Raw genomic sequence first — 112951 nt, 5'->3', positions numbered from 1 at the left:
CTCAGTAAGCGGACGCGCCAGCCAGTCGGTGCGCGCTTCGCTCTTATCCAGCTCAATCTGGTTGAAATGATTGACCATCGCGGCAAAGCCCCACGACAGCGGCTGCCCGGCGAAAGCGGCCAGAATCTGCGTATCGATCATCGGCTCCGGCAGACAGCCGAAACGATGCAGGAAGACTTCGAGGTCTTCCCCGCCGGCGTGCAGGAACTTGGTCAGCTGACGATCCTGCAGCAGCGCAATAAACGGTGCCCAGTCGCTGATGGTTAACGGATCGATCAGAACCAGTTGCTCGCCATCGAAGAGCTGGATCAGGCCAAGCTGCGGATAGTACGTGCGGGTGCGCACGAATTCGGTATCCAGCGCCACGGCGCGATGCTGACGGGCCTGCTGGCATACGGCGGCCAGCTGGTCATTATGGTCGATCAGGGTGTAATTCACGTTGTCTTTCTCGCTGCGGCAAACCTCGCACAGCGCTCCATGTTAAAAGCAATAAAAACGCCGGACGGTGCCGGCGTTAACCTGAGCATTCAGCGGAAGCCAGTACTACGCTTCGCGCTTCGCCTCGTCGCGCAATTCGCGACGTAAAATTTTACCGACGTTGGTCTTCGGCAGCTCATCACGAAACTCGATAATCTTCGGCACTTTATAGCCGGTGAGCTGACGGCGACAATGATCCAGCACTTCCTCTTTCGTTAGCGACGGATCTTTTTTTACGATGCACACTTTTACCGCTTCGCCGGAGAGATCGCTCGGCACGCCAATCGCCGCCGCTTCGCGCACCTTGGCGTGCTGCATCAGCACATCTTCGATTTCGTTAGGATACACGTTAAAGCCGGACACCAGAATCATGTCTTTTTTACGATCGACGATGCGGATAAACCCTTCAGCGTCCACGGTAACAATATCACCGGTGTGCAGCCAGCCATTTTTCAGCACTTCCTCGCTGGCATCCGGCCGCTGCCAGTAGCCAACCATGACCTGCGGCCCGCGAATGCACAGTTCACCCGGCTCGCCCGGCGGTACGTCGCGGTCTTCATCATCGACAATACGCACGTCGGTGGACGGAACCGGCAAACCGATGCTGCCGGTGTGGCAGGTAATATCATACGGATTAACCGACACCAGCGGTGAGCATTCGGTGAGTCCGTAGCCCTCCAGCAGATAGTGCCCGGTGAGTTTCTCCCAGCGCTCGGCCACCGCTTTCTGCACCGCCATGCCGCCACCAGCTGACAGACGCAGCGTGGAGAAGTCCAGCTGGTTAAAATTGGCATCGTTCAGCAGGGCGTTGAACAACGTATTAACACCGGTGATGGCGGTAAAGGGAAATTTGCTCAGCTCTTTAACGAAGCCGGGAATATCGCGCGGGTTGGTAATCAGCAGGTTGGTGCCGCCCAGGTCGAGGAACAGCAGACAGTTCACCGTCAGGGCAAAGATGTGATAAAGCGGCAGCGCGGTCACCACCTGCTCCTGACCGGCGCGCAGCAGTTTACCGTAGGTGGCTTTGGTCTGCTCCAGATTAGCCTGCATGTTGCCGTGGGTCAGCATGGCGCCTTTCGCCACGCCGGTAGTGCCACCGGTGTACTGCAGAAATGCCAGATCCTGATTATTAATCACAGGACGATGATAGCTCATCTGCTCGCCCTGCTGTAGCGCATGACGGAACGGTACGGCCCCTGGCAGATGGTATTTCGGTACCAGCTTTTTCACATATTTGACGACGAAGTTCACCAGCGTGGCTTTCACCGGCGCCAGCTGATCGCCCATGCGCGTCAGCATCACGTGCTTAACCGGGGTTTCCGCGACCACTTTTTCCAGCGTATGGGCGAAGTTGGAGACAATGACAATCGCACTGGCACCGCTGTCATTAAGCTGGTGCTTCAGCTCGCGCGGCGTGTACAACGGGTTAACATTCACCACCACCATACCGGCACGCAGGACGCCAAACAGCGCCACCGGATACTGCAGCAGATTCGGCATCATCAGCGCGACGCGATCGCCCTGCTGCAAGCCTAATCCCTGTTGCAGCCAGGCCGCAAAAGCGCGGCTCTGCTGCTCCAGCTGGCGGTAAGTCATTGGCTGGCCCATGTTAATGAAAGCCACCTGATCGGCATAACGTTGCGCTGCGTGTTCGAAAAGATCGACCAAAGAGGGATAACGGTCTGCGTTAATTTCCGCTGGTACATCTGGCGGATAGCGTTTCAGCCAAACCTTGTTCAAAGAATCACCCCGATATTCTTGTTGCGTAGCCATCGCCGCCTCTGCAATCAGTGTTGTTAACAATATTTTAACTGATTGTACCAGTTTGCCTGTTCCGGCATTTTCAGGTTGCGAGGCGCATCACTAAATTTCGCGCATCGGTTGCGCGCCCAATAAAAAGGCCCGTTCGCGAGCACCGCGACCGGGCCGTAAAAAAAACTGTTTAGCGCTATTCGGTAAGAATGGTCTCGACCTGCGCCGGACCGCCGGTGTTCATGCCCCAGTAGGGGTTAGGGCCCCAATAGCCGGGATGGCGACGCGTCGGCCCGTACCAAATCCACGGATCGATCGGCTGCGGCGGCGTCATCACCTGCTGAGTCAAATGCCAGCGCTGATAACCGCGCACATCAATCACCACAAAGTTGTAACTGGCTTTGCCAATTTCTCCTTTCTCGGTGCCTTTGATGTTGCCCAGCACCGTGACGTACTGATTATTGACGTCGATCGGATCAACAAAACCATGAATGTCCGCATAAATGCGGCCAATTGAGGCAGCACCGAGGCGCGGTCGTGCGCTGTCATCCAGCGGCTGAGTGGCAATTTCCAGCCGGGTCAGGCCGTTAAGGTTGGTCACCTTCACGACTTTGCCGCCGAAGCGCGACTCCTGGCCGACATACAGCTGCGGCGCATTCATCACGCGTAATAAATCCTGCTGTGGAAGCTGAGAACTCCCTTTAATGGCATCCGGCACTGACACGCAGCCGCTGAGCAACAGCGCACAGGCTAACAGAGCGCCAGACATCCCTTTACGACTAATTGGCATAGCACTTCTCCTGTTATTTCTCCGTTAGACTGAAGGCGCAAAAATAAGTTGCGTAGGCGCCTAGCGCCCCGGCAATTTTTTCCATGCCACTTCATTGCGCAGATAAACCGGCTCAGCATTTTCCACCGCCACGCTATCGTCGCGCTGCCAGGCGCTGAGCGCCAGCGGCAGCATATCTTCTGCGGCAGGCAGCGTGACCGTGGTGGTCAGCAGTTGTGCCCCGGTCGTGCCAGCCAGCAGCTGCGGATATGCCTGCCAGCCGGTGCCGACAGTGGCCCACTCGCCGCTCAACTGCGCGATGCGCGCCTGTGCCGCTTCCGGCTTGAGTACGGCTTCGCTCTCAGCGCCCTGCCACTCGCCCTGCTCATCACGCTGATACTCTGCCCAGTAGACTTCACCCATGCGCGCATCAATCGCCGCCAGCACGCGCGTTGCCCCGGCCAAACGCCAGGCGCCCTGCGCCATGGTTGCCAGCGAGGATACGCCAATCATCGGCAGATTTGCGCCCAGCGCCAGGCCCTGCGCGATGCCAATGCCGATGCGCACGCCGGTAAAACTGCCGGGCCCGCGGCCAAACGCCAGCGCGTCCAGCGCGCTCAGCGCCAGCGACTGCGCCTGCAGCAATTCCTGCACCAGCGGCAGAATACGTTGAGTATGATCGCGGGGCGCGATTTCGAAGCGGGCATCGATCTGCTGCTGATTCAGCAGCGCGGCAGAACAGGCTTCTGTCGCAGTGTCCAGGGCTAAAATTCGGGCGGACATAACAACCTCAGAGAATCAAAATGGCGCGCATCTTACCACAGCCTGGCACAAATTAGTGCTGCTCTGGCGGACGCACAAAGTCAATCGCACGCTGTAAATCGCGGGTGCGCGGTGTCGGCGGCAGGCTATTAAGGAACAGACCGCCATACGGACGCGACACCAGCCGCTGGTCACAAATCACCAGCACGCCGCGATCGTCGGTATCGCGAATCAGACGGCCCACGCCCTGCTTGAGGGTGATCACCGCGTCCGGCAGCTGCACATCGTTGAACGGATCGCCGCCGCGCAGACGGCAATCCTCCATGCGCGCCTTCAGCAGCGGATCTTCCGGTGAGGTAAACGGCAGCTTGTCGATGATCACCAGCGACAGCGCATCACCGCGCACGTCAACGCCTTCCCAGAAGCTGCTGGTGGCCACCAGCAGTGCGTTGCCGGCATCAAGAAACTGTTTGAGCAGCTGGCCTTTGCTGGTTTCGCCCTGCAACAGCACCGGTAAGGTCATGGAGGCGCGGAACTCCGCCGCCAGCTCACGCATCATTTTGTGCGAGGTGCACAGGAAGAAACAGCGCCCTTTGTTGGCTTCAATCAGCGGTTTCATCATGCGTGCCAGCTGACGCGCACCGCCGGGATAGTTGGGTTCCGGCATGTTGCGCGGCACGCACAGCAAGGCCTGCTGCGCATAATCAAACGGACTTTCGAGGATCAGGGTGCGGGCATTATCCACGCCGAGCCGGCTGGCGAAGTGGCTCATCTGTTCGTTGACCGCCAGCGTCGCCGAGGTGAATACCCACGCCGCTTTGCGTCCGTCCATCACTTCGCGGAAGCGCTCCGCGACCGACAGCGGCGTTAGCGCCAGCGTAAAGTGCCGGCTGCTGCATTCGTACCAGTAGCTAAAGCCCGGTTCATCAATCGCACGTAAACGCTTGAGCCGGGTGCGATACAGCGCGGCACGCTCGAAGGCAGCGTCCAGCAGCGCGGAACGGCCCAGCGACAGCTTAATCACGTCGTAACACAGCTCGAGCGCATCATCCAGCAGCGTAAACATGCGCATGATGTTGTTGTCGCTCAGCAGGTCACGCAGATTGCCGCGAAAACCGGGCTCGCCCAGCGTCAGGCGGAAATCCTGTGCGCACTGCGCCAGCCGGTCGGCGGATTTCTGCAGCTGCTGCACATCGCGCACCTCGGTGCGGTAGGCAAGGATAATGTCTTTGGCGAGATCCTGCAGTTGCCGGCTCGACAGCTGCTGGCCAAAATACTGGCTGGCTATATCCGGCAGCTGGTGCGCTTCATCGAAGATCATCACGTCGGCTTCCGGGATCAGCTCGCCAAATCCCCCCTCTTTGACCACCAGGTCAGCGAGAAACAGGTGATGGTTCACCACCACCACATCCGCATCCATCGCTTTTTTGCGCGCCTTCACCACGAAGCAATCTTTATACAGCGGGCAATCGCTGCCGAGGCAGTTATCGTTGGTGCTGGTGACGTAAGGCCAGATCGGACTGTCTTCCGCGACGCCGGCGCAGCTGCTGACGTCGCCATCAACGGTCTCCGAAGACCAGCTGCGCACGTTAATCAGATCGCCGAGCGCCTGCACGCTGAGATCGCCGCCAGTCTGATTTTGCTGCTCCAGCCGTTCCAGGCACAGATAGTTGGAGCGCCCTTTCAGCAGCGCGGTTTTGCCGCTGAACGCCAGGGCGCGGGCAATGGTCGGCAGATCGCGGTTGTAGAGCTGATCCTGCAACGCTTTGGAACCGGTCGATACAATGACTTTTTTCTTCGCCCGCAACGCCGGAGCCAGATACGCATAAGTTTTACCGGTGCCGGTGCCGGCCTCGACCACCAGCTCGCCTGCCTGCTGCACCGCTTCGCTCACTGCCTGCGCCATTTCGCGCTGTGCCGCGCGCGGCTTAAAGCCGGGAATCGCCTGCGCTAACGCGCCATCCGCTGCAAAATCGTCTGCCACACATCCTCACCGATTGCTCTTAAAACACCTGTAATTATGTCAGGATTCACCGCAGGCGACCACAACAGATGACAGCCGGCCATGGGATATGGCAGGCTAACGCAGCAAAAATAAAGGAGAACAGCATGACCATTACGCGTATTGATGCAGAGAAGCATGACCAAAGTAGTAATTTACATTTAATTCAGTAACTAAACCCCTCTCTACCGCGATCACAAGTGACATGATGTTAAAACATGCAAAGGCTTGCTACGATCACAAAACTTTGCCTGGCTTAAATCTGTCTCATCGCAATACATGAAAAAAACGCGCGCGTCAGCTAGGCTATCGTCACCACTCCGCAATCAACCCAGTTCGGCGCAGTATGCCCTTGAACCCTCGCCGGAACTTTTTTGTCATGAGAATTATCTTAGATTGTAAGACCTTGTCAGATGATGGTATCTTCCGCAGACGATATCATAATGGAGCCTTGACTGAATGTTAGGGATAATCAGATTTTTTTTGGCAAGCTGCGTAATTGTTTTTCATTTATCATTGCAAGTGCCGCATATCGGACTGCTTGCCGTTAATTTTTTCTACGTTATTAGTGGTTATCTGATAACTATGATCTTGAACGATTCCTATAGGTTTAACTTTAAGTCTTTCGCTTTGAATAGATTTTTGCGCTTATATCCTACATATTTCTTTTTTTCAGCTATATCGATAGTGTTTTCTGTAACTTACATATCGGGGCATACGAGCTCGCCGTTCCACCCATCGTGGTCTGGTCATTACCAGCCATTTGATTTAATCGCGAACATATTCTTATTTCCTTGGGAGATTCTAAACGATTATGGAATACTCTCTTTTTTTAGCAATCCCTATGTGCCTAGTGAAGCCGCCAGATTTAGGTGGATACCGTCAAGTTGGTCAGTGGCAGTTGAAATTATATGCTACGTAATACTTTGGGCTTTCACAGCAAGGAACTTTTTTTCAGCATTGATCACCTTAGCTGCAGCAATTGTCATAAATGCTTTAGTAGGACATTTCAACCTTAACCCACTATATAGATACTCACCGTTCTTTGCAGCAATGCTACCTTTCAGCTTGGGTGCTCTTTCTTACTTTTTGGTGAAGGCAAACGATCATAGAAAGCACCTTTTCGAAATATTAGATAGATACCAACTCGTAACTTTAATTTTTATAGTGGCATTATTTACTGTGAATTGGTATTTCGCTTCAAAGCAGTGGGGAGTGGCTCTGTTTTCATCAATAGCATATTATACAAATAATCTTATTGCTTGCTTAGCAGTTATTATTTTCCACAAAACCCAGCCAAAAGGTTTCTACGATAAAATTTGTAAGTTCATTGGCGATCTTTCCTACCCTATATTTATATCTCAATATTTAGGCGGCTACATCGCATGGATCATGCTTGGATCCCCCATCCAAAACAGAGGATGGGAGGTTTTCTTTTATGGTTATGCAGTGACACTGGCAATGTCAATTTTATCAGTTTTAATAATTGATGGACCGATAAAAAAAGTCAGAAACATAATCAGGCCTAAGACGGTAGTTCCATAAAATTCTTATCCATGTAAAATTTGCTTGTCAGCCTTGTTTTAGAGCTTTCCGGGCTGACAATAGACATCATTTTTTACTTTATGAAAAAATAACCGTCCATTTCTAATGAGTCATCTGCAACAATGGTGTTGAACACTTCCGTATCTTTGTTTTTAATCATCGCGAACCTTGGCATGATTTACAATCAATGATTAATAATCGTGGTGCGCCTGCGCGACCATTTTAACAGTGCCATTCTGACTAATGGTAATGCAAGCGCCACCACCACCTGAATCGCCACAGATTTAACAGATACCTCATAGTCATTTAAGATGACTTAAAGAGAGGTGCCCATGAGCGGTAAGCGTTATCCTGAAGAGTTTAAAATTGAAGCAGTCAAACAGGTTGTTGATCGTGGTCATTCTGTTTCCAGTGTTGCAACACGTCTTGATATCACCACTCACAGTCTTTACGCCTGGATAAAGAAGTACGGTCCGGATTCTTCCACTAATAATGAACAGTCAGATGCTCAGGCCGAGATCCGCCGTCTCCAGAAAGAGTTGAAGCGGGTTACAGACGAACGGGACATATTAAAAAAAGCCGCAGCGTACTTCGCAAAGCTGTCCGACTGAGGTACGCCTTTATCCGCGACAACCGCCGTTGCTGGCCTTTTCGTTTGCGCTGTCGGGTTCTGGATGTCCATCCGAGTGGATTTTATTTCTGGCTTCAGCAGCCACATTCACAGCGTCACCAGACAGACCAGATGCTGACCGGGCAGATCAAACAGTTCTGGCATGAGTCTGGCTGCGTCTATGGTTATCGCAAGATCCATCCCGATCTGCGTGATACCGGACAGCAGTGCGGAGTGAATCGGGTCTGGCGGCTGATGAAGCGTGCCGGAATAAAAGCTCATGTTGTGTACCGTTGCCCACGGGCACGTAAAGGCGAAGCCTGCATCGTGACACCCAACAGGCTCCAGCGGCAATTCAATCCGGACTCACCGGATGAGCGTTGGGTGACGGACATAACCTAAGCCCGAACCCACGGAGGCTGGCTGTATCTGGCTTGGTGGTTTACCTGTTCTCACGAAAAGTTATCGGCTGGTCAATGCAACCCCGCATGACAAAAAAAATTGTCCTGAACGCATTACTTATGACGCTGTGGAGGCGTAATCCTCAAAAGCAGGTACTGGTTCACTCTGATCAGGGCAGTCAGTACACGAGCCATGAGTGGCAGTCGATCCTGAAATCACACGGTCTGAAAGGCAGCATGAGTCGTCGCGCTAACTGCCATGACAACGCGGTTGCGGAAAGCTTTTTCCAGTTACTGAAACGCGAACGAATTAAGAAAAGGATCTACGGAACGAGAGACGAAGCCAGAAGCGATACTTTTAATTATATCGAAATGTTTTATAACAGTAAGCGTCGGCATGGTTCGAGCGAGCAGATGCCACCGGCTGAATATGAAAACCTATATTATCAACGGCTCAAAAGTGTCTAGATTATCCGTGGCAATTCATACCGGCAATGTGTCAAAGGTCACGTGCCCAGTCAACAGCAATGCTAACAAAGGGTGGCCAGCGGCATTACTTAGAGCAGGTATTGAGGATTTCATGTTTAATGACCTGAGACACACATGGGCAACATGGCTGATCGTGGCTGGAGTACCAATAACTGTTTTGCAGGAGATGGGAGGCTGGCAAAATATTAATATGGTAAGACGATATGCTCACTTTTCATCCGGGCATTTATCCCTGCACGCGAAGCGGATTGATGATATTTTTTCGCAAAATGTCACAAATATGTCCCACCTCGATTTCAGGGATGGGGCCAACAATGATTAAGGTGCTGTAATGTCGAAGGAAATCCTCAGAGTTGAACCCGTAGAACACCGCATGTCCGAAGCGGTTGTACATGACCAGACCGTGTATTACACCAGCGTGCCGGAGAATCTGGATGACGATGCGGAAGCGCAGACCGCCAACGCGCTGGCGGTGATTGACCGCATCCTGACGCGCGTGGGTTCGGATAAAAGCAAAATTCTCGACGCCACCATTTTCCTGGTAGACAAAGAGGACTTTGCCGCGATGAACCGCGCCTGGGATGCGTGGGTCTCGCCGGGTAATGCGCCGGTACGCTGCACGGTGCAGGCCGGCCTGATGAATCCGCGCTATAAAGTGGAAATCAAAATCATCGCCGCGCTATAACGCTCGCCGGGCGCTATTCGTCGTCTTCGTCCTCTTCGAAGCGCGCCCGAATCGCTTCGCCCTGATGGCTCTGGCGAATTTCCTGCGCCACCTGCGCAATCGCCTGCCCGCTGGACATGCCGCCGGCCATCAGTTCCTGAATACGTTCCACTGCCTGCTGCTGTTGTTCGTGCGATAAAGCCGGAAGACCTGAAAACATGATGCACTCCTGTAATGGGGGGACGCATTATTCCACGCTGAACAAACAGGTGCCAGCACCAAAAAAATATGCCAGGCTACGCGCCTGCCTGCTGAACTGATTTAGCCAAACGAACGTGAAAACCCTCTCGCTACAGTATACGCCCGATACACTTTTACACCGTTTTTCCACGCTGGCGCACCGCCCGTGGGCGATGCTGCTGACCTCTGGTCATGCCGAGCACGCGGATAACCGTTTCGATATTCTCACCGCCGACCCGCGGGTCACCCTGACGACGCGCGGTGACAGCACCGCCATCGACGACGGCACCGGCATCAGCCACTCCACCGCCGATCCGCTGCAGCTGGTGCAGCAGCAGCTGGACGCGCTGGGCATCCGGCCGGCGTTTGATGCGAATCTGCCGTTCCAGGGCGGCGCGCTCGGTCTGTTTGGTTATGACCTCGGTCGCCGTTTCGAAACGCTGCCGCAGCGGGCGCAGCAGGATTTACACACGCCGGACATGGCGGTGGGCATTTATGACTGGGCGCTGATTGCCGATCATCATCGCCAGACGCTGACGCTGATTGCCCTGCACGACGCGGAGCAGCGCTGGCAGTGGCTACAGGCGCTGGCGGTGCCGCAGCCCAAACCCTTTGCCCTGACCAGCGACTGGCAGGCCAATATGAGCTATGCGCAGTACGCCGCGCGTTTCCAGGCGGTGCAGGCCTACATTCAGGCGGGCGACTGCTACCAGGTTAATCTGGCGCAGCGTTTTCAGGCCAGCTATCGCGGCGATGAGTGGCAGGCGTTTTTACGTCTCAACCGCGCCAACCGCGCGCCGTTCAGCGCCTTCCTTCGTCTGCCGCACAGTGCCGTGCTGAGTCTGTCGCCCGAGCGTTTTCTCTCGCTGCAGCAACAGCAGATTGAAACCCGCCCGATTAAAGGCACGCTGCCGCGCCTGGCCGATCCGCAGGCCGATCGATTGCAGGCGGAGAAACTGGGCAGCGCCGAAAAAGATCGGGCGGAAAACCTGATGATTGTCGACCTGCTGCGTAATGATATTGGCCGCGTCGCCGAGCCGGGCAGCGTCAGCGTGCCGGAACTGTTTGTGGTGGAGCCGTTCCCGGCGGTGCATCACCTGGTGAGCACGGTGCGGGCCAGACTGCCAGACGCGCTCTCCGCTACCGATTTGCTGCGCGCCTGTTTCCCCGGCGGCTCCATTACCGGCGCGCCCAAGATCCGCGCCATGGAGATCATCGAGGAACTCGAACCGCAGCGGCGCAATGCGTGGTGTGGCAGTATCGGCTACATCAGCCTGTGCGGGCGTATGGACAGCAGCATTACCATCCGCACGCTGATTGCCGAAAACCAGCAGCTGTACTGCGCGGCGGGCGGCGGCCTGGTGGCTGACAGCGATGCTGAGGCGGAATATCAGGAGACGCTGCACAAGCTCAACCGTATTCTGCCCTGTCTGCGTGATGAGGCGTGATATGGAGCTGACGCTGGCGCAGTTTCTCAGTCGCTTTGTGCTGCAGCCGCCGCTGGCGACCGCGCACAGCGTGATCAGCGGACGCCGTGCCGCGGTGCTGGTACCGGTGATTGATGGCGACCAGCCCGAACTGCTGCTGACACGCCGCTCCGCGCTGCTGCGCAAACATGCCGGGCAGGTGGCGTTCCCCGGCGGCATGATGGATGCCACTGACGATTCGCTGATCGCCACCGCGCTGCGTGAAGCACAGGAAGAAGTGGGCATCGCGCCGCAGCAGGTGCGGGTGGTCGGCGTGTTACCGCCGGTCACCAGCAGTACCGGTTTCGCCGTTACGCCCGTGGTCGGCATCATTCCGCCGCACCTGCCGCTGCGGCTCAACCCGGATGAAGTTGAAAGCGCCTTTTCCATGCCGCTCGCAGAGGCGCTGCGGCTGGGGCGCTACAGCGGACTGACGCTGCGCCGCGGTCATCGCCAGCACCAGGTATGGCTGTCGTGGTATGAAGATTATTTTATCTGGGGCATGACCGCCGGTATTCTGCGCGCGCTCGGCCAGCAGATCGCCCTGCCCTGATCCCCCGTCCCGTTTCACCCTGGCCGAAAAATTGATCCCGTTCACATCCGGGAATACGGATAACTATTTCTGTGGTTTATAATTAGTTTATTTCATGCGAAAAGCTGCTCGCTGCCGCCCGCTGGCGATTACTATTAGCCGCATTAACGGCCTGCGCCGTAGAAAAGAAGATTTGTGAGGAGCGTCACCGGTGATAAGTGTTTTTGACATGTTCAAAGTGGGTATCGGCCCGTCCAGTTCGCATACCGTTGGCCCGATGAAAGCGGGCAAACAGTTTGTTGACCTGCTGATCGAACAGGGCAAGCTGCAGGACGTGACGCGCGTGGCGGTGGATGTCTACGGCTCACTGTCGCTCACCGGGAAAGGACACCACACCGACATTGCCATCATCATGGGTCTGGCCGGCTTTGAGCCTGCCAGCGTCGACATCGACAGCATTCCGGCGTTTATCAAAGATGTCGAAACGCGTGAGCGGCTGCTGCTGGCACAGGGCGCGCGCGAGGTCGACTTCCCGCGTGACGGCGGCATGGTATTCCGCAGCGAAAACCTGTCGCTGCATGAAAACGGCATGACTCTGTACGCTTTTGCCGGCGATCGTCTGCTTGAGCGCAAAACCTATTACTCAATTGGCGGCGGCTTTATCGTCGATGAAGCGCACTTTGGTCAGTCAGTACTGGATGAGGTCGCCGTACCCTACCCGTTCCATTCAGCCAAAGAGTTGCTCAGCCACTGCCGCGATACCGGCATGTCGCTTTCCGGGCTGGTGATGAAAAACGAACTGGCGCTGCACAGCCGTGACGAGATTTACGCCTATTTTGGCAACATCTGGCAAACCATGCAGGCGTGTATCGATCGTGGCCTGAATACCGAAGGCGTTTTGCCGGGCCCGCTGCGCGTGCCGCGTCGGGCGGCGTCGCTGCGACGTCTGCTGGTCTCCTCGACCAAACACTCCAACGATCCGATGAACGTCATCGACTGGGTCAATATGTTTGCGCTGGCGGTGAATGAAGAGAATGCGGCCGGTGGTCGTGTGGTCACCGCACCGACCAACGGTGCCTGCGGCATCGTGCCGGCGGTGCTGGCGTATTACGATCACTTCATCGAAACGGTCACGCCGGATATCTTTATCCGCTACTTCCTCGCCTCGGGCGCGATTGGCGTGTTGTACAAAATGAACGCTTCGATTTCCGGTGCCGAAGTCGGCTGCCAGGGCGAAGTAGGCGTGGCCTGCTCAATGGCCGCCGCTGGCCTCGCTGAACTGCTGGGAGCCAGCCCGGAGCAGGTGTGTGTTGCCGCTGAAATCGGCATGGAACACAACCTCGGACTGACCTGCGATCCGGTCGCCGGTCAGGTACAGGTGCCGTGCATTGAGCGTAACGCCATTGCTTCGGTGAAAGCGATCAACGCCGCGCGGATGGCGCTGCGCCGCACCAGCGAGCCGCGCGTATCGCTGGATAAGGTGATCGAGACGATGTACGAGACCGGCAAAGATATGAACGCTAAATATCGTGAGACCTCGCGTGGCGGTCTGGCGATCAAGGTGCAGTGCGACTGACCGACAACGTCGCGTTTCGCTGCTGACAATTGCAGCGATCGGCCATTATTTCTGCAATGGCCTCTACCTCCGCGTTATCAAACCAGATACATTATTTTTGCGCGCGACCTCTAATGGTCGCGCGATTTTTTAGTGCCGCTTTTTTTCTCCAGCCGCGCTAAATTTGGCCGCCGCCATGCCGATAACCTTCACGTTAATTTGGCCTCATTCTTTGTCTTAGCAAGGTGGTTACTGATGCTCCTTCCCCAGCAATTTGTGGGTCAATTTCGCCGTAAGCGCCTGCTTATTGCGTTGGTGATCGCGTCGCTGGTTCTCATTCTTACGCTGACTTTTCGCTACATCGAAGAGAAGTCACGCATTGAGCAGCAGTCCCTTAACTTTGCCACCCGCGCGATTGAGCGCTTTGACCGCATGTTTTCGCCGCTGGACGTCTCCGCCAACAACACGCTGGGGCTGGTGGGCGTGCCCTGCACGCAGGTGCGCTACCCGCTGATTGAGAAGATCGCGGCGCTGCAAACCGTGCGTACCGTGCTGCTGGTGCAGGACGATACCATCTACTGTTCGAGTATTTATGGCCCGCGCCACATCTCGTTCAGCCAGACCTATCCCGAGCTGGCGATCAACAACCAGCGCATGATGCTGTCCACCGACGACTACCTGCTGAAAGGTTCGCCGGTGCTGCTGCTGTGGACGCCAAAGTCGCTGGATAACCAGGACGGCCTGCTGCAGATCATCAACATTGAACTGATGACCAACTATCTGCTGGAGCCGCAGCTGCCGTGGGTGGAGCGCGCGATCTTTAACGTAGGTGGACAGAGCCTTGAGTACGGTAATCCGCTGATCGAGCATACCGTGCCGTCCGATGACGAAGTGGCCTACGATCAGGCCTCGCTGCGTTATCCCTACAGCATTACGCTGTACGGCCCGTCCCCGGCGCGACTGGCGCTCAATACCCTGCCGTCTCAGCTGCCGCTGGCGGTACTGCTGAGCCTGCTACTGGGCTATATCGTCTGGCTGGCCACCGCCAATCGCATGAGCCTGAGCTGGCAAATCAGCTATGGCATCACCGCTAACGAATTTATGGTCTACTGCCAGCCGCTGATCAATGCCCGCAGCGGCGACTGCGATGGTATCGAGCTGCTGCTGCGCTGGCACAATCCGCGCCAGGGCTGGATTGCACCGGACGTATTTATTCCGCTGGCCGAACGCCAGAATCTGATTGCACCGCTGACGCGCTTTGTGATTGCCAGAGTCGTCGCGGAGTTGCCTAATCTGCCACAGTGCCCGGCTTTCCATATCGCGATTAACGTCGCGGCCAGCCACTTCCGCGATCGCCTGATTGTTGAGGATTTACAGCGCTACTGGTGGCCCGCCAATCCCCTGCCGAAACTGGTGGTGGAGCTGACCGAGCGCGATGCGCTGCCGGTCATCGACCAGACGGTCGTGGCGCAGCTGCACGAAATTGGCGTGCGGCTGGCGATTGACGATTTCGGTACCGGCCACAGTTCGCTGGCCTATCTGAAAGACCTGAAGCCGGACGTGCTGAAAATCGATAAAATCTTTACCGCCGCGATTGGTACTGACGCGATCAACGCCACGGTGACGGATATGGTGATTTCACTGGCGCAGCGGCTGAATATCGCGCTGGTCGCGGAGGGAGTGGAAACCGCCGAGCAGGCGCATTATCTGCGCGAGCGCGGCGTGGATCATCTGCAGGGTTACTACTATGCGCGCCCGATGCCGATTGAGGACTTCCCGCAATGGCTGGCGCAGCATCAGGCGCAGCTGGGCGCCTGATGCCGGACGACATCAGGCGTCGCCCTCTTCCTCGTCATGGTGCGGCTTGTCTTTGGTGACGCGCACCAGATCGATACGGTAATCCGTGGCTTCGATAATCTGGAAGTGCAGCGGTGGCAAATCGATAATCTCGCCCGGCAGCGGCAGCTGTCCCTTCTGCTCAATCAGCAGGCCGGCCAGCGACGCGTGATCTTCATCCGGATCGACCAGCTCATGGTGGTCGAGCAGCTGCTGCAGCGAGTGCAGATCGGTACCGCCCTTCACCAGCCAGCCGTCGCCATCCGCCACCACATCCGGCGTTTCGTCTTCGTCCGGGAACTCACCGGCAATCGCTTCCAGCACGTCCAGCGGCGTAATCAGGCCCTGTACCACACCAAATTCGTTGGTAACGATGACGAAGCTCCCTTTAGCGCGACGCAATACGCCCAGCAGGTTGATCGGATCCAGCGTTTCCGGTACCACAATCGGCGGCGTGTTGGCCGCGAAGGTCGCGACATCCATACCGTGCTCCAGCGCCACCAGCAGCTCTTTCGCGCGCACCACGCCGATGATCTCATCCAGCTCGCCGCGACACACCGGGAACAAACTGTGAGGCGTATCCAGCAGCTGAATGCGGATCTCATCCAGCGGACGCGAGACGTCAACCCAAGAGATATCGCCGCGCGGCGTCATGATGCTGCGAATCGAACGCTGTGACAGCGTCAGCACGCCGTTAATCATGTAACGCTCTTCGTCTTTAAACGCTTCCTGCGGCATCGCTTCGGTCAGCGACGCTTCTTCGGTATGCGCCGGCTGGTTACGCTGACGCCCGCCCATCAGACGCAGAATCGCTTCGGCGGTACGTTCACGCATCGGGCGGTGCGCCTGATGACGGATAAAGTTCCGGCGCGCAATCTGGTTGAACAGCTCGATCAGAATCGAGAAGCCAATTGCCGCGTACAGATAGCCTTTCGGAATATGGAAACCAAAGCCTTCCGCCACCAGCGACAGACCAATCATCAGCAGGAAGCTCAGACACAGCACCACCACCGTTGGGTGCGCGTTGACGAAGCGGGTCAGCGGTTTTGAGGCCAGCAGCATCACGCCCATGGCAATCACCACTGCCGTCATCATCACCGGCAGATGGTTCACCATACCGACGGCGGTAATCACCGCATCCAGGGAAAACACCGCGTCCAGCACCACAATCTGCGTCACGACCGCCCAGAAGCTGGCATAGGCTTTGTTGCCCTGATGCTCCATGCCACGGTTTTCCAGCCGCTCGTGCAGTTCCATGGTGGCCTTAAACAACAGGAACAAACCACCAATCAACAGAATTAAATCTCGTCCGGAAAAGCTGAAATCGCCTACGCTGAATAGGGGTCGCGTCAGCGTCACCATCCAGGAGATCAGCGACAGCAGGCCGAGGCGCATCACCAGCGCCAGCGACAGACCAATCAGGCGCGCTTTATCGCGCTGTTTCGGTGGCAGCTTGTCGGCAAGAATGGCGATAAACACCAGGTTGTCGATGCCGAGCACAATCTCCAGCACGATCAGCGTCAGTAAACCCGCCCAGATTGAGGGGTCGAAGAGAAATTCCATCAATGACTCCTTGCTAAACGTAAGGGCGAACGCGACTGAGCCTGCGCCGGAAGGCGAGACGAGAGAGCGTTAACGGATGAGGCAACACCGGCAGGTGTCAGGGTGCGCGCTGAGCAGCGCGGGGAACAAGTGAAGCGACGTCGGTGACGGTCCATATAGGTGAGCTAAAGCCCGGTACTCCTGAGTAATAAACAGAAAGCTAATGTATCAGTTACATCAATAACGTCAAAAAATTTTCTTACATTTACAAATAACTGCGCCAGCGCAAGAAACTGCCATAAAAATGCCCGTTGCCGCCGGTACGCTCCGAATAGCAGAGCAACGTCACATATTTTATTTTTTCGCTCACTAAAATAAATCGCGACCTTACTGCTGTATCGCGGAATGTTTTGGGCCTTTTCCTGATGACTTTCTTCAATTTAGTCCCGGGCGATCCACAGAAAATAACAACGGTAATTCTCAATGATTCCCGGCCATGGTCGGGAACTCTCATGCGAACGGAGGTAGCAAGTGACCATTGCGCTTGTAATTGGTACACATGGCTGGGCGGCAGAACAGCTGCTTAAAACAGCAGAAATGCTGTTGGGCGAGCAGGAAAATGTCGGATGGATTGATTTCGTACCCGGCGAAAATGCAGAAACGCTAATCGAAAAATATCAGGCACAGCTCGCCCGACTCGACACGTCGAAAGGCGTGCTGTTTCTGGTGGACACCTGGGGCGGCAGCCCGTTTAACGCCGCCAGCCGCATCGTGGTGGATAAACCGGGCTATGACGTTATTGCCGGGGTCAACATTCCCATGCTGGTGGAAACCCTGATGGGGCGCGATGACGATCCATCGCTGGAAGAGCTGATCCATATTGCCGTCGAGGCCGGCCGCGAGGGGGTGAAAGCGCTCAAAACCGAATCCGCCGCGCCGGCAGCGGCAGCGCTCGCCCCGAAAGCCCCTGCCCAGCCGCAGAAACCGCTGGCGCCGGGCGAGCACATGAAAATTGGCCTGGCCCGTATCGATGACCGTCTGATCCACGGCCAGGTGGCCACGCGCTGGACCAAAGAGACCAACGTGACGCGCATCATCGTCGTCAGTGATGAAGTGGCCAACGATCACGTACGCAAAACCCTGCTGACTCAGGTGGCGCCGCCGGGCGTAACCGCCCACGTGGTGGATATCGCCAAGATGATCCGCGTGTGGAACAACCCGAAGTACGGTTCCGATCGCGTGATGCTGCTGTTTACCAATCCGACCGATGTTGAGCGCGTGGTGGAGCAAGGCGTGGATATCAAGTCAGTGAATATCGGCGGCATGGCCTTCCGTCAGGGGAAAACGCAGGTTAATAACGCGGTGTCGGTGGATGAGAAGGACATCGCTGCCTTCCGCAAGCTGAATGAGCGCGGTATCGAACTGGAAGTGCGTAAAGTCTCCAACGACCCGAAACTGAAAATGATGGACCTGATTGCGAAGGTCAATGCCTGATTCGCCTGTGCCTGCGCGCGTGGGCAAAAAGTTCTGATCTTGCTGAGGAAAAATGCAATGGAAATAACCTCGCTACAAATAGTGTTGATATTTATTGTGGCCTGTATTGCCGGGATGGGATCGATTCTCGATGAGTTCCAGTTCCACCGGCCGCTGGTGGCCTGTACCCTGATTGGTGCAGTACTGGGTGATATGAAAACCGGCATCATCATCGGCGGTACGCTGGAGATGATCGCGCTGGGCTGGATGAACATCGGTGCGGCAGTGGCACCGGATGCGGCGCTGGCTTCCATCATCTCCACCATTCTGGTCATTGCCGGCGGTCAAAGCGTCGGTGCCGGTATTGCGCTGGCCATCCCGCTGGCCGCAGCTGGTCAGGTGCTGACCATCATCGTGCGTACCATCACTGTCGCCTTCCAGCACGCTGCGGATAAAGCTGCGGAGAAAGGCAACCTGACGGCGATTTCGTGGATCCACGTCTCTGCCCTGCTGCTGCAGGCGATGCGTATCGCTATCCCGGCGCTGATTGTGGCGGTCTCGGTCGGTACCAGCGCGGTACACAGCCTGCTGAGTTCGATTCCGGAAGTGGTCACCAATGGTCTGAATATCGCCGGCGGCATGATCGTGGTGGTCGGTTACGCGATGGTCATCAACATGATGCGTGCCGGTTACCTGATGCCGTTCTTCTATCTTGGCTTTGTCACCGCCGCGTTCACCAACTTTAACCTGGTGGCGCTGGGCGTGATTGGCGTGGTAATGGCGGTGCTGTACATCCAGCTGGCGCCAAAATACAACCGCGTTGCAGGCGCCGCCTCGGCGGGCCCGGCTAACAACGACCTCGACAACGAACTCGACTAGGAACAGGTGACATCATGGTAGATACAACCAATACTCCAAAGAAACTCACCCCCGGTGACGTGCGCGGTGTGTTCCTGCGCTCCAACCTGTTTCAGGGGTCGTGGAACTTTGAACGCATGCAGGCGCTGGGCTTCTGCTTCTCAATGGTGCCGGTGATCCGTCGCCTGTATCCGGAAAACAACGACGAGCGCAAGCAGGCGATTAAGCGTCACCTTGAGTTCTTCAACACCCATCCTTACGTGGCAGCGCCAGTGCTCGGCGTGACCATGGCCATGGAAGAGCAGCGCGCCAACGGTGCGGCGATCGATGACGGTGCTATTAACGGGATCAAAGTGGGTCTGATGGGTCCGCTGGCTGGCGTGGGCGACCCGATTTTCTGGGGGACCGTGCGTCCGGTGTTCGCCGCACTGGGTGCCGGTATCGCGATGAGCGGCAGCCTGCTTGGTCCGCTGCTGTTCTTCTTCCTGTTTAACATTGCGCGTATGCTGACCCGCTATTACGGCGTGGCCTATGGCTATCGCAAAGGGGTGGATATCGTCAGCGATATGGGCGGCGGCTTCCTGCAAAAACTTACCGAGGGGGCATCGATACTCGGCCTGTTTGTCATGGGGGCGCTGGTCAACAAGTGGACACACGTCAACGTGCCGCTGGTGGTATCCCGCATCACCGACCAGACCGGCAAAACCACGGTCACCACCGTGCAGTCGATTCTCGACCAGCTGATGCCCGGCCTGATTCCACTGCTGCTGACCTTTGGCTGTATGTGGCTGCTGCGCCGTAAAGTTAACGCGCTGTGGATCATCGTTGGCTTCTTTGCCATCGGTATCTTTGGTTACTGGATCGGCCTGCTCGGTCTCTAATCTCACCGCCGGGAGTCAGACTCCCGGCGTTTTTTAAACGGCGTGACCTGAGCGCCAACGCTGAGGTCACTTCGGTTGAGGAAGAAGCCTGTATGTCACTGACTGACGCCCTGATTGCCCTGCTGATCGCCGCTCTCGCCCTGTTTGCGATTTACGACGATGTCATCCTGCCCCGCCGCAATGGACCGACCCGACTGCGCGTCACCCTGCGTCGCCGCCATAAAATCGACAGCGGCATCTTTATCGTGCTGCTACTGATTCTGCTGTGGAACAACGTCAGCCATCATGGCCCGCAGCTCACCACTACCCTGCTGATGGTGCTGTGCTTTATGGCTATCTGGCTGTTCTGGATCCGCAGCCCGCGGCTGCTGATGAAAAATGACGGCCTGTTTTTTGCCAGCGTGTGGATTGATTACCGGCGTATTCAGAGTATGAACCTGTCAGAGGATGGCATTCTGGTGATGCAGCTGGAGCAGCGTCGCCTGCTGATTGCGGTGAAACAGCTCGACGATCTGGAGAAAATCTATCATATGCTGGTGGAGGCGCGTTAAACGCGCTGCCACAGCGTCAGGGTGAAATCCGCGTCACAGCTAAAGGTGGCGCTGGAGGCCAGCTGCTGCCACACCGCTTCACGCGCACGCCAGGCAAAGGGGGTCATCTGCAGCAGGCTCACCGCTTCCGCCCCGTTCAGCGTCATCGTGTAGTGGAGGTTTTGCTGATCGATCTGCTCAAATCCCGCATAGTTTTTCTCTTCCGCCGTATGCAGCTGCACTTCACGATAGATCAACGCCTTAAACTGCTGCAGATGGTGCGGCCCCGGCGTCACCGTCAGCAAATAGCCGCCGGGCCTGATAACGCGGCTCAGCTCCTGCTCGTTACAGGGCGCGTAAATGCGCACGATGGCGTCCAGTGAACCATCGGCAAACGGCAGGCGCTGGCTGGAGGCGACACAAAAGTTAACCGCGCGATAGCGCTTTGCCGCCATGCGCACCGCGGCTTTGGCCACATCCAGACCGTACAGATGGCTGTCGGGCAACGCGGCAGCCAGGGCGGCGGTGTAATAGCCTTCGCCACAGCCGATATCCAGCAGCTGCGCGGGCCGGTTCGTGAGCGGCTGAGCCAGACGTTGCGCCACCCGATCGCGCAGCGGCTGATAGTGTCCGGCATCCAGAAAGGCCCGGCGCGCCTGAAGCATCTCTGCGCTGTCGCCCGGTTCCCGTGAACCTTTGTGCTGCACCGGCAGCAGGTTGACGTACCCCTCTTTCGCCCGATCGAACTGATGACCGGACGCACAGCGATAACTGCTGGCGTGCAGGTGCAAAGCGAGGTGGCAAAGTGGGCAAATCAACGACATAGATAACTCCGGGTTAGCGATTCGCGGCGCAGTTTACCCTGATCATCCGGTAACAGAAAGGATAAAGAAAAGCCCCGCTCATTGAGCAGGGCTTTTAAGATTCGATTCAGCGGTGCATGACACCGAGCCTGAGAGCGAAATCAGATAGCAGTAACGTTAACTGCTGCCGGGCCTTTCTGGCCGTCCTGAATTTCAAACTCAACTTGTTGACCTTCGGCCAGGGTTTTAAAACCGTTGCCCTGGATAGCAGAGAAGTGAACGAACACGTCTTTGCTGCCGTCAGCAGGAGTAATAAAACCAAAACCTTTAGACTCGTTGAACCACTTAACCTGACCTTTAATCTTTGCCATTTTTGCAAATTCCTTAGAGTGTTTATATTGCCCGCAGGCAGTCTTACAGAGAAACCAGAGACATTACTGAATGAGGCACTAATTTAAGGTTCGGCAAGGAAGCGGTATTCAACGTCAACGTCTTTACTCGTAACTTCTTTACTGAAGATGCCATACATAAACAGAACTGTACCTCGTTTGACCCACGATTCGTTATCACATATCCGCTAATTAATGGCAAGCCATTTTTAAACAGTGATCGACATGCCGCACATAATTGCCTGAAACCGGCAGCGAAAGGTGGATAACGTTATTGACAGCAACGCCTCAGCGTGTGCAAAAAAAGTCTATGCGTCAGTATAGTTAGCGCCAGACTCGCGTTTCGTCAAGCGAAGCGCTAAACGCTGCTTTTTCACATTTAAACCGAATAAGTTTAGGCAAAAAATATTGCATTAATATGGCACAGATAAGCTATTTCACTGGCCGTTGTGCAATGAGCAACATAAACTGCGTAGCGCTCAAATCTTGTACAATAAATTGCTGGCAGTACAAGTTAAAAATAGTTTTGCACCAAAATCAGGAAAATATAATCGCCGTTGCCCCAAATATAAGCAGACTGCACGCTGGCATTTATCTCATTTTTTTCTAAACACCCAACAATTAAATGTTAAAAAGCGCGGAAGCCGCTGGCATTTAACAAAAATGGCTTAGGATAAATCTTAATCGTAATTCATCAGGCTGCGGCTCTCGCCAATTCGCCATGGGGCAAAAGGCGCATCCACCTCGCCCGCCTGCTGCAAGGCTTGCGCCAGCACCGTCGGCGGATCGTCAAGCGATTCGTCCGCCAGCTCAAATACGCCCCAGTGAATGGGAATCGCCAGCGGTCGCCCTATCTGCTGCCAGAGCTGTACCGCCTGATCCGGGTCCATGTGCTGGCCGCGCATGAACCATTTTGGTGCATAGGCACCTATCGGTAACGCAGCCAGATTAAACGGCCCCAGACGCTGCGCGATGGCAGAGAGATTATCGCTGTAGCCGCTATCGCCGGAGAACCAGAAATTGAGCGGCGCATTATGCACTACCCAGCCGCACCACAGCGACCGGTTGCGATCCCAGAAGGTGCGCATGCTCCAGTGGCGCGCGGGAACGGCTGTGAAGCTGATGTCGTCCAGGTGCACCTGCTGCCACCAGTCCAGTTCGGTGACGGTGCGCACGCCACGCCGGCGACACCAGTCGGCCATCCCCAGCGGCACCAGAAAGTGCGCGGCAGGAAAGCGGCGGGCGATGCGTTTTACCGTAGGCCGATCAAGGTGGTCGTAATGGTTATGCGAGATCAGCACATAATCAAGATGCGGCAGCTGCGCCACGCTGAGCGGCGCCGGGGTTTTACGCTGCGGCCCGGCAAACGGCAACGGCGAGGCGCGTGCCGACAGCGCCGGGTCGATCAAAATATAACGCTGATTGAGACGCAGCAGGAGCGCGGCATGGCCCAGCCACCAGACACGGTCATCTTCACCGCTCAGGTCGGCCAGCTGGCACCAGCTGGCGGTAAAGGCCGCATAGCCGGACTGCGGTGGCAGCGGCAGATTCTGCTGCTTACGCTCACGCCGCCAGCGCTGTAGATCGCCAGGCTGACGTAACTCCTCTTCCGGGTTACGAAAGCCGTGCGGCGTATGATGGGCCAGCGAAGCGTCATACCAGGGATTTTGCCAGGCCATGGCCTCTCCGTTGTGTGCTTAACGTTCCGGGATCAGGCGAATAAAGTCGCGCTTGTCCCCGGTATCCTGCTCATCCTGCGCTTTTTCGGCCACCGGCTGCGCCTCAGCGATACGGCGCAGTAGCGCGTTCTGTTTCTTTTGCTCTTCCAGCAGCGCTTCCAGCAGCTGAAGCTGTTCACTGGCGCGCACGCTGGCCCGGTTAACAAAAAACCAGGCAATAAAGGCCACAACCACAATGATGGCCAGCACGCCATAGTTAAACAGCGGACCGGTACTGGCGGCTAATTCGTTCATAACTGCATCAATCCTCAAACATCATTCAGGTACATCGCCGCTGATTCTACTCGTTGCGTGCGGAAAAGATATGGTGGCGGAGATAAAGCAGATTATCCCGCCTGCGTGCCGCTTTCAGTTATCTCTGATCGATCCGGCGAGAAAAGCGAGGCATGCTGCTACTATAGAGTTCGCAGCAATGCGGGAACAGCTGCGTTATGTAACACAAGGAGATAAAAATGAAACTACTGATTCGTGCGGTGATGGTGCTGGCTGTCTTGTGGCTGGCGATGCTGTTTACCGGCTACGGCGTGTTAACCGGCAGCAATAAAAACGCAGCCGGGCTGGGCTTACAGTGCAGCTACCTGACCGCGCGCGGCATGATTACCGCACAGTATCTGCACACCGACAGCGGCATTGTTGGCGTTACCGATTGTCCACTGCTGAAGAAAAGCGGCGAAGTGGTCGACAACTAAGTTAAGCCGCCTGCCGGGCTGCACGTCAGCCCGGCAGGATTCAGAACGGATAGTCGTAATAGCCCATTTGCTCCGACACCTTACGCGCGGCACGGTGCAGCATCGCCACATACTCTTTTTTTGCCGGTTCGGAGAAGCGCACCGTCGGAAAAGAGAGACTCATGCCGGCAATCACCACGCCGAAGCGATCAAACACCGGTACCGCCAGACAGCGAATCCCCGCTTCCTGCTCTTCATTATCCTCACCAAAGCCCTGTTGCCTGACCTGATCCAGCACCGGCAGTAGCGCCTGCGCGTTGACGATAGTGTTAGCGGTGCTGCGACGGAATTCCACTTCACGCAGAATGTCGTTCACCTCCGCGCGCTCACGCCACGCCAGCAGCACTTTGCCGATGGCGGTACTATGCAGCGGATTACGCCGGCCGATGCGCGAATACATGCGCAGGTTATACAGCGAGTCAATCTTATGGATATAGACGATGCTGTCTTCTTCCAGCGCGCCGAGATGAATGGTCTCTTTGGTCTGGCGCGACAGTTCGCGCATCTCCACATCGGCGCTGCGAATCAAATCCACGTTCTGCAGCGCGTGCGCGCCAAGTTCAAACAGTTTGAGCGTCAGCGAATATTTTTCGCTCTCGCCCTCCTGCGCCACGTAGCCGAGTGATTTCATGGTCTGCAGAAAGCGGTAGACCGTGCTTTTCGACATCATAACCCGCTGCGAAAGCTCGGTGATGCCGTGATCGCGCTCTTCACCCAGCGCCTGCAGAATGCCAAACACTTTCATCACCGATGAAACGGCATCCGGCTGTTTATCGTTATCGCGGCTCGCCATGCGGGACTTCCTTAACGCTTTTGCAAAAAACGCCAGTATAGAGGTTACAGCCGGACGGCGGCAACGACACATCCACTTGTAATTTTTGTCCATTAATGCGGTGATTTCAGGCAGAAAATTGATTAGCATGATGATATTCACTTACTTCACTTCTCTCTGTTTATGTCTCCTACCGTGTCTCAGGATGGATTACCCGTTCCACAGCGTTACGGCGCGATAATTACCATTGCGCTTGGCATCATGATGGCGGTGCTGGACGGCGCGATTGCCAACGTGGCGCTGCCGACCATTGCGCGTGAGCTGAACGCCAGCCCGGCGGAATCGATCTGGATCGTCAACGCCTATCAAATCGCTATCGTGATTTCGCTGCTGTCGCTGTCGTTTCTTGGCGATATGTTCGGCTACCGGCGCGTCTATCAGGTCGGGCTGGTGCTGTTTGTATTCACCTCGCTGTTCTGCGCCCTTTCCTCTTCGCTGAATATGCTCACCGTGGCGCGCGTGCTGCAGGGCTTCGGCGGTGCGGCGCTGATGAGCGTCAACACTGCGCTAATCCGTATTATTTACCCGCAGCGCTTCCTGGGACGCGGCATGGCCATCAACTCGCTGATCGTGGCCGTTTCCAGCGCCGCCGGTCCCACGGTGGCGGCCGCGATTCTCTCCATCGCCAGCTGGAAATGGCTGTTCCTGATCAACGTGCCACTCGGTGTGGTGGCGCTGTGGCTGGCGCTGCGCTTCCTGCCGGATAACACGCAGAAAGCGAAGCAGCAGAAATTTGATGTGCCGAGCGCCATCATGAATGCGCTGTTTTTCGGCCTGCTGATTTCAGCGCTGACCGGCTTCGCGCAGGGAGAAAATGGCTGGCTGATTGCGGGTATGCTGCTGGCGCTGCTGCTGATCGGCGTGGTGTTTGTGCGGCGTCAGCTGGCGATGCCGGTGCCGCTGCTGCCAGTAGATTTGCTGCGCATTCCGGTGTTTTCGTTGTCGATCGGCACCTCGATCTGTTCGTTCTGTGCACAAATGCTGGCGATGGTGTCGCTGCCGTTTTTCCTGCAAAACGTACTGGGCCGGGATGAAGTCGCGACCGGTCTGCTGCTGACGCCGTGGCCGCTGGCTACCATGGTGATGGCACCGATTGCCGGCCGTCTGATCGAGAAGTTTCATGCCGGGCTGCTGGGTGGGCTGGGGCTGGCGCTGTTTGCCGCCGGGCTGTTTCTGCTGGCGCTGCTGCCTGCACAGCCCACGGATGCCGATATTATCTGGCGCATGATGCTGTGCGGTGCCGGCTTCGGGCTGTTCCAGTCACCCAACAATCACACCATCATCTCGTCGGCTCCGCGCCAGCGCAGTGGCGGTGCCAGCGGCATGCTCGGCACCGCGCGACTGGTCGGGCAAAGCACCGGCGCCGCGCTGGTGGCGCTGATGTTTAACCTGTTCAACGACAGCGGCACGCATGCCTCGCTGCTGCTGGCCGGGACCTTTGCCAGCGTGGCGGCGATCGTCAGTATGCTGCGCATGACGCAAAGCCGTCAGCCGGCAGAGTCATAAAAAAAAGGGCGCCCGCAGGCGCCCTGTTCATTTTCTATATGGCTTACTTAAGGTAGGCACCGCTGCGCAGCGCTTCGATACGCTTGTCGAGCGGCGGGTGCGACATAAACAGCTCGCTCAGCGACTTACCTTTACCGTTAATACAGAACGCCATCATGCTGCTGGGTTCCTGCGGTTCGTAGCTGGTTTTCAGGCGCTGCAGCGCGGCAATCATCTTTTCACGCCCCACCAGCTTCGCAGAGCCGGCGTCGGCGTGGAATTCGCGATGGCGCGAGAACCACATGGTGATGATGCTGGCGAGAATACCAAACACCAGTTCCAGCACTGTCGCCACGGCAAAATAGACCAGCGGATTGCCGTTGCTGCTCTCTTCACCGTCGCGGTTGCCGGACAGGAAGCCAGACGCCACCTGCGCAATGATACGCGAAATGAAGATCACGAAGGTGTTCACGATACCCTGAATCAGCGTCATGGTGACCATGTCACCGTTCGCGATGTGGGCGATCTCGTGCGCCAGCACCGCCTCCGCTTCGTCGCGGCTCATGTTCTGCAGCAAACCGGTGGAGACCGCCACCAGCGAGGCGTCACGGCGTGCGCCGGTGGCAAAGGCGTTGATATCGGGCGCGTGGTAAATCGCCACCTGCGGCATCGCAATGCCGACCTGCTGAGCCTGGCGGCCGACGGTTTCCATCAGCCAGCGTTCCGTCTCGTTACGGGGTTGTTCAATCACTTCACCGCCGACCGAGCGTAACGCCATCCATTTGGACATCAGCAGTGAAACAAACGCACCGCCAAAGCCAAACAGACCTGCCATAATCATCAGACCCTGAACACTGCTTGACTGGATTCCTGTCAGACTCAGAATCAGTCCGAATACCAACATCACCGCCAGGTTGGTGACCAGGAAAAGCGCAATACGCATCATAAACGTTAATCTTCCTCAGTTGTGCTCGCGCTCATGCGCGGATATACATCCTATGTCCATTGTGGCGCTTTTCAAGCGACCTTAATCTTTAAGTGCCTAAAAAGACATAACTTTACATTTGGTAATGGTAGCAGGTACAGCCTGCCGGGCGACGATTTGCAGGCAAAAAAAAGCACCGCCGCAGCGGTGCTGTGATTTCAGGCCGAAGGGTTACTTCGCTGCCGCCGGCGCTGGCTGATCTTTTTCCAGCTGGGCCAAATCGTTAGCGATTTTCACCGTTTCATCCAGATACGGATCCGGCTCTTTGTAGTCTTTCGGCAGATCGTCCAGGCTCTTCAGCGGCGCTTTGCCTTCCGCCTGGTAGCGCGCATTGATGCGTTCCAGACGCAGCGCATCTTCTTCGTGGTTCTCTTTCTCGCGCTGGGCCAGATTGAGCGACACGATGTTACGCTTGTCCTTCATCGCGTTGAAACGCGCGATGTCTTTCATGATGTACTGGAACTCGCGATCTTTGGCGATGCGATCGGCGTGATCTTTGGTCAGCTGCGGCACCAGCGGCGTGATATCGCCGGTTTTGGTGTAGGTCGCTGCGTTGATGCTGTCCCACGGCAGCGCGTTATCCTCAAATTTCTCGCCGGTCTCTGCCGCTTCCACACCGGTCGGCATCAGCAGGTCTGGCGTGACGCCTTTCCGCTGAGTACTGCCACCGTTGATGCGGTAGAACTTCTGAATGGTGTACTGGACTGAGCCCAGCGCCGGCCATTCCGGACGCAGCATCTGATCGTAGATGCGGTTGAGTGAGCGATACTGCTGCACCGTGCCCTTACCAAAGGTCGGTTCGCCGACAATCAGGGCGCGGCCGTAATCCTGCATCGCCGCGGCAAAGATTTCCGACGCCGAGGCGCTGAAGCGATCGACCAGCACTACCAGCGGACCTTTGTAGTAAACGATGCCGTCGTTGTCGCTGTCCTCACGCACGCGACCATTATTGTCACGCACCTGCACCACCGGACCACTCGGAATAAACAGGCCGGAGAGCGATACCGCTTCGGTCAGCGCGCCGCCGCCGTTGGTACGCAGATCGATGACGATGCTGTCGACGTTCTGCTTCTGCAGTTTCTGCAGCTGCACTTTCACATCATCGGTCAGGCCAACGTAGAAGCCCGGGATATCCAGCACGCCGACTTTCTCTTTGCCGACGTTGTGCACGGTGCCCTTCACCGCGCGATCTTCCAGACGGATTTTCTCACGCGTCAGCGTCACGGTACGGGTTTTGGTGCCCTTGCCGGCTGGCAGGATCTCGAGGCGCACTTTGCTGCCCTTCGGCCCTTTAATTTTGGACACCACGTCATCCAGACGCCAGCCAATCACATCTTCCATTGGCTTGCCCGGCTGGCCGACGCCCACAATGCGGTCGCCCACGCTGATGGATTTGCTCTTGGCCGCCGGACCACCGGCGACCATCGAGTTGATCACCGTGTAGTCATCATCCATCTGCAGCACGGCACCGATACCTTCCAGCGACAGGCTCATTTCGGTATTGAACTGCTCGGTGTTGCGCGGTGACAGATAGTTAGTATGCGGGTCGATTTCATGCGCGAACGCGGTCATAGCCAGCTGGAACACATCTTCGCTGTTGCTTTGTGCCAGACGACGGATGGCAAAGTTGTAGCGCTTGGTCAGCGTCTCGCGAATCTCTTTGTCATCTTTCCCGGCCAGCTTCAGGCTCAGCTCGTCATACTTCACCTTGGCATCCCACAGCGCGTTTAGCTCATCTGTGCTTTTCGGCCACGGTGCTTTGGCACGATCGATATCGATGGTGTCATTGCCGGTGAAGTTCATCGGGCGGTTCAGCACGCTGAGCGCATACTGATAGCGCTCGAAGCGGCGCTTCTGCGCCAGATTATAGAGATCGTAAAACACATCCAGCTTGCCGCTGCGCAGCTCATCACCGAGCGTGGTTTTCTTGTCGGCGAATTGTGCCACGTCCGACGCCAGCAGCACGTTATGGCTGTAATCGAGCAGATTCAGGTAGCGGTCAAAAATTTTCGCCGAAAAATCCTGATTCAGATCGAACTGACGATAGTGAGAGCGGGTGAAACGCGAAGTGACGCGTTCACTGACGGTAGGATGCTGTGCTTCTTCGTGTAACTGGGGAATCTGGTCGGCGCGGGTAATGTTGTCCGCGCCAAAGGTGGGGCCTGCCAGCAGCAGGCCCGCGATCATACCGATCTTAAAAATGCTGTTCATGCCAGGGTCGGGCCTCCGTTTCAGAACTGCAAGTGTTCTGCGCGCACAATCATTGCCAGGCCGGAAGCGAGCTGGACCCGGACGCCATCTTTGGTAATTTCCAGGATGGTAGCGTCCATTGCACTTTTGCCTGCTTTGACTTTGATGTTTTGACCCGCTTGCAACGTTGAAGTGTCAGTGACGGGTTTTGCCCGCGGTGGACGCGGAGCAGCCTGACGCTCACCGGCCGCAGCACGCGGTGCCTGTGGACGTGGCTTACGCGGTGCGTCACCCTCCGCCGCTTTACGGGCAGCAGGCTTGCGCGGACGACGCTCAGCGGTCTCTTCACCGGCTTCACGTTTTTTCGCTTTTTGCTGCTCGCGCTGCGCCTGCACGCGCGCTTTGGCTTCTTCCAGCTGCTTGCGCGCATGTTCTACGTGCTGCTCATCCAGCACGCCACAGGCGTTGCCGTCGAGATCGACACGGGTGGCACCGGCTTTAATGCCGTAAAGATAACGCCAGCTTGAGGTATAAAGGCGTAAGGCCGAACGCAGTTGCGTCTTGCTCAGGCTGTTTTCGCCCTGAACGCGCTCCACCAGATCCTGAAAGATACCGATTTTGAGCGGACGCGCTTCACCTTCGGCGCTAAAGCAGTGCGGAAAACGCTGCGCCAGAAAGGCGATGACTTCTTTACTGCTGTTCAACTTAGGTTGATTTTCCATGAAATTTCCTGATTACAACGGGTTTGCCGACCAGAGCAGGCATGAACAGGCGACATTATAATGACAACATCGCCAAATGCTATGTGATCCAGTCGATTAGCTGCGCGTCAGCTGAAGAAATTTTTCGATGTCGCTGTTCGCCAGCACTGCACAAAGCCCGTCGGTAAGGGCTACCAGCCCCGCTTCATCCTCGCTATCGAAGCGAGAATAAACCGTACTGTCGATGTCGAGAACACCGACCATCGTGCCATTCACTTTCAGAGGAATCACGATTTCCGCGTTACTGGCGGCGTCGCAGGCAATGTGCCCCGGGAAAGCGTGCACGTCTTCAACCCGCTGCACGCTATCCTCCGCAACCGCGGTGCCACATACGCCTTTACCCACCGGAATGCGTACGCAGGCGATTTTGCCCTGGAACGGACCCAGCACCAGCGTCTCCGGCTCGGTCAGCAAATAGAAGCCTGCCCAGTTAACCCCTTCCAGGCGTTCAAACAGCAGCGCACTGCAGTTGCCCAGCGCCGCCAGGAAAGAAGTTTCGCCCGCTAACAGTGCGCGGACATCGCGATTTAAATCCTCGTAAAAGGCTTTTTTGTTCATTGTTTAACCATAACTCATCACTGGCGTGACCTTGTTGTCACTCAGTTGTTAAAATAAGCACTAATAATCCAACCCCACAAGGTGAATCATTGTGTTAGTTACTATACCCTTAGCACGCTATGCTTGAGACTATTCTCGTACCATAGATTGATGCAGACAGACGTGCTCTGCTGCGCATGCCGGTAACTGTAACGAACAATGGGCCCCTTGCGTCATTTATGAAAATTCACGCCATCAGCCAGACGTTGCCCCACGCACGTTATCAGCGTTGCCCGCAATGCGATACCCTTTTTTCCTTACCGGATGTGAAATCGCATCAGTCGGCTTATTGCCCGCGCTGTCATGCCCGTATTCAGAACGGTCGCGACTGGTCAATGACGCGGCTCACCGCCATGGCCGTCACGATGATCGTACTAATGCCGTTCGCCTTCAGCCTGCCGCTGGTGGATATCCGCCTGCTTGGCATGCGCATCAACGCCAGCCTGCTGGAGGGCGTGCTGCAGATGGCGCAACAGGGCAACGTGCTGACAGCCGCCATGGTGGCGTTTTGCACGATTGGCGCGCCAGTGACGCTGGTGGCCGGCATCTGCTATTTGTGGATTGGCCACGCGCTCGGCATGAACCTGCGCCCGGTCCTGCTGATGCTGGAGAAGCTCAAAGAGTGGGTCATGCTGGATATCTATCTGGTCGGCGTGGCGGTGGCGTCGATTAAGGTGCAGGATTATGCCGCGCTGGAGGTCGGCTACGGGCTGGTCGCCTATATCGCGCTAACCATTATGAGCCTGCTGACGCTGATTCATCTCAACGTGGAGGAGCTGTGGGAACATTATTACCCGCAGTCGGTGCCGCACGAACCGCCCGAGCGGTGGCAGGTTTGCCTGAACTGCCACCATACCGGTATGCCCGATGAACGCGGACGCTGCACGCGCTGCCATACGCCGCTCGATTTTCGCCGCCGCCACAGCCTGCAAAAATCCTGGGCGGCGCTGATCGCCTCGATTGTGCTGCTGATCCCGGCTAACCTGCTGCCGATTTCGGTGGTGTACGTCAACGGTGCGCGGCGCGAAGACACCATTTTCTCCGGTATTCTTGGCCTCGCCTCCGGTAACGTGCCGGTGGCCGCGGTGGTGTTTATCGCCAGTATTCTGGTGCCGTTTACCAAGGTGTTGGTGATGCTGACGCTGTTGCTCAGCATCCATTTTAAGTGTGAACAGGGTTTGAAAACCCGCATCCGTCTGCTGCGCGCCGTCACCTGGGTGGGCCGCTGGTCGATGCTGGATCTGTTCGTCATTGCTTTAACCATGTCGCTGGTCAATCGTGATCAGCTGCTGGCTTTTACCATGGGACCTGCCGCCTTCTACTTTGGCGCGGCAGTCATCCTGACCATTATGGCCGTTGAGTGGCTCGATAGCCGCCTGATCTGGGATGCACATGCAACAGGAAACGCCGACTACACCGACTAGCGCTAATCTGCGTAATAAACGCAAGATTTCGCCGTTCTGGCTTTTGCCCATTATCGCCCTGCTGATTGCCGGCTGGCTGTTATGGACCAATTATCAGGAGCGCGGCACCACCATCACCATCAACTTCCAGACCGCGGACGGCATCGTGCCGGGCCGCACGCCGATTCGCTATCAGGGCGTGGAAGTGGGCACCGTGCAGGGCATTGTGCTGAGCGATGACTATCGCAGCATTCAGATCAAAGCCAGCATCAAGAGCGACATGCGCGATGCGCTACGGGAGAACACCCAGTTCTGGCTGGTGACGCCAAAAGCCTCGCTGGCGGGCGTCTCCGGGCTGGATGCGCTGGTGGGCGGTAACTACATCGGCATGATGCCCGGCGACGGCAAAGAGCGCGATCACTTCACCGCGCTGGATACCCAGCCGAAATACCGGGTAAACACCGGCGAACTGCTGATTCACCTGCACGCGCCCGATCTCGGATCGCTCAACACCGGTTCGCTGGTCTATTACCGTAAAATTCCGGTCGGCCGCGTCTATGACTACAGCATTAACGGTAATACCGATGGCGTGACCATCGATGTGCTGATTGAGCGGCGCTTTACCAACCTGGTAAAAAAACAGAGCCGCTTCTGGAATGTGTCGGGCGTTGACGCCGATGTCAGCCTGAGCGGCGCCAAAGTGAAGCTGGAGAGCCTGGCCGCGCTGGTGAATGGCGCAATTGCCTTTGACTCACCGGACAGCGGCGAACAGGCCAACAGCGATCAAAACTATCAGCTCTATTCGGATCTGGCACATAGCCAGCGCGGCGTGCTGATTTCGCTCGATCTGCCCAACGGCGACAACCTGAAAGCCGACAGCACGCCGCTGATGTATCAGGGGCTGGAAGTGGGCACCCTGACCAGACTGACGCTGCTGCCGGGCGGCAAAGTGTCCGGTGAGCTGACGATCGATCCCTCCGTCACCGGCCTGATGCGCAGCGGCACGCGGATTGAGATGCGCGCGCCGAAACTCAGCCTGACCGACACCAGCCTGAGCAGCCTGCTGACCGGCAATACGCTGGAACTGGTCCCGGGCGAAGGTGAGCCGCAGGATCACTTCAGCGTGCTGCCAGCCAGCGAAACGCTGTTGCAGAAGCCGGATGTGCTTACCGTTCAGCTCAGCGCGCCGGAAACCTACGGTATCGACGCCGGACAGCCGGTGATGCTGTATGGCGTGAAGATCGGCCAGGTGATTTCGCGCCGGCTGGATGAAAACGGCATCAGCTTTGTGGCGGCCATCAATCCGGAGCATCGCCAGCTGGTGCACGCCGACAGTAAGTTCATCGTTAACAGCCGTCTCGACGTTAAATTTGGCCTCGACGGCATGCAGGTGCTGGGTGCCAGCGCGCGCGAATGGGTCGACGGCGGTATCCGGCTGGTGCCGGGTGCGAAAGGTCAGCCGTCCAGCCGCTATCCGCTGTACGCCGACTCAGAGCGCGCGGCGGAAGGCATTACCGGCGATCAGCCGCCGACCACGCTCAAACTGACCGCCAACAGCCTGCCGGATGTACAGGCCGGCTCGGTGGTGCTGTACCGCAAGTTTCAGGTCGGTGAAGTGGTGGATGTGGTGCCGCGCGCCGATGCGTTTGAGATTTCGGTCCATATCCAGCCGCAGTATCGCAAGCTGCTGACCAGCGAAAGCGTGTTCTGGGCCGAAGGCGGTGCCAAAGTCCAGCTTAACGGCAGCGGTCTGACCGTGCAGGCTTCACCGCTGAACCGCGCGCTGAAAGGCGCAATCAGCTTTGATAACCTGACGGGCGCGCAGGCGGCGAAAGGCGCTAAGCGCGTGCTCTATCCGTCTGAAACCGCCGCGCGTGCGGTGGGCAGCCAGATTACCCTGCACACCTTTGATGCCAGCAAACTGTCGGCAGGCATGCCAATCCGCTACCTCGGCATCAACGTCGGTCAGGTGGAGTCGCTGGCGCTGAGCCAGGATAACAACCAGGTGGTGGCGAAAGCGGTGCTCTATCCGGAGTATGTGCAGGACTTCGCGCGCATCGGCAGCCGCTTCTCTGTTGTCTCGCCGGAGATTTCGCCCGCCGGCGTTAATCACCTGGAAACGCTGCTGCAGCCGTATGTGAACGTGGACCCGGGCAAAGGCGCGCTGGCGCGCAGCTTTGAACTGCAGGAGAGCACCATTACCGATTCGCGTTACCTTAACGGGCTGAACATCTATGTGGATACCACCGAAGCCGGTTCGCTGTCGATTGGCACGCCGGTGCTGTTCCGCGGTGTAGAAGTCGGCACGGTCACCGGCACTTCGCTGGGTAACATGGCCGACCGCGTGCAAATCGCGCTGCGCATCAGCAAAAAGTATCAGCATCTGGTGCGTAACAACTCGGTGTTCTGGCTGGCCTCCGGTTATAACCTCGACTTTGGTCTGATTGGCGGCGTGGTGAAAACCGGCACCTTCCAGCAGTTCATTCGCGGCGGCATCCAGTTTGCCACACCACCAACGGTGCCGCTGGCGCCGCAGGCCGGTGCCGACAAGCACTTCCTGCTGCAGGATGAAGCGCCAAAAGAGTGGCGCAACTGGGGCACGGCGATTCCGTCGCCAAACTAAGACGACGGGCAGCCTGCGGGCTGCCCGACTTATTTGCGCCGGGGATATTGCGCACGGCTGTACCTGAGCCGGGCTCGGCGTTACACTTCGCCCTCACTTTGTTAGTCCGGTAGATATCCGTGTCCGATCGTTTTCCTGAAGATTTTCTCGCGCTGATGCGCGCCAGCCTGGCCGACGAGGCCGAACTCGAACGCTTTCTCGCCATCAGTCAGCAGCCGCTGCGCCGCAGTCTGCGCGTCAATACGCTGAAAATCAGCGTGGAGGATTTTCTCACGCGCGTGGCGGGCTACGGCTGGCAGCTGACGCCGATTCCGTGGTGTCGGGAAGGCTTCTGGATTGCGCGTGATGACGAATCGCTGCCGCTCGGCAGCGTCGCGGAACACCTCAGCGGTCTGTTCTATATTCAGGAAGCCAGCTCAATGCTGCCGGTCACCGCGCTGTTTGACGCCGCGCCGGATGCCCGCCAGGTGATGGACGTGGCCGCTGCGCCGGGCTCAAAAACCACGCAAATGGCCGCGCTGATGCGCAATCAGGGCGCGATCCTCGCCAATGAATACTCCGCCAGCCGGGTGAAAGTGCTGCATGCCAATATCAGCCGCTGCGGCGTCAGCAATGTGGCGCTGACCCATTTTGACGGGCGCGTCTTTGGTGCCGCGCTGCCGGAACAGTTCGATGCCGTACTGCTGGATGCGCCCTGCTCCGGCGAAGGCGTGGTGCGCAAAGATGCTGACGCGCTGCGCAACTGGACGCTGGCCAGCACCGAGGCCATCGCCGCCACCCAGCGCGATTTACTCGACAGCGCTTTTCACGCGCTGCAACCGGGCGGCACGCTGATTTACTCGACCTGTACGCTTAATACTATCGAAAACCAGCAGGTGATTGCCTGGCTGCAGCAGCGCTATCCGCAGGCGCTGGAAATTGTGCCGCTCAACGATATGTTCGCTGGCGCCGAACGCGCGCTGACGCCGGAAGGCTTCCTGCACGTGTTTCCGCATATCTTCGACAGCGAAGGCTTTTTCGTCGCGCGGCTGCGCAAAACTGCCAGCGTGCCGCCATTACCGGCGCCGACCTACAAACTCGGCAAGCTGCCCTTCTCGCCCGCCAGCCGCAAGCTGGTAGCGGAGGTGGCGCAGGCCGCGCACAAGGTGGGACTGCACTGGGATGAGAGCCTGACGCTGTGGCAGCGCGACAAAGAGCTGTGGCTGTTCCCGGCGGCGCTGGAGAGCTGGCTCAGCAAAGTGCGTTTCTCGCGTATCGGTCTCAAACTGGCGGAAACCTTCCCGAAAGGCTTTCGCTGGCAGCATGAAGCGGTGGTGGCGCTGGCGCAACCGGACAGCGCGCTGGCGTTCGAACTGGACGAAGCGCAGGCGGAAAGCTGGTATCGCGGACAGGATATCCATCCCGACACGCCGCCCGCGCGTGATGAAGTGATTGTCACCTACCAGCAGCAGCCGCTGGGCCTGGCGAAACGCGTTGGAAGCCGCATCAAAAACAGCTATCCGCGTGAACTGGTGCGCGACGGGCGGCTGTTCCGCTAACACGCATTACTGCAACTGCACCAGCGTCAGCCGGTTGCCAAATACCGCGCCGGTATCAATGTAATGCTGATTCGCGGCGTTAAGCGGCTGCTCCAGCGGCGTATGGCCAAAGTAGAACGCACTGGCACCGGCGATCGGCTGCGAACGACCGCGCTGATGGCGAGCGAGCCGGTCGCGGCTCCAGACGACCTGATGCCAGTCGACATCCTGTCCCAGTGCATAGGCACTGGCAGGATAGTCAGCATGAGCAATGACGATGACGTGCTCCTCGAATTGCAGATGTAAAATCAGCGGCAGTTCGGCACAGCGCTTCAGCGCATGACGCGCGGCAATCAGCCGCGCACCGCTCAGCTGCCAGAACCAGTCCCCGCCGTTCATCATCCACAGCATCGGATCGTCGCCCTGCAGCGCATCGAGTGCCATCTGCTCGTGATTACCGCGCACGCAGCGGAACCACGGCTCTTCCAGCAGTTGCAGACAGCCAAGGCTGTCCGGCCCGCGGTCGATTAAATCCCCGACCGATAGCAGCAGATCCTGTTGCCGATCAAAGCCCTGCCGCAGCAGCTGCGCATCAAGCTGCGCGCGGCAGCCGTGCAAATCACCGACCACCCAAATATTGCGCCAGTTATTTGCACGCAGCGTCTGATAAAACATGTAATCTGCCCCGGTTGACTGGAAGTTTAGTAAACCCGGCATAAAGTATAGTCCGGTGAGGGGTAGCCGCGGAGGCATCAGCGTGAGCAGTCGGAAACAGTTTGTTGGCATCCTCGTGATGATTTTTATTGGCAGCCTGCTGCTGCTGGAGTCGCTCGCGCGCCTGGTGCATCTGCTTTTTGTTGGCTGAGCGGTGTTTCATACCGCGCTAAACGCTTACACTCCTTTGCGTCTTATTGAAAGGAGTCGCCATGAGTCAGAATATCTACGATAACCCCGATTTTTTTGCTGGCTACGCCACCCTGCCGCGTTCGGTCAACGGACTGGACGGCGCGCCCGAGTGGCCCGCGCTGCGGGCAATGCTGCCTGAACTGCGTGACCAGCGCGTGCTGGATTTGGGCTGCGGCTACGGCTGGTTTTGTCGTTATGCGCAGCAGCAAGGCGCGCGTGAAGTGCTGGGGCTGGATGTGTCAGAAAAAATGCTGGCGCAGGCCGCTGCCATGACCGATCGGCCAGGCATCACTTACCAGCGCGCTGACCTCGAAACCCTGCAGCTCAGCAGCACTTTTGATGTGGTGTACAGTTCGCTGGCGCTACACTATCTCAGCCATATCGACGCCCTGTTTGCCACGATTTTTCATGCGTTACGTCCCGGCGGCGCGCTGGTGTTTTCATGCGAGCATCCGATTTATACCGCTCCGCGTCAGCAGGAGTGGTTCATCGATGATGCCGGGCAGCGCAGCTGGCCAGTCAATCAGTATCAGCAGGAAGGGGAACGGATCAGCAACTGGTTTGCCGCCGGCGTGAAGAAGCAGCACCGCAAGCTGGCAACCTGGATTAACGCGCTGATTGCCGCCGGTCTGGTGATTGAACGGCTGGATGAGTGGGGTCCGGATGTACAGCAGGTAGCGGAGAATCCGGCGCTGGATGAGGAGCGCGAGCGTCCGATGCTGTTTTTGCTGGCGGCGCGCAGGCCGCTGTAAGGTTTTCAGCAGTGGCTGCATCCTGCAGCCCTGTGAAAATTCCCCCCGGCGCTTATCTCCGGCACTCAATCAAGGTGTTAGCTCTGTAAGGGACGGCACCTACTGTAACGCTTAAGATTATTCCGAACAAGTTAAATGATATTAACTATCATTCTCAACTATTGATCTGGCGCGCTGTTAATGCCCGTTGCGTTTGTGTCGCTTCTGTCTGCTGAATCCCACAGGAGCCCGCATGATCACTGACTACACCTTTAACTATCTGAATGGCCTGGATGTGCACTATCGCTATAAACCGGCCAGTCTGGATAATCAGCATCTGTTGATTGTCATGTCCGGGTTTAACCTGCCCGATCCTACCGTGTATGATTTTACTTTGCTGGAGCACACCCGCGCAGCCGTGTTATGGATCAAAGACGATTTCAACGGTTTGCCAGCGTATTACCTGTGTAACAATCTCCAGTTCAACATCGAGCACGGCGTCAGTCAGCTCATCCGGGCGGTGATTGAGCTAACCCAACCTTCTGATGTGACCATTCTGGGCGCGTCGAAAGGCGGCAGTGCCGCGCTCTACTTCGGTATCCGCCACAACATCAGAAACATTATTACTGCAGTGCCGCAGTTTTTTCTCGGTGACTATGCAAGCCAGATTTGGCCCAGTGTGGGTAAAGCGATGATGGGAGAGATAAGCCCGGCTGCGGTCGCGTTGCTAAATAAATACCTGCCCAATGCCCTGCGACGCGATCGCCAGACGCAGAAAAATATTTATTTGTTTACTGCTCTGGCCGATCATCAGCGCGAGCAGGAAGTGTTACCGCACCTCGGGCTGCTGGAAAAATACAGTAATTTCAATCTGATAGAATCGTCATCACCCTGTATCACGCAACATAATGAGGTGACCCGCTATAACCTCAACCTGATTCTGGCGCTGATATATCAGCTGGAGCAGAATATCACCCCGCGCTGGGGCCATATTCGCAACGGCAGCGGTTGGTAACGGCGCAGCTGAGAATCATAGGTTGGCTATGACGAATCCCCGGTTAACGCGTGATTAAAAAGATCGCCAGCATAAAACCGACAAACAAACCGGCAAAGGTCAGCAAACCGGTGCGCGGCGTTTTGGCCTGACCGACAATCGCGCCGATAAAAATGCTCAGAATGGTGAGCGTGCCAATCATCACCCAGAGAAGATATTGTGTATTTGCTGCCATGCGAAATCCTGTTAAGCGGCCATCAATCAATGCGCCCTGTTATACCATTTTTCGCTGTGGCTGGCTGCTGCAAATATCCGCTGTGTTGCGCTCAGCATAACAATGCATCACATGTGACAACGTCACTTGTGTATTATCTCACGCAATGTTATCGCGCTTAATAATTGCGCTAATTGAGCAAATAAAGTCCGGCAACAAGGGTACCGACGGAAATAATATGGAATAGCTCAGTCATGGTAGCAACCTCAATTTAATGCCTGTACGACTCAGTCAAGAACAGCATCTGGCGTTCGTCAAATCATCACCGCCTGCAATAAGCGCAGCCGATGGCATAAATACCAATCGATGCTTAACTGAATACGTACCCATAAGACAGGAGGAAAGCCATGAGCCAGTCTGCATTAGCCACCTACCTTGCGTTAAGCGACGACGACCTCAATGAGATGGGCATCCGTCCGGACACGCTGTTCGAAGCGCAGCCCGACGATAACGGCGCCGCCGGTTACTATTTCAACGTACCGGACACCACGCCGCAGCGCGTGCTGGGGCAGAAACGCTGGTCGCTGGGCGATCGCATCGACATTCCGGCCAGCGTGTTAAATAACGATTCAGCGTAACGGCTCCCGCGATGCGCGATCCTGTGCCAGGCTTAAGTCATTGTGGAATGTTGCAATCATGAGGGAATGATTATGATGAAAAAAACGGTACTGGCGTCACTGCTGATGGTGTTTAGTCTGGGCGCTATCGCTGAACAGGGCGGCTTTGAGGGCGGTAAAACCCCGCCGCCGCAGAAACAACAGGACGCCGGTTATAAAGGTTCTGAAGATACCGGCCAGACACATATCGAACAGATTCGGGATTTTCGTCAGGGCGGCTATGTCACGCTGGAAGGCTATATCGTTAAAAAGTTAAGCGGTGATAATTATCAATTCCGCGACAGCACCGGCACCGTGACCATTAAGGCTGCAGCCGATACCTTCAAAGGCAAAACCTATAACGCCGAGGATCAGGTCCGGGTGAGCGGCAAAGTATATGGCCGGGGCGAAAATACCCGCGTCGATGTTGCACGTATCGAAGAACCTTAATGCATTATTGTCCGGTCCGCCGTCGCGTGTGCGGCGGACGTTATCTTTCCATTCGCAGGAAATCATCGCATGAAGAGCCTGTTTGCCAGTCTGTTAATCCTCTCCACCCTGACCGCGCTGGCTGGCTGTCAGCAACCTGAACGGCCAATTGGCCCGGACGGACGCCCTAATGTCCCTGCAGAACAACCGGTGCCCGGCGGTCCAATGAGTAAAGGGCCGGTAGGTCAGCCGCAGGCCTGACCGTTAGCGGCATCAGTACTTACCGCGCCCTGCCCTGAAAATTTATTGTCCTTATTGCCGCCGGGTATTATTACCGGCGGCATTTTTACGTCTGGCTTAATTAACGCCCACCACCATTACCCTGATTAAATTTTCATGGCTATGCTTGGTTATTACGCTGAAATAAAGGATATGCTGATGCACAGTCTTGATCCACAAATGTTGCTGTTACTCTATTTTGTCCTACCGGTTTGGCTTATTGCTGGCTTTGCCGACTGGCTTTGTCATCGTGCAACAGAAATAGAGCATACCTCCGGCGTTAAAGAAACGTGGATACATATTTTAATGTTTCTGGAGATGGGCACTCCGCTGCTGCTGGCATTATTTCTTGAGGTGAATGCGCTGATTATTGCGTTAATGATCGTGCTGTTTTTTTGTCATGAAGCCACTGCGTTGTGGGACGTCAGCTATGCGGTGAAAAGCAGAAAAGTGACGCCGGTCGAACAACACATCCACAGTTTTCTCGAAATGGTGCCGCTGATGGCGCTGCTACTGGTGATCTCCCGTCACTGGCCGCAATTTCTCGCGCTATTTGGGGCCGGCAATGAAGCGCCCCGGTTTACTCTAACGCTACGTGCCGATCCGCTGCCGCAGGGTTATATTATTGGCGTACTGTGCGCAATCGTGGTGTTTGAACTGCTGCCTTATCTGGAAGAATATCTGCGTACCCGGCGCGCGAAGAAAAACGCCTCAACGTGAACAGCATAAACCACCGTGCTGAATGGTAATGTGGATGATTGGGGAAGCTATTGATTCCACCACAGCCAATACCCACACGATAAAAAAACCTCCCGCGGGAGGTTTATCGATTAGATCGGTTTTTGCCCATCGTCTTCAGGCAATCCGGTGCCGGTATCATCATCGTCATCAAGCGGCTCTTCGCCGGGCACCTGCGCATCATCAGGCAGCGGAGTGACATCATCGGGTCGTTCTGACATAAGCACCTCCATACCCCACATTGGGTAATAACTATTTTAGTTGCGTTATCCTTCAGCCCAGCGGGTTTATCACGCATCTGTGAATTAAGCGTAAGAAGTAAATTAGTTATGGGTTAACGCTTTGCTTATCGCCTGCCCTCGGCTAACGCGATAAACAAAAAAGGCCACCCGAAGGTGACCAATAATAGGGTACTCGCTGCGTTAGTCATCAGGTGTGGTTATTAATTTATTTCGCCACATGAATAACACAACTGAATTAATTCGCTTCTTTCATCATATACAACGACGAGGCAATGGCAATCATAATCGACTTACAAAAAATACATTTTGCGCCGAGTGGATTTTGCCTGTTCCTGTCAAAAACGGACTGGCGATATTGAGAGCCCTGACATTGTGGGCATCTCATAGCATTAATTACTGTAATAATCAGAGACCTGTAACGTTAACAGCTGACGGACCTTTAGGGCCGTTTTCCACAGAGAATTCAACTTTCTGACCGTCATCGAGTGAACGGAAGTCAGTTCCCTGAATGGCAGAGAAATGGACGAAAACGTCTTTGCTGCCGTCTTCCGGAGAAATGAAGCCGAAACCTTTCTCAGCGTTGAACCATTTTACTGTACCGAGCATTTTATTTGACATGTTTATACCTTGATAATGAGCCATATGGCATTAGAGGCTGAACCGCAGCGACACATCAGAACCTGAGATAAAACTCAAAGAGAAAGGCACAGGAAAGGCACTAACACAGATGAGAGATACAAAACGAACTAACTATGGGACTGTCTGCTTATCAGACCGGAGACGCATTAACGCACGTCTGGCGGATTAACACAAGGGGTAATAAAATTTAATGGCCAATTAAAGGCGTAACGAAACGGTGAACGCTCCGCGTTTAAAGTTTTAAGTGGATAGAATCAGTCACTATTTTAATCTCTGAAAGCCTCAGGCATTTAAAATAATTATTTTACTGCGGCCACAACTGCCATTTCGCCGGGTAAAGAGTAAGCCGAAAAAGAGACAAAAAAAGACCCAATACGATTCCTGTATCGGGTCCAGGGAAATGGCTCGTTGAGAGCCGTGCGCTAAAAGTTGGCATTTTTGCAGGCGAGGACGCCTTGCCTTTTAAAGGTAGACCAGCATCGGTGATTTTCCAGCCAGCGGGCTTCGCCGCCGGCAAAAGCTGCCAACTCTGTGATCGGGCTGGCACTAACGGCTGGCAGGCGCAGCGGCAAAAATGTGCGCTACGCCTGAAAATGCAGGGATTATTTACCGCACAGCTGCTGGGCGCGATCGACGATCGGCTGCAGGCTCATCTTTTGTCCGGGATGCGCTTTATCGGCGGCAAGGATGGTATCGATGGATTGCAATGTGCCCTGCCCGGCATTGCCGCGCGCCAGCGCTTTATCATTAAGCGGATACTGCAGCAGCGTGCTGGGGTTGATGGCAAACAGCGCGCCATCTTTCTCGCAGGTCAGCATCACCTCTTCGCGGGTGAACGGCCATTTATCTTTGCCAATTTCAAAACGGCTGACGGTGATAATTTGCCCGGCGAACGCCTGGCTGCACAACGCCATCAGTAACCCAGCTGGAATCAGTTTCTTCAGCAAAATCTCGACCTCATCTCATCTTTTAACAGATTCAGGCCGGTGAAAGCGTGGCAAACACGCTCACCAGCCCGATAACAATCAACGCCAGCAGCAGCTCGAGCTGCGTCAGGCGGATAAAAAGTTTCGGTGCCCGGCTGGCGGCCAGGCGAAAACGCGGCACCAGCAGATAGCGATTAAGCAGCGCAATCAGCACCATCAGTGCCACCAGCAACGCTTTGCTCACCAGCAACTCGCTCCACAGCGTGGCGGTCCAGTTGAGCGGCGTGCCGGCAATCAGCAGGCTGTTGACCGTGCCGGTAACAATCGCCAGCGCCACGGCCAGATGACCATAGCGTGAAAAGCGCATCATGCTGCGAATGGCATCGGTGCGCCAGGCAATGTTACGCGCCTCGCGCATTAATAGCAGCAGCGGCAGTAGGCCACCGGCCCAGAAGGCGGCCGCGATCAGGTGCAGCGCATGATTCCCCTGCTGCAGCAGTCCCGGCATGCCATCGCGCATCGCCGCATGGCCGACGCCCGCCAGTGCCACCAGCTGCAACAGCGCAGTCGTCAGTAACGCCTGCTGGCGCAGATTACCGCGCAGGCGCAGCGCCAGCGTGCTGAGCAGGGCAAACAGGATAACCCAGCGCCACACCGCGCCGAAGCGCGTGCCCAGCACCGCCAGCCAGACGTCAATGCTGGCGATACTGCGCCAGTCGCCGCTCATCAGCCCGGTCTGCGCCGCCAGCATCAACAGCGCACTGAGTAAACTCAGCACGGCGCTGTATCCCATCAGCCGCCGCCAGCGCTGTGTCAGCACCGGTCGGTAGCGCGCCGGCGCCAGCAGCGCGGTATAAAATGCACTGCCGGTCAGCAGAAACAGCGCCAGAAAATGCAGCGCCCGCAGGCCGATCCAGAACGCGCTAAGACTCATTACTTCACGCTGAAGCTGTAGCTACCTTTGGTTTTGTGGCCGTCCACTGACAGCACGTGCCAGTTGACCTGATACTGGCCCGACGCCAGCGGCTGGGCGATCGGCACAATCAGCTGATCGTGCTGCTGCGGATTCAGCTGGGCTTTATCCAGCGCCACCGGCTGCTGCTGCGCGTTGGTCATTTCCACGCCGCTGAATGCCGGTTCAATATCTTCGGTAAATGTCAGGGTGAGTTGCTGCGGCGCGTGCTCCACCACGGCGTTATCCGCCGGCACCGGGGCTTTCAGGTGGGCATGTGCCAGAGCCAGCTGGCTGAAGCCCAGCGTCGCGCCCGCCAGCAGTAGCGCGATAACGCGCCTGGATGCAGTTTTCATCATCACGTCTTCCCTTTTAACTGCGGCACTGCGCCGCAAATGTGGCAGCAGGATACGCCGCTGCTTTTAGGCTGTCGAGACTTGCGGTGCGATCCAATTCCCTTGATCCAGCAGGGCGAAACCATTATTTTTGCCCCTGTTTATCAGGAGAAAAGCATGAGCCAAAACCTTGCCCTGCTGTCGCAGGAAGAGAAAGACAAAGTAAACGTCGATCTCGCCGCCGCTGGCGTGGCGTTTAAAGAGCGCTACAACATGCCGGTGATCGCCGAGATGGTGGAGCGCGAGCAGCCGGAAGCGCTGCGCGACTGGTTCCGTCAGCGCCTGATGGCCTATCGCCAGGCATCGCTCAGCCTTTCCCGCCTGCCCTACGAACCTAAGCAGAAATAATTTATGTTACGCGTAATCGATACGGAAACCTGTGGCCTGCAGGGCGGCGTGGTGGAAGTGGCGTCAGTGGATGTCATTGACGGCCAGATCGTCAATCCGATGAGCGATCTGATCTGCCCGGATCGGCCCATCAGTCGTCAGGCGATGGCGGTGCACCGCATCACTGAAGCCATGGTGGTAGGCAAACCGACCATCGAAGAGGCGATTGGCCGCTATCACGGTAGCCCGCACTATGTGGCGCATAACGCCAGCTTTGACCGGCGCATGCTGCCGACGATGCCGGGCGAATGGATCTGCACCATGACGCTGGCGCGCCAGCTGTGGCCGGGCATTAAATACGGTAATCAGGCGCTGCGCCACAGCCTGAAACTTGAGGTGTCGCCGCCGGATGATCTGCACGCGCACCGCGCGCTGTACGATTGCTACGTCACCGCCGCGCTGCTGATCCGCATTATGGAAACCTCCGGCTGGAGCGCCAGCGAGATGGTGAGTCGCTGCCAGCCGGCGCCGGTCAGCGACGAAGTGTTCCCGTTTGGTAAATATCGTGGTCAGAGCATCGGCAGCATCGCGCGTAAAGATCCGGGCTATCTGCGCTGGGTACTGGAAAATGTACGTGATTTGCGCGCGCCGCTGCGGCAGACGCTGCGCAAATACGTTAAGGACTCTCAGTAATCGCTGCGCGGCGGCAGCGTACCCTGCGCCAGGGCGATCAGGAAAGTGAACTCCTGCGCCACGCCTTCATAGGATTTATAACGTCCTGATTTGCCGCCGTGGCCGGAATCCATATCGGTGCAGAGTAACAGCAGCGCATCGTTGGTGCGCAGCTCACGCAGCTTTGCCACCCACTTCGCCGGCTCCCAGTACTGTACCTGCGAATCGTGCAGCCCGGTGGTCACCAGCAGGTGCGGATACGCCTGCGCCGTCACGTTGTCATACGGGCTGTACTGGCGGATGTAGCGATAGAATTCCGCCTGCTCCGGATTGCCCCACTCATCATATTCACCGGTGGTCAGCGGAATCGACGGATCGAGCATGGTCGTGACCACATCGACAAACGGCACCTGAGCGATCACGCCGTGAAACAGCTGCGGCGCCATATTCAGCACGCCGCCCATCAGCAAGCCACCGGCACTGCCGCCCATGGCATACAGCTGCTGCGGGTTACCGTAACCTTTCGCCACCAGCGCTTCGGTAACATCAATGAAATCGGTGAAGCTGTTCATTTTATGTTGCAGCCGGCCATCGTCATACCACTGCTGGCCCAGCTCGCCGCCGCCGCGCACGTGGATAATCGCGTAGATGAAACCGCGCTCCAGCAAACTGATGCGGCTGGTGCCAAAACTGGCCTCCATGCTGCTGCCATACGCGCCGTAACCGTACGCCAGCAGCGGATTGGCGCCGCGCTGAAAGTGTTTGCGGTGATAAACCAGCGAGACAGGCACTTCCGTGCCGTCGCGCACCGTGATCCACAGGTGTTCACTTTTGTAGTCGGCAGAGTCAAAGCCCGGCACCGGGGTTTGCTTGAGAATGCGCCGCTCGCCGGTCTCCATGTTCAGTTCGAACAGCGTGGTCGGCGTCGTCATCGACGAGTAGCCGTAGCGCAGCGTGTCACTTTCCGGCGTGGGGTTGTAGGCCAGCCAGGTGACATAGGCCGGATCGTCAAAGGCAATACCGTAACTCTCGCCGCTCGCCCAGTTAATCTGGCGCAGCGTGTTTACCCCGCGCTGACGCTCTTCGACCACCAGCCAGTTACGAAACAGCTGGAAATCTTCCATCACTACGTGGTCGCGCGGCGGAATCAGGGTTTGCCAGCGATCTTCAGCCAGCCACGCGCTGCGGTACAGGCCGAAATTTTTGCCGTCGCGGTTGGAGCGAATGAAGAACTGGTGATCATAGTGATCGATGCTGTATTCATGATCGCGCCGCCGCGGACAAAACACCTGCGGCTGTGCGTCCGGATATTCCGCGTCAATCAGCAGAATTTCACTGGTAGTTGTGCTGAACAGCGCGATCAGAATGAAGTGTTCCGAAGTGGTTTTATGCACGCTGAGGTGGAAAGACTCATCCTGCTCTTCATATACCAGCTGATCTTCCGACTGCGGATGCCCCAGTTCGTGACGCCACACCTGATAAGCCAGCAGCGTTTTCGGATGCTTGCGTACGTAGTAGAGGGTGCGTGAGTCGTTGGCCCACGCCACGCTGGAGGACGCGTCGCGCAGCACCTCCGGATACCAGCTGCCGCTATTGAGGTTACGAAAGCGGATGCCGTACTGGCGGCGCGATAAAAAATCCTCCGCCAGCGCCATCACCTGGTTATCCGGGCTGATATCCAGCGTGCCCATGGTGTAAAAATCACTGTGTGCGGCGCGCTGGTTGCCATCTAACAGCAGCTGCCACGGCTGGTCGGTGGGCGCATCCACCGGCTGGCGGAAATAGGCTGCGTACTCATTGCCGGCTTCGTAACGGCTTTGATAGCGATAGCCGCGTTTAACGTACGGTACCGAATGGTCCTGCGCCGGCAGCCGATCGATGATCTCTTTCAATACCCGATCCTGCAACGCATCCTGAGAAGCCATCATCGCTTTACCGTAGCGGTTTTCCGCCTCCAGATAAGCCAGTACCTCGGGGTTTTGCCGGTCATCATCACGCAGCCAGAAATAGTTATCGGTACGCGTTTCGCCGTGTAACGTCATGTGGTGGGGGATTTTTTTCGCTTGCGGCTGATTCATTACAGAGTTTCTCCCTGAAAGACGACATCCTGCAAGCGTGGCACTTCTGGCAGAGGAAGCCAAGCCGGAAACGCACGCGAAGTGTAACCGGAGGCCGCCGCAACCGCCTCCGGCGTGACTCAGGCCGCTTTTTCCGCCGCGATGTCGCGCTGAATACCGTCGCGCACGTCCTGCGGAATTTTTAGCGCATCGCCGAGCGCAGAGAGGTAACTGCGTTCCATGAAATGATCGACATCGATCGCCGCACAGCTAAGGAAATAGAGTTCCAGCGCTTCCTCTTCATTTTTCACGTCGGCGGCCAGCCACTGCGGATCGAGCGGACGGTTCATTGCCTGCTGAATCAGCGCTTCCGCATGCGCCCCGTAACCGGCCTGATGGATATTCTGCCCGATGGCCGTGCGCTCGCGATCGTCAATGTGCCCGTCGCTTTTCGCAGCAAACACCAGCGCGGTGACCAGTCGCTCCGCGCGCTGGTCGAGCGGCGTCTGCAGCTGGCCAAACGCAGGCTCATCCTGATGGGTTTCACGCACGCGCTGCTTGTATTTATTCCACAGCACCGCGCCTGCCGCCGCCCCGCCGCCGACCAGCAGCGCGGTGCCGCCGTATTTGGTTAACAGCTTGCGTGACGATTTGCTGGCAACCAGTAAACCCGCCAGGCCACCCAGCGCGCCGGGTGCCAGCATATCGCTCAGGCCGCCTGATTTGCCGTCACCGCCCTTCTTTGCCAGAACCGATTGAATTTGCTGCAGCCAGTTACTCATCGTTTAACTCCTGTTTAAGTTTCCGCTCACTATGCTGCCGCACGCTGTGTCAGTTAACGTCAGAGCCGGCAAAGTATGGCAAAGCCGGACGTGCACAATGCGTGAGTACGCAAACGTTTTCGTTTATACTGCGCGCGCATTTTGACTGCTAAGGTGAAATTATGACGACTCTCGGAACCGCGCTGCGTCCTGCCGCAACGCGTGTCATGCTGTTAGGTTCAGGTGAATTAGGCAAAGAGGTAGCGCTGGAGTGTCAGCGTCTCGGGGTGGAAGTGATCGCTGTCGATAGCTATGCCGATGCCCCGGCGATGCACGTTGCGCATCGCAGCCACGTCATTAACATGCTGGACGGTGACGCACTGGCGGCGCTGATTGCGCAGGAGCAGCCCCACTTTGTGGTGCCGGAAATCGAAGCCATCGCCACCGAAAAACTGCTGGAGCTGGAAGCGCAGGGGCAAAAAGTGGTGCCGACGGCCCGTGCTGCACGTCTGACCATGAACCGCGAAGGCATTCGCCGTCTGGCGGCTGAAGAGCTGGCGTTACCGACTTCAACCTATCAGTTTGCGGATAGCAAAGCGCGTTTCGTCGCGGCCGCGCACGAGATCGGTTTTCCCTGCATCGTGAAACCGGTAATGAGCTCCTCCGGTAAAGGCCAGAGCTTCATTCGCGAAGCCAGCCAGCTGGATCACGCCTGGGATTATGCGCAGCAAGGTGGACGCGCGGGCGCGGGCCGGGTGATCGTTGAGGGCGTCGTGAAGTTCGATTTTGAAATCACCCTGCTGACCATCAGCGCGGTGGACGGCATCCATTTCTGCGCGCCAATTGGCCATCGTCAGGAAGACGGTGATTATCGGGAATCCTGGCAGCCGCAGCAGATGAGCGAACTGGCCCTGCAGCGCGCGCAGGATATCGCCGCTAACGTGGTGAAAGCGCTCGGCGGTTACGGCCTGTTTGGCGTGGAGCTGTTTGTGTGCGGCGACGAGGTGGTGTTCAGCGAAGTCTCTCCGCGTCCGCACGATACCGGTATGGTGACACTGATTTCGCAGGATCTCTCTGAGTTCGCGCTGCACGTGCGCGCCTTCCTCGGCCTGCCGATTGGCGGCATTCGCCAGTATGGACCGGCTGCTTCGGCGGTGATCCTGCCACAGCTCGATAGCCACAACGTGCAGTTTGTGAATGTGGAAGCCGCACTTGGCGCCGGTTTGCAGCTGCGTCTGTTTGGTAAGCCGGAAATTGCGGGGCAGCGCCGTCTGGGTGTCGCGCTGGCGACCGGTGACAGCACCGATGATGCCGTGGCCCGCGCCATTGCCAGCGCCGCAGCCGTGCAGGTTCAGGGCTGATTGCCCGGGTGGTGACGCAGCGCCATCACCACCCGCAAAAATTGACCGCTGCCGCGTAGCAGTTGCGCGGCAGCGCTATTCGCGATCAGCGGGGTGAAGCCGCACCTGCCACAGCCTCACGCGCCAGCTGCGTAATGCGATCCCAGTCGCCGCTCTCCAGCGCATCGTTTGGCACCAGCCACGAGCCGCCAATACACAGCACGCTTTTCAGCGCCAGATAGTCACGATAGTTGGCCGGTGAAATGCCGCCGGTCGGGCAGAAACGCACCTGCGGGAATGGACCACCAATCGCCGCCAGCGCTTTGACGCCACCGTTCGCCTCTGCCGGGAAGAACTTGAACTCGCGCAAACCATAATCCATGCCGACCATCAGTTCCGACACGGTGCTGATGCCTGGAATCAGCGGCACCGGGCCTTCCACCGCCGCCTTGAGCAGTGGTTCGGTGAGCCCCGGGCTAATGACAAACTGCGCGCCGGCGTCGGTCACTTCTTTCAGCTGCTGGGTATTGATCACCGTGCCGGCACCCACGATCGCTTCCGGGACTTCTTTGATCATCGCCCGCAGCGCATCCATCGCCACCGGCGTGCGCAGCGTCACTTCCAGCACGCGCACGCCACCTGCGACCAGCGCTTTGGCCATCGGCACCGCATGTTCCAGCTTGTTGACGACAATCACCGGCACAACCGGGCCGGTAGTCAGGATCTGTTCCGCACTCGTTTTCCAGTTCTTCATTACGTTTCCTCAGGAGAGACAGCCCGACACGCGGTCATGCTGTTAGAAAGAGAGCCCTACCATACAAGATCGGCCGGACGGACGTCTATTGGATATCATCAATTTTTGAAACCGCGGTTCATTTTTGTGATGACCTGTATCCGCTCGCAAGTTGAGCCTGATGCCTGCGTCTGCAGTTTTAACCCAGCACCAGTGAGACAACCGCTAAAACAATTAATAAAAACACCAGTGCACTGACCAGAGCCATACCAGCCACGATGGCATGGAACGTCAGAGTGGCACCTGCGAAAAACAGCGCGCCGTAAACACTCCAGCGGCTCTCTTTGCGCATACCACCAAACGCGGCCAGCAGCAGGGCAATAGCCGCCAACACGACATCCGTAATGGTAAGTAGCCCATCGATGTCCATCTTGCTGGCTTTCGATGTAGAACTTTGCACGTTCTCCCCTTTTAGTCCGGCAAGAACACCTTTCTTCACTGCGGCAACCTGTTCTGCTACCACCTGCTCAATTGAGGGACGATGTTGGAACGGGCCGAAAGTAAAGTGAACTGCAACCAGCATGAATGCTATGGCCCCCAGCAGCATACCGACAGAACTCCATTTATTGCGCAATAGCGTTTCCATACGTTTCCTTAGCATTATCATTTGCGCATCATTGCGCACCATTCTGTAGGGTTGCCATTAATGGCGACCAGGATAAACCCTGCTGACTGAAAACAAAACGCCCCTGGCGAACAGCGCAGGGGCGTGATAATTAACATCTCAGTCAGCGATGCAGGAGCGGTTATTCAAACTCGTTCCACGAGCGGCCGTCGCGGGTGATCATCGCCACCGAGGCGACCGGGCCCCAGGTGCCGGCCTGATACGGTTTGGAGGCGTCGCCATCCGCATTCCACGCTTCAATAATCGAATCGACATAAGTCCACGCCGCTTCGACCTCATCGCGGCGCACAAACAGTGCCTGAATGCCGCGCATGGTTTCCAGCAGCAGACGCTCGTAGGCATCCGCCAGATGCGACTGATTGAAGGTTTCGGAGTAGCTCAGATCCAGCTTGGTGGTCTGCAGCTTGTGCTTGTGATCGAGACCCGGCACCTTGTTGAGGATCTCAATATCCACGCCCTCATCCGGCTGCAGACGAATCGTCAGCTTGTTCTGCGGCAGCTCGGCGTAAGAGTCCTTAAACAGGTTCATTTCCGGGTTTTTGAAGTACACCACCACTTCTGAGCACTTGGTCGGCAGACGCTTACCGGTGCGCAGGTAGAAAGGCACGCCCGCCCAGCGCCAGTTATCGATATCCACGCGGATGGCGACGAAGGTTTCGGTGCTGCTCTGCTTGTTAGCCCCCTCTTCTTCCAGGTAGCCCGGCACTTTTTTGCCCTGCACAAAACCGGCAGTGTACTGACCGCGTACGGTTTTCTCGCGCACGTTGGTCTGGTCGATGCGGCGCAGCGAGCGCAGCACTTTCACCTTCTCATCACGAATCGCGTCAGCGCTGAGATCGGACGGCGGCGACATGGCGATCATGGTCAGGATCTGCAGCAGGTGGTTCTGGATCATGTCACGCATCTGGCCGGCTTTGTCGAAGTAACCCCAGCGGCCTTCGATACCTACCTCTTCCGCCACGGTGATCTGCACGTGGTCGATGGTGCGGTTGTCCCAGTTATTGACGAAAATCGAGTTGGCAAAACGCAGCGCCAGCAGGTTGAGCACCGTCTCTTTACCGAGATAATGGTCGATACGGAATACCTGGCTTTCATCGAAGAATTTACCGACGCTGTCGTTAATCTCCTGCGAGGTCTCCAGCGAGGTGCCGAGCGGCTTCTCCATCACCACGCGCGCCGGTTTGGCGTTGAGTTTGGCGGCGCCCAGGCCTTCACAGATGGCGCCAAAGGTGCTCGGCGGCATGGCAAAGTAGTTAATGGTGACACGGTTTTTCTGATCCAGCATCTTGCCCAGTTTCGAGAAGTGCGAGGTGTCGTTAACGTCGAGGTTGCAGAAGTCGAGACGGCCGCTGAGTTTGTCCCACAGCGCTTCGTCAATCTTCTCCTTCATGAAGGTTTCCAGCGCTTCACGCACCACTTTGGTGTAGGCCTCTTTGTCCCACTCCGCGCGACCCACGCCAATAATACGCGTGGTATCGTGAATCTGACCGGCTTTCTCCAGCTGATACAGTGAAGGCAACAGTTTCCGGCGTGCAAGATCGCCTTTGGCACCGAAAATCACCAGATCGCATGCCTGGGCTGTTTGTGTTACCGCCATTTTCCTCTCCTCGTTGCAGGATATACCCGGCCTGAGCGTCCTCATCCTGCCGGGTCCTTATTGTAATTTTCTTACAGCACAATGTACTTTTTTCACCGCGCCAGGACAACCCGGCTGCGGTCGGTTACAGGTGATAATCCTGCACCGCCGGGGCGCATTTAACGTGTTGCGAAGTGCGCTAACGCGCCTTTTTCTGTTTCGATGTTTGTCGGGCGAAAACCCGGCAGCGATCAAAGTATGACAAAAAAAGCGCGGTTACATTTGTCCGCCGCTGCGTACGTCAGGCTATTACACGGTATATTCCGCATAATTGGCAGCGATTTCACGCACGGGTGAACGCAAAAAAGTGATTGATGGTCATCGGGTTAACAACATGCTGGATCAAATACAGGCGCAGCTGGCCGCGCTGAGCAAATCAGAACGCAAAGTGGCAGAACAGATTCTGGCCGCGCCGCAGCAGGCGATGCACTCGAGCATTGCCACGCTGGCACAGGCGGCGCAGGTCAGCGAACCGACGGTGAACCGCTTCTGTCACCGCATGGGCACGCGCGGCTTTCCCGATTTCAAGCTGCAGCTGGCACAGAGTCTGGCCAAAGGACCGAGCTGGGTCAGTCGCGATGTCGAAGAAAATGACAGCGTAGAACGCTACAGCCACAAGATTTTTGATTCCGCGCTGGCGGGACTCAGCCGCGTGCGTCAGCAACTGGATATGCAAGTGGTGGCTCAGGCGGTGCAGGCATTGTCACAGGCGCATAAAGTGGCCTTCTTTGGTCTTGGCGCCTCGGCGGTGGTGGCGCATGATGCCACCAATAAATTTCTGCGTTTTAATCTGCCGGTCATCTGGTCCGAGGATATTGTGATCCAGCGCATGAGTTGCATAAATAGTGGACCAAATGACGTGTTTGTTCTGATATCGCATACTGGCCGCACCAAAAATATGATAGAACTGGCTCGCCTGGCGCGTGTAAACGCTTCCACCGTGCTGGCTATCACCTCGCCCGGATCGCCGCTGGCAGATGAAGCCACGCTGGCGCTGACGCTGGATGTACCGGAAGATACCGACATCTATCTGCCGATGGTTTCCCGCCTGGCGCAGCTCACCGTGGTTGACGTGCTGGCAACCGGTTTTACCCTGGAGCGCGGTACCGCTTTCCGCGAGAATCTCAAACGGGTAAAAGAGGCACTAAAAGCATCGCGCCTCGAAAAGCCGGCACCGGAATCACGTGCACAGCAAAATAATTAACATCACATTCACAATGTGAGTCGAATCACAGCCCCTCGATCATATAGAATGAGTGACCATTGCGTGTCACTTGTGATCGACACGATACTTTGTCAACGGAGTCCTTCATGTCCAGACGTCTCAGAAGAACCAAGATCGTTACAACCCTCGGCCCCGCCACCGATCGCGACAACAACCTCGAAAAAATCATCGCGGCAGGCGCTAACGTTGTGCGACTCAATTTCTCCCACGGCACCCCGGAAGATCATCAACTGCGCGCCGATAAAGTGCGGCAGATCGCGGCCAAACTCGGTCGCCACGTCGCCATTCTTGGCGATCTGCAAGGCCCTAAAATTCGCGTATCAACCTTCAAAGAAGGCAAAGTTTTCCTCAATGTCGGTGACCGCTTCCTGCTGGATGCCAATCTGAGCAAAGGCGAAGGCGACAAAGAGAAAGTCGGTATCGACTATAAAGGCCTGCCGGAAGATGTGGTGCCGGGCGATATCCTGCTGCTGGACGACGGTCGTGTGCAGCTGAAGGTGCTGGAAGTTCAGGGGGTGAAAGTCTTCACCGAAGTGACCGTCGGCGGCCCGCTCTCCAACAATAAAGGCATCAACAAGCTCGGCGGCGGCCTGTCGGCTGAAGCGCTAACCGAAAAAGATAAGCTGGATATCATTACCGCGGCGAAAATTGGCGTCGACTATCTGGCGGTCTCGTTCCCGCGTAACGGCGAAGACATGAACTACGCGCGCCGTCTGGCACGCGATGCCGGCTGCGACGCTAAACTGGTGGCGAAAGTGGAGCGTGCTGAAGCGGTGGCAACGCAGGAAGCGATGGACGACATCATCCTCGCCTCCGACGTGGTGATGGTGGCCCGTGGCGATCTCGGCGTGGAAATTGGCGATCCGGAGCTGGTGGGCATTCAGAAAGCATTGATTCGTCGTGCGCGTCAGCTGAACCGCACCATCATTACTGCTACCCAGATGATGGAGTCGATGATCACCAATCCGATGCCGACCCGCGCGGAAGTGATGGATGTGGCAAACGCCGTGCTGGACGGCACCGATGCGGTGATGCTGTCGGCGGAAACGGCGGCCGGTCAGTATCCGGCGGAAACCGTGTCGGCGATGGCGAAAGTGTGTCTCGGCGCGGAAAAAATTCCAAGCGTGAACGTATCCAAACACCGCCTGGACGTGCAGTTCGACAACATCGAAGAAGCGATTGCCATGTCGGCGATGTACGCCGCTAACCATTTGCAGGGCGTGTCGGCCATCATTACCATGACCGAATCTGGCCGTACCGCACTGATGACGTCGCGCATCACTTCCGGTCTGCCGATCTTCGCAATGTCACGTCATGAACGTACCCTGAACCTGACCGCGCTGTACCGTGGCGTGACGCCGGTGTTCTTTGACAGCAACAACGATGGTGTCGCCGCCGCGCACGATGCGGTTAATCTGCTGCGCGACAAAGGGTTCCTCGTCTCCGGCGACCTGGTGATTGTCACCCAGGGCGACGTGATGGCGACCACCGGCACCACCAACACCAGCCGTGTCCTGCGCGTAGACTGAGTTTTACGCACCTCCTGACAGCGGCTGTAACAACATGGACAAACGCGACTGCCTGGCAGTCGCGTTTTATTTTTCACTGACAAGGAGGCCAGATGGCCCGCTATCAACCCATCAGTCAACTCACCGGACGCGTGCTGCTGTTTCCGCTCGCGCTGGTGCTGTTTGAGTTCGCGACTTACATCGCCCATGACATGATTCAGCCCGGCATGCTGCTGGTCACCGCCGAGTTTAACGTCGGCCCGGAATGGGTATCCACCTCACTCACTGCCTATCTGATGGGCGGCGTGGTGCTGCAGTGGCTGCTCGGTCCGCTATCGGATAAATATGGCCGGCGTCCGGTGTTGCTGTTCGGCATTCTGTTCTTTGCCGCCGCCTGTGTTCTCACCACCTGGGTGAGCAACATCGAGCAGTTCGTTACGCTGCGTTTTATCCAGGGCATCAGCCTGTGCTTCATTGGTGCAGTAAGCTATGCCGCAGTGCAGGAGGCGTTTGACGAGGCGTTAGCTGTGCGCATGATGGCGCTGATGGCTAATGTGGCGCTGCTGGCACCGCTGGCGGGTCCGCTGGCCGGTGCCGCCTGGCTAACGGTGGGCGAATGGCGCAGCATGTTCTGGCTGTTTGCGGTTTGCAGCCTGCTGGCGTTTGTGGTGCTGTGGCGCATCATGCCGGAAACCGCCGGCGATCGCAGCCACTCCATTGCATTACCGAACCTGGCGCGCGGCTACGGACGGCTGGCGCGCGATAAGCAGGTGATGTACGGCTCCTTCGCTATCGGCCTGGTGTTCATCCCGATTCTTACCTGGGTGGCGCTGTCGCCGGTGATTCTGATGCATGAAGAGGGCTTATCCCGCCTGCAGTATGCATTGCTGCAATTACCGGTGTTTCTGGCGATGATCGCCGGTAACCTGACGCTGGGTAAACTGGCGGGACGCGTGGCCATCGAGCAACCGGTAAAATTTGCCGCCTGGCCGATTCTGCTAGGCCTGAGCATTGCGCTGGTGGCGAACCTGCTCAACAGCCACAGTTACCTGCTGCTCACCGCCGGCCTTAGCCTGTATGCGTTTGGTGCCGGGATGGTCAACGCCGGGCTGTACCGGCTGACGCTCTATTCCAGCAGCGAAGGTAAAGGCAGCATCGCCGCCATGTTGGGGATGATCAGCATTCTGACGCTGGCGGCAGGGATTGAAGTGGCAAAAAGCGGTTATTTCAGCGGCGGTACGCCGTGGTTCAGCGCGATCAACTTCGTCGCCGGCGTGTTGTGGTTTGGCCTGGTGACGCTATTCCTGCGCGAGCGCAAGCGGCGCAGTCGCCTGACAAGCGTCGAATGAATGATGACGAACCGTGCCGGGCGGCACGGTTCAGCGCGCGTTAGCTATTTACGCGGGTACAAATCCTTTCGCGCGTAAGGCTCAATATCCCCTTCTTTACGCGTCTTCAGCAGTTTGAGAATCCATGTGTACTGCTCCGGATGCGGGCGCACGAAGATTTCCACCTCTTCGTTCATGCGCCGCGCCAGCGTGGTGTCATCGGCATCCAGCAAATCGTCCATCGGCGGGCGCACATAAATCTCCAGCTTGTGCGTCTCGCTGTTATACACCGGGAACAGCGGCACTACGCGCGCGCGGCACACTTTCATCAGACGCCCGACCGCCGGCAATGTCGCTTTATAGGTAGCAAAGAAATCGACAAACTCGCTGTGCTCAGCACCGTGGTCCTGGTCCGGCAGATAGTAGCCGTAATAGCCCTGACGCACCGAGGCGATAAACGGTTTGATGCCGTCGTTGCGCGCGTGCATGCGGCCGCCGAAACGGCGACGGACGGTGTTCCAGATATAATCCATCAGCGGATCGCTTTGATTGTGGAACATCGCCGCCATCATCTGGCCTTCCGAGGCCAGTAGCATCGCCGGAATATCCACGCCCCAGCCGTGCGGCACGAGGAAAATCACGTTCTCATGATTCTCCTGCAGCGCCGTAATGATCTCGCGGCCGTGCCACTCAACGCGCTGGCGCACGCGTTCAGGATTACGCATCCCCAGCTCGGCCATCATCACCATCGCCTGCGGCGCGGTGGCAAACATACGATCAGCAATCTCTTCGCGCTGCGCTTCGCTGAGCTCCGGCAGGCAATAATAGAGATTGATCAGCGCACGGCGGCGCGCACTTTTCGCCAGCTTGCCGGCAAACTTACCCAGCCCGCCCAGCACCGGATCGCGCACCCTGGCCGGCAGCATCGCCATACCGGCCAGCGCACCAATCGCCAGCCAGCTGCCCCAGTATTTCGGCTTTAAAAAAGAACGTTGAAAAACGGGAATAAACTCACTGTTATTTTTTTTTCGGGTTTCCATGCACTCGCCTCTGACAATGACGGCTCAATAATAGTGACGGCAGGTAATTTTGCAATCTTCACAGGCCAGATAGCAAAAAACCGACGAAGAATCCGTCGGTTTTTGCGCGTTTGCCCGGAAATTAACGTTATTTCAGCGTCAGCTGTGGCAGATAACTCTTCACCTGCGCCAGATAAGTGCTGCGATCTTTACCGGTCAGCCCTTCCATGCGCGGCAATTTCGCCGTCAGCGGGTTGACCGCCTGGTTGTTGATCCACACTTCATAATGCAGATGCGGTCCGGTAGAGCGACCGGTGTTACCGGAAAGCGCGATGCGATCGCCGCGTTTCACTTTCTGTCCCGGTTTCACCAGCGCTTTGCTCAGATGCATGTAGCGGGTCATGTACTGGCGACCGTGACGGATCGCGACGTAGTTACCGGCGGCTCCGCCGTTTTTCGCGATCACCACTTCGCCATCGCCGACGGCCAGTACAGGCGTACCAATCGGCAGCGCAAAATCGACGCCTTTGTGCGGCGCGATGCGCCCGGTCACCGGATTGAGGCGGCGCGGATTGAAGTTTGACGAGACACGGTACTGCTTGACCGTCGGGAAGCGCATGAAGCCCCGCGCAAGACCGGAGCCGTTGCGGTCGTAGAACTTGCCGTCTTCCGCGCGGAACGCGTAGTAATCTTTACCGCCGGTGCGCAGGCGCACGCCGAGCAGCTGGCTCTGCGCACTCTTGCCGTCCAGCATCTCGCGCGACATCAGTACGCTAAAGTCATCGCCGGCGCGCAGTTTGCGGAAATCCATCTGCCACTGCATGGCTTTAATCACGCTGCTGGTTTCGGCGCTGGTCAGGCCGGCGCGCTGGGCGCTGGCGGCGAAACTGCCGCGCACTTCGCCTTTCAGAACGCTGTTCTGCCATTCACCCTTCTGCATCTCCTGCTGCATCTTAAAGCTGCCGTTCGGCTGACGCGCATAGGTGCGGGTTTCACGCCGATCAATCTCCCAGGTGAAGTCCTGCAGCGCGCCATCAGCATCCAGCGTCCAGCTCAGTTGCTGCCCCACGCGCAGATTACGCAAACTCTTGTCGCTGCTGACCAGCGCGTTGATGTCACCGAGATCGATACCGTACTGATTAAGCGCGCTGCTCAGCGTATCGCCTGAGGATACGGTGTAATCATGCTGATCGGGATTGACCGGCACGTCTTTGTCGATGTCATCCGACGGGATCTCGTCTTCCGGTTCCGCCGTGGTTTGATCGATCGGTTCACTGGCTTCCGGCAGCAGCGTGCGCAACTCGTTTTTGTCCAGCGTGATGTCTTTCACGATGGGCGCAACATCGCGGGGATGATAGACGTAAGGCCGCCAGACAGCGACGGCCAGTGTAACAACGGTGAGTGACCCCAGCATAACGCGGTGGGGGCGCGGCAAATTATTAAATGCGAGGGCGACAGAGCGGGCTATCTGCTGCACTTTTACCTATTCCTCTATGCTCCATTCAGGCAGCTCGCATACTGGCTTGACAGCTGTGAGAGGAATTTCACGTAGCTGTCTTTGGTTAAGCTGATTCCCATGCCTAACGGGTCGAGGGTGCCTTTACGCACGCTGGTTCCGCGAGACACGGCATCGATGACCGCCGGCCTGAATTGTGGTTCAGCAAAAACGCAGACTGCTTTCTGCTCAACCAACTGTGTTCGTATTTGATGTAAACGCTGGGCGCCCGGCTGGATCTCAGGATTGACGGTAAAATGACCTAATGGTGATAAACCGTAATGTTTCTCAAAGTAGCTGTAAGCGTCGTGAAAAACGAAATAACCCTTGTTCCGTACCGGCGCGAGTTGTGCGCCAATCCGTTTGTCTGTGTCCGCCAATTGTGCCTCAAACTGCTGCAGGTTGGCGTCAAGTTTGGCTTTGCTTTGCGGCATAAGTTCCAATAATTTTCCGTGGATTGCAACAGCAGATTGTTTCGCAATCTCCGGCGACATCCACAGGTGCATATTAAACTCGCCGTGGTGATGATGAGTATGAGACGGGTCCTGGTTCTCAGAATTGTCTGAGTCATGGTCGTGATCGTGACCGTGCTCATGTTCGTCCTCATCTTCACCACCGCTAATCAATAGCGGTTTTACGCCAGGCAAGGCGGCAATTTCGAGGTTCTTACTGGCCGGTAACTCCCCGGCGGACTTCGTCAGAAAGGCTTCCATCTCCGGACCGGTCCATACTACTAAGTCAGCGTTTTTAATACGTTTTACATCTGATGGCCGTAAGGCATAATCGTGCTCTGAGGCACCGTCCGGCAGCAATACTTCAACCGGCGTAATGCCATCGGCAATGGCGGCTGCGATAAATCCGAGAGGCTTGATTGAAGCCACCACCGCAGACTGCGCGGAAAACGTGGTGGCGAGGCTTAACGTCGCCGCAGAAAGGGTAAAAGCCAGGCGCTTTTTATTGTGTAACATAATGCGTCATTCCATCGTGACCAGGTGATGGAATGTGATATTATAACATTCGAAATTCAATGCAACCCGTAAATATCATGTCGTCACTTGTTACACTCGAAAACATTTCGGTGAAGTTTGGCCAGCGCGCGGTGCTGGCAGGCATCAGCCTGTCGCTGCAGCCGGGCAAAATTCTCACCCTGCTGGGTCCCAACGGAGCCGGCAAGTCCACGCTGGTGCGCACGGTACTCGGCCTGCTCACGCCAGACAGCGGCAGCGTCCGCCGCGCGCCGGGGCTGCGTATTGGCTATGTGCCGCAAAAGCTGCACATCGATCCGACGCTGCCGATCAGCGTTGAGCGCTTTATGCGTCTGACGCGCGGCAGTCGCCGTGATGATATTTTGCCGGCGCTGAAGCGGGTGCAGGCCGGCCATCTGCTGCAGTCACCGCTGCAAAAACTGTCTGGTGGCGAAACGCAGCGCGTGCTACTGGCGCGCGCCCTGCTCAACCAGCCGCAGCTGCTGGTACTGGACGAACCGACGCAGGGCGTGGATGTGAACGGCCAGGTGGCGCTCTACGACCTGATCGATCAACTGCGACGCGAGCTCAACTGCGGCGTGCTGATGGTGTCGCACGACCTGCATCTGGTGATGGCAAAGACCGACGAAGTGCTGTGCCTCAACCATCACATCTGCTGTTCCGGCACGCCGGAAGCCGTCTCGCAGCATCCGGAATTTATCGCCATGTTTGGTCCGCGCGGCGCACAGCAGCTGGCGATTTATCGCCATCACCATAATCACCGTCACGATTTACAGGGACGCATTGTTCTGCGCAAAGGAAACGGCCCGTCATGATTGAACTGTTATTACCCGGCTGGCTGGGCGGCGTATTGCTGGCCCTGGCGGCCGGTCCGCTCGGCTCTTTTGTCGTCTGGCGCCGCATGTCCTATTTTGGCGATACCCTCGCCCACGCGTCATTGCTCGGCGTGGCGTTTGGTCTGTTGCTGAATGTGAACCCCTATTATGCGGTGATTCTGGTCACCATCTGTCTGGCGCTCGGGCTGGTGTGGCTGGAGCGACGCCCGCATCTGGCGATCGACACGCTGTTAGGGATTATGGCGCACAGCGCGCTGTCGCTGGGTCTGGTGGTGGTCAGTTTGATGCAGGGCGTGCGCGTTGATTTGATGGCCTATCTGTTTGGCGATTTGCTGGCGATCACCCCGGATGATTTGTCGCTGATGGCGGGCGGCGTGGCAATCGTGCTGGTGGTGATGGCGTGGCAATGGCGTTCGCTACTGTCGATGACCATCAGTCCGGAGCTGGCGCAGGTGGACGGCGTAAACATACAGCGTACCCGCCTGATGCTGATGCTGGTAACCGCGCTGACCATTGGTGTGGCGATGAAATTTGTTGGCGCGCTGATCATTACTTCACTGCTGATCATCCCGGCCGCCACGGCGCGACGCTTCTCGCGTTCGCCAGAACAGATGGCCGGCTTTGCGGTGCTCATCGGCATCATTGCCGTCACCGGTGGCCTGACCTTCTCTGCCAGCTACGACACTCCGGCCGGTCCGTCGGTGGTGCTGTGTGCTGCGGTACTGTTCATTATCAGCATGGCAAAAAAACCGGCGGCGTGACGCCGGTTACTCTTCGCGGCTGATGCCGAAATGCTTATAGGCGTGCTGCGTGGCCATCCGGCCGCGGGGAGTGCGCTGAATAAAGCCCTGCTGGATTAGGAACGGTTCGATAACGTCCTCGATGGTTTCACGCTCCTCACCAATCGCCGCCGCCAGATTATCCAGCCCCACCGGACCGCCCATGAACTTGTCAATGATCGCCAGCAGCAGCTTGCGGTCCATATAGTCGAAGCCCTGATTGTCCACATTGAGCATATCCAGCGCGCTTGCGGCCACTTCGCCACTCATGTTGCCACTGGCGCGCACTTCGGCGAAGTCACGTACACGGCGCAGCAGGCGGTTGGCGATACGTGGCGTACCGCGCGCACGGCGCGCCACTTCCAGCGCGCCCTCTTCGCTCAGCGTTAGCCCCAGGCAGGCGGCACTGCGTCCGACGATGTGCTGCAGATCCGGCACATTGTAGAACTCCAGGCGCTGCACAATCCCAAAGCGATCGCGCAGCGGTGAGGTGAGCGAGCCTGCGCGGGTGGTGGCACCAATCAGGGTAAACGGCGGCAAATCCAGTTTGATCGAGCGCGCTGCAGGTCCGTCACCGATCATGATATCCAGCTGATAATCTTCCATCGCCGGATACAGCACCTCTTCCACTACCGGCGACAGGCGATGAATTTCATCGATAAACAAGACGTCGTGCGGTTCAAGATTGGTGAGCATCGCCGCCAGGTCACCGGCCTTTTCCAGCACAGGACCGGACGTGGTGCGCAGATTGACGCCCATCTCATTAGCTACGATGTTGGCCAGCGTGGTTTTACCCAGCCCGGGCGGACCAAAGATCAGCAGGTGGTCCAGCGCATCGCCGCGCAGTTTGGCGGCCTGGATGAAAATCTCCATCTGCTCGCGCACCTGCGGCTGCCCGACATATTCCGTCAGCAGTTTGGGGCGAATAGCGCGGTCGAGGCTTTCTTCCTCAGTGAAAGAACTGCCCGAGACCAGGCGGTCGGCTTCAATCATGCATTACCTCAAATAGCAGCGCGCAGGGCTTCGCGAATCAGGGTTTCACAATCCGCATCTGGTTTGCCAACCTTGCTGACCATACGGCTGGCTTCCTGCGGTTTATAACCCAGCGCTACCAGCGCCGCAACTGCTTCAGCCTCGGCGTCGTTGTTATCCTGCTGTGCCGACGGCGTGGTCAGGGTAAACGCCGAGTCGCCACCAAACAGGTCGCCGTGCATGCCTTTGAAGCGATCTTTCATCTCAACCACCAGACGCTCAGCGGTTTTCTTGCCCACGCCCGGCAGCTTCACCAGCGAGGCGATCTCTTCGCGCTCCACCGCCGTGACAAACTGCTGCGCTGACATGCCGGAAAGAATCGCCAGCGCCAGTTTGGGCCCGACGCCGTTGACTTTGATCAGCTCACGGAACAGCGCCCGCTCCTGCTTACTGTTAAACCCGAACAGCAGCTGCGCATCTTCCCGCACCACAAACTGGGTGAAGATAATTGCTTCCTGGTTGATGTCCGGCAGCTCGTAAAAGCAGGTCATTGGCAGGTGCACTTCGTAACCCACACCGTGCGCCTCAATCAGCACCAGCGGCGGCTGTTTTTCCAGAATAATGCCTCGTAAACGACCAATCACCTGAGCAATTCCTTAGTGTATGTGTAAGCGTCTGAATCATCGGCCTCCTGCCACACCGCGCTCAACCGCGCGCCTGCTGGAGGTAAAATGTCGGCTATGTATATCATAAAAAAGGCTGGATGCATATCCAGCCTATTGAATGGCCACGCTTTTGCTAACCGGATCGCAAACGTCCGCGCGTCAGCACCAGTTTGCTGTCGCTCATGCGCGCCGCATTCTGGCTGACGTGGCAATGGGTGATGGCGATGGCCAGCGCATCGGCGGCATCCGCCTGCGGATTGGCCGGCAGTTTGAGCAGCGTGCGCACCATGTGCTGCACCTGGCTTTTTTCCGCGCTACCGATGCCGGTTACCGTCTGCTTCACCTGACGGGCCGCATACTCGAACACCGGCAGATCAAGATTAACCGCTGCGACAATTGCCGCGCCACGCGCCTGCCCCAGCTTGAGCGCCGAGTCCGCGTTCTTCGCCATAAACACCTGCTCAATGGCGAAGTAATCCGGCGCGAACTGGGTGATGATTTCGCTGACGCCTGCGTAAATCAGTTTGAGGCGGGAAGGCAGATCGGTGACGTTAGTGCGGATACAGCCGCTGCCCAGATAGCTGAGCTGGCGGCCGGTCTGGCGGATGACACCGTAGCCGGTGACGCGCGAGCCGGGGTCAATCCCGAGTATTATCGCCATAGCGCGTCTCCGTATTGCAGGGGTTTGCGTAACGCCATTACAGCGTTTCCGCTACCTCATCAGAAATTTCACCGTTATGGTAAACTTCCTGCACATCATCACAATCTTCCAGCATGTCGATCAGACGCAGCAGTTTAGGAGCCGTCTCGGCATCCAGTTCCGCTTTGGTTGATGGAATCATCGACACTTCAGCACTGTCGGCTTTCAGACCAGTGGCTTCCAGTGCATCGCGCACGCTGCCCAGCTCTTCCCACGCGGTAAAGACGTCAATCGCGCCATCGTCATAGCTCACGACATCTTCTGCACCGGCTTCCAGCGCCGCTTCCATCACGGCATCTTCGTCCTGGCCTGGCGCGAAGGAGATCACGCCTTTCTTGCTGAACAGGTAAGATACCGAACCGTCGGTGCCGAGGTTACCGCCGGTTTTGCTGAAGGCGTGACGCACTTCGCCCACGGTACGGTTACGGTTATCACTCAGACACTCCACCATGACTGCAGAGCCGCCCGGACCGTAACCTTCATAGATGATGGTTTCCATGTTGCTGTCATCTTCACCGCCGACGCCGCGCGCGATAGCACGGTTCATGGTGTCACGCGTCATGTTGTTGGACAGGGCTTTGTCCATCGCTGCGCGCAGACGAGGGTTGGAGCCGGCATCGCCACCGCCCAGCTTGGCCGCTGTCACCAGCTCGCGAATGATTTTGGTGAAGATTTTACCGCGCTTGGCGTCCTGAGCCGCTTTGCGGTGCTTTGTATTCGCCCATTTACTATGTCCTGCCATTTCTCATCTCTCTTGTATATTGCACGGGCTATCTTACTTGCGATCTCGTCTTCCGGCAGTGCTCGCAATCCTCACGTACATCAGTACGCTGCGGTTGCTGCGCGCTGGCGGCAGCCGACCTCGCTGCGCCGATTACGCCCGGCTGTTCAGCTTATGCAGCGCATGGTTAAGCCACTGCGCTGAGTTAAGGTTGTCAATGTAACTGAGCCGCTACCGGAAAAACGCGCGGTGGCGGGCATTCAGATAAATTCGTCGATTGCCTGACGATTACTCCATGAGCGGGTTAGTGCGGCGGCGGCGGCCGGTGTCAGCCACTGGGCGGCGAGGTGCTCGCTCAGCACTGGCTGGCGTTCGGCGGGCAGCGCCAGCCGGAACCAGTGTTCCCGGTTATGCGTGATGCCCGGCGCATAACGATGGCGATAGTGCGGAAAGATCTCAAACTCAATCTGTTTGTGGCAATCTTCCAGCACCAGCCCCTCTGCGGCGATATCAATCGCCAGCTCTTCAGCCACTTCGCGCTGCGCCGTTTGCACCGGCGTTTCGCCCGGCTCCAGGCTGCCGGTAACCGACTGCCAGAAGCTGGGGTCATCGCGCCGCTGTAGCATTAACACCCGGCCGGTATCTTGCGCAAAAATCACCACCAGCACCGATACCGGGTGTTTATAGCCCATTATTTCGTCTCTGGAGTGACTTTCTTCGGCGCGATCTGGATACCGAGGTCAGCCAGCGCCGCCGGGTTGGCTTCGCTTGGCGCTTCAGTCATCAGACAGGCCGCCGCGGTGGTTTTCGGGAACGCAATCACATCGCGGATATTGTCGGTGCCGGTCAGCAGCATGGTCAGACGATCAAGACCGAATGCCAGACCTGCGTGCGGCGGGGTACCGAACTTCAGCGCATCCAGCAGGAAGCCAAACTTCTCACGCTGCTCTTCTTCACTGATGCCCAGAATGCTAAACACCGTCTGCTGCATATTGCCGCTGTGGATACGCACCGAACCGCCGCCCACTTCATAACCGTTGATCACCATATCGTAGGCGTTAGCCACCGCCTGCGTCGGATCGGCCGCCAGCTGTTCCGCCGTCAGCGCTTTTGGCGAGGTGAACGGATGGTGCATCGCCGCCAGGCCGCCCTCGTCGTCCTCTTCGAACATTGGGAAGTCGACAACCCACAGCGGGGCCCAGGCTTTATCATTGGTGATTTGCAGGTCACGACCCACTTTCAGGCGCAGTGCACCTAGCGCATCCGCCACCACTTTGGCACGGTCGGCGCCGAAGAAGATCAGGTCGCCGTCCTGCGCGTCGGTACGCTGCAGAATAGCTTCAACGATCTCTGGCGTCAGGAATTTGGCCACCGGGCTCTGCACGCCGTCGAAACCGCTTGCGCGCGCATTGATCTTCATCCACGCCAGACCTTTGGCACCGTAAATGCCGACAAAGCTGCCGTATTCGTCGATTTGCTTACGCGTCAGCGCGGCACCGCCCGGCACGCGCAGCGCCGCAACGCGCCCTTTCGGGTCGTTTGCCGGGCCGGCGAACACCTGGAATTCAACGCTTTTCAGCAGGTCAGCAACGTCTACCAGCTCCATCGGGTTACGCAGGTCTGGCTTATCGGAGCCGTAACGGTTCATCGCTTCGGCGAAGGTCATTTGCGGGAAGTCACCGAGGTCGACGCCTTTGATGTCCAGCCACAGTTCACGGATCATCTGCTCCATCACGCTGCGCACCTGCTCAGCGCTCATGAACGAGGTTTCCACGTCGATCTGGGTGAACTCCGGCTGACGGTCTGCACGCAGGTCTTCGTCACGGAAGCATTTGACGATCTGATAGTAGCGGTCAAAACCAGACATCATCAGCAGCTGTTTGAACAGCTGCGGTGACTGCGGCAGCGCGTAGAATTTACCTTTGTGCACCCGGCTCGGCACCAGGTAGTCACGCGCGCCTTCCGGCGTGGCTTTGGTCAGCATCGGGGTTTCGATGTCGAGGAAGCCTTCACCGTCCATAAAGCGGCGCACGAAGCTGGTAATTCTGGCACGGGTTTTCAGACGCTGCGCCATTTCCGGACGACGCAGGTCGAGGTAGCGATAGGTCAGACGCGCTTCTTCGCTGTTGGTCTGGTTAGAGTCCAGCGGCAGCGGTTCTGCGCGGTTGATGATGTTCAGCTCATGTGCGAACACTTCGATGTCACCGGTGGCCATGTCGCTGTTGCGGTTTTTCTCTTCACGCGCACGCACAGTACCGGTGATCTGGATACAGAATTCATTACGCAGTTCAGACGCCAGCTGGAAAGCCTGCTGATGATCGGCATCGAAAAACACCTGCGCGATGCCTTCGCGGTCACGCATATCGATAAAAATCAGGCTGCCGAGATCGCGACGGCGATTGACCCAGCCGCAGAGAGTAACTTGCTGACCCACATGAGACAGATTGAGCTGTCCGCAATATTCTGTACGCATAACGTATCCTTTTAACTTCGCCGCTGCTGCCAGACAGCATCAGGCCGCGTAACCTTCTGAGATGCTGCCGCAAAAAAGGCGGCTATTATAATGGAAAATGGCAGGCAGGATAAGCAGATCCCGCGCAAAGCGGACAAATCGTCAGCGTTTGCCGCGCGATCGGTTCCTGACCGTGGCAAAACCAGGTAACGTACGGCGCATTTTCCGCGCCACAGCAGGCAGGAGCAGTTTTGACACTTCGTATTGGATTACCGCAATGGCAGCACGCCAACTGGAAAGTATTGGGTATCGAAACCCTGGCGGATTACGCCCGGCTGTTCGGCTGCGTCGAAGGCAACACCACGCTTTACGCGCTGCCCAAACCCGAAGTGGTGCAGCGCTGGTATGACATGACTGACGACGCCTTTCGCTTCTGCTTTAAATTTCCTGACACCATCAGTCACAAAGCGGCGCTGAAGAACTGCGATGAGCTGGTGAATGAATTTCTGCGCCTGCTGGATCCGCTCAGCCAGCGCATCGGCCAGTACTGGCTGCAGCTGCCCGCCGCCTTTTCACCGGCGCAGCTGACAGATTTATGGGCGTTTCTCGATCGCCTGCCGCGCAGCTTTCACTATGGCGTGGAAGTGCGCCATGCGGCCTTTTTTGCTAAAGGCGAGGCCGAGCGCGCGCTGAATCGCGGCCTGCATCAGCGCGGGGTTAATCGGGTGATTCTCGACAGCCGTCCGGTGCACGCCTCTGCCTCGCTTAGCCCGGCCGCCGTGCATGCGCGCGCGCAAAAGCCGCGCGTGCCGACGCACGCGGTGCGCACTGCCGGTCAGCCGATGGTGCGCTTTATCGGCAGCGACAGCGTGGAGGAGAGCCTGCCACTGTTTGATGTCTGGCAGCAAAAACTGGCGGACTGGCAGCACGACAGCGACCCGCTGCTGTTCATCCACACGCCGGATATGGGCGCGGTGTTTCCGCTGCTGCAAGCGCTCTGGCCGCAGCTGCAACAGCTGGAGCCGATGCTGCGCCCGCTGCCCGCCTGGCCACAGCAATCCAGCCTGTTCTAAACGCAGGGAAACGGGTGCAGCCTGCGGCAGTTTCTGCCAGAATAGCGCCCTTTCCGTTTTCTCTCCGGATAATTCATTATGTCTGACCGCGATACGCTATTCTCCGCGCCCATCGATAAACTGGGCGACTGGACCTTTGACGAGCGCGTGGCTGAAGTCTTTCCCGATATGATTCAGCGCTCGGTGCCGGGTTACTCCAACATCATTTCGATGATTGGCATGCTGGCAGAACGCTTTGTGCAGCCCAACAGCCAGGTTTACGATCTCGGCTGCTCGCTGGGCGCGGCCACGCTGGCGGTGCGCCGCAATATTCAGGCACCGGGTTGCCAGATTATTGCCGTCGATAATTCGCCGGCGATGGTGGAACGCTGCCGCCGGCACATCGACGCCTTCCGCGCCGCTACGCCGGTGCAGGTGCTGGAAGCGGATATCCGCGATATCCACATCGAAAACGCCTCACTGGTGGTGCTCAACTTTACCCTGCAGTTCCTTGAGCCGGACGCGCGCCTGACGCTGCTGCAGAAAATCGCCGCCGGCCTCAATCCGGGCGGTGCGCTGGTGCTGTCGGAAAAGTTCAGCTTTGAAGATGCCGACGTCGGCGAACTGCTGTTCAACATGCACCACGACTTTAAGCGCGCCAACGGCTACAGCGAGCTGGAGATCAGCCAGAAGCGCAGCATGCTGGAGAACGTGATGCTGACGGACAGCGTGGAAACGCATAAAGCCCGCCTGAAAAGCGCCGGCTTTGCCCATGCCGAATTGTGGTTCCAGTGCTTTAACTTTGGCTCACTGGTGGCGTTGAAATGATTGATTTTGGCCGTTTTTATCAGCAAATCGCCACCGGCCCGCTCGCCAGCTGGCTGGAAGTGTTGCCGGCGCAGGTCGCCGCCTGGCAGCGTGAAAACCTGCACGGACATTTTCGCAACTGGGAGAAGTCGGTCGACAATCTGCCGCTGCTGGTGCCGCAGCAGCTCGATCTGCTGCACAGCGTCAGCGCGCAGCATGACGCGTTAACCGATCGCCAGCGCGCCGGCATCGAAAAGCTGCTGCGTAACCTGATGCCGTGGCGCAAAGGGCCGTTTTCGCTCTACGGCTGCGACATCGACACAGAATGGCGCTCCGACTGGAAGTGGGACCGCGTGCTGCCGCATATCTCTTCGCTGGCCGGTCGAACCGTGCTGGATGTAGGCTGCGGCAGCGGTTATCACATGTGGCGCATGATTGGTGCCGGCGCGCAGCTGGTAGTCGGTATCGATCCAATGCAGCTGTTCCTGTGCCAGTTCGAAGCGGTACGTAAGCTGCTGGGTGACGATCGCCGTGCGCATCTGCTGCCGCTGGGCATTGAACAGCTACCGGCGCTGCAGGCGTTCGATACCGTGTTCTCCATGGGCGTGCTCTATCACCGACGTTCGCCGCTCGACCATCTGCTGCAGCTGAAAAATCAGCTGGTCAGCGACGGCGAACTGGTACTGGAAACACTGGTGATTGAAGGCGATGAAAACGCGGTGCTGGTGCCGGGTGAACGCTATGCGCAGATGCGCAACGTTTACTTTATTCCGTCTGCGGCGGCGCTGAAAAACTGGCTGGAGAAGTGCGGTTTTGTTGATGTGCGCATCGCCGATTACGCCATCACCTCGGTGGAAGAGCAGCGTCGCACCGACTGGATGACCAGCGAATCGCTGGCGGAGTTCCTCGATCCGCACGACAGCAGCAAAACGATTGAAGGCTATCCCGCCCCGCTGCGTGCCGTGCTGGTGGCGCGCAAACCGTAACGCTTAACGCCGCGACAGCGCCAGCTTCGCGGCGAAACCAATAAACACGCAGCCGGTCAGGCGATCCATCACTTTTAACACTGCCGGACGGCGCAGATGACCGGCAAAGTACTGGCTGCCGCTAATCAATACCGCGTTCCACACTAAGCCAATCACCATGTGGGTGAGCGCCATCAGCGTGCACCACAGCGCCACCGATCCGCCGGCCGGGATAAACTGCGGCAGAAAGGTGACGTAAAAAACCCCGACTTTGGGATTGAGCAGGTTACCGGTCAGGCCACGCGCGAAGCAGGTCAGATAGCGCTCTTCCCGCTTTTGCCCCTGCTGCCCGCTGGCCACCGTACTGCGCGGGTTGAGTAGTAGTCTGACGCCGAGATACAGCAGGTACACAGCACCGATGCCTTTCAGCAGGTTATAAGCCATTTCCGAAGCCAGCAGCAGCGCGCCTAAGCCCAGCCCGACCGCCACGCCCCACACCAGACAGCCGAGCGTAACGCCCAATGCCGTCGCCGAGGCACGCTGCCAGCCCTGCGCAGCCGCCGAACGCAGCACCAGCGCGGTATCGAAGCCGGGCGTCAACGTAAGCAGGGTAATGGCGAAAAGGAATGAAATAACCAGTGTCATGATGGGCTCCCGGGTTGTGCACAGAACAGCATACGCGACGGCGCATCAATTGTCCGTCGCCGGACGATCCCAGTACTGATATTTGTAGGCCGAACTCAGATGCCGCTCAATGGTGCCTTTGGCAAACACTTCGGTCTCATGCAAATAGCTCAGCGTGCAATTGCCCACCTCGTCCCACAACTGGCACTCATCCACCGATCGCAAAGTGCTGACCGGCGTGGTCGAGGTGCCGTGCAATCGCAGTTCGCGCCACTGATTATCGTAGCTGTAGGTCTCTTTGCTGCGCGCGCTGGTGGATGCCACCACCAGCCCCTGTGGATTCCAGCGCCAGGTATTCTCGCCGTTGGTCAGCGCATCACTGCCGCGCGCGATACTTTTTTCCAGCCGGAAGTGTTTATCGTAGCGGTAAGTGGTATCGGTAAAGCCCTCTTTCCCCATGCTGGTAAATTTGTCCGAGGCGCTGATGATGTTGCCGTGTTGCCCCATCTGCCAGCTGATGGTGCCCTGCCGGTTATCCACCACTTCCTCTTTGCCCGCGCGGGTCACTTTAACCAGATAAGCATAGTCAGCCACCCAACCGCGCTGCACGCGCGCGATATGCTGCTCCATGCTCAGCACCACGTTGCCTTCGCTTTTGTCATAGGTGATATCAGCCACCATCAGATCGCCGCACTGGTCAAACTGCCCGAGCACGCGCTTCTGCGAGTTGACGTCTTTACCAAACTCCCCGGCCACCACCTGGCGCACCGCGCCTTTGGCGTCGCCGCCCAGCATAATCCAGTTGTTGCTGCTGGTGATATTTTTGCTCAGCGGCGGGCAGGTGCTGCTGGCGGCCAGCGCCGCGCCGGCAACGGGGAACAGCAGAATCACAACAGCATAAGGGAGGGATTTCATCAGCGTTATCCGCGCGTTAAGCCATAGAGTAATCAAAGCATCTTTTTCACCAATGCGCTATTCATGGCGAAGCGGCAGACAAAAAGAACCCCAGCAAGGAACTGGGGTTTGGTACTTGCAAACATCACGTCAGGTTTTCGGCGTGCTGCGCGGCAAAATTGGTACGGGTCAGGCGACCCGATCAACGCTCATCTGCATCATGCTCTTCATGGCTTCGACGACATCGCCATCGACACAGGAGCGGCTGAATTCATCGGTTTCCGCTTCAGAACACATCGAGACACCGGCTTTACGGTAGCGCATCGGTGACGCGACGGCACGACTGGCGGAGCTGTGGACTTCCTGCAATCCGCTGTCGAGGAACTTTTGCAGATTGCTGAGGCGCACGCCTGCCCCTGCCATAATGATTGGACCGGTACTGTATTCATTTAGTTCCCGTAATAATGCAATTCCGGTTTCAGCGCTCTGCTGCTGACCGGAAGTCAGAATGCGGGCGATCCCTAAACCAGTCAGCACCTCCAGCGAACGCTTCGGGCTGTGGCACAAATCAAAGGCACGATGGAAGGTCACCGCCATGCCGTCGCACAGCGCCATAATTTGCTGCATGCGTACCGTGTCGACGTGCGCATCTTCGTCCAGCATGCCAATCACCAGGCCAGGAAAACCCAGCTCGCGAATACGCGCCACGTCCGATTTCATCACCTCAAATTCGCGGGCGGTGTAACAAAAATCACCGCCGCGCGGCCGCACGATCGGGTGGACCGGAATGGTCAGTTCACGCTGTGCGGCTTCCAGCATACCCGCCGAAGGTGTCAGTCCGCCTTCACGCGGAGCACTGCACAGCTCCACGCGATCGGCACCGGACGCCTGCGCAGTCATTGCGCAGTCGATGCCATAGCAACAAATTTCCAGTTTCGTCATACCTTGCTCCTTTTCATGACTGCTGGCTCGGGAGGAGTGCATCAGTTAGTCTGCTCATTCAGACAGTTTACGTGGAAAGCGCACTATGGCATTCGTTTTTGATCAAGGGATAGACCGTCGTCACAGCGATAGTTTGAAATGGCACAAATATGGTGATCGCGATGTGCTGCCTTTGTGGGTTGCCGACACCGATTTTCGCTCGCCGCCGTGCATCATTGAGGCCATTAAACAGCGTGCCGACCACGGTGTTTTCGGCTACGGCGCGACGCCGCACGGTTTGATTGATATCACTATTTCCCGCTTAGCCCAGCGCTATGGCTGGCAGATTGAGCCGGAATGGATTGTGTTGCTGCCGGGCGTGGTGAGCGGACTGAATTTATCGGTCCGGGCATTTACCGAGTCGTCGCAGAGCACCGTGGCACCGACGCCAATTTATCCGCCGTTTCGCGCGGCGGCGCGGCTGGCGCAGCGCGCTCAGGTCAATCTGCCATTGCAATTGCAGCAGGATCGCTGGGTGATGCAGCTGGATGACAGCCAGATGCAGGGCAACGAGCGCCTGCTCATGCTGTGCAATCCGCAGAATCCGGGCGGCACCGTCTACCGCCGTGATGAGCTGGAGGCGCAGCTGGCCTTTGCCCAACGCCACGATTTGCTGGTGTGCTCCGATGAAATCCATTGTGACCTGCTGTTAACGCCCGGCGTACAGCACATTCCGTTTGCCTCGCTGAGCGAAGATGCCGCCCAGCGCAGCATCACCCTGATTTCGCCGTCTAAAACCTTCAACATCGCCGGGCTGGGTGCGTCCATGGCCATTATCCCTCATCCCGAACTGCGGAAACGCTTTAAGCAGGTGCGTGAAGGCATCGTACCGGGCGTGGATATCCTGGCGCTGGTGGCGGCGGAAGCCGCATGGCGCGGCGGTGATGCATGGCTGGCGGACCAGCTTGCTTACCTGCGCGCCAATCGTGACTGGCTGGTGCAGCAGGTGAATGCGCTGCCGGAACTCAGCATGGTCGCGCCAGAGGCCAGCTATCTCGGCTGGATTGACGCCAGCCAGCTGGATGTTGCCAGCCCGGCGCTGTATTTCGAAAAACACGGTCTCGGTTTCTCGCCGGGCCGTGATTTTGGCGACGATCGCTTCGTGCGCTTCAACTTTGGCTGCACGCACGCCACCCTGCAGCAGGCGGTATCGCGCCTGCAGCAGGCAGTGGCAGCGCGGCGCTAAGCCTGTTCGCTGGCAACGATCTCCTCCAGCCGCCACGGATGAAACTTGATGGTAGTTTGCCCGTCCGTCACCGCTAAGGTCGGATTGGGCAGACGTTCATTTTCGCCCTGCGGCGTGCTGGTTTTAAACGCGATGCCCGGCTGCATCAGCGCCTCGTCTGCCAGCAACGCCATCGCACGCATGCCCAGCGTTTCCGGCTCGCCGCGCAACACAATTTCCACATGCTCCCAGCCTTCATGGCGATACAGCTTCTCACCGGGCCACGGCAGCTCGATCACATCCACCTGCCAGCCCGCGATCCGCAGCGGCTGATGCAGCTTAAACAGGCAGATCGGCCGTCCGTTGATCATCGCTTCGGAAAACTGCTCGCCGATTTGCAGTAACCCGGCTTTCCAGCGTTCTGCCGTGGCGAACTGGTGACAGCGCACCGCCACGTGGTCCGCCTCATGCTGCGTGAGGTCAAGGCCGAGGCGTGCCGCAAAATGTTGCAAAGCCTGTTCAAATCGGGACAGGTCTTGTTTTAAGTCACTCAGTTCTGAAGGAAAATCCAGATTCATACGTTAAATACCTCAAACTCAGTTCAGATCTTTTAATCAATAAAAAAACAGGGCTGCCGCAGCTTTCGCTTGACAAAATGCTCGGATTCATCCGATTTCACGCCAAAAACCTTCAAAAACCGCATAAATCGCCCCTCTCTTTCGGATTAATCGCGTAATCAGGTCCACACGTTACTTTATAAAAGTGCCTTAACCAACTGTTATTATTAACAATAGTTAATACAATGAGATAACTCTTATTTACCCGTCAATCAATTGCAGTAGCTGACCCTTTCTTATAAATTTGGGTTTCACAACTACAAGGAATGGCCCTATGTCTATGCTCATTATTGTCGCGGTCCTGATAGCCTTGATGGGATTTGCAATTTCCCGCCACTGGAAGGTGCGTGAAGACAAAAGCGTTAAAAATCCCCGTCGCCACCCGCGCCGCCGTTAACCGGCGCGCGGGCCTGCGTCCACCGGCAGCCATAACCGATTGCTGACGCACCCCAACATTTCACGTATACTTCCCCTCTTATTTTTTCCGTCCCGACACGCACGCGGGATGACGACATCGGCTCGCCCTCAGCTGGCGGGCCTTTTCAGCATATGAAGGTAACGCGGTGAATATTCAGGCTCTTCTTTCCGATAAAGTCAGTCAGGCGATGGTGGCGGCAGGCGCACCGGCCGATTGCGAACCGCAGGTTCGTCAGTCTGCAAAAGTGCAGTTCGGCGATTACCAGGCGAACGGTATCATGGCCGTGGCGAAAAAGCTCGGTCAGGTGCCGCGCCAGCTGGCTGAACAGGTAGTTCAGCATCTGGATCTGGCTGGCATCGCCAGCAAAGTCGACATCGCCGGTCCCGGCTTTATCAACATCTTCCTCGACCGCCAGTGGCTGGCACAGCAGGCCGCGCAGGCGCTGCAGCTGCCACGCCTGGGCGTCAGCGAGGTGACACCTCAGACTATCGTGATTGACTACTCGGCGCCCAACGTGGCGAAAGAGATGCATGTCGGTCACGTGCGATCCACCATTATCGGTGATGCCGCAGTGCGCACCCAGGAGTTTCTCGGTCATCACGTCATCCGCGCTAACCACGTCGGTGACTGGGGCACACAGTTTGGCATGCTGATCGCCTATCTGGAGAAGCAGCAGAACGAGCATCATGAAGATATCGCGCTGGCCGACCTGGAAGCCTTCTACCGCGAAGCGAAACGCACCTATGACGAAGACGAAGCCTTCGCCGAGCGCGCCCGCGGTTACGTGGTGAAACTGCAGGGTGGCGACGAATATTGCCGCGCCATGTGGAAGAAGCTGGTGGATATCACCATGAGTCAGAACCAGCAGGTGTATGACCGCCTTAACGTCACCCTGACGCGTAAGGATGTGATGGGTGAAAGCCTGTATAACGACATGCTGCCGGGCATCGTCGCCGATCTGCGCGAAAAAGGGCTGGCGGTGACCAGCGAAGGCGCCACCGTGGTTTTCCTTGATGAGTTCAAAAACAAGGAAGGTGAACCGATGGGCGTGATCATCCAGAAGAAGGATGGCGGCTATCTCTACACCACCACCGATATCGCCTGCGCCAAATATCGCTATGAAACGCTGCATGCCGATCGCGTGCTGTACTACATCGATTCCCGCCAGCATCAGCATCTGCAGCAGGCGTGGACCATCGTGCGCAAAGCGGGCTACGTGCCGGAGTCAGTGCCGCTGGAGCACCATGCGTTCGGCATGATGCTGGGCAAAGATGGCCGTCCGTTCAAGACGCGCAGCGGTGGCACCATCAAACTCTCCGATCTGCTGGATGAAGCCGTTGAGCGCGCCCATGCGCTGGTCAGCGAGAAAAATCCGGAGATGAGCGCGGCAGAGCTGAAAGAGCTGGCGGAAGTGGTCGGCATCGGCGCGGTGAAATACGCCGACCTGTCGAAAAGCCGCACCACCGATTACATCTTCGACTGGGACAACATGCTGGCGTTTGAAGGCAACACCGCGCCGTACATGCAGTACGCCTACACGCGTGTGCTCTCGGTATTCCGTAAAGCGGGCATTGAGGCAGACAGCCTGCACGGTGATATCATCCTGACTGACGAGCGCGAAGCGCTGCTGGCGACCCGTCTGCTGCAGTTTGAAGAGACCATCACCCAGGTCGCGCGCGACGGCACGCCGCACGTGATGTGTGCTTATCTGTACGATCTGGCCGGTCTGTTCTCGGGCTTCTATGAGCACTGCCCGATTCTCTCCGCCGAAGAGGAAAACGTACGCAACAGCCGTCTGCAGCTGGCTGCGCTGACGGCGAAAACCCTGAAGCAGGGGCTGGATACGCTGGGCATCAAAACCGTCGAGCGAATGTAAGCCTAAAAAAACCCGCTGCGGCGGGTTTTTTATTGGCTATTGGCTATTTGCTATTGGTAATTGACCATCACTTCACTGCTCACCACCCGCAGGCCGGGCGGCAACGCGCCCTGCCCCTGAAATCCGAAAGCCAGATGCAGCGTTTCATCGGCTGCCACGTTGGCGAGCCCGCGTGTGCTGCCGCTGGCGCCGTCCAGCTCCACGCAGCGCTGGCTGGCGCACAGCCGCACCACCAGCCCTGATGGTGCAGGGCGGCTCAGCGTGTAGCGCCAGTTCACCAGCGAAATAGTCCCTGCAGCCGCCGAGGGCGCTTTAAGCGCCGGCGACAGCAGCCAGTTGCCGCGCACGCCAAGGCTTGGGCCGCTGGCGCTGGCCTGCCACGCACCGCTGGCGGCTTTGCCCGTTAGCGGCAGCGCCAGCAGCGCCGCCAGCAGCCATGAGAGCGTCACGCCGCGCATTATTTGCCGCCTATGGTAGCAGTCATGCGGATCTGCCGGTTATCGGTCAGCTCCATATTGGACAGCACCACCAGCTGCGGCAGGTTGCGGCGCAGGAAGCGCGCCAGCAGCGCCCGCAGCGGATGGTTAACCAGCAGCACCGGCGGCGCACCGGTCATCTCCTGCTGCTGCAGCGCGGCCTGCGCCTGCATCAGCAGTCGATCGGCAAGACCCGGTTCCAGACCGCCACCGCCCTGCAGCGCCTGCAGCAGCAGACGCTCCAGTGTGGCATCCAGTCCAATCACCTGCACTTCGCCGTTGCCCGGGAACCACTGCTGGGTAATCGCACGGCCCAGCGCGACGCGTACCACGCTGGTCAGTTCCTGCGGATCGTTCTGCACCGGCGCATGTTCGGCCAGCGTTTCGATAATGGTGCGCATGTCGCGGATCGAAACGCGCTCGGTCAGCAGATTTTGCAGCACTTTGTGCAGCGTGGTCAGGGTGATCACGCCCGGCACCAGATCTTCCGTCAGCTTTGGCATCTCCTGGGTGACGCGGTCCAGCAGCTGCTGCGCTTCCTGACGCCCAAACAGCTCGCTGGCGTACTGGCCGATCAGGTGATTAAGGTGGGTCGCCACCACGGTACTGGCTTCCACCACGGTGTAGCCCTGAATCTGTGCCTGCTCTTTCAGCGCGCTGTCGATCCAGATGGCCGCGAGGCCAAACGCCGGGTCAACTGTCGCTTCACCCGGCAGCGTGCCCGCCGCCGTGCCCGGGTTGATCGCCATCCAGCGTCCCGGATAAGCATCGCCGCTGCCAATCTCCACGCCCTTCATCAGGATGCGATAGCGCGCCGGCGGCAGCTCCATGTTGTCACGAATGTGCACCACCGGCGGCAGGAAGCCGACCTCCTGCGCCACCTTTTTACGGATACTGCGGATACGCCCGAGCAGCTCGCCGTTTTGCAGATGATCGACCATCGGAATCAGGCGATAGCCCACTTCCATGCCGAGCGAATCTTCCAGCTGGACGTCGGTCCATGAGGCTTCGACCGTGGCCGGCGTCTCCTGCGTTTTCACCACGCTGGAGGCTTCACTTTGCTTCTTCGGCTGCATTTCGCGGCCGCGCAGCCACCAGGCCAGGCCGAGCAGCGCCGCGGTGAACAGCAGGAACACAAAGTTCGGCATGCCGGGCACCAGGCCCAGCAGGCCAATCACGCCGGCGCTCAGCATCAGCACGCGTGGATTGTTAAACAGCTGGCCCACCATCTGTTCGCCGACGTCCTGATCGGTACTGACGCGGGTAACGATGACACCGGCAGCGGTAGAGATCACCAGCGCCGGGATCTGCGCCACCAGGCCGTCACCGATGGTCAGCAGCGTATAGGTTTCCCCGGCGTGGCCGAGATCCATACCGTGCTGCACCACGCCCACCAGCAGGCCGCCGATCACGTTGATCACCATGATCAGGATGCCGGCGATGGCGTCGCCGCGCACAAACTTACTGGCACCGTCCATCGAGCCGTAGAAGTCCGCTTCCTGGGTCACCTCGGTGCGCCGGCGTTTGGCTTCGTCTTCACCAATCAGGCCAGCGTTCAAATCGGCATCGATCGCCATCTGCTTGCCGGGCATACCATCCAGCACGAAACGCGCGCCCACTTCGGCGATACGTCCGGCACCTTTGGTGATGACCATGAAGTTGATGATTACGAGGATGATGAACACCACGATACCAATGGCGAAATTACCGCCCACGAGGAAGTGACCAAAGGCTTCAACCACACGCCCGGCGGCATCAGCACCCGTATGCCCTTCCAGCAGGATGATACGCGTTGAGGCGACGTTCAGCGCCAGACGCAGCAGCGTTGAGAACAGCAAAATGGTCGGGAAGGCAGCGAATTCCAGCGTGCGCTGGGTGAACATCGCCACCAGCAGCACCATGATGGACAGCGCAATGTTGAAGGTAAACAGCAGGTCAAGGATGAACGCCGGCAGCGGCAATACCATCATCGACAGGATCAGCATGATCAGCACCGGACCAGCCAGCACCTGCCATTGCGTGTCTTTAAAATTGCCCGGTAAACGCAGCTTTTCGGCCAGATTAGCCATGGTTGGTGTTCTCTCCTGCAAAGTCCATCTCTGCCGGGACCGGCAGATGTTTTGGTTTGTTTGGAATCAGGCCGCCTTCGCGCTTCCAGCGTCGCAGCTGCCAGACCCACGCCAGCACTTCTGCCACGGCGGCATAGAGCGCGCCGGGAATAAACTGGCCAATTTCCGTATGACGATAGAGCGCACGCGCCAGCGGCGGCGCTTCCAGAATCGGTACGCGGTGCTCTTTTGCGATTTCCCGAATGCGCAGAGCAATGTCACCGGCGCCTTTGGCAATCACTTTCGGCGCACTCATCTTGCCTTCCTGATACTGCAGCGCCACCGAGTAGTGCGTCGGGTTAGTCACGATGACGTCCGCCTTCGGCACGTCGGCCATCATGCGGCGGCGGGCAGCGGCACGCATCGCCTGGCGGATACGCCCTTTAACGTGCGGGTCGCCTTCGTTCTGCTTGTGTTCATCGCGAATTTCCTGGCGCGTCATGCGCAGCTTTTTGAAGTAGCTGTAGAGCTGCCAGAACACGTCAAAGCCAACCATCGGGATCAGTCCCAGCATCACCAGCGCACAACTGATGGCGGTCATCGACAGGCCATGCTGCAGCGCATTCACCGGCGATTCGCTCATCAGACGCAGCATCTCCTGCCAGTGACTCCACAGATACCAGCCAGCCACCAGCGCCACCAGTACCGCTTTGAGAATTGCCTTCACCAGTTCCGCCCACGTCTGGCCGGAGAACATGCGCGCGATGCCCGGTAACGGGTTGAGCTTTTTAAAATCGAATTTGATAGATTTTCCGCTGATGTTGATTCCGCCCAGAATCATCGGCGCGGCGATGGCAACGATCACCAGCCCGGCCATCAGCGGCAGCAGCGCGATCACCGCCTGCATCACCAGGTTGCCGATGTGCGAGACGATAATTTTATCGTCGTTGACCATGCCGTGGTCAAAGCGGAAGCCGGTGGCCACCATGCTGGCCAGCCGTTGCGCCATATTGTGGCCGCCCAGCCAGATGATCAGCAGCCCGGCCAGCAGCATCAGTACCGAAGTCAGCTCGCGCGAACGCGGAATCTGCCCCTCCTGCCGTGCTTTCTCAAGTCGGTGGGGGGTGGGCGATTCTGTTTTGTCCTCGTTGCTCTCTTCAGCCACGACATACCTCAGCTGGCAGGAATTCTGAGCATAGGATGCCAAAACCCTTCGGGTCTAAAGCGCGGATTAAGCGAGAAAAAGATGGGTTTATTTAGCCATAAGTGAAATCAGGACCTGCGCTAACCTGGTGCGGGCCAATCACCAGCGAACGGTTACGCGACCTTTGCTGCGCAATACGGGTTAAGTGGCGCAGCCAAGCAAAAGCCGTGCCGGACTGGCTGGGTTAATGACGCGGCTGCGCCCGGAAATTCCGAAAATCATAAAATTGTTTCGCCGCGCAATCTTTTTTTATCTGAAAAAATAGATAAATCTTATTTACCAATTCCCCTTAGCACCATCAGGGGGCAAATGTCGCGCCGCACACCAGCCGCGCTTGCTTACGCAAATAAATTAATGCAGCTTATCTATCGTCCCAGCCAGAACGATCGCGGCGTGCCGTTAAGGCGTTTTTTCGCCCGGTAGCACGGGATTTGCCGCGGTGCAATGGTTTGAATTCTCAAAAGTCTTAGGTAGACTTAAGTCAGCACTATCTTTCTGTAATTTGACTGTTTTTTAGTGGCCTTCTCGCTGCATAATCTGCCCGCCCGCTGAGTGCGTGCCGGATACAACTCTGCAGCGATACTGATGAAAATTTGAGGATCATGGTGAATAAGAGTCTCTTGCTAACGCTGCTGGCGGCTTTAACGCTGGCGGGATGTAAAGCGCCTCCACCGCCCGTGACGGATGACACCCTGGTCACCAGCGAAGTGAACGGCGTAAAACTGGTTCATCGTCATGCAGTGGCAGCACCCGGTGAATTTACCCCGGTGAATGAGAGCTTTCGCGCGCTGTATGCCGCCTCTGTGATGACCCTGCCGGATTACGGCGGCAAAGTGGTGCGTTATCTGGATAACGCCCAAACCTTTGAGGTGCTGGGTCGCGTCGAGCACAACTGGCTGGCGATTGCAGAAGAACCCAGCGGTCAGCTGATTGGCTACGTGCCCCCCAAAGCTGGCGTGGAGAGCAGCCGCTATGATGCCACGCTGCGCAGCGACCGGCCGCGTCCCCGTCGTACTAAACAGGTCTGCGTGGCCGTGGGCGGCGCCAGTAAAGCATGCCGCACCAATGATACCGCGACCTGGATCTTAGACTGATGATGCAATCCGGCGCATATTGCCCGCAGCACACCGCTGCTTTGCGGGCTAACCGTTCCGTTATTGCCAGGATAATCGAGATTTAATGACTCAGGACTCCCTTGCCCGCGATGGCATTGTTGCGGGCAACGATAACCTTTTGCTGAATGCCGCAGCCCCAATTCTGAATGCCGTCGTGCGTATACGGCAGGCGGCGACGCACGACGATCCCGCTGGACTGCGTCAGCTGCTGATTGAAGAGATCCGCCAGTTCGAGCAACGCTGTAAACAGGCGGGTTTACCGTTTGAGATGATCATCGGCGCACGCTACTGCCTGTGTAGCGTGCTGGACGAAGCGGCGGCGCAAACCCCCTGGGGCACGCGCGGCGTCTGGTCCGGCAATGGCATGCTGGTGACCTTTCATAACGAAAGCTGGGGCGGCGAAAAAGTGTTCCAGCTGCTGTCGCGCGTGTCGCAAAGCCCGCAGCAGCATTTATGGCTGCTGGAAGTGATTCACTACTGCCTGCTGCTGGGCTACGAAGGGCGCTATCGCGGCAGCGACAGCGGACGCGCACAGTGTGAAGGCATCCGTAAACGGCTGGCGCAGCTGATTGCTGAAACCCGCCCGGCACCACCACCGCGCGCGCCGCTGGTGGAAGTGCATCCGCTGGTCAGCACCCTGACGCGACCAATGGTGCCACTGTGGGCCTGCGTCACGCTGGCTACGCTGATTGCCTGTCTGATCTACAGCGGGCTCAACTGGCGACTGGGCAATGCAGCCGAACCGCTGCTGCGCGCCATCTATCAAACCCCGCTGCCGCAAATCATGCCGGGGCGCCGCCCCACCTCACCGCAGGCGCTGCTCGATCTGCATCAGCGTCTTAACGACGTGATTGCCGCAGGCCAGCTGGAAGTGAGCGACGGTGCCTTTGGCAGTAAAGTGATCATTCCTGCGGACAAGCTGTTTGCGCCGGACGGTACCGTAGTGAACCAGGTTGGCCGCGCGCTGCTGGCGCACGTGGCCAGCGCGATGAAGACGGTAAAAGGCACGGTGCTGGTATCGGTCTACACCGATAATCGTCCGGTGGATGGCCGTTTCGCCTCCAGCTATGAATTCTCCTTCGCCCGTGCCCGTGCCGTTACGCAACTGCTGAATACGCAGCTGGCGGACGGTCACAGCGTTAAAGCCGAAGGCCGCGGCGACAGCAATCCGCTCTTACCCAATGACAGCAATGAAAACCGCGCCCGCAATCGCCGGGTGGAGATCACCCTGTTTGCGGCACCGGAAACCCTCGGCAATCATCAGGGAGGCCAGTGATGCGCGCATCACTCCAACATCTGTTAACCCATCGCCTGCTGTGGGGCCTGATTGGCGTCACGGCACTGAGCTGCGTGCTGTGGATGCTCGGTCCGCTGTGGAGCTGGGGCGATACTCGTCCACTGGAGCCGGTATTCCCGCGCCAGCTGGCGGTCGGCCTGCTCTATTTCTGCTGGGTGCTGTTCCAGTTTATTCCCGCCATCTGGCGCGGCTGGTTTAACAGCAAGCTGCTCAATCGCCTGCAGGAGATGAGCCACGAAGAAGCGTCCGATCGCCAGGCGACCGAGACGCTGCTGACCCAGCGCTTCAGCGAAGCGGCGCTGCGGCTGAAACGTACCCAGTTTGGTCGCCGGCATCAGAAAAGCTGGCTGGCGCGTTTTCAGAGTCACTATCTGTATCAGCTGCCGTGGTATGTGATGATCGGCGCGCCCGGTGCCGGTAAAACCACCGCGCTGCTGAACGCCGGTCTGGAGTTTCCGTTAACCGACAGCCTCGGCAAAGAGGCGGTACGCGGCGTTGGCGGCACGCGTCACTGCGACTGGTGGTTCACCGACAGCGCAGTCTTAATCGACACCGCGGGCCGTTACGCACTGCAGGAGAGCCAGCGCGCGCGCGACGGCGCCGAGTGGCACAACTTCATAAAACTGCTTAAGCGCTACCGCACGCGCCAGCCGATCAACGGCGTGATCATGACCATCAGCGTGGCCGACCTGCTGACCGACTCCGCCGAGGCACGTCACGCCCAGGCCAGCGCGCTGCGCAGCCGCATGGTCGAGCTGCATCAGCAAACCGGCATTCACTTCCCGGTGTATGTGATGGTCACCAAAACCGACCTGCTGAAAGGGTTTATGAGCTTTTACGGCAACCTGAGTAAACCGCAGCGCGATGCCATCTGGGGCTTCACCTTCCCGTGGGAACCGGGCAAGCCGCATAAAGATGACTGGCACCGCAGCTTTAGCGAGCGCTTTCAGCAGCTGGAGCAGCGTCTGCAGCAGCAGCTGGCCGACGTGATGGCCGGCGAGCGCGATCTCACCCAGCGCGCCGACAGCTTCCTGTTCCCGCAAGAGTTCAGTTCGCTGCGTCCGTCACTCAACGAATATCTCGACGTGGTGTTTTCCCGCCATCAGGATGAGATTGCCTGGTCGGCGCGCGGCCTGTTCTTCACCAGCGGTACCCAGGAAGGTCTGCCGTTTGACCGCATCATGGGCGAACTCAACCGTAAGCTACAGCTGCCACACACCGGCGAGTCGAGCCTTGCCGCGTGGGACAGCGTTAACCGCAGCAATCCGATTCCGGGTACCAAAGGCCAGAGCTTCTTTATTCGCGACCTGTTAAGCGACCTGGTGTTCCGCGAAAGCGGCCTCGCCGGCAGCAACCGTCACTGGGAGTATCGTAACCGGCTGCTGCACTGGATCGGTTACGGCGCGCTCACCGGCGCGCTGGTACTGCTGTCCGGTTTGTGGCTCACCAGCTACGTGCAGAATCAGCGTTATCTCGATCAGGTCGCGGCGCGTATCGGGCCGATTACCACGCAAAGTCAGCAGGTTATTCATCAGCCAGCCGATAATATTTTTGATCTGCTACCCTTCTTAAATAACCTGGTGAAACTGCCGCTGTCGGCGCATTTTTCTCTCGACAATCCACCGCTTACCATGCGCGCTGGACTGTATCGAGGTAACCAGGTGAGCGATGCCGCATGGGTGCTTTATCAAAATGCGCTTAAGTCTTTACTGCTGCCGCGCGTGGCCCAGCAAATTACCAACCTGCTGCGTGACGATCCCGGCACCGACAATGACTACAGCCGCAATGCGCTGCGCGCTTATCAGATGCTGTATCAGCCGCGTAACTACGACGGCGAATTTCTGCGCGGCTGGCTGATGCAAAATCTGCAGCGCACGCTGCCGGACAACGTCAGCGCGCGCGATCTGCAGCAGCTTGACTGGCACCTGAGCCAGCTGCTCGATCAGCAGATTCAGTCTTCGCCTTATGCGCGCGACAATGCGCTGATGATGCGTAAGCTTGCGGAAAATCTGAAAAATGCCGGTCAGAATGGCCGTATGCTGGCGGTTGCGCCACACACCGTATCGCAGCGATTGACCGGACACAGTGAGTAATGGTGAGGTAACCATGGCGAGTTACACCGCGCCGGGCTGGTATGGCAAATTACCGGCCACCGGTGATTTTCTGCGCCAGCGGCTCAGTGAAGCCACGGTGACGCCGTGGAGCCACTGGTTTCAACAAGGCTTAATCCACTGGCATCAGCAGGAAGAGGCTAGCACGCAACAGTTTTTACGCGCGCCGGTATGGAATTTTGTCCTGCCGCTATCGCCGCTGCGCCAGCAGGTGCAGCTGGGCTGTCTGCTGCCCTCGTGCGATCGCGTCGGCCGTGCGTGGCCGCTGCTGGCGCTGCACAGCATTCCGCTCAGCGCGTGGCATGCTTCACAGCTGGCGATCTCCGGCGACTGGTATCAGGAACTTGGCGCGCTGCTGTGGCAGGCGGTGCGCGATCGCCACAGCCCGGACGCGCTTGAGACGCAGATTCAGCAGCTGGCTCCGCTGCTGCTGCCGGATAAGCAGCGCAGCGACATCATGGATGTGATTGGTTTTGACGATTTGCCCTGCACCCTGAGCTGGCGTGAAGTGGCCGACCGTTTTGATCCCCAACAGCACATTAGCTACTGGTGGAGTAATCGCAGTGACGGCTTTGCCCACGCCACGCATAAACACAGTGGCCCGCTCACCGCGCAACTTTTTTCGTTATTGTTTAACCCGGCGGCGGGTGCCCAGCCGGGACGTAATGGCCTCTATCCACCGATGTTTGAGTAGGCCAGTGCGCTTGCCTTGTTAACGGGATGACTCATGCAATTTACCATTGTGCAGTGCAATACGGATGTGCCCGCCAAAACCGTCGCGTTTAGCCCGCCTGGCGGGACTATCGGCCGCAGCCAGGATAACGACCTGGTGCTGCCCGACGAATCGCGCGCTATCTCGCGCCTGCAGGCGCTGGTGCACCTGTCGCCAGACGGCGAGTGCCGCCTGACCAACCAGGGCAGCGTCACTTCGGTGGTGCTGAACGGCGTGGCGCTACAACGCGGCTCGCAGGTGCGGCTGCGCCACGGCGATACGCTGCAGATTGGCGAATATGGCCTGGAAGTGCGCGACCCGGCGTGTCAGAACGCACCGCAGGATGATCCGCTGGCGTTTTTTGCTGACAGCGCCGCCGATCCGCTGGGTATGCAGCAGGACGAAAACGTGCCGGAACCGGAAGTCCTGCCGCAGAGCGACAGTCCGCGTCACGAACGCCGCCCGGACGCGCGCCTGGCGATCGATCCGCAAAGCGATGCGCCCGTGATGCCAGCCGTGCTGGCAGACGCCGATCAGGACAAACTGATCGCCGCGCTACTGGAAGGTATGGGCCTGAATAATGGTCACCAGACGCCGATCACCGAAGAGCAGATGCGCGTCACCGGCCGCATGCTCAGCCTGTTTTCGCAGGGTACGGTTGCCCTGCTCTCTTCGCGCTCCATCCTCAAGCGCGGCGTGAAAGCCGACATGACGATGATCCTTAACGAAGCCAACAACCCGTTTAAAATTCTGCCCTCCGGCAAAACCGTGCTGATGCAGATGTACCAGAGCCAGATGCCTGGCTTTATGCCGCCGGAAGCGGCGGTGCGCGATGCGCTGGTGGATTTACAGGCGCATCAGCTGGGGATGATTGCCGGCATTCGCGCCATCATTGCCGCGATGCTGCAGTCGTTTAATCCGCAGCGTCTGGAAGAGGAAGCGCGCAAAGACGGCGTGCTGCCTAAGATGCCGTTCAGCGGCGGACGCAAAGCGGCGCTGTGGGACTATTTTCTCCGTCACTATCAGCGCACCGCGGGCGAGATTGAAGATGACTTCCACACCCTGTTTGGTGAAGCCTTTCTGCATGCCTACGACATGGAAGTGAATCAGTACAAAGATTCCCAGACGCGGACCGAAGACGCATGAAGATGAAGTTTGCCAGCCGCTGCCAGCAGGGTATGCGTGACGAAAACCAGGATCGCACCGGTGCCGAAGTCGATGAACAGAAAGCCTGTTTTCTGGTGTGCGACGGCGTGGCCGGTCTGCCCGGCGGCGATTATGCGGCCCAGCTGGTGCGCGATACCCTGCTGACGCAGCTGCAGCAAAGCGACACGTTCACGCCGGAGAGTACGCGCGCGGCGATAGAAAAGTGTCAGCAAACGCTGGTCAGCGCCCAGGGGAACAATCCGAATTTTTCGCGCATGAGCACCACCCTTGCCGCCCTGTTTATTGACCGCACAACGCAGCGCGCATGGTGGGCGCATGCCGGTGATAGCCGGGTTTATCACTTCCGCCACGGGGTGCTGCATCAGGTGACGCGTGACCACAGTCTGGCGCAGCAGCTGCGCGAAGCCGGCTATGAAAATACCGGCATTAACAGTAATTTACTTTATAATGCGCTGGGTATTGAGCCGGCCCGACCGGCCACCTTCAGCGAGGTGATTGAGCTGACCGATGGTGACGCATTTCTGGTCTGTACCGACGGCTTCTGGCTCAACCTCACCACCGACGAAATGGAACAGGCACTGCGCATGGTGAACGCCTGCGAAGAGTGGCTGGCATTGATGGAACAGGCCGTAAACCGCAGTGTTAAAAGCGACAATCTCAGCGCTCTGGCAATCTGGATTGGCGAACCGCAGGACGCGACGCTGCTTTATTCCCAGGCTGATGCGGCACGTTTTCTGCCGTCACGTTATTGATTGCAAGGATCATTATGAAACTGTGGTTGCCGGGCGTTGCCGCCCTGTTACTGGCCCTGAATGCGCAGGCGGAAGATTACCGGGTGGTCTACTCGCCCAGCCTGTCGCTGGAAGTCTATATCGATAACGTTGCCAGTAATGCGCCCGACGACTGGTGTAAAGAGACGCTGCCGCTGCGCATCGTGTCCGGTAAAAGCAAAGACACCAGCATTCTTACCAGCTTCCTGCCGCGCGTCGGTACGCTGCTGGCGAACCAGTGCGGCCTGCTGGATGAGATCCCCTGGCAGATGACCAGCAAAGAGGGCAGCGTGCTGGCTAACGGCAGCGCGGCAAAACTGCAGAACTGGCGGCCGATCATCCTCAACGACGCGACCGCCAGCGCCAGCGCCAATACCGCGGCGCCGCTGGATTTATCGCGTCCGGCCGACAGCACGCCGCTGCAGCACTTCGCCCTGCCCGGCGGCTGCCATTTCCGCACCTGGTGGGATGAAAACGGCGGTTCGCTGTTTATCCCTGAGAACCCGCAGCAGCATTGCTCAACCGAGGGCTGGCTGGAAGGTCCGGCGGCGATGACGCTGCTGAGTGACGGCAAAACGCGCAGCCAGACGGTAACCTTCCTGCAGGGTTATCCCATCGCCAATCTTACGCTGACCCGCACGCCGCTGGAGGTGGTAGCGGTGAACAAACAGCGCATGATTGTCACGCGGCCCGATGCCAGCGATAGCTGGCTGGTGCTGCCGTTTGATGCTCAGCAGCACGTCTGGCGTTTCAGCGGCACGCTGCTGATTAAAATGGATAAAAACACCGGCACGGATAGCGAAGCGGTGAAATCGCGGGTTGATAGCTTACGCGGCATCTGGTCGCCGCAGTTTATGCCACAGCAAAAAGTGACTGTGTTACTGATCGACACCCTGCACGCCGATCTGGCCGATCCGGCAATTGGTGCCTGGCGTAACATTAATTAATTAGCGGTTGTTGCCCGCCGTCACCGGCGTGACGGGGCGCTACAGGACGTGTTCAGAGAGCTCACTATGTCGGCAAACGAAAATCATACCCCCAATGCCCTGCCTGCGGGCTACCGGTTTAACGAGTTTGAAATCAAGGAAGTGATCGGCGGCGGCGGCTTTGGCATTGTCTATCGCGCCTGGGATCATCAGCTGGAACGCACCATCGCCATCAAAGAGTACATGCCGGTGTCACTGGCGGTACGCGGTGCGGATCTGGCGCTGGAACTGCGCGGCGAGCGCTTCCAGAAACTGTTTAATGCCGGACGCAACAGCTTTATTCAGGAGGCACGGCTGCTGGCGCGCTTCAATCATCCCGGTCTGCTGCACGTCCTGCGCTTCTGGGAAGAGAACGGCACGGCTTACATGGGCACGCTCTACTACAGCGGCATGACGCTGAAAGAGTGGCAGCTCACCAGCCCGGACAGCATTGACGAAGCGTGGATTCGCCGTCTGTTACCGCCGCTGTTTGGTGCCATCAACACCATTCACACCGCCGGTTACCTGCATCGTGATATTTCGCTCGATAACATTCAGATTCAGGAAAACCAGCTGCCGGTGCTGCTCGACTTTGGCTCGGCGCGCAAAGAGATTGGCAACCTGTCGGATGAAACCGAGATCATGCTCAAGCCGGGCTTCGCGCCAATTGAGCAGTACAGCGAAGAGGGAGAAGTCGAACAGGGACCCTGGACCGATATTTACGCGCTGGGCGCGGTGCTGCATACGCTGATCACCGGCCACGCGCCGCCGGTCAGCGTGGTGCGCTGCATTGAAGATAACTACCAGCCGCTGGTGGAGCGCAAGCCTGAGGGGTATTCGCTGCCGCTGCTGCACGCGATCGACTGCGCGCTGGCGATGAAGCCGGAAGACCGGCCACAGAGTATTGATGCTTTTGCCCGGCTGATCGATCTGCCGGTGAGCGATGTCGAAGCGCTGGTGACGACCTTCCCGGTGGAGAGCCAGTCCGCGCCCGAGCCGGTAGCGGCCGTGCCGGAACCGCAGGTAATGGCGGTTAATCATGCTGCCGCCGCGATTGAACCGGTGACACCACGCAATGTGCGCCGTTTGTCGCCTGCCCTGCTCGCCGCGGCTGCCGTGGCGTTGCTTGCCGTGATGGTCGTAGTGTGGAAAGCCAATCGCCCGAGTGACGCACCGCCGGTGGCGGCCAGCAGCGCCCCGGCGGCGACCCCATCAGCGGGCAGCGCGCCCGCCAGCAGCGCACCAACCATGGCGACGGTTTATCTGCAGTTGCAGGCAGGGGAAAATATCGTGCTGAACGGTGAAGCGAAGGATGTGAAACCCGCCAGCAGCGGTTTCGCCTCGCTGAATCTGGCGGCAGGCAGCTATCGTATTGAAGTGCATCACGGCAGCCAGGTGCGCAGCCAGATGCTGACGATTAACCAGCCGGGTACCTGGCTGATTAATCCGGGTAATTGAGGTTAGCCGCGCGCGGCGCTCTGCTGCAGCGCGCGCACTTCGGCCGCAAGGCGCGTTAACGCCTCTTCCTGCATGCCGCGTTTGCCCAGCTCCTGTTCCAGCGAGAACAGATACTGCGCGTTGCTGCCGAGCGGACCGCTGGCCTGAGCGATCAGTGGAGCAATGGTGCTGCGGCAGGAGTCGGCTTCATACAGCGGATGACGCGGATCCATGATAAACACCAGCGCCGTAACCGTGCGGCCATCCTCCAGCGTCAGTTCACACCAGGTGGGCAGATAGCAGCCGGTGATCATTTCCCGTTTCCACAGCAGCTCAAGTTCTTCATGCAGGCGCGCTTCCGGCAGGCGAAACGCCAGACCACTGGTAGAACCGCCCTCTTTCAGCGCCAGCATCCGTCCCGGTGCGGCAACGGTGCCGCGTCCGGCGGTCAGCCGCAGGCAAAAAGCACGATGCCAGCCCTCAAGCCGTCCGGTCGCCACCTCTTCCGCTTCAAAGACCGGGTTCCACATCAGGGAACCGTAGCCGAAGATCCACACCGGGCTTTGATCGGGACGACAGGCAAGCGTGGCGCAGAGCGACGCGGCGCGTTTCTCACAGCTCCACAGCAGCGCTTCGTCAATATCACCAAATGAAGTTTTGCAATCCGCTTTTAGTAAGAATTCCCGGGTTAACACTGCGATCTCCTCTACTGCGCTGACCTTCCTGTCGTTATGGCTCCCTGAATCTGCGATTTTACAGGCGGCGCACGCGGCGTCGACTTAAGACAAGACAGTAATGCATTTGCCATAAACGTTTCAAGATTGACCCCGATCACAAAGGGGAAATTATCTGTAAATAGCATCGGCTGCCTGGCAGGATTCTTGAACGAAGCGCGGAGAAGTGTGAAGCGGGCCGCAGTGGCCCGCGCGGGAGCTAGTGTTTAGGATGCCACTTGTCGTCCTCGCCTTTGGCGTACTCTTTTTTGACCGCCGCCCATGCGACTTTGTGTGCCACCTGCTCACGCGATTCATCACCGCGACGATCGTCTTTATCTTTATACTGATCCCAGGCGCTGTTAAACGCCTTTTGGTAGATGGTTTGCGCATGGCCCGGCAGCACGTGGCGCACGTTGTCCGGCAGTTCCCGGTTCGATGAATAAGGCATAGTTCCTCCTGTTTCAGGTTCCCTGTATAAGTCTGGAAGAGAACGGCAAAAACGCAAACCTGCTATTTCATAGTTCTGCCAGCAAATAAGGCTGATAGTGGGAATAAGGCCAGATGATTCAGTTCTTTTCTTCCTCCCTTCACGCAGGATAGATGAGAAACACGCACTATTAACCTGCTGATTAAAAGGGTTAATTCGCTGATTAACGCGAATTTTGCTTCATTCAGAGAAAAATGACAAAAAGTAAAAACGCGTAAAAAATCTGCGTGAGCAGTGGTGAAAAGTTACACTGCGCTTCGTCAGATGAGTCACTATATTTATCAGGCAGCAATTGCCTGTTTTTGTTCTTTTTGCCGAAGAGGATGGCGCATGGCTGGACATGAGAAGACCCGACACAGCGAGTATTCGCTGATTTTCCCGATTCTGGCGCTGGCGGTGCTGAGCTTTTTTGGCGGCCAGACAGCGCTTCTGCCGGTAATCGGCATCAATCTGCTGGCGCTGGTAGCGATTTTAAGCAGCGCCTTCAGCGTAGTACGTCACGCCGACGTTCTGGCGCACCGGTTAGGTGAACCCTACGGCTCGCTGATCCTCAGCCTGTCAGTGGTCATTCTGGAAGTGAGCCTGATTTCGGCGCTGATGGCGACCGGCGATGCAGCGCCCGCGCTGATGCGCGATACGCTCTACTCCATCATCATGATCGTTACCGCCGGACTGGTGGGCTGTGCCCTGCTGCTTGGCGGGCGTAAATTTGCCACCCAGTACGTTAACCTGGCCGGCGTGAAGCAGTACATGATCGCCATTTTCCCGCTGGCGATTCTGGTGCTGGTGTTTCCCAATGCCCTGCCCGGCGGCAATTTCACTACCGCGCAGGCGCTGATCATTGCGGCGATCTCTGCGGCGATGTACGGCGTGTTCCTGCTGATTCAGACCAAAACCCACCAGAGCCTGTTTGTTTACGAGCATGAAGACGAGAGCGATGATGGCGACCCGCATCACGGTAAGCCTTCCGCGCACAGCTCGCTGTGGCACACCGCGTGGCTGATTGTGCATCTGATTGCGGTGATCAGCGTGACAAAGATGAACGCCAACTCGCTGGAAATGCTGCTCACCGAGATGAACGCACCGGAGCAGTTCACCGGCTTCCTCGTCGCGCTGCTGATTCTGTCGCCGGAAGGTCTGGGCGCAATCAAGGCGGTGCTGATGAATCAGGTGCAGCGCGCGATGAACCTGTTTTTCGGTTCGGTGCTGGCCACCATTTCATTGACGGTGCCGACGGTGACCATTATTGCCACCCTGACCGGTCAGCAATTGATTTTCGGCCTTGAGCCGCCGCATATGGTGGTGATGAGCGCGGTGCTGATTCTGTGCCACATCTCGTTCTCCACTGGCCGCACCAACGTGCTCAACGGCGCAGCGCATCTGGCCCTGTTTGCCGGTTATCTGCTGACGATTATGCTGTGATGTTGAAGTGGGTATACGGGTGATACGGTCGCCATAAATGGCGACCCTACAGCGCAGGGTGCGCATTCATGTGCATCAGGTGAAACGGTCGCCATAAATGGCGACCCAACAACGCTGGGCGCGCATTCATGTGCATCAGGTGAATCGGTCGTCATGAACGGCGACCGTACAATGTAGGGTGCGCATTCATGTGCATCAGGTGAAACGGTCGCCATAAATGGCGACCCAACAACGCTGGGCGCGCATTCATGTGCATCAGGTGAATCGGTCGTCATGAACGGCGACCGTACAATGTAGGGTGCGCATTTATGCGCACCTGGATAGAGGTATCCTAACGGCTCAATGACGGGGATGATTGCAACGTCATCTTGCTGATTGATAACAATCAGTTACTGGTATCCAGCTCCGGAAAACTTTTAACCAGATCGTCAATCGCTTTCATCTGCGCCAGGAACGGTTCCAGCTTATCGAGCGGCAGCGCGGACGGGCCGTCGCATTTGGCGCTATTCGGCTCCGGGTGCGCTTCGATGAACAGACCGGCGATGCCTACCGCCATGCCCGCACGCGCCAGTTCGGCAACCTGCGCACGACGACCGCCAGAGGCCGCGCCAAACGGATCGCGCGTCTGCAGTGCATGGGTGACGTCAAAAATCACCGGGCTGTTGTTAGTGACTTTCTTCATTACGTTGAAACCGAGCATATCAACCACCAGGTTGTCATACCCGAAGTTGCTGCCACGATCGCACAGAATCACCTTGTCGTTGCCGCCTTCGGCAAACTTATCGACGATATTGCCCATCTGGCCCGGGCTGACGAACTGCGGCTTCTTCACGTTGATCACGGCACCGGTTTTCGCCATCGCTTCCACCAGATCGGTCTGACGCGCCAGGAAGGCCGGCAGCTGAATCACATCCACCACGTCGGCGACCGGCTGCGCCTGCCAGCTTTCGTGCACGTCAGTGATAATTTTCACGCCGAACGCCTGCTTCAGCGCCTGGAAAATTTTCATGCCTTCATCGAGGCCAGGACCACGGTAAGACTTGATGGATGAGCGGTTGGCTTTGTCAAAAGAGGCTTTGAACACATACGGAATGCCGAGCTTGTCGGTTACCTTCACGTAATGTTCGCAGATGCGCATGGCGAGATCCTGGGATTCCAGCACGTTCATGCCGCCGAAGAGAACAAATGGCAGATCGTTTGCGACCTTGATATCGCCGATACTCACTACTTTCTGTGTCATGCCCTTTCCTTAAATGTCGGGGGACGCTTAGTGCAGCGTCACCTGTTTCTGTTCAATTGCGTGGATCTGCACTTTAATCATCTCGCTAACCGGGTCTTCAGGACACTGTTCAACGAAATAGGTCAAATCGGTCAGTGCGATATGCTCGCACTCCAGCTGGGCGTAAATCAAACCGCGGTCGCGAATCTCATAGGGATCGTCCGGGTCGATTTGCAGCAGCACCTGGCTGACGTTGAGCGCCAGCTCCATCTGCTTCTCATCCATCAGCGCCGCTTTCAGCGTGTCGAGCATTTTGCGCATCACGCTGACGGTTTTCGCTTCGTCGAGATCGTCAGAATAGAGCTTTGCCGTCGGGCTGATGTTGCCCTTCAGCCACACTTCCAGCGTATGGGTGTCGAGCGTTTCACCGTTAAACGGATTGATCAGCCACATTTCACCGTCGAGCCAGTCGGCACGCAGAATAAGCTGCGTCGGGAAAATCACCGGCATCAGCGGCAGCTCTAGCTCATCCGCAATGTGCAGCAGAATCACGCCGAGCGACACCGCCGTTCCCTGCCGGCTCTTCAGCACTTTATCGATCCACAGCGCGTCTGACAGATTGTAGACGCCGCTGGCACCGCCAAAGCCCCACTGCTGGTAAAACAGATCGAGCAGCTTCTCCAGCTGCAGATCCGCATCCTGCTCGCTACTGACATAGCGCCGCGCCTCTTCAACCAGGTCAGCCAGCTGCTGCTGGACGGAAGGCGCGGAAAAATCATTGCGTATGGCGCAGGTCGCGCCGATCACCGCTTCACTTAACGGTGTTTCACTGTAATCAAGTTGCACTGGCGAGGTCATACTATCCCCAATAACGGCATTTTGGTCATCGCCAGTTTAATCACCAGCAACAATGCGACCACGGCGACTAAACAGGCGACCCAGCGGGTCGCCATGCTGCGCGGGCGACGACTCAATGCCACGGAACCTAAGGCGATGTAGATGATAACCGCTAACAGCTTCTCCGTCAGCCAGCTTCCTTGTGGGGTAAACGGATAAAAGTGGGTAATCAGCACCAGCAGTGCACCGCTGAGCAGCAGGAATGTATCGTTGACGTGCGGCGCAATGCGCACCCAGCGGCGCTGCAGCAGGGCAGATCCGGTGGTCAGCCAGTAAAAACGCAGCAGAAACAGTGTGATGGTGATCGCGACTGTCAGCAGATGGAAATTTTTAATCAGCGGATACCAGCTGGCCATAGTGCTTCCTTAAGTAAGTTGTCCAAGCGTGACGCGCGGATTGCCGCCGTAATCCTCAACGGTGGTGACCGCCTGAAAGCCATTACGGGTTAACAGCGCGCGTACAGCCTCGCTCTGCTGCCAGCCGTGTTCCAGCAGCAGCCAACCCTGCGGCTGCAACCAGTGCGGCGCGCGTTCAATGATTAATCGTAAATCGGCCAGCCCGGCCTCCTCCGCCACCAGCGCGCTGAGCGGCTCAAAACGCACGTCGCCCTGCTGCAGATGTTCATCGGCGGCATCAATGTAAGGCGGATTGCTGACAATCAGATCGAAACGTTGGGCGGGCAGATCGTCGAACCAGTGGCTGAGCACAAATCCGGCGTTGGTGAGGTGCAGGCGCTGGGCGTTGTCCTGCGCCAGCGCAACCGCGGCGGCAATGCGGTCGCAGCCGGTAATCTGACAATCGGGCCGCTCGCTGGCCAGCGCCAGCGCAATGGCGCCGGTGCCGGTACCGAGATCGAGCACCGCGGAGGGCGTCGCGGGCAGCCGCAGCAGCGCCTGCTCCACCAGCACTTCAGTATCCGGACGCGGAATCAGCGTAGCATCACTGACGCGCAGCGGCAGCGACCAGAACTCGCGTTCGCCCACCAGATGCGCAATCGGCTCACCGCGCACGCGGCGTGCCAGTAACGTCTCCAGCTGTGCCAGTTGCGCATCATCGAGCGGGCTGTCGTCAAACGCTATCAGCCAGCTGCGCGACTTGCCGGTGACAAAACCCAGCAGAATCTCCGCGTCGCGCTTCGGGCTATCGCCTCCGCACAACGCAGCCTGCGCCTGCTGCAGCCAGCGCCGGACGTTCATCACTCCTGCCCGGCCAGTGCGGCCAGCTGGTCAGCCTGATACTCCTGCACAATCGGCTCGATCAGCGTATCCAGCTTGCCTTCCATGGTTTCGTCGAGGCGGTAGAGCGTCAGGTTAATGCGGTGATCGGTCACACGCCCCTGCGGGAAGTTATAGGTACGGATTCGGTCGGAACGGTCGCCGCTGCCCAGCAGGTTACGCCGCGTTGAGGCTTCCGCCGCCTGGCGCTTCGCCATTTCCGCCGCGTGAATACGTGCGCCCAGCACCGCCAGCGCTTTGGCTTTGTTTTTGTGCTGCGAGCGCTCATCCTGGCACTCCACCACGATGCCGGTTGGCAGGTGGGTGATACGGATCGCCGAATCGGTGGTGTTAACGTGCTGACCGCCCGCGCCGGAAGAGCGGAAAGTGTCGATTTTCAGATCGCCCGGATTGATGTCCGGCAGCTCGGCTTCCGGCAGCTCCGGCATCACCGCCACGGTACAGGCGGAAGTGTGAATGCGCCCCTGCGATTCGGTTTCCGGCACGCGCTGCACGCGATGACCGCCGGATTCAAACTTCATGCGACCGTAAGCTCCGTCACCGGTGATACGCGCAATGACTTCTTTGTAGCCGCCATGCTCGCCATCGTTGGCGCTCATGATCTCCACCTGCCAGCGGCGCGCTTCGGCATAGCGGCTGTACATGCGGAACAGATCGCCGGCGAAAATCGCCGCTTCGTCGCCGCCGGTGCCGGCGCGCACTTCGATAAAGCACGGACGTTCATCGTCGGGATCTTTCGGCAGCAGCAGCACCTGAAGCTGCTGTTCCAGCACCTCGCGCTTTTCGCGCGATAGTTTCAACTCTTCCTGCGCCATGTCGCGCATTTCCGCATCGTCGAGCAGCATTTCAGCCGTTTCGACATCTTCCTGCACCTGCTGCCATTCGCGGAAACAACGGGTGACGTCGCTCAGCTGGGCATATTCACGTGATAACGCGCGGAAACGGTCCTGATCGCCAATTACGCCGGCATCACCCAGTAACGCTTCAACTTCTTCATGGCGTTCCTGCAGCGCTTCCAGCTTGGCAACAATCGAGCTCTTCATCTAATAGAGGGTATCCCAGTGATAGGTCGTGACAGACCAGATTACTCTAAACCGAGGCTGCCACGTAAGATCTGCAGGCGTTCGCTGTCGCCGTCGCGCGCGGCCTGCTGCAGTGATTTGGTTGGTGCATGAATTAAACGATTGGTGAGCTTGTGTGCCAGCTCCTGCAAGACTTTTTCGGCATCAGCACCCTGACGCAACGCCGCCAGCGCGCGATCCTGCAGCTCGGCACGGACGTCGTCGGCCTGCGCGCGGTATTCGCGGATGGTCTCACCGGCGCTTTGCGCGCGCAGCCAGGCCATGAATTCACCGCTCTCCTGCACCACAATGCTTTCCGCCTGCACCGCCGCCGCTTTGCGCTGCGCCATGTTCTGCTCGATGATCGCCTGCAGATCATCCACGCTGTACAGGTAGGCGTTAGCCAGCTTGCCCACTTCCGGCTCAACATCGCGCGGCACGGCGATATCGACCAGCAGCATAGGCTGATTGCGGCGCGCCTTCAGCGCCCGTTCCACCATGCCTTTGCCGATAATCGGCAGCGGACTGGCGGTGGAGGAGATAATGATATCGGCATCGGCCAGGCGGGTTTCGATATCGGCAAGGCCAATCACTTCGGCGCCGACTTCGTCCGCCAGCAGCTGTGCGCGTTCGCGCGTGCGGTTGGCGATCATCAGTTTGCGCACGCTGTGTTCGCGCAGGTGACGCGCCACCAGTTCGATGGTTTCACCGGCACCGACCAGCAGCACGTTAACGCTGCTGAGTGATTCGAAAATCTGACGGGCTAAGGAGCAGGCAGCAAAGGCGACCGACACCGCGCTGGCGCCGATTTCGGTTTCGGTGCGCACGCGCTTGGCCACCGAGAAGGTTTTCTGGAACATGCGTTCCAGCTCGCTGCTCAGCGCATGGTCGCGCGAGGAGTCAGCATGGGCTTTTTTGACCTGACCGAGAATCTGTGGCTCGCCCAGCACCAGCGAGTCGAGCCCGCTGGCCACGCGCATCAGGTGGCTGACCGCCGCGTTGTCCTGATGCCAGTACAGGCTGTTGCGCACGTCCTCTTCACGTAAATCGTGATACTCGCACAACCAGCGCACCAGTTGCTCCTGCAGATCGGTCTGCTGCTCTACGCTGAGGTAGAGTTCCGTCCGGTTACAGGTAGAAAGCACCACCCCGCTCTGCACCATCGGCTGAGACAGCAAGCTGTTCAGCGCCTGGTCCAGCGTGTCTGGCGTGAACGAAACACGTTCGCGCAGCGCAACAGGTGCGGTTTTGTGGTTGATTCCGAGAGCAAGCAGCGTCATGGTGATTCGGGTTGGGAAGTCCCAATAATTGTCAGGTTTTGTGCTGCGCATTCTACAAGATGCAACAGATCAAGAAAAGCCATACAAAGCCTATGACTGTAATAAGATTAAACTGATCGTGCGCAATTATCCTGACATCGCCATTGACGGCACAGAGACGGATGGTTAGCGTTACCGGTTACGACGTAAAAACGTGTCTGAGGAGACGACCACGTGATGCATTTGCCCCCGCGCCAGCTGTTGCGCCTTTTGCCCCTTGCCAGCGTGTTGCTGGCTGCCTGTAGCATCAACAAACCCCAGCAAGGTCCCGGTCCCAGCACGACATCACCGCAGTGGCAGCAACACCAGCAGGCGGTAGCGAAAATCACCCAGTACCAGACGCGCGGCGCTTTTGCCTATCTGTCAGATAAGCAGAAGGTTTATGCCCGCTTCAACTGGCAGCAAACTGCTGCAGACCGTTACCGTCTGCTGCTGACTAACCCGCTCGGCAGCACGGAACTGCAGCTCGACGCGCAGGGTTCGGTGGTGCAGATTGTCGATAACAAAGGCAAACGCTACGTCAGCAACGACGCGGAGAAGATGATTTCCCAGCTCACCGGCATGGATATTCCGCTGGCGAACCTGCGTCAGTGGATGATGGGGCTGCCAGGCGACGCCAGCGACTACCAGCTGAACAACAATTATCAGCTGCAAAGCCTGACCTACAGCCGCAACGGCCAGCAGTGGAAGGTGAATATCAGCGATTACGACAGCAAGGTGAACCCGCCGCTGCCGGCCAACCTCGAACTGACCGAAGGCGGTCAGCGCATCAAACTGCGCATGGATAGCTGGACCACACAATGATCACCACCTGGCCCGCGCCGGCAAAGCTCAACCTGTTTCTCTACATTACCGGCCGTCGTGCAGACGGCTACCACAAATTGCAGACGCTGTTTCAGTTTCTCGATGTTGGCGACACGCTGGAGATTATCCCGGATAACAGCGGCAGTATCACCCTGCTGACGCCGCTCGACGGCGTGGCCGATGAAGACAACCTGATCGTGCGGGCGGCGCTGGCGCTGCGCGCTGCAGCGGCGGACAAAGGCACGCTGCCGCCGCAGGCCGGTGCCCGGATCGCGCTGCAGAAGCGCCTGCCGATGGGCGGTGGTCTGGGCGGTGGTTCGTCTGATGCGGCGACGGTGCTGGTGGCGCTGAACCATCTGTGGCGCACCCAGCTCAGCGTGGATGAGCTGGCTACGCTTGGCGTGCGTCTCGGTGCCGATGTACCGGTATTCGTGCGCGGCCACGCGGCGTTTGCCGAAGGGGTCGGCGAGCAATTGCAGCCTGCGTTTCCGGCGGAAAAATGGTATCTGGTGGCGCATCCTGGCGTCAGCATCGCCACCCCGGATCTGTTTCGCGATCCTGAACTGACGCGCGATTCACCAATACGCACATTAGATGAACTGTTGCAGCGTCCTTTTCACAATGATTGTGAAGCGGTAGCAAGAAAACGTTTTCGTGAGGTTGATGCGCTGCTTTCCTGGCTGCTAGAATACGCGCCGTCGCGCCTGACAGGGACCGGCGCTTGTGTGTTTGCTGAATTTGACACCGAGTCCGCTGCTCGTCAGGTGCTGGAGCTTGCCCCGAAATGGATGTGCGGATTTGTGGCGCGTGGGCTTAATCTCTCGCCGTTACAGCGTACCCTTTCCGGGCTCTAAGCGTAAACGTGACAGTGTCACCCTGTTCCAGACACTGCACGTGACGCATTAACACACCCGTATGAACAGGCTCAAATGTATTCGCCGGTTATTTTTGAGCGGTTCATTCTCTGGACGCCAAGCCTGAGGTTCTTCTCGTGCCTGATATGAAGCTATTTGCTGGTAACGCCACCCCGGAACTAGCACAACGTATTGCCAACCGCCTTTACACCAGCCTCGGAGACGCCGCTGTCGGCCGTTTCAGCGATGGCGAAGTAAGTGTACAGATTAATGAAAATGTACGCGGTGGTGATATTTTCATCATCCAGTCCACCTGTGCCCCCACCAATGATAACTTGATGGAGCTGGTTGTGATGGTCGACGCACTGCGTCGGGCTTCTGCTGGTCGTATTACTGCTGTAATCCCTTACTTTGGCTATGCCCGTCAGGACCGCCGCGTGCGTTCTGCCCGCGTGCCAATTACCGCCAAAGTTGTGGCTGATTTCCTCTCCAGCGTCGGCGTGGACCGTGTACTGACGGTTGACCTGCACGCTGAACAGATCCAGGGCTTCTTTGATGTCCCGGTGGATAACGTGTTCGGTAGCCCGATTCTGCTGGAAGATATGCTGCAGATTGGTCTGGAAAACCCGATTGTGGTTTCGCCGGACATCGGTGGCGTAGTGCGCGCTCGCGCTATCGCCAAACTGCTCAACGACACCGACATGGCCATCATCGACAAACGTCGCCCGCGTGCGAACGTGTCGCAGGTGATGCACATCATCGGTGACGTTGCCGGTCGTGACTGCGTACTGGTCGACGATATGATCGACACCGGCGGTACGCTGTGCAAAGCGGCTGAAGCACTGAAAGAGCGCGGCGCGAAACGCGTGTTCGCTTACGCCACCCACCCAATCTTCTCTGGCAACGCGGTGGAAAATCTGCGCAAATCAGTGATTGATCAGGTGATTGTTTGCGACACTATTCCGCTGTCGGAAGAGATGAAGTCACTGCCAAACGTGCGTACGCTGACGCTGTCTGGCATGCTGGCCGAAGCCATTCGTCGTATCAGCAACGAAGAATCGATTTCGGCGATGTTCGAACATTAATTGTTCGCGAAAAACCGGGCGCCCTGCCCGGTTTTTTATTGCCTGTGCGCGGAGTAACATCCCGATAAAGCCGCTTCCGCCGCCACTATTTGCGCGATAAATGGCCTCAAAATCCGCCAATCTCCCCGCCTTCCACTCTTTTTATCAGACAAGCGCATCCGGGCTTTAGCGGTCCAGTGATTAGTGATATTTTTCACCATACTTTTGCTGAGAACTCCGACCACCATGCCACTCGACATTTATACGTTGTTTATTTGCGAGCTCTACGTGCTGGGGTTTCTGAGCATTATTTTGATTTTTGCCTGGGTCGGGGCGCAGTACGACCGGGTGCTGGGTTTTACCACCCTGACGCTAATACTGACGCTTGCCGCCGTGCTGCTCAGCAGCCTGCGCAGCGCCGGTTTGCACTTTTTGCCGGTGGCGGTCGGGAATGTCATCATGCTGCTGGCCTACGGCACCCTGCTCAACGCCTTTCGTACTTTTTGCCGCCTTCCGCTTGGTTTTTGCTGGATCACTGGCGCGCTGCTGTGGGCGCTGCTTTGTGCTTTTCCGCAGTTCTATCACGGCCAGCCGAAACGCGTGCTGGTGATGTGCCTGCTGTGCATCATCTTTACCGCCGCGCTGATTCGTCTGCTGTGGCAGGCGCGCGCCACGCTGACCGTCACTTTCTGGCCCGCGCAGATACTGCTGTGGATCCACTTACTGTTCCATCTGGCACGCATTTTCCTTGACGATGCAGTGGCTACCCCGGTACCGGGTGCCATTGGCGGTTCCGGCTTTTCGGTGTATGTGATTCTGGAGTCGATCCTCTTCGTCATCGGCCTGACCTTCACCATTCTGGCGATGGTTAATGAGCGGACGCAGATCGCCCATAAACTGGCGTCGCTGCACGATCCGCTCACCGGCGTCTGGAACCGGCGCGCGCTGTTTGAAGCCGCAGAAAAACTGCTGCTGCGCCACGCACGTTTGCCGCAGCCCTATATTTACAGTGCAGTGCTGTTCGACCTCGATCATTTCAAAAGCATCAACGATCGCTATGGCCATCAGCAGGGGGATCGGGTGCTGGTCGATTTTTGTCAGGTGGTGAAAGCGTTAATGCCGGTTGAGGGTCAGTTTGCCCGGCTGGGCGGTGAGGAGTTTGCCGCGTTGCTTCCTGGCGACAGTGAGCAGGCGCAGCGCATATGTGAGCGTATCCGACTGGCGACACAGCTGTCGCTACCCAACGACATCGGTTATACGGTGAGCATTGGCTTTGCCACTGCCAGCCAGCGGCATCAGGCGTTTCCCGCCCTGCTGGCGCTGGCTGATGAGGCTTTGTATCGCGCTAAAGCCGCCGGACGTAACCGCGTCGAAGGTTATCAGACGCCGCAGGCGGCAATGGCGGAAGCCGGTTAGTGCGTTGAGTGGTGATCGCGACGGCAGCGTTTGTCACCGTAGTGACGCAGCCAGTAATAGCGGTCTTCCACCCTCTCCCGCCCGCTGACGCGTGCGCCGACCAGCCACAGTAGCGCACCCACGAAAATACTGAACATCGCTCCATGCGCGAGGAACTGTGGCAGGTTGACCGACGGCAGCTGGTTAATGATGGAATAACCCACCCCGAGCACCATGGTTAACAAGCCGAGACACATCAAACCATTACCGACGGTGCGGCAGTGTTGACGTTTCATGATTCACCTCCATCCTTTTCAGCAACGCAGAAAACAGCACGTTTGGTTAACTGGCCATAAGTTTAGGCAATGGCTGGCGGTTAAGATGCGTACAGGATCACACATCCTTCACAATGTCTGACAAAACTTTACCGCCAGCACCTTGATTTCGATAGAAATTGATTAGTCACCTTTGGTCATTAATCTGTCATTGCGCCCTTTGTCATCCCCGCCGGCAGGCAGTAAACTATCGCCCTTTCGCAGCGAGACAGGATAAACATCGTGAGCAGCATTAAACTGATTGTGGGGCTGGCCAATCCCGGCGCTGAATACGCGGCAACGCGCCATAACGCTGGCGCCTGGTATGTGGATTTACTTTGCTCGCGCCATAATCAGTCCCTCAAAGAGGAGCCGAAGTTTTTCGGCTACACCGCGCGCCTGTCGCTGGCCGGCGAGGATGTGCGCCTGCTGGTGCCCACCACCTTTATGAACCTGAGCGGCAAAGCGGTGGCTACGATGGCGACGTTCTATCGCATTACGCCGGAAGAGATTCTGGTGGCACACGATGAAATGGACCTGCCGCCAGGCGTGGCGAAATTCAAACAGGGCGGCGGCCATGGCGGTCATAATGGCCTGAAAGACATCATCAGCAAGCTCGGTAATAACAACAATTTTCATCGCCTGCGCGTCGGTATCGGCCATCCGGGCGATCGTAACAAGGTCACCGGATTTGTGCTCGGCAAGGCACCGGCCAGCGAGCAGAAGCTGATTGACGAGGCGGTCGACGAAGCGGTGCGCTGCACCGAACTGTGGCTAAAAGAAGATAAGATTAAGGCGATGAACCGTCTGCACGCCTTCAAAGCCAGCTAAGCCAATTCCCGCGCCGCCGCAGGTAATTCTGTGTATAATGCGCGAAAATTTTTGAATCAGTCGGCGCTGTCTGCCAGCGCTGCACACTCAGTGAGAAAGGTAAGATCATGGGATTTAAATGCGGTATTGTGGGCCTGCCGAACGTCGGTAAATCCACCCTGTTCAACGCGCTGACCAAAGCGGGTATCGAAGCAGCCAACTTTCCGTTCTGCACCATCGAGCCCAACACCGGCGTGGTGCCGATGCCTGACCTGCGCCTCGATCAGCTGAGCGAGATTGTTAAGCCACAGCGCGTGGTGCCGACCACCATGGAGTTCGTGGACATTGCTGGTCTGGTAAAAGGTGCGTCGAAAGGTGAAGGCCTGGGCAACCAGTTCCTGACTAACATCCGCGAAACTGAAGCCATCGGCCACGTGGTACGCTGCTTTGAAAACGACAACATCATCCACGTCTCCGGTAAAGTAAACCCGGCAGAAGATATTGATGTCATCAACACCGAGCTGGCGCTGTCGGATCTCGACACCTGCGAACGTGCCATTCAGCGCTGCCAGAAGAAAGCCAAAGGCGGCGACAAAGATGCTAAGGCGGAACTGGCCGCGCTGGAGAAGTGCCTGCCGCATCTGGAAAACGCCGGTATGCTGCGCTCGCTGGCGCTGGACGCCGATGAGAAAGCAGCCATCCGTTATCTCAGCTTTCTGACGCTGAAGCCGACCATGTACATCGCCAACGTCAATGAAGACGGTTTCGAGAACAACCCGTATCTCGACCAGGTGCGCGCCATTGCTGAAGCCGAAGGCTCAGTGGTGGTGCCGGTCTGTGCGGCAGTGGAATCGGACATCGCCGAGCTGGAAGATGAAGAGCGCGACGAATTCATGGCCGAACTGGGCCTGGAAGAGCCGGGCCTCAACCGCGTGATCCGCGCCGGTTATGCCCTGCTCAACCTGCAGACTTACTTCACCGCAGGCGTGAAAGAAGTGCGTGCCTGGACCATCCCGGTTGGCGCGACCGCACCGCAGGCAGCCGGTAAAATCCACACCGACTTCGAAAAAGGCTTTATCCGCGCTCAGACCATCGCGTTCGAAGATTTCATCACATACAAAGGTGAACAAGGCGCGAAAGAAGCCGGCAAAATGCGTTCAGAAGGTAAAGAGTACATCGTGAAAGATGGCGATGTGATGAACTTCCTGTTTAACGTCTGATTGGCTTCCAGGGTGTCATGAGGTTCCACTTATCTCATGAACCCGGAAAAAATAAAATCCACGCAATAGCGTGGATTTTTTTATAGCTGAAGCCCTGTCGCCAGGCTAATTATCCGATCCGTTAGTGGCATACAGCGGCCATGACTCAAACAGATAGCCGTCGAAATCGATGTCGTCCACATCGGAGAACTCCAGCAGCAACTGCTTGACGTTTTCCAGGTGCTGCCACATCGCCTGTTTCGCGGCGCGTGCGTCTTTCTTGATTAAGGCGGCGAGGATCTTTTTATGATCGTCGAGCCACTTTTTGCGGTAGTTGGTATTGATCAGATGCCGGTGCAGCTGGCTCCACATCACGTTGTCTTCGCGCCACTGCCAGGATTGTTTGAACAGCTCCACCAGCATGCTGTTGTGCGTGGCTTCGGCTATCGCCAGATGGAAATTGCGGTCGCCGTTTTCGCTGTCGTTCACTGCGCCTGACGCCAGCTCACGCTCTTCCAGCGCCAGCGCCTGGCGCATTTTGATGATGTCTTCACGCGTCGCCTGTAACGCAGCGAATTCGGCGATATTGCTCTCCAGCAGCTGACGGGCCTGCAGCATCTCAAACGGACCGGCCGCATTGCAGGCGGTTTGCGCAGCGGCACGCGGTGCCGGCGTGTCGTTGATCACGTAAATGCCTGCACCACGCCGCACTTCAATCAACCCTTCCAGCTCCAGCATAATCAGCGCCTCACGCACCAGCGTGCGCGTGACGTTCAGCAGCATCGCCAGTTCACGCTCCGGCGGCAACCGCTCGCCAATCGCGTACTGTTTCTGCGTAATCATATTGCGAAGCATCTCGCCCACTTCCTGATAGGGTCGCTGTGCTGAAGCTTGTGGTTTCATAACGCTCTTTTCTGCTGGTTCAGACATTAGGCCGCCAAATTTTCTACCCTGCACTATAACACAGGGCGTGATTTTCACCGTGGGTTAAGGGTGAAGTAGCGTCGGGCGTTATGGAAGCAAATATCCTGCAACATCGCGCCCAGCGCGGCTTCATCGTGCGGCACAATGCCGTCACGCACCCACTCGCCAAACAGATTGCACAGAATGCGGCGGAAGTATTCGTGCCGCGTATATGAGAGAAAACTGCGCGAATCGGTCAGCATGCCAACGAACTGGCTGAGCAGCCCCATCTGCGCCAGCTGCTCCAGTTGCCGCAGCATCCCGTCACGCTGATCGTTGAACCACCAGCCAGAGCCGAACTGCATCTTGCCCGCCATGCCTGCGCCCTGAAAGTTACCCGCCATGGTAGCCAGCACTTCGTTGTCACGCGGATTGAGGCAGTAAAGAATGGTTTTTGGCAGCTGGTCATTGGTGTCCATCGCGTCCAGCAGGCGCGCCAGCGGCCAGGCAACAGGATGATCGCCGATGGAGTCGAAACCGCTGTCCGGGCCGAGCTGACGGAACATGCGCGTGCTGTTATTGCGGATCGCACCGATATGTAACTGCATCGCCCAGCCACGACGGGCATACTCCGCGCCCAGCCACACCAGCACAGCGGTACTGAACTGCGCAATCTCCAGCTCGCTCAGCGCCGCCCCGCTGCGGCGTCTGGCGAGAATGCCATCCAGCACGCTGTCGGCTGGCACCGCAGCATAGCGTAGCGTTTCAATGCCGTGGTCGGCGGCGCGGCAGCCATGGGCGGAAAAGTGGTCCAGACGGCGCAGTAACGCCACACGCAGCGCATCAAAGCTGTCGATACTGACATCCGCGGCGGCTTCCAGCCGGGTCAGGTAATCGCTGAATCCTTCCAGCTCAATCTTGAACACCCGGTCCGGACGCCAGCTCGGTGCAACCTCAATATCAAAGCTGCTGTCTTCAGCTATCTGACGATGGTACTGCAGGGAGTCGATCGGATCGTCGGTGGTGCCCACCATGCGTACGTTCATCTGGCGCATGATGCCGCGCGCGGAAAATTCAGGCGTGGCCAGCTTCTCCGCACACTCATGCCAGATGCGCGGTGCGGTTTCCGGTCCAAACAGCGTGTCTGTGATACCAAACGGCCGGCGCAGCTCCAGATGCGTCCAGTGATAGAGCGGATTGCCAAGCGTTTTCGGCACGGTCTGCGCCCAGGCCAGGTATTTATCGTAATCGCTGGTGGTGTTACCGGTGATCAGTGATTCCTCTACGCCCGCCGCGCGCAATGCGCGCCATTTGTAGTGATCGCCCTCCAGCCAGATTTGCCCGAGGTTGGCAAACTGCCGGTCTTCTGCAATCTCCTGCGGATTGAGGTGGCAGTGGTAATCATAGATCGGCATCTGCGCCGCCACGTCGTGATACAGGCGGCGCGCCACCTCGCTGTGCAACAGAAAATCGTCATCCATAAAACGCTTCATTTGGCCTCCGGATTAAGGGATGCAACCGCGGCTCTGGCACCCTGCTGGCACAGGCGGTCATAGGTGTGTTGCAGGGCGGCAACAAAGGCCGGATTGGCGGGTAAGTCGTCCGCGAAGATCTCGTTAATGCCCAGCAGCGCCTGCACGCGGGCGGGACCTGAAGGGAACTGCTGATTAATCCGCTCAAACTTAGCCACCAGCGGATCAGCCACCGGGTAGCGCTCGCCCTTTTCGTCTTCGCCGAGGATATATCGCATCCAGCCCGCGATGCCGAGCAGCAGATGCCGGCAGTCACTGCCGTGGTGCAGATGATAGCGCAGCGAATCCAGCATGCGCTGTGGCAGTTTCTGACTGCCATCGCTGGCAATTTGCGCCGTGCGATGGCGCAGCGACGGATTACTGAAGCGCTCAAGCAGTTGATGCGCATACGCGTTCAGATCGCTGCCTGCCGGCATCGTCAGCGTGGCACGCTGTTCAGTCAGCATCAGCGACAGCGCGGCCTGACGGTAAGCGGGCAGCTGCATGGTATCAGCGATAGTTTCACAACCGCCGAGGTAGCCAAGATACGCCAGAAACGAGTGCGTGCCATTCAGCAGACGCAGTTTCATCAACTCGTAGGGGGCGACATCCGGAACAAATTGCGCACCAACGCGCTGCCAGTCGGGACGTCCCGCCAAGAAGTTATCTTCAATCACCCACTGACGAAACGGTTCGCAGGCGACACCGCAGGGATCGGCGATGCCCAGCAACCCGGTAATCTCGCGCTGCGTCTCTTCCGTCACGGCCGGCACGATGCGGTCAACCATGGTGCAGGGAAATGTAACCTGTTGGTCAATCCATGCCGCCAGCGCCGCATCCTGCCGTTGTGCCAGACCGATGACCGCAGCCCGCGCGACGTGGCCGTTATCACGCAGATTGTCGCATGACAGCACGGTAAAAGGCGCTAACCCGGCTTCACGCCGCAAGCGCAGCGCCTCAACGATAAAGCCAATGGCGGATTTCGGCTGCCGCGGATGGGCCAGATCGTGCACGATCAGCGGATGAGTACTGTCCAGTTCGCCGGTTGCGCCATGAGTGCAATAGCCTTTTTCGGTTACCGTCAGCGAGACGATGGCGGTTTCCGCGCGGGCAAGCGCGTTGAGAATGCCGTCACAACCGTCCAGCGCCGGGTGCAGCGCGGAGTGTACGGAACCAATGATTTTGACGTCATAACGCGTCGCGCCTTGCTCGGTGACGCTGTAGAGCAAATTCTGCGCGCGCAATTGTTCCACCAGCTGTCTGCCGCTGGCCGACATCAGGTTGACCTCGCAAATGCCCCAGTCGCTGTCGCTTACCTCCAGCAGATGGTGCTGATAGAGCGCCTGATGCGCGCGATGAAACGCACCGCAGCCGATGTGCACGATGCGCGGCACCAGCCGCTGCTGCTGCCATGCGGGCCGCGCCACCTTAATGCTGGCGTCGGCAAGGTTGTGTTGCATGTGAACTCCTCAGTGTCCGGCGCGACTGCGCGTCCGCCGGGCAAGCGGTACAGGGCGACCGGCGTCAGAAAAAGGCGCGGTGTATCGCCATCTCAACGCCACGAATCTCAGCCAGACCTTTCAGCCGGCCAATCGCGGAATAGCCCGGGTTGGTTTTCTTATGCAGATCGTCCAGCATCTGATGCCCGTGGTCGGGCCGCATCGGGATCAGGTCTTCCTGCCCCGCATTACGACGGCGCTGCTCCTCTTCGGCAATCGCTTTGATCACCGCAAACATATCGACATCACCGCCAAGGTGCGCGGCTTCGTGAAAGGTTTTGGGGTTGGCTTCACGCCGGGTTGAGCGCAGATGGGCAAAATAGATGCGCGGCCCAAAACGTTTCACCATGCCGGCTAAATCATTTTCCGCCAGCACGCCGTAGGAGCCGGTACACATCGTGAAGCCGTTGGCCGGACTGTCGATGGTGTCGATCATCCACTGCAGATCGTCGGCATTGGAGACGATACGCGGCAGGCCGAGGATCGGGCGCGGCGGATCGTCAGGATGTACCGCCATGCGAATACCGACCTCTTCAGCGACCGGGATAATGCCGCGCAGAAACGTGGCGAAGTTATCGCGCAGCCGGGCTTTGTCGATGCCGTCATAGCGCGCCAGCTGAGCACGGAACTGCGCCAGCGTGTAGCCCTCTTCCGCGCCAGGTAATCCGGCGATGATGTTACGCGTCAGCCGCAGCTTGTGCTCTTCGCTCATGCTGGCGAAGCGCGCAGCGGCCTGGGCTATCTCGTCAGCGCTGTAATCATTTTCTGCGCCCTGACGCTGCAGGATATGCAGCTCGAATACCGCGAATTCAATCTGATCGAAGCGCAGCGCTTTCGCGCCATCCGGCAGCTCGAACGCCAGATCGGTGCGCGTCCAGTCCAGAATCGGCATGAAGTTGTAGCACACGGTGTGGATGCCGCACTGCGCCAGATTGCGCAGCGACTGCTGATAGTTGCTGATCCACTGCTGGCACTGCCCGCTGCCGGTTTTGATCTCCTCATGGATCGGCACACTCTCCACTACCGACCAGACCAGCCCGGCCGCCTCAATCATCGCTTTGCGCTGCAAAATCTCCTCCACTGGCCACACCTCGCCGTTCGGGATGTGATGTAGGGCAGTCACAATGCCGGTAGCGCCCGCCTGTCGGGCATCGGCGAGTGAAACGGGATCGTCAGGGCCATACCAGCGCCAGGTCTGCTTCATGTCGTTCTCTCCTGCGGGCCTGAGCATCATCCTCAAAGCCCTTCCATTTTGGTTGACCAATTTTACAAGCAAAGCGCTTTCTGAGTCGTAAAAAGTGCCTGCACAGCGTCAAATTCGACTTTTCACCGGCAGAAGTCAACCTGATAAATGATTTTGGTTAACCAGATCACAAATACCGCATCAGGCTGGCGACCACCTGGCCTAACTGTGGTTCACTCCCGGCGGATGGTTAAAACAGGACGCATCACGCCACGCCCGGCAATCAAGGGCCAGCGGTTATGCGCTGGCCGGTATGGACTCCACCTCCGGCCAGGCAGTCACAGACGTTGCTCACACATGCTGTTAATAATGAATGGAGAATCCGATGAACCGCAGTTTGAATCCAGGGATTGCCGCAACCGGCACGAAACGCGTCATCCGTCATCTGCGCTGGTGGGTGCTGGTGCTGTTTCTCGCCGGTGTCACCGTCAACTACATTACCCGTAACTCGTTAGGCATTCTGGCCCCCGAGCTGAAAACCAGTCTCGGCATCACCACAGAACAATATTCATGGATAGTCGGCGCTTTTCAGCTGGCTTATACCTTCTTTCAACCAATCTGCGGCTGGCTGATTGACGTCATTGGCCTCAAACTCGGCTTCTTCATCTGCGCCACCATCTGGGCGCTGGCCTGTCTGTTCCATGCCGGCGCCGCCAGCTGGTTGCACCTGGCCATCTTGCGCTTTGTCATGGGCGGAGCTGAAGCGGCCGCCACGCCAGCTAACGCCAAAGTGATTGGTGAATGGTTCCCGAAAAAAGAGCGTCCGATTGCGGCCGGCTGGGCCGGCGTCGGCTTCTCGATTGGCGCTATGCTGGCACCTCCCATCATCTACTTTGCCCACGCCTCGTTCGGCTGGCAGGGCGCATTCCTGTTTACCGGCTGTCTGGCTCTGGGCTGGGTGGTGCTGTGGTGGCTGTTGTATCGCGATCCGGAACGTAACCCGAATCTCAGCAGCGATGAGCTGGCCTTTATTCGTCAGGATAATGAGCCACCGGCGGTCAAACTGCCCTTTTTCAAAGCCCTGAAAACCGTCTCCAGAAACAAGCGTTTTTACGGTATCGCCATTCCCGCTTTTATGGCTGAACCGGCATGGGGCGTGTTGAGTTTCTGGGTGCCGCTCTATCTGGCAAAAGACCTGGGAATGGACCTGAAACAGATTGCCATGTTCGCCTGGCTGCCGTTCCTCGCGGCGGATCTCGGCAGTGCAGCCAGCGGCTACCTGACGCGCATCTATACCCGGCTGTTTGGCTTCAGGCAGGTGAATTCCGTTGTCGCCAGCTCGGTCACCGGCGCCTTTCTGATGCTGTCGCTGGCGCTGGTGGCGATGACCAAAGACCCCTATGTCGCGATTGCTCTGATCTCGATTGGCGGTTTTGGTCATCAGATCATCTCCTGCATGTTGAGTGCGCTGGTGGTGGAAAAATTTGATAAGGGCCAGATGGCCACGGTGAATGGCATGCGCGGCTCGTTTGCCTGGATCTCCAGCTTCCTGTTTTCGCTGGTGATTGGCGTGACGGCTGACAAAATCGGCTTTAACCCGCTGTTTGTCGCCATGGGCTTCTTTGACCTGATCGGTGCAGTCTTCCTGATTGCGTTTATTGCTGAGCGTCGTTCAGCGACCCAATGAAGTAGGTAACGATGAAAACCTTAAAAAACTGGTCTTTAGCCCATTCTGATCATCACCATGTGGTGCTTAACGTCGATGGCAAACACCATCTGTGCCTGTACGTGCTGGAAAAAGGTCTGTTCCGCGTGGTGATCAAGCGCCACGGCAACTACAGTCTGGACCGCACCTGGAGCATTGCACCGGAACAGGATGTTCCATGGGAAGGGCGTCCGCGCGACAGCCTGGCCGGGTTTAGCCTGCCCGGTTTTACGCTGGAGGAAGAAGCCAATTGTCTGACCATCAGTACCGACACGCTGCGCGTGATAGTGCGTCAGCCGCTGGCGCTGGAGTGGCGGTACCGTGATGCCGCAGGCGACTGGCAACTGCTGACCGGCGATCGCCCCACCAGCGCCTATCAGATCAACGCACACGGCGACGGCGTGGCGCACTATCAGCGCCGCATGGCGGACGACCGCTACTACGGTCTGGGCGAAAAAACTGGCGATCTGCAACGCAACGACAAACGCTTTGAGATGCGTAATCTGGATGCTATGGGTTACAACGCCTCCTCCACCGATCCGCTGTACAAACATGTGCCCTTCACCCTCACGCGGCGTAACGACGTCAGCTTTGGCCTGTTCTACGATAACCTCAGCACCAGCTGGTTCGATCTGGGTAACGAGCTGGATAACTATCACCAGCCGTATCGCCGCTGGCAGGCGGAGAGTGGCGATATCGATTACTACCTGTTTGTCGGTAAGCGGGTGCTGGATATCACCAAAACCTTCGTGCGCCTGACCGGCAAAACGCTGTTCGGCCCCAAATGGAGTCTGGGCTACAGCGGCTCGACCATGCACTACACCGATGCGCCGGACGCGCAAAACCAGCTGATGAACTTCATCCGCCTGTGTGAGGAGCACGCTATTCCGTGCGACTCCTTCCAGCTCTCTTCGGGTTATACCTCGATCAATAACAAGCGTTATGTGTTCAACTGGAACTACGACAAAGTGCCGCAGCCGGAAGCGATGAGCGAGGCATTTCACGATGCCGGGCTGCGCCTGGCGGCCAACATCAAACCCTGCCTGCTGCAGGATCACCCGCGCTATGAAGAAGTCGCGGCTCAGGGACTGTTTATCCGCGATTCGGAAGAAGATGTGCCAGAGCGCTCGGTGTTCTGGGATGATGAAGGATCGCACCTCGATTTCACCCATCCGCAAACGGTGGCCTGGTGGCAGGAGAACGTCACCCGTCAGCTGCT

The 112951-nt window shown here is 57.7% G+C and carries 111 protein-coding genes and 2 pseudogenes (2 of these 113 running past the window's edge); 54 read left to right on the top strand and 59 right to left on the bottom strand.

Annotated elements, in window-relative coordinates:
- The 5 genes from rnd to C1Y42_RS09195 form a co-directional block, all read right to left on the bottom strand.
- A protein-coding gene (gene rnd / locus C1Y42_RS09215) for a ribonuclease D (protein ID WP_104093241.1) crosses the window boundary here: on the bottom strand, positions 1-438 show its 5' portion. Its footprint begins 684 nt before the window's first position; only the first 438 of its 1122 coding nucleotides appear in the window; its start codon is at positions 436-438; its stop codon lies beyond the left edge, outside the window.
- 105 nt (positions 439-543) lie between these two features.
- Positions 544-2217, bottom strand: coding sequence for a long-chain-fatty-acid--CoA ligase FadD (gene fadD, locus C1Y42_RS09210; protein WP_146068791.1), 1674 nt, complete (start codon positions 2215-2217; stop codon positions 544-546).
- Positions 2218-2425: 208 nt separating this feature from the next.
- Entirely contained in the window at positions 2426-3019 is a 594-nt protein-coding gene (locus tag C1Y42_RS09205) for a Slp family lipoprotein (RefSeq protein WP_010616392.1), read from the bottom strand.
- Positions 3020-3079: 60 nt separating this feature from the next.
- Entirely contained in the window at positions 3080-3781 is a 702-nt protein-coding gene (gene tsaB / locus C1Y42_RS09200) for a tRNA (adenosine(37)-N6)-threonylcarbamoyltransferase complex dimerization subunit type 1 TsaB (RefSeq protein ID WP_104093239.1), read from the bottom strand.
- Between the two features lie 52 nt (positions 3782-3833).
- Positions 3834-5744: an ATP-dependent DNA helicase gene (locus tag C1Y42_RS09195; protein ID WP_058771245.1), complete on the bottom strand. Its 1911-nt coding sequence runs from the start codon at positions 5742-5744 to the stop codon at positions 3834-3836.
- A gap of 477 nt (positions 5745-6221) precedes the next feature.
- On the opposite strand from C1Y42_RS09195, the gene C1Y42_RS09190 reads away from it, so the two are divergent.
- The 4 genes and pseudogenes from C1Y42_RS09190 (at position 6222) to C1Y42_RS09175 (ending at position 9492) form a co-directional block, all read left to right on the top strand.
- Entirely contained in the window at positions 6222-7307 is a 1086-nt protein-coding gene (locus tag C1Y42_RS09190; protein WP_104093238.1) for an acyltransferase, read from the top strand.
- Positions 7308-7639: 332 nt separating this feature from the next.
- A pseudogene (locus tag C1Y42_RS09185) lies at positions 7640-8786 on the top strand (IS3 family transposase).
- A 67-nt stretch (positions 8787-8853) separates the two neighbouring features.
- Positions 8854-9129: pseudogene (locus C1Y42_RS23835) on the top strand (tyrosine-type recombinase/integrase); the annotation flags it as partial.
- Between the two features lie 9 nt (positions 9130-9138).
- On the top strand, positions 9139-9492 hold the full coding sequence (locus C1Y42_RS09175) for a RidA family protein (protein WP_104093236.1): 354 nt from the start codon (positions 9139-9141) through the stop codon (positions 9490-9492).
- A 13-nt stretch (positions 9493-9505) separates the two neighbouring features.
- On the opposite strand, the gene C1Y42_RS09170 is transcribed toward C1Y42_RS09175, so the two are convergent.
- A complete protein-coding gene (locus C1Y42_RS09170; RefSeq protein WP_058774597.1) occupies positions 9506-9691 on the bottom strand; it encodes a YoaH family protein in 186 nt (61 codons plus the stop codon).
- Between the two features lie 115 nt (positions 9692-9806).
- Here C1Y42_RS09170 and pabB point away from each other — a divergent pair, with 115 nt between their 5' ends.
- From pabB to C1Y42_RS09150, 4 genes are all read left to right on the top strand, one after another.
- Entirely contained in the window at positions 9807-11159 is a 1353-nt protein-coding gene (gene pabB / locus C1Y42_RS09165) for an aminodeoxychorismate synthase component 1 (RefSeq protein WP_104093235.1), read from the top strand.
- A gap of 1 nt (position 11160) precedes the next feature.
- On the top strand, positions 11161-11730 hold the full coding sequence (locus C1Y42_RS09160) for a CoA pyrophosphatase (RefSeq protein WP_021510033.1): 570 nt from the start codon (positions 11161-11163) through the stop codon (positions 11728-11730).
- A 190-nt stretch (positions 11731-11920) separates the two neighbouring features.
- Positions 11921-13285, top strand: coding sequence for an L-serine ammonia-lyase (locus tag C1Y42_RS09155; protein ID WP_058774595.1), 1365 nt, complete (start codon positions 11921-11923; stop codon positions 13283-13285).
- 234 nt (positions 13286-13519) lie between these two features.
- Entirely contained in the window at positions 13520-15082 is a 1563-nt protein-coding gene (locus C1Y42_RS09150) for an EAL domain-containing protein (protein WP_058757738.1), read from the top strand.
- 12 nt (positions 15083-15094) lie between these two features.
- On the opposite strand, the gene C1Y42_RS09145 is transcribed toward C1Y42_RS09150, so the two are convergent.
- Positions 15095-16663 carry a TerC family protein gene (locus tag C1Y42_RS09145; RefSeq protein WP_021510030.1) on the bottom strand — a complete coding sequence of 523 codons (1569 nt, stop codon included), beginning with the start codon at positions 16661-16663 and terminating at the stop codon, positions 15095-15097.
- Positions 16664-17173: 510 nt separating this feature from the next.
- On the opposite strand from C1Y42_RS09145, the gene manX reads away from it, so the two are divergent.
- The 4 genes from manX to C1Y42_RS09125 all read left to right on the top strand — a co-directional run bounded on the left by manX (position 17174) and on the right by C1Y42_RS09125 (position 20405).
- On the top strand, positions 17174-18136 hold the full coding sequence (gene manX, locus C1Y42_RS09140; protein ID WP_104093234.1) for a PTS mannose transporter subunit IIAB: 963 nt from the start codon (positions 17174-17176) through the stop codon (positions 18134-18136).
- 57 nt (positions 18137-18193) lie between these two features.
- Positions 18194-18994, top strand: coding sequence for a PTS mannose/fructose/sorbose transporter subunit IIC (locus C1Y42_RS09135; RefSeq protein ID WP_031280203.1), 801 nt, complete (start codon positions 18194-18196; stop codon positions 18992-18994).
- A 14-nt stretch (positions 18995-19008) separates the two neighbouring features.
- The gene (locus tag C1Y42_RS09130) at positions 19009-19854 is read left to right on the top strand and encodes a PTS mannose transporter subunit IID (RefSeq protein WP_021510027.1); all 846 of its coding nucleotides are present in this window, start codon (positions 19009-19011) and stop codon (positions 19852-19854) included.
- A 92-nt stretch (positions 19855-19946) separates the two neighbouring features.
- On the top strand, positions 19947-20405 hold the full coding sequence (locus C1Y42_RS09125) for a DUF986 family protein (RefSeq protein WP_104093233.1): 459 nt from the start codon (positions 19947-19949) through the stop codon (positions 20403-20405).
- Here the strand turns inward: C1Y42_RS09125 and rlmA are convergent.
- From rlmA to C1Y42_RS09105, 5 genes are all read right to left on the bottom strand, one after another.
- The gene (gene rlmA / locus C1Y42_RS09120) at positions 20402-21208 is read right to left on the bottom strand and encodes a 23S rRNA (guanine(745)-N(1))-methyltransferase (RefSeq protein ID WP_104093232.1); all 807 of its coding nucleotides are present in this window, start codon (positions 21206-21208) and stop codon (positions 20402-20404) included. The two genes, C1Y42_RS09125 and rlmA, sit on opposite strands and share 4 nt — an antisense overlap.
- A 140-nt stretch (positions 21209-21348) precedes the next feature.
- Entirely contained in the window at positions 21349-21558 is a 210-nt protein-coding gene (gene cspE / locus C1Y42_RS09115) for a transcription antiterminator/RNA stability regulator CspE (protein ID WP_021510024.1), read from the bottom strand.
- 83 nt (positions 21559-21641) lie between these two features.
- Entirely contained in the window at positions 21642-21716 is a 75-nt protein-coding gene (locus C1Y42_RS23410) for a DUF2627 domain-containing protein (RefSeq protein WP_110866451.1), read from the bottom strand.
- A gap of 540 nt (positions 21717-22256) precedes the next feature.
- Positions 22257-23255 carry an MBL fold metallo-hydrolase gene (locus C1Y42_RS09110; protein ID WP_104093231.1) on the bottom strand — a complete coding sequence of 333 codons (999 nt, stop codon included), beginning with the start codon at positions 23253-23255 and terminating at the stop codon, positions 22257-22259.
- Between the two features lie 18 nt (positions 23256-23273).
- On the bottom strand, positions 23274-23549 hold the full coding sequence (locus tag C1Y42_RS09105; RefSeq protein WP_021510022.1) for a YebO family protein: 276 nt from the start codon (positions 23547-23549) through the stop codon (positions 23274-23276).
- Positions 23550-23767: 218 nt separating this feature from the next.
- On the opposite strand from C1Y42_RS09105, the gene C1Y42_RS09100 reads away from it, so the two are divergent.
- The gene (locus C1Y42_RS09100) at positions 23768-24004 is read left to right on the top strand and encodes a YobH family protein (RefSeq protein WP_021510021.1); all 237 of its coding nucleotides are present in this window, start codon (positions 23768-23770) and stop codon (positions 24002-24004) included.
- Between the two features lie 40 nt (positions 24005-24044).
- Here C1Y42_RS09100 and kdgR read toward each other — a convergent pair whose 3' ends face one another.
- Positions 24045-24836 carry a DNA-binding transcriptional regulator KdgR gene (gene kdgR / locus C1Y42_RS09095; RefSeq protein WP_058771238.1) on the bottom strand — a complete coding sequence of 264 codons (792 nt, stop codon included), beginning with the start codon at positions 24834-24836 and terminating at the stop codon, positions 24045-24047.
- A gap of 162 nt (positions 24837-24998) precedes the next feature.
- Here kdgR and C1Y42_RS09090 point away from each other — a divergent pair, with 162 nt between their 5' ends.
- Positions 24999-26381, top strand: a complete 1383-nt coding sequence (locus tag C1Y42_RS09090; RefSeq protein ID WP_058774591.1) for an MFS transporter — start codon at positions 24999-25001, stop codon at positions 26379-26381.
- Positions 26382-26424: 43 nt separating this feature from the next.
- On the opposite strand, the gene htpX is transcribed toward C1Y42_RS09090, so the two are convergent.
- From htpX to C1Y42_RS09070, 4 genes are all read right to left on the bottom strand, one after another.
- Positions 26425-27306 (bottom strand): protease HtpX, encoded by an 882-nt coding sequence (gene htpX, locus C1Y42_RS09085; RefSeq protein ID WP_021510018.1) that lies wholly within the window; start codon positions 27304-27306, stop codon positions 26425-26427.
- A 210-nt stretch (positions 27307-27516) separates the two neighbouring features.
- Complete coding sequence (gene prc, locus C1Y42_RS09080; RefSeq protein WP_104093230.1) at positions 27517-29556, bottom strand: carboxy terminal-processing peptidase; 2040 nt, start codon at positions 29554-29556, stop codon at positions 27517-27519.
- A 20-nt stretch (positions 29557-29576) separates the two neighbouring features.
- Entirely contained in the window at positions 29577-30257 is a 681-nt protein-coding gene (gene proQ / locus C1Y42_RS09075) for an RNA chaperone ProQ (protein WP_010616374.1), read from the bottom strand.
- Positions 30258-30353: 96 nt separating this feature from the next.
- A complete protein-coding gene (locus C1Y42_RS09070; RefSeq protein ID WP_058774590.1) occupies positions 30354-30854 on the bottom strand; it encodes a GAF domain-containing protein in 501 nt (166 codons plus the stop codon).
- Between the two features lie 218 nt (positions 30855-31072).
- Between C1Y42_RS09070 and yebS the strand changes: the two genes are divergently transcribed.
- The 3 genes from yebS (at position 31073) to rsmF (ending at position 36457) form a co-directional block, all read left to right on the top strand.
- Positions 31073-32317 carry a membrane integrity lipid transport subunit YebS gene (gene yebS / locus C1Y42_RS09065; RefSeq protein WP_058771236.1) on the top strand — a complete coding sequence of 415 codons (1245 nt, stop codon included), beginning with the start codon at positions 31073-31075 and terminating at the stop codon, positions 32315-32317.
- Complete coding sequence (locus tag C1Y42_RS09060) at positions 32286-34919, top strand: PqiB family protein (RefSeq protein ID WP_104093229.1); 2634 nt, start codon at positions 32286-32288, stop codon at positions 34917-34919. The genes yebS and C1Y42_RS09060 overlap by 32 nt, the downstream gene beginning before the upstream one ends.
- A gap of 113 nt (positions 34920-35032) precedes the next feature.
- Positions 35033-36457: a 16S rRNA (cytosine(1407)-C(5))-methyltransferase RsmF gene (rsmF, locus tag C1Y42_RS09055; protein WP_104093228.1), complete on the top strand. Its 1425-nt coding sequence runs from the start codon at positions 35033-35035 to the stop codon at positions 36455-36457.
- Positions 36458-36463: 6 nt separating this feature from the next.
- On the opposite strand, the gene C1Y42_RS09050 is transcribed toward rsmF, so the two are convergent.
- Entirely contained in the window at positions 36464-37111 is a 648-nt protein-coding gene (locus C1Y42_RS09050) for a metallophosphoesterase (RefSeq protein WP_058774588.1), read from the bottom strand.
- A 251-nt stretch (positions 37112-37362) separates the two neighbouring features.
- On the opposite strand from C1Y42_RS09050, the gene C1Y42_RS09045 reads away from it, so the two are divergent.
- Both C1Y42_RS09045 and C1Y42_RS09040 read left to right on the top strand, forming a co-directional pair.
- Positions 37363-38094, top strand: a complete 732-nt coding sequence (locus tag C1Y42_RS09045) for a trans-aconitate 2-methyltransferase (protein ID WP_058774587.1) — start codon at positions 37363-37365, stop codon at positions 38092-38094.
- A gap of 232 nt (positions 38095-38326) precedes the next feature.
- Positions 38327-39088 (top strand): hypothetical protein, encoded by a 762-nt coding sequence (locus C1Y42_RS09040; RefSeq protein ID WP_193751821.1) that lies wholly within the window; start codon positions 38327-38329, stop codon positions 39086-39088.
- Positions 39089-39131: 43 nt separating this feature from the next.
- Here the strand turns inward: C1Y42_RS09040 and C1Y42_RS23715 are convergent, their stop codons facing one another.
- Complete coding sequence (locus C1Y42_RS23715) at positions 39132-39302, bottom strand: hypothetical protein (RefSeq protein WP_164861043.1); 171 nt, start codon at positions 39300-39302, stop codon at positions 39132-39134.
- 386 nt (positions 39303-39688) lie between these two features.
- On the opposite strand from C1Y42_RS23715, the gene C1Y42_RS09035 reads away from it, so the two are divergent.
- The 4 genes from C1Y42_RS09035 to C1Y42_RS09025 all read left to right on the top strand — a co-directional run bounded on the left by C1Y42_RS09035 (position 39689) and on the right by C1Y42_RS09025 (position 41365).
- Entirely contained in the window at positions 39689-39919 is a 231-nt protein-coding gene (locus tag C1Y42_RS09035) for a hypothetical protein (protein WP_021510007.1), read from the top strand.
- Positions 39920-39994: 75 nt separating this feature from the next.
- Positions 39995-40387: a YgiW/YdeI family stress tolerance OB fold protein gene (locus C1Y42_RS09030; RefSeq protein ID WP_058757753.1), complete on the top strand. Its 393-nt coding sequence runs from the start codon at positions 39995-39997 to the stop codon at positions 40385-40387.
- 69 nt (positions 40388-40456) lie between these two features.
- Positions 40457-40627: a hypothetical protein gene (locus C1Y42_RS23710; RefSeq protein ID WP_058774586.1), complete on the top strand. Its 171-nt coding sequence runs from the start codon at positions 40457-40459 to the stop codon at positions 40625-40627.
- Between the two features lie 135 nt (positions 40628-40762).
- Positions 40763-41365 carry a diguanylate cyclase gene (locus C1Y42_RS09025; protein ID WP_227746461.1) on the top strand — a complete coding sequence of 201 codons (603 nt, stop codon included), beginning with the start codon at positions 40763-40765 and terminating at the stop codon, positions 41363-41365.
- A 110-nt stretch (positions 41366-41475) separates the two neighbouring features.
- On the opposite strand, the gene C1Y42_RS23980 is transcribed toward C1Y42_RS09025, so the two are convergent.
- The 6 genes from C1Y42_RS23980 to copC all read right to left on the bottom strand — a co-directional run bounded on the left by C1Y42_RS23980 (position 41476) and on the right by copC (position 44501).
- Positions 41476-41604 (bottom strand): hypothetical protein, encoded by a 129-nt coding sequence (locus tag C1Y42_RS23980; RefSeq protein WP_021510004.1) that lies wholly within the window; start codon positions 41602-41604, stop codon positions 41476-41478.
- Positions 41605-41860: 256 nt separating this feature from the next.
- A complete protein-coding gene (locus C1Y42_RS23830; RefSeq protein ID WP_227746460.1) occupies positions 41861-42010 on the bottom strand; it encodes a hypothetical protein in 150 nt (49 codons plus the stop codon).
- 20 nt (positions 42011-42030) lie between these two features.
- Entirely contained in the window at positions 42031-42243 is a 213-nt protein-coding gene (locus C1Y42_RS09020) for a cold shock domain-containing protein (protein WP_021510003.1), read from the bottom strand.
- A 623-nt stretch (positions 42244-42866) separates the two neighbouring features.
- Positions 42867-43214, bottom strand: a complete 348-nt coding sequence (locus tag C1Y42_RS09015) for a YebY family protein (protein ID WP_031280196.1) — start codon at positions 43212-43214, stop codon at positions 42867-42869.
- 28 nt (positions 43215-43242) lie between these two features.
- Complete coding sequence (gene copD, locus C1Y42_RS09010) at positions 43243-44124, bottom strand: copper homeostasis membrane protein CopD (RefSeq protein ID WP_104093227.1); 882 nt, start codon at positions 44122-44124, stop codon at positions 43243-43245.
- Positions 44124-44501 carry a copper homeostasis periplasmic binding protein CopC gene (gene copC / locus C1Y42_RS09005; RefSeq protein WP_104093226.1) on the bottom strand — a complete coding sequence of 126 codons (378 nt, stop codon included), beginning with the start codon at positions 44499-44501 and terminating at the stop codon, positions 44124-44126. The genes copD and copC overlap by 1 nt, the downstream gene beginning before the upstream one ends.
- 153 nt (positions 44502-44654) lie before the next feature.
- Here copC and C1Y42_RS09000 point away from each other — a divergent pair, with 153 nt between their 5' ends.
- On the top strand, positions 44655-44885 hold the full coding sequence (locus tag C1Y42_RS09000; RefSeq protein ID WP_010616356.1) for a DNA polymerase III subunit theta: 231 nt from the start codon (positions 44655-44657) through the stop codon (positions 44883-44885).
- A gap of 3 nt (positions 44886-44888) precedes the next feature.
- Positions 44889-45557 carry an exodeoxyribonuclease X gene (gene exoX / locus C1Y42_RS08995; RefSeq protein WP_104093225.1) on the top strand — a complete coding sequence of 223 codons (669 nt, stop codon included), beginning with the start codon at positions 44889-44891 and terminating at the stop codon, positions 45555-45557.
- Here the strand turns inward: exoX and C1Y42_RS08990 are convergent.
- Together C1Y42_RS08990 and C1Y42_RS08985 are read right to left on the bottom strand one after the other, a co-directional pair.
- Positions 45551-47614, bottom strand: coding sequence for a S9 family peptidase (locus C1Y42_RS08990; RefSeq protein ID WP_104093224.1), 2064 nt, complete (start codon positions 47612-47614; stop codon positions 45551-45553). The two genes, exoX and C1Y42_RS08990, sit on opposite strands and share 7 nt — an antisense overlap.
- A 119-nt stretch (positions 47615-47733) precedes the next feature.
- A complete protein-coding gene (locus C1Y42_RS08985; RefSeq protein WP_058771228.1) occupies positions 47734-48375 on the bottom strand; it encodes a tellurite resistance TerB family protein in 642 nt (213 codons plus the stop codon).
- Positions 48376-48536: 161 nt separating this feature from the next.
- Between C1Y42_RS08985 and purT the strand changes: the two genes are divergently transcribed.
- The gene (gene purT / locus C1Y42_RS08980; RefSeq protein ID WP_104093223.1) at positions 48537-49715 is read left to right on the top strand and encodes a formate-dependent phosphoribosylglycinamide formyltransferase; all 1179 of its coding nucleotides are present in this window, start codon (positions 48537-48539) and stop codon (positions 49713-49715) included.
- An 85-nt stretch (positions 49716-49800) separates the two neighbouring features.
- On the opposite strand, the gene C1Y42_RS08975 is transcribed toward purT, so the two are convergent.
- The 3 genes from C1Y42_RS08975 to zwf all read right to left on the bottom strand — a co-directional run bounded on the left by C1Y42_RS08975 (position 49801) and on the right by zwf (position 52709).
- A complete protein-coding gene (locus C1Y42_RS08975) occupies positions 49801-50448 on the bottom strand; it encodes a bifunctional 4-hydroxy-2-oxoglutarate aldolase/2-dehydro-3-deoxy-phosphogluconate aldolase (protein ID WP_058757515.1) in 648 nt (215 codons plus the stop codon).
- Positions 50449-50626: 178 nt separating this feature from the next.
- Entirely contained in the window at positions 50627-51073 is a 447-nt protein-coding gene (locus C1Y42_RS08970) for a hypothetical protein (RefSeq protein WP_104093222.1), read from the bottom strand.
- Positions 51074-51233: 160 nt separating this feature from the next.
- Positions 51234-52709 carry a glucose-6-phosphate dehydrogenase gene (gene zwf, locus C1Y42_RS08965; protein ID WP_021509979.1) on the bottom strand — a complete coding sequence of 492 codons (1476 nt, stop codon included), beginning with the start codon at positions 52707-52709 and terminating at the stop codon, positions 51234-51236.
- Positions 52710-53082: 373 nt separating this feature from the next.
- Here zwf and C1Y42_RS08960 point away from each other — a divergent pair, with 373 nt between their 5' ends.
- The 3 genes from C1Y42_RS08960 to C1Y42_RS08950 all read left to right on the top strand — a co-directional run bounded on the left by C1Y42_RS08960 (position 53083) and on the right by C1Y42_RS08950 (position 56830).
- Positions 53083-53952 carry a MurR/RpiR family transcriptional regulator gene (locus tag C1Y42_RS08960; protein WP_031280194.1) on the top strand — a complete coding sequence of 290 codons (870 nt, stop codon included), beginning with the start codon at positions 53083-53085 and terminating at the stop codon, positions 53950-53952.
- A gap of 107 nt (positions 53953-54059) precedes the next feature.
- Positions 54060-55502, top strand: coding sequence for a pyruvate kinase (pyk, locus tag C1Y42_RS08955; protein WP_021509977.1), 1443 nt, complete (start codon positions 54060-54062; stop codon positions 55500-55502).
- A 92-nt stretch (positions 55503-55594) separates the two neighbouring features.
- Positions 55595-56830 (top strand): MFS transporter, encoded by a 1236-nt coding sequence (locus C1Y42_RS08950; protein WP_058757513.1) that lies wholly within the window; start codon positions 55595-55597, stop codon positions 56828-56830.
- Between the two features lie 44 nt (positions 56831-56874).
- Here C1Y42_RS08950 and lpxM read toward each other — a convergent pair whose 3' ends face one another.
- The 3 genes from lpxM to znuA form a co-directional block, all read right to left on the bottom strand.
- A complete protein-coding gene (gene lpxM, locus C1Y42_RS08945; RefSeq protein WP_104093221.1) occupies positions 56875-57849 on the bottom strand; it encodes a lauroyl-Kdo(2)-lipid IV(A) myristoyltransferase in 975 nt (324 codons plus the stop codon).
- 127 nt (positions 57850-57976) lie between these two features.
- A complete protein-coding gene (gene mepM, locus C1Y42_RS08940) occupies positions 57977-59305 on the bottom strand; it encodes a murein DD-endopeptidase MepM (RefSeq protein WP_031280193.1) in 1329 nt (442 codons plus the stop codon).
- A gap of 14 nt (positions 59306-59319) precedes the next feature.
- The gene (gene znuA / locus C1Y42_RS08935) at positions 59320-60291 is read right to left on the bottom strand and encodes a zinc ABC transporter substrate-binding protein ZnuA (RefSeq protein WP_058757511.1); all 972 of its coding nucleotides are present in this window, start codon (positions 60289-60291) and stop codon (positions 59320-59322) included.
- A 77-nt stretch (positions 60292-60368) separates the two neighbouring features.
- Here znuA and znuC point away from each other — a divergent pair, with 77 nt between their 5' ends.
- Together znuC and znuB are read left to right on the top strand one after the other, a co-directional pair.
- Entirely contained in the window at positions 60369-61124 is a 756-nt protein-coding gene (gene znuC / locus C1Y42_RS08930; protein ID WP_058774752.1) for a zinc ABC transporter ATP-binding protein ZnuC, read from the top strand.
- Positions 61121-61906 carry a zinc ABC transporter permease subunit ZnuB gene (gene znuB / locus C1Y42_RS08925; RefSeq protein ID WP_104093220.1) on the top strand — a complete coding sequence of 262 codons (786 nt, stop codon included), beginning with the start codon at positions 61121-61123 and terminating at the stop codon, positions 61904-61906. The genes znuC and znuB overlap by 4 nt, the downstream gene beginning before the upstream one ends.
- 6 nt (positions 61907-61912) lie before the next feature.
- Here znuB and ruvB read toward each other — a convergent pair whose 3' ends face one another.
- The 6 genes from ruvB to aspS all read right to left on the bottom strand — a co-directional run bounded on the left by ruvB (position 61913) and on the right by aspS (position 67455).
- Entirely contained in the window at positions 61913-62917 is a 1005-nt protein-coding gene (ruvB, locus tag C1Y42_RS08920; RefSeq protein WP_021509970.1) for a Holliday junction branch migration DNA helicase RuvB, read from the bottom strand.
- 8 nt (positions 62918-62925) lie between these two features.
- Entirely contained in the window at positions 62926-63540 is a 615-nt protein-coding gene (gene ruvA, locus C1Y42_RS08915) for a Holliday junction branch migration protein RuvA (protein WP_021509969.1), read from the bottom strand.
- Between the two features lie 154 nt (positions 63541-63694).
- Positions 63695-64222: a crossover junction endodeoxyribonuclease RuvC gene (gene ruvC / locus C1Y42_RS08910; RefSeq protein WP_021509968.1), complete on the bottom strand. Its 528-nt coding sequence runs from the start codon at positions 64220-64222 to the stop codon at positions 63695-63697.
- Positions 64223-64259: 37 nt separating this feature from the next.
- On the bottom strand, positions 64260-65003 hold the full coding sequence (locus tag C1Y42_RS08905) for a YebC/PmpR family DNA-binding transcriptional regulator (RefSeq protein ID WP_021509967.1): 744 nt from the start codon (positions 65001-65003) through the stop codon (positions 64260-64262).
- 239 nt (positions 65004-65242) lie between these two features.
- Entirely contained in the window at positions 65243-65674 is a 432-nt protein-coding gene (nudB, locus tag C1Y42_RS08900; protein WP_104093219.1) for a dihydroneopterin triphosphate diphosphatase, read from the bottom strand.
- Complete coding sequence (gene aspS, locus C1Y42_RS08895; RefSeq protein WP_058757509.1) at positions 65674-67455, bottom strand: aspartate--tRNA ligase; 1782 nt, start codon at positions 67453-67455, stop codon at positions 65674-65676. Before aspS ends, nudB begins: the two co-directional genes overlap by 1 nt.
- A 230-nt stretch (positions 67456-67685) precedes the next feature.
- Between aspS and C1Y42_RS08890 the strand changes: the two genes are divergently transcribed.
- From C1Y42_RS08890 to cmoB, 3 genes are all read left to right on the top strand, one after another.
- Positions 67686-68507: a DUF72 domain-containing protein gene (locus tag C1Y42_RS08890; RefSeq protein WP_104093218.1), complete on the top strand. Its 822-nt coding sequence runs from the start codon at positions 67686-67688 to the stop codon at positions 68505-68507.
- Positions 68508-68585: 78 nt separating this feature from the next.
- Positions 68586-69314: a carboxy-S-adenosyl-L-methionine synthase CmoA gene (cmoA, locus tag C1Y42_RS08885; RefSeq protein ID WP_058757507.1), complete on the top strand. Its 729-nt coding sequence runs from the start codon at positions 68586-68588 to the stop codon at positions 69312-69314.
- The gene (cmoB, locus tag C1Y42_RS08880) at positions 69311-70279 is read left to right on the top strand and encodes a tRNA 5-methoxyuridine(34)/uridine 5-oxyacetic acid(34) synthase CmoB (RefSeq protein ID WP_021509962.1); all 969 of its coding nucleotides are present in this window, start codon (positions 69311-69313) and stop codon (positions 70277-70279) included. The genes cmoA and cmoB overlap by 4 nt, the downstream gene beginning before the upstream one ends.
- Positions 70280-70282: 3 nt before the next feature.
- Here cmoB and C1Y42_RS08875 read toward each other — a convergent pair whose 3' ends face one another.
- From C1Y42_RS08875 to cutC, 3 genes are all read right to left on the bottom strand, one after another.
- Positions 70283-70903, bottom strand: coding sequence for a LysE family translocator (locus C1Y42_RS08875; RefSeq protein WP_104093217.1), 621 nt, complete (start codon positions 70901-70903; stop codon positions 70283-70285).
- A gap of 45 nt (positions 70904-70948) precedes the next feature.
- Positions 70949-71797 carry a hypothetical protein gene (locus tag C1Y42_RS08870; protein WP_058757505.1) on the bottom strand — a complete coding sequence of 283 codons (849 nt, stop codon included), beginning with the start codon at positions 71795-71797 and terminating at the stop codon, positions 70949-70951.
- Positions 71798-71965: 168 nt separating this feature from the next.
- Positions 71966-72718, bottom strand: a complete 753-nt coding sequence (cutC, locus tag C1Y42_RS08865; RefSeq protein WP_104093216.1) for a copper homeostasis protein CutC — start codon at positions 72716-72718, stop codon at positions 71966-71968.
- Positions 72719-72803: 85 nt separating this feature from the next.
- Here cutC and C1Y42_RS08860 point away from each other — a divergent pair, with 85 nt between their 5' ends.
- Positions 72804-73943: a MalY/PatB family protein gene (locus C1Y42_RS08860; protein WP_104093215.1), complete on the top strand. Its 1140-nt coding sequence runs from the start codon at positions 72804-72806 to the stop codon at positions 73941-73943.
- On the opposite strand, the gene C1Y42_RS08855 is transcribed toward C1Y42_RS08860, so the two are convergent.
- Entirely contained in the window at positions 73940-74500 is a 561-nt protein-coding gene (locus tag C1Y42_RS08855; protein ID WP_104093214.1) for a VOC family protein, read from the bottom strand. The genes C1Y42_RS08860 and C1Y42_RS08855 overlap by 4 nt on opposite strands.
- Before the next feature lie 313 nt (positions 74501-74813).
- Between C1Y42_RS08855 and C1Y42_RS23975 the strand changes: the two genes are divergently transcribed.
- Both C1Y42_RS23975 and argS read left to right on the top strand, forming a co-directional pair.
- The gene (locus C1Y42_RS23975; RefSeq protein WP_255418418.1) at positions 74814-74936 is read left to right on the top strand and encodes a hypothetical protein; all 123 of its coding nucleotides are present in this window, start codon (positions 74814-74816) and stop codon (positions 74934-74936) included.
- 166 nt (positions 74937-75102) lie between these two features.
- A complete protein-coding gene (gene argS / locus C1Y42_RS08850; RefSeq protein ID WP_031280190.1) occupies positions 75103-76833 on the top strand; it encodes an arginine--tRNA ligase in 1731 nt (576 codons plus the stop codon).
- 50 nt (positions 76834-76883) lie between these two features.
- On the opposite strand, the gene C1Y42_RS08845 is transcribed toward argS, so the two are convergent.
- From C1Y42_RS08845 to flhB, 3 genes are read right to left on the bottom strand one after another with little or no spacing between them, the layout of a single operon-like run.
- Complete coding sequence (locus C1Y42_RS08845; RefSeq protein ID WP_104093213.1) at positions 76884-77291, bottom strand: flagellar protein FlhE; 408 nt, start codon at positions 77289-77291, stop codon at positions 76884-76886.
- Positions 77291-79378 carry a flagellar biosynthesis protein FlhA gene (gene flhA, locus C1Y42_RS08840; protein ID WP_021509954.1) on the bottom strand — a complete coding sequence of 696 codons (2088 nt, stop codon included), beginning with the start codon at positions 79376-79378 and terminating at the stop codon, positions 77291-77293. The genes C1Y42_RS08845 and flhA overlap by 1 nt, the downstream gene beginning before the upstream one ends.
- On the bottom strand, positions 79371-80522 hold the full coding sequence (flhB, locus tag C1Y42_RS08835; RefSeq protein ID WP_021509953.1) for a flagellar biosynthesis protein FlhB: 1152 nt from the start codon (positions 80520-80522) through the stop codon (positions 79371-79373). The genes flhA and flhB overlap by 8 nt, the downstream gene beginning before the upstream one ends.
- A gap of 641 nt (positions 80523-81163) precedes the next feature.
- Here flhB and C1Y42_RS08830 point away from each other — a divergent pair.
- From C1Y42_RS08830 to C1Y42_RS08795, 8 genes are all read left to right on the top strand, one after another.
- A complete protein-coding gene (locus C1Y42_RS08830) occupies positions 81164-81655 on the top strand; it encodes a hypothetical protein (RefSeq protein ID WP_021509952.1) in 492 nt (163 codons plus the stop codon).
- Positions 81656-81740: 85 nt separating this feature from the next.
- Complete coding sequence (gene icmH / locus C1Y42_RS08825; protein WP_058774571.1) at positions 81741-82952, top strand: type IVB secretion system protein IcmH/DotU; 1212 nt, start codon at positions 81741-81743, stop codon at positions 82950-82952.
- On the top strand, positions 82952-85066 hold the full coding sequence (tssM, locus tag C1Y42_RS08820) for a type VI secretion system membrane subunit TssM (protein ID WP_104093212.1): 2115 nt from the start codon (positions 82952-82954) through the stop codon (positions 85064-85066). The genes icmH and tssM overlap by 1 nt, the downstream gene beginning before the upstream one ends.
- 13 nt (positions 85067-85079) lie before the next feature.
- Positions 85080-85778: a type VI secretion system-associated protein TagF gene (gene tagF, locus C1Y42_RS08815; protein ID WP_058771215.1), complete on the top strand. Its 699-nt coding sequence runs from the start codon at positions 85080-85082 to the stop codon at positions 85776-85778.
- A gap of 33 nt (positions 85779-85811) precedes the next feature.
- Positions 85812-86942: a type VI secretion system-associated FHA domain protein TagH gene (gene tagH, locus C1Y42_RS08810; RefSeq protein ID WP_058757496.1), complete on the top strand. Its 1131-nt coding sequence runs from the start codon at positions 85812-85814 to the stop codon at positions 86940-86942.
- The gene (locus C1Y42_RS08805) at positions 86939-87715 is read left to right on the top strand and encodes a PP2C family serine/threonine-protein phosphatase (RefSeq protein ID WP_058771213.1); all 777 of its coding nucleotides are present in this window, start codon (positions 86939-86941) and stop codon (positions 87713-87715) included. Before tagH ends, C1Y42_RS08805 begins: the two co-directional genes overlap by 4 nt.
- 14 nt (positions 87716-87729) lie before the next feature.
- Positions 87730-88680, top strand: coding sequence for a hypothetical protein (locus C1Y42_RS08800; RefSeq protein WP_104093211.1), 951 nt, complete (start codon positions 87730-87732; stop codon positions 88678-88680).
- A gap of 66 nt (positions 88681-88746) precedes the next feature.
- Positions 88747-90156, top strand: coding sequence for a serine/threonine-protein kinase (locus C1Y42_RS08795; RefSeq protein WP_104093210.1), 1410 nt, complete (start codon positions 88747-88749; stop codon positions 90154-90156).
- Between the two features lie 2 nt (positions 90157-90158).
- Here the strand turns inward: C1Y42_RS08795 and C1Y42_RS08790 are convergent, their stop codons facing one another.
- Entirely contained in the window at positions 90159-90830 is a 672-nt protein-coding gene (locus C1Y42_RS08790; RefSeq protein ID WP_021508695.1) for a gamma-glutamylcyclotransferase, read from the bottom strand.
- 238 nt (positions 90831-91068) lie between these two features.
- Positions 91069-91299 (bottom strand): putative cation transport regulator ChaB, encoded by a 231-nt coding sequence (gene chaB, locus C1Y42_RS08785; RefSeq protein WP_104093209.1) that lies wholly within the window; start codon positions 91297-91299, stop codon positions 91069-91071.
- Positions 91300-91668: 369 nt separating this feature from the next.
- On the opposite strand from chaB, the gene chaA reads away from it, so the two are divergent.
- Positions 91669-92760 (top strand): sodium-potassium/proton antiporter ChaA, encoded by a 1092-nt coding sequence (gene chaA, locus C1Y42_RS08780; protein ID WP_021508693.1) that lies wholly within the window; start codon positions 91669-91671, stop codon positions 92758-92760.
- A 385-nt stretch (positions 92761-93145) separates the two neighbouring features.
- Here the strand turns inward: chaA and kdsA are convergent, their stop codons facing one another.
- The 6 genes from kdsA to hemA are packed head-to-tail and all read right to left on the bottom strand — an operon-like array spanning position 93146 to position 98452.
- Positions 93146-94000 (bottom strand): 3-deoxy-8-phosphooctulonate synthase, encoded by an 855-nt coding sequence (kdsA, locus tag C1Y42_RS08775; RefSeq protein WP_021509944.1) that lies wholly within the window; start codon positions 93998-94000, stop codon positions 93146-93148.
- Between the two features lie 27 nt (positions 94001-94027).
- The gene (sirB1, locus tag C1Y42_RS08770; RefSeq protein ID WP_021509943.1) at positions 94028-94837 is read right to left on the bottom strand and encodes an invasion regulator SirB1; all 810 of its coding nucleotides are present in this window, start codon (positions 94835-94837) and stop codon (positions 94028-94030) included.
- Positions 94834-95232: a SirB2 family protein gene (locus C1Y42_RS08765; RefSeq protein ID WP_021509942.1), complete on the bottom strand. Its 399-nt coding sequence runs from the start codon at positions 95230-95232 to the stop codon at positions 94834-94836. Before C1Y42_RS08765 ends, sirB1 begins: the two co-directional genes overlap by 4 nt.
- A gap of 9 nt (positions 95233-95241) precedes the next feature.
- Complete coding sequence (prmC, locus tag C1Y42_RS08760; RefSeq protein WP_104093208.1) at positions 95242-96072, bottom strand: peptide chain release factor N(5)-glutamine methyltransferase; 831 nt, start codon at positions 96070-96072, stop codon at positions 95242-95244.
- Positions 96072-97154 (bottom strand): peptide chain release factor 1, encoded by a 1083-nt coding sequence (gene prfA, locus C1Y42_RS08755; protein ID WP_021509940.1) that lies wholly within the window; start codon positions 97152-97154, stop codon positions 96072-96074. The genes prmC and prfA overlap by 1 nt, the downstream gene beginning before the upstream one ends.
- A 41-nt stretch (positions 97155-97195) precedes the next feature.
- On the bottom strand, positions 97196-98452 hold the full coding sequence (gene hemA, locus C1Y42_RS08750; protein ID WP_104093207.1) for a glutamyl-tRNA reductase: 1257 nt from the start codon (positions 98450-98452) through the stop codon (positions 97196-97198).
- Positions 98453-98668: 216 nt separating this feature from the next.
- Between hemA and lolB the strand changes: the two genes are divergently transcribed.
- The 4 genes from lolB (at position 98669) to C1Y42_RS08730 (ending at position 102629) form a co-directional block, all read left to right on the top strand.
- The gene (gene lolB, locus C1Y42_RS08745) at positions 98669-99295 is read left to right on the top strand and encodes a lipoprotein insertase outer membrane protein LolB (protein WP_021509937.1); all 627 of its coding nucleotides are present in this window, start codon (positions 98669-98671) and stop codon (positions 99293-99295) included.
- Positions 99292-100149, top strand: coding sequence for a 4-(cytidine 5'-diphospho)-2-C-methyl-D-erythritol kinase (gene ispE / locus C1Y42_RS08740; protein WP_104093206.1), 858 nt, complete (start codon positions 99292-99294; stop codon positions 100147-100149). The genes lolB and ispE overlap by 4 nt, the downstream gene beginning before the upstream one ends.
- 137 nt (positions 100150-100286) lie before the next feature.
- Positions 100287-101234 carry a ribose-phosphate diphosphokinase gene (prs, locus tag C1Y42_RS08735; protein WP_006118899.1) on the top strand — a complete coding sequence of 316 codons (948 nt, stop codon included), beginning with the start codon at positions 100287-100289 and terminating at the stop codon, positions 101232-101234.
- Between the two features lie 225 nt (positions 101235-101459).
- The gene (locus C1Y42_RS08730) at positions 101460-102629 is read left to right on the top strand and encodes a GGDEF domain-containing protein (RefSeq protein WP_058780682.1); all 1170 of its coding nucleotides are present in this window, start codon (positions 101460-101462) and stop codon (positions 102627-102629) included.
- Here C1Y42_RS08730 and ychH read toward each other — a convergent pair.
- Entirely contained in the window at positions 102626-102904 is a 279-nt protein-coding gene (gene ychH / locus C1Y42_RS08725) for a stress-induced protein YchH (protein ID WP_021509933.1), read from the bottom strand. The genes C1Y42_RS08730 and ychH overlap by 4 nt on opposite strands.
- A gap of 261 nt (positions 102905-103165) precedes the next feature.
- Here ychH and pth point away from each other — a divergent pair, with 261 nt between their 5' ends.
- Positions 103166-103753, top strand: a complete 588-nt coding sequence (gene pth, locus C1Y42_RS08720; RefSeq protein WP_058771204.1) for an aminoacyl-tRNA hydrolase — start codon at positions 103166-103168, stop codon at positions 103751-103753.
- A gap of 107 nt (positions 103754-103860) precedes the next feature.
- On the top strand, positions 103861-104952 hold the full coding sequence (gene ychF / locus C1Y42_RS08715) for a redox-regulated ATPase YchF (RefSeq protein ID WP_021509931.1): 1092 nt from the start codon (positions 103861-103863) through the stop codon (positions 104950-104952).
- A gap of 105 nt (positions 104953-105057) precedes the next feature.
- Here the strand turns inward: ychF and uxuR are convergent, their stop codons facing one another.
- From uxuR to uxuA, 4 genes are all read right to left on the bottom strand, one after another.
- Entirely contained in the window at positions 105058-105834 is a 777-nt protein-coding gene (gene uxuR, locus C1Y42_RS08710; RefSeq protein WP_031280188.1) for a Uxu operon transcriptional regulator, read from the bottom strand.
- A 74-nt stretch (positions 105835-105908) separates the two neighbouring features.
- Positions 105909-107327, bottom strand: a complete 1419-nt coding sequence (gene uxaC / locus C1Y42_RS08705) for a glucuronate isomerase (protein ID WP_104093205.1) — start codon at positions 107325-107327, stop codon at positions 105909-105911.
- The gene (locus C1Y42_RS08700; RefSeq protein WP_104093204.1) at positions 107324-108805 is read right to left on the bottom strand and encodes a fructuronate reductase; all 1482 of its coding nucleotides are present in this window, start codon (positions 108803-108805) and stop codon (positions 107324-107326) included. Before C1Y42_RS08700 ends, uxaC begins: the two co-directional genes overlap by 4 nt.
- A 64-nt stretch (positions 108806-108869) precedes the next feature.
- Positions 108870-110048 carry a mannonate dehydratase gene (uxuA, locus tag C1Y42_RS08695; protein WP_104093203.1) on the bottom strand — a complete coding sequence of 393 codons (1179 nt, stop codon included), beginning with the start codon at positions 110046-110048 and terminating at the stop codon, positions 108870-108872.
- 364 nt (positions 110049-110412) lie between these two features.
- On the opposite strand from uxuA, the gene C1Y42_RS08690 reads away from it, so the two are divergent.
- The gene (locus tag C1Y42_RS08690; protein ID WP_021509925.1) at positions 110413-111714 is read left to right on the top strand and encodes an MFS transporter; all 1302 of its coding nucleotides are present in this window, start codon (positions 110413-110415) and stop codon (positions 111712-111714) included.
- Between the two features lie 11 nt (positions 111715-111725).
- Positions 111726-112951, top strand: partial view of a TIM-barrel domain-containing protein gene (locus C1Y42_RS08685; RefSeq protein WP_104093202.1) — the 5' portion only. 1168 nt of this gene lie beyond the right edge of the window; only the first 1226 of its 2394 coding nucleotides appear in the window; it begins with the start codon at positions 111726-111728; its stop codon lies off the right edge, out of view.

This window comes from Pantoea sp. ICBG 985, assembly GCF_002928365.1.
Lineage (GTDB): Bacteria > Pseudomonadota > Gammaproteobacteria > Enterobacterales > Enterobacteriaceae > Pantoea > Pantoea dispersa.
Note: the sequence above shows the minus strand (reverse complement) of the source record. Positions and strands in the feature narration are given on the sequence as shown.

What these genes read in the sequence shown, in the direction of transcription:
- C1Y42_RS23710 (WP_058774586.1), top strand. Translation starts at nt 40,457, where the DNA reads ATGAAGAGCCTGTTTGCCAGTCTGTTAATCCTCTCCACCCTGACCGCG.
- chaB (WP_104093209.1), bottom strand. Translation starts at nt 91,299, where the DNA reads ATGCCTTATTCATCGAACCGGGAACTGCCGGACAACGTGCGCCACGTG.
- C1Y42_RS08855 (WP_104093214.1), bottom strand. Translation starts at nt 74,500, where the DNA reads ATGAATCTGGATTTTCCTTCAGAACTGAGTGACTTAAAACAAGACCTG.
- C1Y42_RS09070 (WP_058774590.1), bottom strand. Translation starts at nt 30,854, where the DNA reads ATGAACAAAAAAGCCTTTTACGAGGATTTAAATCGCGATGTCCGCGCA.
- copC (WP_104093226.1), bottom strand. Translation starts at nt 44,501, where the DNA reads ATGATGAAAACTGCATCCAGGCGCGTTATCGCGCTACTGCTGGCGGGC.
- kdsA (WP_021509944.1), bottom strand. Translation starts at nt 94,000, where the DNA reads ATGACACAGAAAGTAGTGAGTATCGGCGATATCAAGGTCGCAAACGAT.
- icmH (WP_058774571.1), top strand. Translation starts at nt 81,741, where the DNA reads ATGACTCAGGACTCCCTTGCCCGCGATGGCATTGTTGCGGGCAACGAT.
- C1Y42_RS09190 (WP_104093238.1), top strand. Translation starts at nt 6,222, where the DNA reads ATGTTAGGGATAATCAGATTTTTTTTGGCAAGCTGCGTAATTGTTTTT.
- C1Y42_RS08875 (WP_104093217.1), bottom strand. Translation starts at nt 70,903, where the DNA reads ATGACACTGGTTATTTCATTCCTTTTCGCCATTACCCTGCTTACGTTG.
- lolB (WP_021509937.1), top strand. Translation starts at nt 98,669, where the DNA reads ATGCATTTGCCCCCGCGCCAGCTGTTGCGCCTTTTGCCCCTTGCCAGC.
- C1Y42_RS09145 (WP_021510030.1), bottom strand. Translation starts at nt 16,663, where the DNA reads ATGGAATTTCTCTTCGACCCCTCAATCTGGGCGGGTTTACTGACGCTG.
- rlmA (WP_104093232.1), bottom strand. Translation starts at nt 21,208, where the DNA reads ATGTCGTTGATTTGCCCACTTTGCCACCTCGCTTTGCACCTGCACGCC.
- znuC (WP_058774752.1), top strand. Translation starts at nt 60,369, where the DNA reads ATGTCGTCACTTGTTACACTCGAAAACATTTCGGTGAAGTTTGGCCAG.
- C1Y42_RS09035 (WP_021510007.1), top strand. Translation starts at nt 39,689, where the DNA reads ATGAGCCAGTCTGCATTAGCCACCTACCTTGCGTTAAGCGACGACGAC.
- C1Y42_RS23715 (WP_164861043.1), bottom strand. Translation starts at nt 39,302, where the DNA reads ATGGCAGCAAATACACAATATCTTCTCTGGGTGATGATTGGCACGCTC.
- C1Y42_RS08975 (WP_058757515.1), bottom strand. Translation starts at nt 50,448, where the DNA reads ATGAAGAACTGGAAAACGAGTGCGGAACAGATCCTGACTACCGGCCCG.
- C1Y42_RS09150 (WP_058757738.1), top strand. Translation starts at nt 13,520, where the DNA reads ATGCTCCTTCCCCAGCAATTTGTGGGTCAATTTCGCCGTAAGCGCCTG.
- C1Y42_RS08845 (WP_104093213.1), bottom strand. Translation starts at nt 77,291, where the DNA reads ATGCGCGGCGTGACGCTCTCATGGCTGCTGGCGGCGCTGCTGGCGCTG.
- chaA (WP_021508693.1), top strand. Translation starts at nt 91,669, where the DNA reads ATGGCTGGACATGAGAAGACCCGACACAGCGAGTATTCGCTGATTTTC.
- C1Y42_RS09175 (WP_104093236.1), top strand. Translation starts at nt 9,139, where the DNA reads ATGTCGAAGGAAATCCTCAGAGTTGAACCCGTAGAACACCGCATGTCC.
- ychF (WP_021509931.1), top strand. Translation starts at nt 103,861, where the DNA reads ATGGGATTTAAATGCGGTATTGTGGGCCTGCCGAACGTCGGTAAATCC.
- C1Y42_RS09130 (WP_021510027.1), top strand. Translation starts at nt 19,009, where the DNA reads ATGGTAGATACAACCAATACTCCAAAGAAACTCACCCCCGGTGACGTG.
- C1Y42_RS09025 (WP_227746461.1), top strand. Translation starts at nt 40,763, where the DNA reads ATGGCTATGCTTGGTTATTACGCTGAAATAAAGGATATGCTGATGCAC.
- C1Y42_RS09105 (WP_021510022.1), bottom strand. Translation starts at nt 23,549, where the DNA reads ATGAACGAATTAGCCGCCAGTACCGGTCCGCTGTTTAACTATGGCGTG.
- C1Y42_RS23830 (WP_227746460.1), bottom strand. Translation starts at nt 42,010, where the DNA reads ATGAGATGCCCACAATGTCAGGGCTCTCAATATCGCCAGTCCGTTTTT.
- tssM (WP_104093212.1), top strand. Translation starts at nt 82,952, where the DNA reads ATGCGCGCATCACTCCAACATCTGTTAACCCATCGCCTGCTGTGGGGC.
- pyk (WP_021509977.1), top strand. Translation starts at nt 54,060, where the DNA reads ATGTCCAGACGTCTCAGAAGAACCAAGATCGTTACAACCCTCGGCCCC.
- C1Y42_RS09060 (WP_104093229.1), top strand. Translation starts at nt 32,286, where the DNA reads ATGCAACAGGAAACGCCGACTACACCGACTAGCGCTAATCTGCGTAAT.
- cutC (WP_104093216.1), bottom strand. Translation starts at nt 72,718, where the DNA reads ATGACGAAACTGGAAATTTGTTGCTATGGCATCGACTGCGCAATGACT.
- znuA (WP_058757511.1), bottom strand. Translation starts at nt 60,291, where the DNA reads ATGTTACACAATAAAAAGCGCCTGGCTTTTACCCTTTCTGCGGCGACG.
- C1Y42_RS09045 (WP_058774587.1), top strand. Translation starts at nt 37,363, where the DNA reads ATGAGTCAGAATATCTACGATAACCCCGATTTTTTTGCTGGCTACGCC.
- znuB (WP_104093220.1), top strand. Translation starts at nt 61,121, where the DNA reads ATGATTGAACTGTTATTACCCGGCTGGCTGGGCGGCGTATTGCTGGCC.
- cspE (WP_021510024.1), bottom strand. Translation starts at nt 21,558, where the DNA reads ATGGCAAAGATTAAAGGTCAGGTTAAGTGGTTCAACGAGTCTAAAGGT.
- ruvB (WP_021509970.1), bottom strand. Translation starts at nt 62,917, where the DNA reads ATGATTGAAGCCGACCGCCTGGTCTCGGGCAGTTCTTTCACTGAGGAA.
- aspS (WP_058757509.1), bottom strand. Translation starts at nt 67,455, where the DNA reads ATGCGTACAGAATATTGCGGACAGCTCAATCTGTCTCATGTGGGTCAG.
- C1Y42_RS08690 (WP_021509925.1), top strand. Translation starts at nt 110,413, where the DNA reads ATGAACCGCAGTTTGAATCCAGGGATTGCCGCAACCGGCACGAAACGC.
- C1Y42_RS09125 (WP_104093233.1), top strand. Translation starts at nt 19,947, where the DNA reads ATGTCACTGACTGACGCCCTGATTGCCCTGCTGATCGCCGCTCTCGCC.
- C1Y42_RS09170 (WP_058774597.1), bottom strand. Translation starts at nt 9,691, where the DNA reads ATGTTTTCAGGTCTTCCGGCTTTATCGCACGAACAACAGCAGCAGGCA.
- prc (WP_104093230.1), bottom strand. Translation starts at nt 29,556, where the DNA reads ATGAACAGCATTTTTAAGATCGGTATGATCGCGGGCCTGCTGCTGGCA.
- C1Y42_RS09030 (WP_058757753.1), top strand. Translation starts at nt 39,995, where the DNA reads ATGAAAAAAACGGTACTGGCGTCACTGCTGATGGTGTTTAGTCTGGGC.
- yebS (WP_058771236.1), top strand. Translation starts at nt 31,073, where the DNA reads ATGAAAATTCACGCCATCAGCCAGACGTTGCCCCACGCACGTTATCAG.
- C1Y42_RS09040 (WP_193751821.1), top strand. Translation starts at nt 38,327, where the DNA reads ATGATCACTGACTACACCTTTAACTATCTGAATGGCCTGGATGTGCAC.
- ruvC (WP_021509968.1), bottom strand. Translation starts at nt 64,222, where the DNA reads ATGGCGATAATACTCGGGATTGACCCCGGCTCGCGCGTCACCGGCTAC.
- tagF (WP_058771215.1), top strand. Translation starts at nt 85,080, where the DNA reads ATGGCGAGTTACACCGCGCCGGGCTGGTATGGCAAATTACCGGCCACC.
- tsaB (WP_104093239.1), bottom strand. Translation starts at nt 3,781, where the DNA reads ATGTCCGCCCGAATTTTAGCCCTGGACACTGCGACAGAAGCCTGTTCT.
- htpX (WP_021510018.1), bottom strand. Translation starts at nt 27,306, where the DNA reads ATGATGCGTATTGCGCTTTTCCTGGTCACCAACCTGGCGGTGATGTTG.
- C1Y42_RS08730 (WP_058780682.1), top strand. Translation starts at nt 101,460, where the DNA reads ATGCCACTCGACATTTATACGTTGTTTATTTGCGAGCTCTACGTGCTG.
- copD (WP_104093227.1), bottom strand. Translation starts at nt 44,124, where the DNA reads ATGAGTCTTAGCGCGTTCTGGATCGGCCTGCGGGCGCTGCATTTTCTG.
- C1Y42_RS09110 (WP_104093231.1), bottom strand. Translation starts at nt 23,255, where the DNA reads ATGGCCTGGCAAAATCCCTGGTATGACGCTTCGCTGGCCCATCATACG.
- C1Y42_RS08805 (WP_058771213.1), top strand. Translation starts at nt 86,939, where the DNA reads ATGAAGATGAAGTTTGCCAGCCGCTGCCAGCAGGGTATGCGTGACGAA.
- purT (WP_104093223.1), top strand. Translation starts at nt 48,537, where the DNA reads ATGACGACTCTCGGAACCGCGCTGCGTCCTGCCGCAACGCGTGTCATG.
- C1Y42_RS08830 (WP_021509952.1), top strand. Translation starts at nt 81,164, where the DNA reads ATGGTGAATAAGAGTCTCTTGCTAACGCTGCTGGCGGCTTTAACGCTG.
- C1Y42_RS09090 (WP_058774591.1), top strand. Translation starts at nt 24,999, where the DNA reads ATGTCTCCTACCGTGTCTCAGGATGGATTACCCGTTCCACAGCGTTAC.
- C1Y42_RS08985 (WP_058771228.1), bottom strand. Translation starts at nt 48,375, where the DNA reads ATGAGTAACTGGCTGCAGCAAATTCAATCGGTTCTGGCAAAGAAGGGC.
- zwf (WP_021509979.1), bottom strand. Translation starts at nt 52,709, where the DNA reads ATGGCGGTAACACAAACAGCCCAGGCATGCGATCTGGTGATTTTCGGT.
- C1Y42_RS08970 (WP_104093222.1), bottom strand. Translation starts at nt 51,073, where the DNA reads ATGGAAACGCTATTGCGCAATAAATGGAGTTCTGTCGGTATGCTGCTG.
- C1Y42_RS09000 (WP_010616356.1), top strand. Translation starts at nt 44,655, where the DNA reads ATGAGCCAAAACCTTGCCCTGCTGTCGCAGGAAGAGAAAGACAAAGTA.
- lpxM (WP_104093221.1), bottom strand. Translation starts at nt 57,849, where the DNA reads ATGGAAACCCGAAAAAAAAATAACAGTGAGTTTATTCCCGTTTTTCAA.
- prmC (WP_104093208.1), bottom strand. Translation starts at nt 96,072, where the DNA reads ATGAACGTCCGGCGCTGGCTGCAGCAGGCGCAGGCTGCGTTGTGCGGA.
- C1Y42_RS08860 (WP_104093215.1), top strand. Translation starts at nt 72,804, where the DNA reads ATGGCATTCGTTTTTGATCAAGGGATAGACCGTCGTCACAGCGATAGT.
- C1Y42_RS09135 (WP_031280203.1), top strand. Translation starts at nt 18,194, where the DNA reads ATGGAAATAACCTCGCTACAAATAGTGTTGATATTTATTGTGGCCTGT.
- C1Y42_RS08765 (WP_021509942.1), bottom strand. Translation starts at nt 95,232, where the DNA reads ATGGCCAGCTGGTATCCGCTGATTAAAAATTTCCATCTGCTGACAGTC.
- nudB (WP_104093219.1), bottom strand. Translation starts at nt 65,674, where the DNA reads ATGGGCTATAAACACCCGGTATCGGTGCTGGTGGTGATTTTTGCGCAA.
- hemA (WP_104093207.1), bottom strand. Translation starts at nt 98,452, where the DNA reads ATGACGCTGCTTGCTCTCGGAATCAACCACAAAACCGCACCTGTTGCG.
- C1Y42_RS09205 (WP_010616392.1), bottom strand. Translation starts at nt 3,019, where the DNA reads ATGCCAATTAGTCGTAAAGGGATGTCTGGCGCTCTGTTAGCCTGTGCG.
- prfA (WP_021509940.1), bottom strand. Translation starts at nt 97,154, where the DNA reads ATGAAGAGCTCGATTGTTGCCAAGCTGGAAGCGCTGCAGGAACGCCAT.
- uxuR (WP_031280188.1), bottom strand. Translation starts at nt 105,834, where the DNA reads ATGAAACCACAAGCTTCAGCACAGCGACCCTATCAGGAAGTGGGCGAG.
- C1Y42_RS08905 (WP_021509967.1), bottom strand. Translation starts at nt 65,003, where the DNA reads ATGGCAGGACATAGTAAATGGGCGAATACAAAGCACCGCAAAGCGGCT.
- C1Y42_RS08990 (WP_104093224.1), bottom strand. Translation starts at nt 47,614, where the DNA reads ATGAATCAGCCGCAAGCGAAAAAAATCCCCCACCACATGACGTTACAC.
- C1Y42_RS08870 (WP_058757505.1), bottom strand. Translation starts at nt 71,797, where the DNA reads ATGAAATCCCTCCCTTATGCTGTTGTGATTCTGCTGTTCCCCGTTGCC.
- flhA (WP_021509954.1), bottom strand. Translation starts at nt 79,378, where the DNA reads ATGGCTAATCTGGCCGAAAAGCTGCGTTTACCGGGCAATTTTAAAGAC.
- kdgR (WP_058771238.1), bottom strand. Translation starts at nt 24,836, where the DNA reads ATGGCGAGCCGCGATAACGATAAACAGCCGGATGCCGTTTCATCGGTG.
- cmoA (WP_058757507.1), top strand. Translation starts at nt 68,586, where the DNA reads ATGTCTGACCGCGATACGCTATTCTCCGCGCCCATCGATAAACTGGGC.
- C1Y42_RS09050 (WP_058774588.1), bottom strand. Translation starts at nt 37,111, where the DNA reads ATGTTTTATCAGACGCTGCGTGCAAATAACTGGCGCAATATTTGGGTG.
- C1Y42_RS09100 (WP_021510021.1), top strand. Translation starts at nt 23,768, where the DNA reads ATGAAACTACTGATTCGTGCGGTGATGGTGCTGGCTGTCTTGTGGCTG.
- cmoB (WP_021509962.1), top strand. Translation starts at nt 69,311, where the DNA reads ATGATTGATTTTGGCCGTTTTTATCAGCAAATCGCCACCGGCCCGCTC.
- exoX (WP_104093225.1), top strand. Translation starts at nt 44,889, where the DNA reads ATGTTACGCGTAATCGATACGGAAACCTGTGGCCTGCAGGGCGGCGTG.
- ispE (WP_104093206.1), top strand. Translation starts at nt 99,292, where the DNA reads ATGATCACCACCTGGCCCGCGCCGGCAAAGCTCAACCTGTTTCTCTAC.
- tagH (WP_058757496.1), top strand. Translation starts at nt 85,812, where the DNA reads ATGCAATTTACCATTGTGCAGTGCAATACGGATGTGCCCGCCAAAACC.
- C1Y42_RS08700 (WP_104093204.1), bottom strand. Translation starts at nt 108,805, where the DNA reads ATGCAACACAACCTTGCCGACGCCAGCATTAAGGTGGCGCGGCCCGCA.
- sirB1 (WP_021509943.1), bottom strand. Translation starts at nt 94,837, where the DNA reads ATGACCTCGCCAGTGCAACTTGATTACAGTGAAACACCGTTAAGTGAA.
- C1Y42_RS23980 (WP_021510004.1), bottom strand. Translation starts at nt 41,604, where the DNA reads ATGTCAGAACGACCCGATGATGTCACTCCGCTGCCTGATGATGCGCAG.
- proQ (WP_010616374.1), bottom strand. Translation starts at nt 30,257, where the DNA reads ATGGAAAATCAACCTAAGTTGAACAGCAGTAAAGAAGTCATCGCCTTT.
- C1Y42_RS08795 (WP_104093210.1), top strand. Translation starts at nt 88,747, where the DNA reads ATGTCGGCAAACGAAAATCATACCCCCAATGCCCTGCCTGCGGGCTAC.
- C1Y42_RS09020 (WP_021510003.1), bottom strand. Translation starts at nt 42,243, where the DNA reads ATGTCAAATAAAATGCTCGGTACAGTAAAATGGTTCAACGCTGAGAAA.
- C1Y42_RS08950 (WP_058757513.1), top strand. Translation starts at nt 55,595, where the DNA reads ATGGCCCGCTATCAACCCATCAGTCAACTCACCGGACGCGTGCTGCTG.
- ychH (WP_021509933.1), bottom strand. Translation starts at nt 102,904, where the DNA reads ATGAAACGTCAACACTGCCGCACCGTCGGTAATGGTTTGATGTGTCTC.
- C1Y42_RS23975 (WP_255418418.1), top strand. Translation starts at nt 74,814, where the DNA reads ATGTCTATGCTCATTATTGTCGCGGTCCTGATAGCCTTGATGGGATTT.
- uxuA (WP_104093203.1), bottom strand. Translation starts at nt 110,048, where the DNA reads ATGAAGCAGACCTGGCGCTGGTATGGCCCTGACGATCCCGTTTCACTC.
- C1Y42_RS08960 (WP_031280194.1), top strand. Translation starts at nt 53,083, where the DNA reads ATGCTGGATCAAATACAGGCGCAGCTGGCCGCGCTGAGCAAATCAGAA.
- uxaC (WP_104093205.1), bottom strand. Translation starts at nt 107,327, where the DNA reads ATGAAGCGTTTTATGGATGACGATTTTCTGTTGCACAGCGAGGTGGCG.
- C1Y42_RS08800 (WP_104093211.1), top strand. Translation starts at nt 87,730, where the DNA reads ATGAAACTGTGGTTGCCGGGCGTTGCCGCCCTGTTACTGGCCCTGAAT.
- C1Y42_RS09160 (WP_021510033.1), top strand. Translation starts at nt 11,161, where the DNA reads ATGGAGCTGACGCTGGCGCAGTTTCTCAGTCGCTTTGTGCTGCAGCCG.